Genomic DNA, 99,490 nt, shown 5'->3' with positions numbered 1-99,490 from the left:
TGGGTGGGTGTGGGTGTCTATATTCCACTCTCACTTCTGCGCTGTTGCTTACCCCAGGTTGGGTGGGGGGGGCGGGGGGGCGCCGCCCCCCCCGGGGGGGGGGGCCCCGGGGGCCGCGGGGGCCCCCCCCGGCAGGAAACGCTTCAGGAACCGGCCGGGAAGTCGCCCGCCCGAACGCCGGCAACGAAGGACCGCCACGCCTCAGGGGCGAAAGCAAGGGCCGGGCCGTGAGCGTCCTTGCTGTCGCGGACGGGGATGGAGTCCGGAAGCCCACTGGCGACCTCGATGCAGTTGCCGCCCTCGCCGCCGCTGTAGCTGCTCTTGCGCCATTCCAGGTCAGCTGTCATTGCGATAGTTCTCCTTCAGTAGCCGATTCATCCAGGTAGCGGACTCCTGCGGGCTCATCGCCATCTCGGTCAGCCGGTCGAAGACGAATTCGTGCCGCGCGATATCAGCTTCCCTCTCCAGATAGAGGCTGCTGGTCAGCGCTTCGACGTAGACGAGCTGACCGGGCACGTCCGAGAACGAGAGGATATGGAACGGCATGCTCATCGCGGCGTGCGCGCCAGCGCTGAGCGGCAACACCCGGACGGAGAGATTCGGCCGCTCGACGAGTTTCAGGAGATGCAGGATCTGCTCACGCATCACCCCGGTACCGCCGATGGGCCGGCTCAGCGCCGCTTCGTTGAGAACCGCGTGGATGACGGGCGGGTCAGTTCGATGGAGGACTTCCTGCCGTTGCGTTCTGAGTTGCGACCGTCGATCGACAGTGCCCTCTATGTCGCCGTCCTGCCCCACCAGGGAGGCCCGAAAGACCGCGCGCGAGTATTCGGGGATCTGAAAGAGCCCCGGAATCAACTCCGTCTCGTACGAGCGGATCCGCGCGGCGTCGGCCTCCAGACCCACGTACGTCTGGAACCAGTCCGGCAGCGTGTCCGCGTAGTCGTGCCACCAGCCGCGCTGGGTGCTGCGGCGGGTCAGCGAGATGAACTGCCGCAATTCGGCCTCGTCGCTGACGCCGTACAGTTCGAGCATCGCACGGATGTCGGATTCCTTCAGGGTCGTCTGGCCGGACTCGATCCGCGACACCTTGGTTGCGCTGAAGCCGAGCTGGTCCGCGACGGACTTGGCCTGGCGCCCGGTCCGTTCGCGCAATCGTCGCAGCTCGGAGCCGAGCCTACGGCGCAGCACGGTTGGACTGTCCACGCTCGTCGCTCCCTCTTGGTTGACGTCGGGTCACAGTCTGCCACCTCCCTCGGTGGTCACAAGACTCTTGCGATGTCGCGCAATTGCGCAGGAATGCGCTTGCAAAACGAAGCCATCGCGGAGCATGCTACAGGGAGTAGTCCTTCGGGTCTCCTGAGTGACCATGGCCGTCTACCGCCGGGCATTCCCATGCTTCGCCCGGCCTCCACATGGCTTCAAACTCCGTTCCTGGAAGGTGTCTTCGCCATGTCCTCCACCCCCTGCTCCGCCATCTGGCTGCCGCGCAGCCGGCGCGCCCCCGGCGAGGGGCGCACCCTCCTCGCCTCGCTCCTCGACTCCGCCCCGACCGGCGAGCAGTTCCTCGACTCGGGGCTCGTGATCGTCTCGGAGCTCGTCACCAACGCCCTCCTCCACGGCACCCCGCCGGGCCACCGCATCTACCTCTCCCTCTCCCTCGACTACGACCCGGACTTCGACCCCCACCCCACCTGCCTGCGCATCGAGGTCCACGACGCCCGCCGGGACCGCGAGCCCGTCCTGCGCGCCCTCACCCTCGACGGCGAGGCCGGACGCGGCCTGCACCTCGTCAAGTCCCTCTCCAAGGAGACCGGCTGCGCCCCGCGCCAACCGATCGGCAAGATCGTCTGGTCCGAGGTGACGGCCGCGTGAGGGCCGACCACGACATCCGCGTGGAGATCCCGGGCCTGCGCCCGCCCACCGTCCACACCTGCAACGCCGACAACCTCGAACGGATCTGGAACTCGCTCCACCACCTGCCGATGTCCCGCTTCCAGCACCACGTCCTGGAGCGCCGCCTCACCGGCCCCTGCGCCAGCCGCGACATCATCCGCGACCTCGACGACGCCCCCGCCCTCACCCTCCCCCTCGGCGAGCACGAACTCCGCATCACCTGGGCCAACTGACGCCCACTGAACGGGTATTCGCCGCCCCGTCCCCCTCTGGCCCGCGTGCCCGCTCTCGGCGAGGATGGCCGTCAGGAGCGGAAGCGCGGGCAGCACACCGGCGGAGACCGGGGACCGGCCCAGGCTTCGAGCGAGCGGGAGAGGGCGACGACGTGCCGTTACGCATGCACTTCACCGTGGAGGACCTCGCGCGCACCCGCATCGCCGACAGACCGGCCCCCTGCATCGAGCTGGGCACCGCGGCACGGCAACTCCAGGAGCGCACCCACCCGGTACGGCTCGGGGCCTGGCGTCACCGCACGCTGTCCGCCCTGCATCCCGCCTCGCGTATGGCCTTCGCGCTGATGCCCCCGCGCGGGCGGATCACCGACTTCCTGAGCGGCACGAACGCCGCTACACCCGCCGAGCTGATCGAACAGATCCGTTCCACGCCCCGCAGCCGCCTGCGAACCAGCCTGGAGGGGACGGCCCGGCACCAGCCCCTGCCCTCCTGGGCCCACCGGCTGCCCGAAGACCCGCTGCTGCTGCGGCAGTTGTGCGACAGCTTGGAACACGTGGCCGACCACGCCCTCCTTCCCCACTGGCAGGAGGTCCAGGCCATGGCCGCGGCCGACGCCGCGGTGCGTTCCCGCCAGTTGCTCGGCGGCGGCGTCGAAGCCGTCCTCGCGCGCATCAACCCGCGGCGGGTCCGCTGGCGGGCTCCCGTACTGGAGATCGCGATGGCCTCCGGTCTGGACGCCGACGTGAACCTGGGCGGACAGGGGTTGCTGCTCCAGCCGTCGGTGTTCGGCGTCGAGGCCCCGGTCGTCGACTTCGACGCGGTGCCGCAACCCGTCCTCAGCTATCCGGTGGCCCGGCTCCAGGAGGGCGCGGCCACACCACTGTTCGCGGCCCTCCCGTCCGGCGACGGCCCGGCGGTGCCGGCGGTCGACGCCGTCGGATCCGTGCTGGGCCACACCCGGGCCGCGGTGCTCGGCACCATCGCCCGTCACCCGGGCTGCTCGACCCAGCAACTCGCCGCGCTCGTCGGCATCGCCAAGGCCAGCGCCAGCGAGCACGCCACGACGCTGCGCAACGCGGGCCTGATCGTCACCCACCGGGACCGCCGGACGACCGCCCATGTCGCCACCCCCACCGGCATCGCGCTGCTCAACGCGCCCTCCGCACGCCCCTGACCGGCCCCGGTCCCGCAACGGCGCCCGTCGGAACTCCCGGGCCGTCGCCGAACACTCCGCAGGTTCCGCACCACGTCCACGCTGCCACGGGCCGCGCGGTCGCCCGGACCACCGGTGTTCGGGCCAGACCGAATCGCGTTGGGGAGCGGCTGCGCCGGCGTGCAGCCTGAGCACGGACGCCGGGTGCCAGGGGTTCGCAGCGCACCTCACGGCCCCGCGTCCGCCCCCCACCACCACCGCGAGCCGTGACCGTCCGCGCACCGCAGACGGCCACGGCTCCGAGAGCGAGAGAGAGGGAGCACATGTCGATGAGGAAGAGCGCGGCCCTGCTGGCCGCCGCCCTGGTCGCCGGCACGGCGTTGGGGCTGGCCCCGACGGTGGCCACGGCCGGGACCCCCGGGGAGGCCGGCCTCCTCAGCTGTTCTCACGCGTGGTCGAACCTGGACCCCGACGGCAGCCACCCGAAGACCATCACGCGCAGCAGCGTGAACATCCGCTCGGGCCCGCACGCGGCGCCCGGTACGACGTGCGGCATCGTGGGCGTCCTCAACCCGGGCGACCAGGTCTTCTATCACTGCTACACCACTACGCAGAGCGAAGGGACCTGGACCCACCTGCGCAAGAGCGGCACCTCGCTGGAGGGCTGGGTGAAGGACACCCTGCTCCCGGACGGCGGCAGCGTGTACGAGTGCTGACCTGAGCCGAGGCCTCGCGTGAGCGTCGGGGCTCCGACCGGCCGGAGCCCCGACGTGTCGTGAACCATCTCCGGCGCCCCGTAGCTGCCGCTGTCGCAGCGGGCGAAGCCGTGGCGCCGCTACGGTTCCTCCGTGACTTCACCTGCCTGGACCGATGACGAGATCGTTGCGAGGATCCGCGACTTCGCCGAGGCCCGCCGCCTCCCCCGCCCCGCACCGGCACAGGCCGCGGACGAGTTCGAGGCCCTCACCGGGTTTCCGATGCAGCCGCTGCTGCGGAGGATCTACTGCGAGGCGGCCAACGGGGGCTTCGGCCCCTACGGCGGCGCCCTGCGCCGCCGCGGCAGCGTCCCGTGCGGCGTGGTGTCGCTCACCGACACCAAGCAGCGGTTCAGCAACGAGACGTCCCTGATGAGCCTCTACCGTAGCTGGCTCTCCCAGCCGTCCGGGGAGGACGAGTTCTATCCGCGCAACGTGCTGCCGCTGGCGACCCTCGGCGGTGTCATCTGGTGGTGCATCGACCTCAGCACCCCGGAAGGCCGCATGTGGGGCGGGGACGAGAACGCCTGCGACCGCCACTGGCTGGCACCGCAGGACCTCACCCTCGCGCAGTGGCTCACCGACTGGCTCCGCGGCGACGACACCGCCCCGGAGATTCCGGCCGTTCCCGGCTGCCCCACCTGCTGACGGCCCGCTGCCTGCGGCCCCTCCCGCCCGCACGCCCGTGACCTGCGGTTTTCCGCTGAGCTGCGGGCGGCCGGGCTTCTGGCTAGCCTGGTCGTCGGGTGGCTGCGAAGCATCGCCGTGCCACCGGGCCCCTGGAGGCCCGGCAACCGGTGAGCGATCCGCCCCTCGGGCACGTGCGGCACCGCCCCGTGATCCACCAGGGCTTCCGACGCCATCCGCGGACGAGCCCACACACCTCTCGGACACCCCACAAGGGACACCACATGAGAGCGATCACCCTGTCTCCCGCCAAGCGCATCGCCACCGCCGCCATCACCGCCGTGCTGCTCGGCGGCACCCCCGGCCTGGCCACGGCAGCCACCCCGCAGACCGCACTGCCGACCCAGCTGACCGCGGACTGGTACCGGCTCAGGATCTACCCGAACAACACCCCGGCCAGGCAGCTGAACGTCGACAGCAGCGGCAAGGTCGTCGTGTCCGTCGTCGACCCCGAGAACCAACGCCAGCAGTGGAGCCTGAGCGGCACCGGCAGCAGGCAGCTCATCAAGAACAGGGCGACGGGCACGTGCCTGACCGCGCCGAGCGACACCCTGGACCCCGTCACCGTCCAGCCCTGCGACAAGAACAACACGCACCAGCAGTGGGACCTGCACTACGTGACGTCCACCCAACTCCAGGTCTCGCCCCGGAACCACCTCTCCCTCGCCCTCACCGGGGGCGCACAGGCCGGCAGCAACAGGGCCGTCCTCCGGGACTATGCGGCACAGGCCAACCAGCAGTGGGCCTTCCGGCCCGTGAAGTAGCGATCCCCCGAGGCACCCGGTCCCCCGCCCCGGCAGGCCCTTCGACACCCCCTGCACGCCCGTGACCTGCGCTTTCCCGCTGAGCTGCGGGCGGACGGACATCTGGCTAGCCTGGTCGGGTGGGTACGAAGCACCTCCGTATCCACGGGCTCAGGAGGCCCGGCAGCCGGGACGGCGAACGATCCGACCCCTCGGGCACGCCCGGGCACGCCCCCGTGACCCGCAGGGCTTCCGGCACCACCCCCCGCCGAAGAGCCCGCACCGCACTCCTCTCGGACACCCCACAAGGGACAACCCACATGAGAGTGACAACCATGTCTCCTGCCAAGCGCATCGCGACCGCGGCCATCACCACGGCACTGCTGGCCGGCACACCCGGCCTGGCCATGGCAGCCACCACCCCGCAGCCCACCCAGCAGACCCTGCCGACCCGGAGCTGGGTCCGGCTGGAAGTCCTGCCGCCGACCCAGCCCAGCGTCGTGAAGACGATGGAGGTCAACAGCAGCGGCACGGTCGTCATGGCCGACCGCGAGCCGAACAACAACCGCCAGTTCTGGAGCCTGAGCGGCCCCACCGGCAGGCAGCTCATCGAGAACAGGGCGACGGGCACGTGCCTGACCGCGCCGACCAGCGGCGCCAGGAGCCTCGTCACGCTCCAGACCTGCGACAGGAACAACGTGAACCAGCAGTGGAACGTGCGCTACTGGTCGGAGGGCAGGTTCACGGTCTCGCTCACGGCCCGCCCCGCCCTCTACCTCACCGGGGGCGCGACCATCGGCACCGAGGTCACCATCAGGATCTACACCTCGACCTTCGCCCAGCACTGGGCCGCGGTGCCCCCGGGGCGCTGATCCCCCCGGACGAGCGCCCGACCCCATGGCACGCCGACCCACCCCGCGGCCCTGCCCGACCCCCGGTCGGGCAGGGCCGCGTACGTGAACGCCCCCTCGACATCCCCGCATCCGCCGCATCCCCCGCCTCCCCGACACCCCCATCACCGCGATCCCCCTAGGGAGTTCCCATGGCCGCCCCCGTACGCCCCGCCCCGACCGGCACCGAGGCCACGTTCCCCATCGACGAATCCTTCATGTCCGGAAAGACGGAGAACCAGCACTGGGTCCTGCACGGCAACGCGACACTGACCACGGGACCGAACGGCAGTCTGCAACTGACCCCCGACAAGAATGACCAGGCCGGCACCGCCTACCTCGACCAGCCGTTCTCCTCCCGGCTCGGCGTCAGCATCGAGTTCGACTACGCCTGCGAGGGCACCGCCACCGGCGGCGACTTCGGCGACGGCTTCTGCCTCTACCTCATCGACGGGAGCAAGACCACGGACACCGGCGCCTACGGCGCCGCGCTCGGGTACTCCCGCATGGGCGAGACGCCCAGCACCACGAAGCCCGGGGTCACCGCCGGATACGTCGGCATCGGCTTCGACAACTACGGGAACTACGCCTCCTCCCTGGCCGGCCCCAACGCACCGGGGCGCACGCCCGACATGCTCGGCCTTCGCGGCTCCGGCAACCTCCTGGACAACTTCCGCTGGCTCACCGGCGTGAAGGTGCCCGGCGGCTTCCGGGCGAACTGGCAGAACCACGCCCGCATCCGGATCAGCATCATCGAGGGCAAGTTGACGGTACGTCACACCAAGGGCTCCGACACCGAGACCCTCATCGACAACTACGACCTCACCACAGCCCCGGGGCAGGTCTCCATGCCCGCCACCTTCAAGCTCGGCCTCTCGGCCGGCACCGGCGGGGCCAGGGCGTCCCACTCGATCAGGCACCTGTACGTCGCGCTGCCCGCCGACCTGCCGCTCACCATGACGGGCCCGGCGAAGGCCAAGGTCGGCGAGAAGGTCTCCTACACGATCACGGTGGAGAACAACGGCCCGAACGACACCCCCGACGCGGAGGTCACCGGCACGATCCCCGCCGGCCTGTCCGACGTCTCCGTGACGTGCGACCCGCACGGCGCGGCCGTCTGCGGGATCGGCTCCACCACGAACGGGCTGCGCCAGCCGGTGACCCTCCCCAAGGGCGGCAGCGCGAAGATCACCGTCACCGGCACCGTCACCCGCGCCGCCGCGAACAGTACCCTCAAGGCCACCGCCAAGATCTCCTCGCCGACCCGCGCGAACACCTCCATCCACTCCTCCGGCGCGATGGACACCCAGGTGCCGGCCGTACCCGTCCCGGTCGGCGGCCAGGTCGTCGCCCACCAGGGCCAGACCGGCTGGGCCCAGGGCGACGACCCGAACACCCTGATCGTCACGGTGGACACCAGCCAGGCGAAGTACGAGCAGACCCCCGTCTACGTCGTCTCCGTCGCCGGCCACCAGTACGTGGCGAACCTCGGCGCCCCCGGCATCCACAAGACGTCCAAGGACGGATTCGAGGTCGGACTGCGCTGGGTCGACCAGTCCGACCTGGACGTCGCGGAAGCGGAGAAGGACGGCTTCCGGCTGGACTGGATCGCCTGCCCCCAGGACGCCGAAGGCGTCGCCTGCGGCCAGACCAGCCCCGACGCCTGGCGGCAGGAGAAGGACGAGTCCCGGATCATCCTGGTCGACGTGGACACCCGCCACAAGGGCTTCACCACCATGCCCGTGATCGCCGCCTCCGTCGTGGGCGACCAGCTGACGGCCGACCTCAGCACGGTCGCGGTCATCGACCCCAGCCGCGACGGCTTCACCGTCGGCATCCGCCTCAGCAACCAGAGCGACCTCAGCCCGGCAACGGCGAAGAGCCGGGGGCTGCGGATCAACTGGATCGCCTGCCCCGAGAACACCACGACCCTCGCCGCCGGCCACACCGCCTCCGACGCCTGGCGCCAGGGCGGCGACGCGAGGATCCTGTTCACCGACGCCACGGCGCAGCAGTCGAAGCTGCCGGACAGCCCCGCGTTCGTCGCCACCGTCGTGGGCGGCATCAAGGCCGCCGAACTGTGTGTCCCCGGGATCTACAGCGCCAAGAGCACCGGGTTCACCGCCGGTGTCCGCCGCAGCGACCAGGCCGCGCTGGCACCGGACTTCGCCAGTGCCAACGGTATCGGCGTGAACTGGATCGCCTGCCCGATCCCGCCGAAGTGACCCGACCGCTCACGTAGCCCGTCGAAGTGACCGTCGGCCCAGGGGAGTTCAGCCGCTCCCCTGGGCCGACGGGTCTGCCTGGCGCTCGGTCGCGAGGGTGACCATGCGGTGCATGACCGCGGCGGGGACGGCCGGGTTGCGGGCGGCGGCTTCGGCGTTGCACGGGTCGAGCAGGCGCGTCGCCAGCTCGGCGGCGGGCAGCACCGGGTTGGCCAGCACGTGCCACCGCACGCCCTGGTCGGGGTCGGCGGCCAGCCGGACCAGGGCCTCGGGGTCGATCCGCTGGTCGCCGGCGGCGCCGCGGCGCACGCCCGGGTCGGGGTCCCGGGCGAGCCGGTCGACGTGGGCGGTGGTGGAGGCCGGGTCGTCGAGCGCGAGCACCCGCAGGCGCGGGTTCGGGTCCGCCGCGAGACGCAGCAGGCCATCGCGGGGGAAGTTGGGGTGGTTGCGGGGGCGGCCGGGGAAGGAGAGGCTTCCGTCCCACCAGGCCGCCACCTCCAGCAGCATCGCGGGCGGGGCGTCGTCGCAGGACTCGGCCAGGAAGAGCCGCACCACGCGGTCCTCGTCCCGGGCGAGCAGGGCCGCGACGTCCGCGGGCAGGTGCGGTGCCCTGGCGACGCTGCGGCGGATCAGGAGTTTCGGGGAGGCGGCGAGGCGGCGCATGGCCGCGGCGTCCTGGTGCAGTGCGCCGACCCACCACAGGGCCGAGGAGAATCCGTCGGGCTCGATGTCGGGGACCTCGGCGGCCATCGCCTCGATCTCCTCGGGGGTGGTGGGCGGCACGGCGTCGGGGTGTGGGGCGCGGGCGATGCCGCGGCCGCCGCCCGGGCGCGTGCGGGCGTTCAGGTGCTCCTCGGCGAGCTCCGCGAACAGCCCGCGCCGGGGCGCCCCGGGCTTGGCGGCGATGAGGCGTTCCCACTGGGCCGGTGACAGGTGGCCGGCTTCGGCGGCGGTGACGCGGACCTGCCGGGCCGGGTGGACGACGGCGGCGTCCAGGGCGGCGTCGGGCAGGTCCTCGCGGTACAGGAACCAGGGCCGGCCGGCGTCCAGGAGCCGCAGGAGCAGGTCGGCGGGCGCGACGCGGTTGAAGCCGAGTCCGGTCAGCCAGGCGGTGCCTGTCGCCTCGTCGACTGTGGCGGCCGAGATCAGCGCGGCCCAGGCGGGGGCGGGGACGGGTTCGGGTCCGGCGGGGTGTGTCTCTGTCACCGACTGAAGCCTACGCGCGGCCTGTGACGTTGGCGCTGGTCCCGCGCCACACCGTGGTGCACGTCGCGGGCGGCCCCAAGGCCGCCGAGCTGTGCGTCCCCGGGCTCTACGGCGCCGACCGTACCGGCTTCAAGGCCGGCGTCCGCCTCGGCAACCAGGCCACGCTGCCCCCGGACTTCGTCCGCGCCAACGGCATCGGCGTGAACTGGATCGCCTGCCCGCTCTCGCCGAAGTGACCCGTCGAGGCGGCCCGCCGGCGTGACTTCACTCCCCCGGCCGATAGTTTGTCTACGTCCTAGATGTTTTGATGGGAGTCCACACATTCGGTGTGGGTTTTTCTAAGGAGATCCACGCATGGCCCAGCTCCCCCCCGGCGTCGTGAAGCTGACCGACGGCGAGACCGCACCCCCCAAGACGCTCGCCATCTACCGCGACAGCAACCGAAAGGGCCCCGCCTACGGGATCGGCGCCGGCTTCGCGGTGAACCTCAGCGACCTGCCCATGGACGGCCACAACGGCACGAAGAGCGCGTCCAAGAACATCTCGTCGTGGGTGAACAACACCGACAGCGATGCCGTTCTGATCGACGACACGGGCAAGCGGACCTTGCAGGCCAACAGCACCCTTGAGGAGTCGTCGGCGACCAACGACAGCGTCACCCGCGTCGAGTGGGTGGCGTGACGCCCGACCACCGGGAACGCCTGGTACTCCAGCAGGGCTTCGATATCCGGCCCGCTCCCGGCTTCACGGCGGGGGAACCAGGCTGACGCCCGATCGAGGGGCGGTCTCCATGAGACCGCCCCTCGATCACGTGCGGTGGGCGTCCTCGACACCCCCTTCCGACGGGGTGCGCCCGTGTCACCGGCCGAAGCCGGCGCGCCGGGCGGGGGCCACCGGGGTCAGGAGTGCTCGATCTCGACCGACGTGATCACCACGTCCTCGAGCGGGCGGTCGTCCGCGGTGGGGGTGGTGGCGATCGCGTCGACGACGGCCTTGGAGGCGGCGTCGGCGACCTGGCCGAAGATGGTGTGACGGCGGTTGAGGTGGGTGGGGGTGCCGACCGTGATGAAGAACTGGGAGCCGTTGGTGCCCGGGCCGGCGTTGGCCATCGCGAGCAGGTAGGGCTTGGTGAAGAACAGCTCCGGGTGGAACTCGTCGGCGAAGGAGTAGCCGGGGCCGCCCGTGCCGGTGCCGGTCGGGTCGCCGCCCTGGATCATGAAGCCCTTGATCACCCGGTGGAAGAGCGTGCCGTCGTAGTACGGGCCCTGGCCCGGCTCGCCGGTGCGCGGGTCGGTGTACTCCCGGGTGCCCTCAGCGAGTTCGGCGAAGTTGCGGACCGTCTTCGGCGCGTGGAACGGGAACAGCTCCAGGCGGATCGGACCCGCCGTGGTGTGCAGGGTGGCGAACCGGGCAGTGGCCACGGGTGACTCCTCGGGTGCGGCTGGTACGGGCGGTGCGGGGCAGAACGGGCGGTGCGACGGACGGCCGATGCGGTGACCTGGGCCGTTCGGCTACCGCATCCTGGCACAGCGTGCGCCCGCGCGGCCGAACCGGGTGGGACGATCCACCCGTCACACGTACAGAGGGCTTCACGGGAGAGGGCAGGTGGTCGTGGTGGTCGGCGCGGTTCTGGTGGGGGTGCTGGTCCTGGTCGTCGCGGGGTGCGGCTGCGTGGTGTGGGCCGACCGGGGCGGGCCGCGCTGGGCCCGCGTGGTCGCGGCGCTCACCCTCGGCGCCGGGCGGGCGGTGCGCGGCTACCAGCGCAACCGGCCCCGCAGGGTGAGCAGCGGCGGGGGCGACGGCGGGGACGGCGACTGAGCCACCGGGCCTTGACGGCGCCGGACGCGGCGGTGCCGGACGTGACGCGTCCCCGGCCGCCGGAGTGGTGATCGGCGGCGGCCGGGGACGCGAGGGAGTGTCAGCTCTCGGTGGAGCCGGTGGAGCGGCGGCGGGCGGCCACGACCAGCGCCGCGCCCGCGGCGAGGGCAGCGGCGGCGCCGCCGGCCTCCCAACCGAGCCCGTCGGTGCCGGTGGCGGCGAGCGTGCCAGTGCCCGTGCCCGTGCCGGTGCTGCCCGTACGGGCGGTGGTCCCGGTGCCGGTGGTCTCGGTGAGGCCGGCGGGCTGGACGGTCTGCGGCTGCTGCCCGGAACCGTCGGTGCCCGTGCCCGTGCCGGTGCCCGTACCGCTCTCGGTGCCGGTGCCGGTGCCGTTGCCGGGCTTGACGGCCGCGGCCGCGGCCTCGTCCTCGGCGCGGGCCTTGGCCCAGCCCTCCTTGAGGAAGGCCGTGATGTCCGCGTCGTTGCCGTCGAAGGCGACCAGGGCGGCCTTGCGCACCGCCGGGCCGCCGGTCTCGATGATCTGGGAGACCTTCACCCGGTTGTCGCTGGCGCGCAGGCGCGGCAGCTCGACGGTCATGAAGTGCCGCGCGGCCTCGGCGTTGCCGTCCATGGCCTTCTGGGCGGCCGCGACGGTGTACGAGCTGCTCTCCTTGTCGGCGATGACGCGCAGGATGTCGACCCGGTCGTCCTCGAACTGGGCCTTGGCGAAGCCCTCGTTGAGGAACGCCTCGACGGCCTCGTCCGTGCGGGCGTCCAGCGCCTTGCTGGCCGCCTCGCGCACGGCCCGACCGCCGGCGTCCATGAGCTGCACGAGCTTGACCCGGTTGTCGTCGCCGCGCAGCTTGGGCAGCTCGGCGGTCAGGAAGTGGCGCAGCTCGGCGGCACCGCCCTTGAGGGCCTTCTCGGCGCCCTCGCGCACGCCGCGGCCGCTCTTCGGGTCGGCGAGGATGGCCTCGACCCGGGCGCGGTCCTCGTCCTCGGCGCGGGCCGTGAACTGGCCGGTCTTCAGGAACTCGGCGATGGCCTCGTCGCCGCCGTTGATGGCGGCACGGGCGGCCGCCTTGACGGCCGGGCCGCCGGCGCTGTGGATCCGGGCGGCCAGGAGCCGGTTGTCCGACTTCCGCAGGTCGTCGAACTCGACCTCCAGGAAGTGCCGCAGGTCGGCGGCGGTGCCCTTGAGGGCCTTCTCGGCGCCCTCGTGCACCCTGCTCCAAGATTCCGCCGGCGACTCGGCGAGGATGCGCTCGACCTCGGCGCGGTCGCGCTGCTCCTGCGCGTCGCCCTGCTCGGGCGCGGTGTCCTTGGCGGAGTCCGAGCCGGTGTCAGGGCCGGAGATGCCGGTCGGCTTGGGGGTATCGGAGGCCGAGGCCGCGGTGGGGAAGAGGACGGCGGGGGCCAGGACGGCGGCCGCGACGACTGCGGACACCCGGGGCAACTTCATCGAGGGCAGACCTGCTTCGTGTGAAAGGCTTATGAACGACCGACAGCATAGATCCACTTTTTACGATTGCCATACCAATTATCTGCCGCTCCCCCGTCCAGGGGCGCGGCTAGGGTGTGGCGGATGAGCTTCCACCTCGTCGTCGGACACGGACCCGCCGGGGCCGCCACCGCCCGCCTGCTCGCCGAACAGGGCCACGAGGTGCGGGTCGTCACCCGCACCGGGGCCCCCGCCGGGCCGGCCGTCCCCGGCGTCGAGCACCTCGCCCTGGACGCGAGCGACCCCGTACGGCTGGCGAAGGCCGCCCGCGGCGCCGTCGCCCTGCACGGCTGCGCCGCGCCGCCGCTGCCGCGGTGGACGCGGCTGTGGCCGGCGCTGGCCGACTCGCTGTGCGCGGCGGCCGAGGAGAGCGGCGCCGTGCTGGTCATGCTCGGCAACCTGTACGGCTACGGGCCGGTGGCCGCCCCGATGACCGAGGACCTGCCGCTCGCCGCGACCGGCCCCAAGGGGCGGGTGCGGGCGGCGGCCTGGGAGCGGGCGCGGGCGCTGCACGAGGCCGGGCGGATCCGGGCGGTGGAGGTGCGGGCCTCGGACTTCTTCGGCCCCGGCGTCACCGACGGCGGCCACCTGGCCGCGCGGGTGATGCCCGGTCTGCTGAAGGGCCGCTCGCTCGGCGTCGTCGGGGCCCCGGACGCCGTGCACAGCTGGACCTATCTGCCGGACGTGGCCCGGGCGATGGTCGAACTCGCTGGCGAGGAGCGGGCCTGGGGCCGGGCCTGGCACGTGCCGACCGCTCCTGCCGTGTCGATGCGGGCGATGGTCGACCGGCTGGTCGCCGAGGCGGGTGTCGGGCCGGTCGCGGTGCGCCGCCTGCCGGCGGCGGTGCTGGCCGTGGCGGGGCTGTTCTCCCCGCTGCTGCGCGAACTGTGGGAGGTGCGCTACCAGTTCGACCAGCCGTTCGTGGTGGACTGCTCCGCGTACGAGGCGGCGTTCGCGGTGCGGGCGACGCCGCTGGAGGAGCAGGTGCGGGCGACGGTCGCCTGGTGGCGCGAGCGCACGCAGCCGTAGCCGGTCGGGTGGTGGAGGCGAGGTGCCGCTGGGGCCCGCAGCGCACGCCGCGGGCCCCGGCGGTCGACGGACTCCGTTCGTCCGGCAACGCCGCGTCTCCTACTGTCCGTTCGTCGGCGGCTTCTCGCCGTCCAGCCCCGCGCGGATGTTCTGGGCGAGGATTCCGGTCTTCGGGTCGTCGCCGTCGAGGGAGTAGACCATGACGCCGCCGAGTTTCTGGTCCTTGGCCCACGCGGCCTTCTGGTAGACCACGGTCGGATCGTCGTAGGTCCAGAAAATGTTGTCGTCCTTGCTGTACCGCCAGGCGAAACTCGGCTTCTTGTTGTCCGGCTTGTAGGAGACCGGGTACTTGCCGGAGTCGAGTGCGGCGAGGTCGCGGTAGTCTTGGATACCGTCTTCGTACTTGCCGGGGGGCTTCCCGTTCGCCGAGTTGCCCAGTCCGTCGGCGTTCTCGGTGCCCACGTTCTTCCAGCCGCGGCCGTAGTACGGGATCCCGAAGGTGAGCTTCGCCCGGGCGCTCTCTCCGGCCGCTTTGATCCACATGCCGACGGCCGTCTCCACGGAGAGGTCACCGGTCGTCGGAGGTTGGAGTGCCGACTGCTGGTTGGTCTTCTTCTCCCAGGCCCCGTGGAAGTCGTAGCCCTGGATGTTGCCGAAGTCCAAGCACTTCATGACCTCTGCGGCGTTCCAGCCGGCATCCATGATCTTCGGGTCGGCGGGGAGGAAAGCGGTCAGCAGGTACTTGCCTCCACGCGGGGGGTAGGCCTTGACCAGGGCCGGATCGTCGAGCTGCTTGCGGAACTCCTTCAGCAGTTCCACGAAGTTGGCCTTGTCGTCCTTGGTGTACTTGTTCCCGTGGGTGCCGTCATCGGCTCTGAGGCCGCTGTCGCAACCGGGCCACTCCCAGTCGATGTCGATGCCGTCGAAGATTCCCTTGGCCACGCCGGTGCCGCCGAATTTCTTCACCAACACGGGGGGCTTCGGCTTCTCCGGAGGCTGCACCCAGGCCTGCTGCCAGATGTGATCGGGCAGATTCCCCTTGATGTACAGGTCGATGCAGGAGCTCACGAAATCCTTCCGGCTCTGGGCGGTCGCCGCGACGGACGACCAGTTGCGGCTGCACGTCCAGCCGCCGAGCGACACGAGGACCTTCAGCTTGGGGTGCTTGTCCTTGAGCTGCTTGAGCTGGTTGAAGTTCCCCATGAGCGCCGACGCACCCCAGCCCGGGTCGTCGGCCTCGATGGACGGCGCGAAGTCTTTGTCGTTCTTCTTGAACGGTTTGCCGTAGTCGGCGTCGGCGTCTCCGGTGTTGATGTTCGCGTCCGCCCCCAGCTTCGCGCTGTCCCCGGCGCTCCTGGTCTCCTCGAAGGCCCGATAGCCCGTGTACCCCTCGGGGTAGTCGGTGGATGTCGCCACATCTCCGGATGTGATGTTCCCGAACGCGTAGTTGAGGATGGTCAACCTGTCGGCGGTGCCGTTGTCGTGGATGGTCTTGAGATAGACCTGCCTGCTGTATATCGACCACTGGGTGAAATAACCGACGAATTCCATGCCTTTTCTCCCTTGACGGAGCATGTCGGGTGTTCGGCAGACGCGGTTCGTCCTGGCCAACGCGCGGGCGCGCGCCCGGAGGCCGCACGCCCCCGCCGCCGCACCGGCGGTTCACGGCCGACGCTCCTCATTGACACGCGGTTCCCGGCGGCCCGCATCCCGGCACTGCGGCGCGGGCCGTCGCTGGGAAGGCGGTGGCGAAACGGGCTGGCGGCGCGCCGAGCGGGTGGAACACGGGCGCAGGCGGCGGCCGCCGGAGCCCGCGAACTCGCGCTCGGACACGACCGGGCACCCCATGCTCCATTCGGGTGGCGGACATCCGCCGCCGCCCCGTGGCCCGTGCACCCTTCCGGCGACTACCTGGTTGTCATCGAATCATGACGCGCTTTCCATGGGAATTCCGAAGTCGTCGGAGGGGAAATCATGGACGGCATGGTGCTCGGCGAACTTCAGCCCGGCCAGGTCGAGGGCCGGGGACGGGGGCGGGCGCGCCGAACAGTAGAGCGCCCCCGCGCCCTGCGTCCCGTGCTCCCGTGCTCCCGTGCTCCCGTGCTCCCGTGACGAAACCCCTCCGTGCCCGCCCCTTCCTCGTCCGTTCACCGGACGCCGGGCCCCGGCTTCCGTAGTATTCCGTCCGTGGCCAAACGACGTGACGTTGAGCGGGAAGTCCTGGCATCCATCGGCGAGTTGGCGTCCTCCGGGTTACCGGCCGCCGAGCTGTTCCGCGAGCTGCACATCCTGCTCCTGGAACCGCTCGGCTTCGACGGCGGCTGCTGGCACGGCAACGACCCGGTCACCGGGTTCCCCACCTCCACCGTCGCCGACGGCCTCGATTTCGCTCAGTTCGAGCAGGCCGTGCAACTGGAGCTCCAGGGCGGGGACGCCACCACCTTCGCCGCGATCCGCACCTCCGGCCACCGGGTGCAGACCATCGACCGGGCGACCGATGGCCGCCCCGAACGCAGCGTCCGCTACCGGGAGTTGCTCCACCCCTGCGGCTACGGCGACGAGCTGCGGATCAACTTCGACCTCGGCGGCGGCCGCTGGAGCTCCGCGGCGTTCATGCGCGAACGCGCCCGCGGCCGCTACGACCTGTCCGACCTGCGCCTGGCCGAACGCGTCGCCGCGCCCATCGGCGCCGCCCTGCGCGACGCCCACCTCGCCGCCCTGCGCAGCGCCGGCCCGCCGCAGCCCCCGCACACCCCGGCCGTCGCGATCCTGGACGGGTACGGGCGGCTGCGCTCGGCGGACGCGGCGGCCCGCGAACTGATCGGGCGGATGGCCGAACCCACCGCCCACACCGGCGGGGTGCCCAGCGGCTTCCTCACCGTCGCCCGCCTGGCCGCCCGCCGCGGCGGCCCCACCGAGATGCGGGTGTGCACCCCCGACGGCCAGTGGCTGACCCTGCACGCCTCCCCGCTGGACGGCCGCCGCGGCGGCGTCGCCGTCGTCACCTCCCCGGCCTCCCCCGTCCAGCGCCTGCCGCTGGCGATCCTCGCCCACGGCCTGTCCCCGCGCGAACAGCAGGTCGCCCTGCACGCGGTGCGCGGCGCCAGCACCAAGGACATCGCCGCGCTCCTGCACCTGACCGTGCCCACCGTCCAGCAGCACGTCACCGCGATCCTCCACAAGACCGGCGTGGGCAGCCGCCGCGAACTCGTCGCCCTGCTGATGGCCGACCACCTCCCCACCCTCGGCCTGCCGCCGCAGTAGCGCCCCTCCGGCCGCCCTTCTCCGGTCTGCCTGCTCCGGTCACCGGGCCGAACCGCTGTGCCCCGCGCCCCGCCGGTGTCCGCGCATCGCGGCGCCTGCTAGCATCCGCGCAGTTCAGCGGCATGATCACAGGAAAAACAGGGTGGGGTCCGGATGCAGGACGGTACCGGCGAGCAGCCGCACGACACCGCGGCGGCGCAGGACGCGGCGACGGCACAGGACGCAGCGGCAGCGCAGGGCGGCGAGGTGACACGCCGTCGGCGGCGGTCCCTCGCCGTCGCGGCGGGGGTGTGCGTCCTCGGGGCGGCCGGGATCGGCGCGGCGCTCCTGGTCTCTTCCCCGGGCGGCACCTCGGCCGGTCCGGGCGGCGCGGCGAGCCCGGCCGCGTCGGCCAGCCCTTCGGCCGACCCCTCGCCCGGCGCCCCGGCGCAGGCCGCGCCTGCGGCCGCCCCGGAGGCGACGGCTCCGGCGAACACCGACCCCGCACCCGACCCCGCTTCCGCCCCGCCCGAGGCGGCGATCGCGGCGACGCAGGACGCCGGGGGCCCCGGGGCCGGCGAGCCGTCCGCCCGGCCGGCCACCACCCGCCCCCGGTCCCAGGCCGCGCCCACCGCCGCGGCCACCGGTACGAGCGGGGCACAGTCGGCTGGGGAGCAGTCGGCGGGCCGCTCGCAGGCGCCGGCCGGCAAGCCGTCCCCGTACTGGACGATCCCGCCGCGCCCGGAGCTGCCGGCCCCGCCCACGTCGGTTCCGACCAATGCCCACTGCCCGCCGCTGCAGGCCATGACCTACGACGGCTGCCGGTCCATCGGCCCGGTCATCACGCTCCCTCCCGTGGTGCGGCCGACGGGCTGACCCGAAGGCTGCCGCGGCGTGGCTGCTGCTGGAGGAGTGGCCGGACGCCCTGCCGGGGCGGCATTGCCAGGACATCGCCGTCGCGCCGTTCGAGGTGCGGTTCGAGGGCTGCCCTGTTCGGCCCGGTCCCGGAGGTGGGCGGGGACGAGCAGGACGGTGCGGGCGGGGAGTTCCGTCCGGCCCGGGCTTCCGCCCCGGTGGGACGGGTGCGCGACGGCCTGGTGCGGCGCGGCGTGGACTGCCTGCTGTTCACCGCCGACGGCGCCCACGACACCATGCAGCAGGGCGGCGCCATCCCCGGCCACCTCGCCACCGCCACGTTCGGCTCGCGCGCCCCCGAACGGCTGGCGGTGCTGCGCCGCCACCAAGGCGAAGGGCCGCTGACCGCCATGGAGTTCTGGATCGGCTGGTTCGACCAGTGGGGCCTGCCGCACCACGTCCGAGACCCGAAGGAGACCGCCGCCTCGCTGGACGAACTGCTCGCCATCGGCGCCTCCGTCAGCCTCTACGTGACTCCTCCCCCGGCTGATGCCGGGGGCTTCTCGCTAACCCTTGCGGGCGTCGCGACGGACCAGCCCGGCCCGTAGAACGTTGGTGGCTCCCACCGTGTCAGCGTGCGCCCGGTGGTCGCACTTCTGGCAGTGGAACTTCTCCTGGGTGGGCCGGTTGTCCGCGCTGGTGTGCCCGCATTCGGGGCACTGGCGGGACGTGTTGCGGGGGTCCACAGCGATCACTTCCCGTCCGGCGCTCTCAGCCTTGGCGTGCAGGATCGTCAGGAACACCCCCCATCCGGCATCCGAGATCGAGCGGTTGAGTCCGGTCTTCGCCGACGCACCGTTGGGCAGGAACGCGCCCGGGTTGTCCGGGTCGGGCTTGGGCGCGGCGGTGCGGACCATGTTGCGGATCGTCAGGTTCTCGTGCGCGATGAAGTCGTGCTCACGCACCAGCTTGAGCGCGGTCTTGTGCGCGTGGTCAAGCCGCTGGCGGCGCACCTTGCGGTGCAGCTTGGCGACCTTCTCCACGACGCGGCGGTGGTTGGCGGTGCGCTTGTCCCGGCGTACGCGGGGGAACTTGGCGAGGGCCTGCTGTGCGGCTTCGCGGCGTTGGCGCGGCCGTGGCGGGGGCTGGGCACGAACCCGCCACCCGAGTCGGCGAGGAAGTTGGCTATGCCCATGTCGATGCCGACCACGCTGCCGGTCGCCGGCAGCGGCGCAGGCTCGGCCTGTTCCGCGGTGAGGACGACGTACCAGCGCCTGCCCTCGCGTTTGACGCTGACAGTCTTGACCTTGCCGACCACCGGCCAGTGCCGGTTGACCTTGACGTGCCCGACGCCCTGGAAGCGCACGCGGGTCACCGGGTCGTGCGGGGTGGAATCCCACCGGCAACCGTCCCCGTCCTTCGGGAAGTCCACCGTGTCGAACCAGTTCACGCCCCGGAACCTGGGATAGCCCGGCGTCTCCCCGGACTTGACCCGGCGGAAGAACGCCGCGAACGCCTTGTCCAGCCGACGAAGCGTGGCCTGCTGCGAAGAGAACGACCAGCGCCCCTGACAATCGGGGTCGAACGCCCGGATCTCCTTGAGCTGCGCCGACTGGTCACCGTATCGGACAGCGGTCTTCGAGACATGCCGGTAGGCGTCACGACGCTCCTGCAACGCCCCGTTGTAGAGAGAGCAGTGATCACGCAGCATCTCGGCGAGAGCCTGCGTCTGGCCCACGGTGGGCCGCATGAGGAACTTGTACGCACGGATCATCCGGCCCACCCCCCTTCGGTAGATGTGATCAAGCTAGTGCACGCCACTGACAACGAAGCGATCTCCGCCGCTTCGCGCCTCCGGGCCAAGGATGCATTCCATCCCCGGCTAAAGCCGGGGATACCCTGCAAGATCAGGGATGGCGCACGGCGGCACCAGCTTCGGCCTGTGGGCGGGCGCCAACCACTCCGGCGCCCACCCGCTGGACGCCGGCTACGAGCCGACCGTCACCAGCTACGACTACGACGCGCCGATCGGCGAGGCCGGCGAGCTGACCGAGAAGTTCCACGCCCTGCGCGAGGTCATCGGCCGCTACCTTCCCCTGCCGGACGGCGAACTGCCCGGCCCCGTACCCCGGGTGGCGCCGCAGCGGCTGGAGCGCGCGCGGGGGCGGGCGGTCCTGGCGCGGGCCCTGGACGCGCTGTCGCGGCCGCGGCGGCACGCGGCGCCGCTGCCGATGGAGCAGGTCGGGCAGGGCCGCGGCCTGATCCACTACCGCACCCGGGTGCCCGGCCCGCGCCCCGAACTGCCGCTGCGCATCGACGGGTTGGCCGACCGGGCGCAGGTCTTCGCGGACGGCCGCCCGCTCGGGGTGCTGGAGCGCAACTCCCCCGGTGCGACGCTGCCGCTGGCCACCGGGCCCGACGGGGTCGTACTGGACATCCTGGTCGAGGCGCTGGGCCGGGTGAACTACGGCCCGCAGATGGACGACCGCAAGGGCATCACCCGCGGCGTCTCGCACGGCCACCAACGGCTCTTCAGCTGGGAGATCCGCCCGCTGCCGCTGACCGACCTGTCCGCGCTGAGTTTCACCGACGGCGCCCAGGCCGGGGAGGCGGGCGACGGGGAGCCGGCCTTCCACCGCTTCACCGCCGAACTCCCCTCCCCCGCCGACGCGTTCGTCGCCCTGCCGGACTGGGGCCGGGGCCTGCTGTGGCTCAACGGCTTCCTCCTCGGCCGCCACTGCGCCGCCGGCCCCCAGCGCACCCTCTACGCCCCCGCCCCCCTGTGGCGGGCCGGCACCAATGACCTGGTCGTGCTGGAACTCGAACGGCACGGCACCGCGGTGGAGTTGCGCGACGAACCGGACCTCGGCCCGGTCACGGCGGCCCCCAGCTCCGACTACTGACCTCGGCCCACCGCACCGGCCTCCGCACCGGCACAGGAAGTCGGACCCGCCGACTTCCCACTCCGCGCAGGTGCCCCGGGGCCCGAGCGGGTGCTGCGGGTCCCGCTGTGCGCGGCGGTCCCGCTGTGTGCGGCGGTCCCGGCGGCCAGGCCGTTCCCGAGCCCGGACGGCGAGCCCGCGACTCGGTGTACGGCTGCTCACCGCCGGAGCCCGGCCCGGGTCGGCCCGGGTCGGGTCGGGATCCCGCTCCGGTCAGGTGCCGATCAACTGCAAGGAGGCCCACAGGGCCAGGACCGCGGCGGTGAGGGTGGCCGGGACGGCGAGCAGGCCCAGGCGGGTGAACTCACGCAGGTCCACCGGCACTCCGCGGTCACGGACGATGCTGCGCCACAGCAGGGTGGCCAGCGAGCCGGCGTAGCTGAGGTTGGGGCCGATGTTCACCCCGAGCAGGACCGCGAGGACGGCACCCGGCCCGGCCGGGGCCGCCAGTGGCACCAGGGCGAGGGTGGCGGGCAGGTTATTGATGGCGTTGGCGAGGACGGCGGCCAGCGCGGCGATGCCGAGCAGGGCCGGCAGCCCGGTGCCGGCGGGCACGAGGTGGGCCAGGCCGGCGGCCAGGCCGTTGTCGACGACCGCGCGCACCACGATGCCCAGGGCGAGGACGAACGCCAGGAACGGCAGGGCGGCCGAGCGCACCACCGTCGCGGGGGTGGCGTGGCCGCGGGCCAGGGCGCGCACGGCCAGGACGGTGGCGCCAGCGGCCGCCGCCCAGGCCGGGTCGACGTCCAGCGCGGAGGCGAGGCCGAACCCGGCGAGCGTGCAGCCCACCGTGACCAGGGCGAACAGCGGCATGGCGGGGGCCGGTGCGGGGTCGGGGGCCCCGGTGGGGGCGGCGTCCAGGTCGGTGGCGAAGAAGCGGCGCAGCACCAGGTACTCGACGCCGACGGCCGCCAGCCACGGCAGTGCCATCAGGGCGGCGAAGCGGCCGAAGCTCAGGCCGCTGGCGGTGAAGGCGAGCAGGTTGGTCAGGTTGGAGACCGGCAGCAGCAGCGACGCCGTGTTCGACAGGTGGGCGCAGGCATACAGGTGCGGTCCGGGCCGGGCGCCCAGGCGGGCGGCGGTGGCCAGGACGACCGGGGTGAGCAGCACGACGGTGGCGTCCAGGCTGAGCACCGCGGTGACCGCCGAGGCGACGGCGAACACCTGGACCAGCAGCCGGCGCGGACGGCCGGCGGCGCTGCGCGCCATCCAGGCCCCGCAGGCGCGGAACAGTCCCTCGTCGTCGCAGAGTTTGGCCAGCACCAGGACGGCGGCCAGGAAGCCGATCACCGGGCCGAGGCGGGCGGCCTCGGCCGTCGCGTGCTCCAACGGGACGGCGCCGGTCGCCACCAGCAGGGCGGCGGCCGGCACCGCGGCGCCGGCCTCCGGCCAGCCCCAGGGGCGGGCGACGGCGCAGACCAGGACGAGTATCAGCAGGCCCGCGGACAGGACTTCGGCGCAGGCGGTGTTCAGGGGTGCTCCTCGGGGGCGGGTGGGGTGGTCGGTGCGCGGGCCTGGTTCGCGGCCCGGCGCAGCATGCCACACCGGTCGGCGGCGGGCGCCGGGCGGGTCCGTGCGCCCGGATCCGCACCCCCGCCCTCCCCTCCCCCTGGGAGCAAGTCAGGTCAGTCCCACCAGAAGGACCACTGGTGGGCGCCCACCAGCTCCTCGGCGTACTCGGTGAGGCTGCCGGAGCCCTGGAGGACCAGGTCGGGGCAGAAGGCGGTGTGCTCGGCGGCCAGCGGGAGCGCCTCGGCGAGGGTGGCGGGCGGCACGGGGACGCTCAACACCAGGGTGTCGAAGCCGACTTCGACGATCTGCGCGCCGAAGCGGCGCTCCCAGTCGGCGAGCACGGCGGCGATCTTGGCGATGTCGTTCTCGTGGTTCGTGGGGCCGCTCCAGCCGCACACCGCGAGTGCGTGGGCGCCGCTGTCGGCCCTCACCAGGCCGAGGCGGACGTCCTTGACGGACCGCAGCACCTCGGCCAGCTCCCGGGCCTCGGCGCCGGCGGCGCCGTCCGGGACGGTGGCGGCGGGGGCGAGGCCGGGCCAGGTGCGGCCGTAGGGGGCGAGGGTCTCGTCGATGATCTCGGCGTCCTCGTCCGTCTCCCCGTCCTCGTCCTCGTCGGCCTGCTTCCACCAGGTGCTCAGCAGGGCGGCCGGGTCGTAGAGGTCGGGTATGGCGGCGTCGGTCGGGTAGAGCTCGCCGGACAGCCAGGGCCGGTAGTCGGGGTCGGTGTGGTCGAGCGGGCTGAGCAGCAGCGGCCACAGCCCGGTCTGCGGGTGGGCGCGGTGCAGCTGCCGCCACAGCCCGGCGGGCGCGGGGCCGTCGCTGATCCACAGCAGCGGCCGGCGCCCCTCGTCCTCGGCGACCGTACGGCCAGGCGGCAGGTCGACGGGCCGGGCGGCGAGGGCGGCGGCGAGGTCCAGGTGCTCGGTCATGCGGCTCACCGTAGGCGCCACCACCGACAACGACCGCCGGCGTCCGGCCGCAGGCGCCCCGGGCGCCGACGGCGGGCCGGCCCGGCGAACCCTCACCCATCAAGCACGAGAAGTCGGCCCCGCCGACTTCCCACGCCACACGGGGACCGCCCGCGCACCTGCACGCCTCGGCCGGCTCGGCCCCGGCGCTGCCCACCCCCGACCCACCTCGACCCCCAGCCTGCGGACGCGCGCCCCCGAGCGCCTCAGGAACACGGCACGGCGCCGCCACAGCGCCGACGGCAGGCCGACCTGCCGAACCCTCAGGACAGGCCGGCTCCCCCAGGCACGAGAAGTCGGCCCAGCCGACTTCCTGCGCGGCACACCCCGCACCGCACCGCACCCGCCCGCGCGTGTAGGCACGCCTCGACCGGCACTGTCTCGCCCCGAGGGCGGCGAGGCCCTCGGGGCGGGGTCGAGGCCGATGACGGCGAGGACGGAGGCGGGCTGGGCAGGGATGGCGGCACCGGAGAGGACGGTGTCGGCCCGGAGCCAGGACGGCGGCGCCACGGCGAGGCCCCGGACATCGGGCGCAGGCCGGTGGCCGGTGTCGGCAAGCACGCCCCCCACCGACACCACGGGACCAGGACAGCCCCACCCGCGTGCGCCGGCACGCCGCGGCCGGCTCTGCCACGGCGCCGACGGGCGCCGACGGGCGGCGAGAACCCGAGGGGCAGGCCTGGCCCCACCAACCGCTCAGGACCAGGGCAGCCCCGACCGCGTGCGCCAGTACGCCTCGGCGGGCTCCGCCATGGTGGCGAGGGTGGCGAGGTCCTCGGGGGTGGGGCGCAGGGTGGTGGCGGCGAGGTTGGAGGTGAGCTGGGCGGGGGTGGCGGCGCCGGAGAGGACGGTGTCGGCCCAGGGTTGGGCGGCGGCCGCGGCGAGGGCGAGGGCGTCGGGGGTGGTGCCGGTGCGGGTGGCGAGGGTGCGCAGGGGGGTGGTGTCGGGGCCGGTGGCGTTGCGGCCGGCGAGGCGGCCGTTGGCCATGCCCTCCTTGACGACGACGAGCCAGCCGGCCGCGTGGGCTTCGGCGAGGGCGGGGGCGGCGGAGGTCTCCAGGAGGTTCCAGGTGGCCTGGACGGCGGTGAACAGGGGTCGGCCGTCGGTGGTGACGGCGAGGGCCCGGCGGATGGTGTCGGCCTGGGCGGGGCCGCTGGTGGACAGGCCCACGCGTACGCCTTGGGCGGCGAGGGTGGCGAGGCGCCGGTGCAGGGCGGGGTCGGTGAGGGCGGGGCTGTCGGGGGTGACGGAGTGGACCAGGTAGACGTCCAGGTGGTCGCCGAGCAGGGCGCGGGTCTCGCGGATCTGGCGGTCGTAGACGGCCGTGGAGTGTTCCTTGACCTCGTGTGCGGCGACTCCGCTGGTGCGCCAGTCGGCGGTGTAGGTGTAGCCCCACTTGCTGCCGACCGTCACCTCGGCCGCGGCCTCGGGGTGTTCGGCGAGCCACTGGCCGAGGAACTCCTCGGCGCGGCCGTAGGAGCGGGCGGTGTCGAGGTAGCGAACGCCGGCGGCGTACGCGGCGTCGAGGAGGGTGTGGGTGCGCTCGCGCAGGGCGTCGACGGTGCGGTCGGCGGGCAGGTCCGTGTCGCGCCCGAGGTTGATGTAGCCGGGCCGGCCGACGGCCGCCGTGCCCAGGCCGAGGCGCGCGGGGTGCGGGCGCGCGGTGGCGGGGGCGGGGGTCGGGGTGGCGGCGGGGTCGGTCGGCATGGCGGGGTCTCCTCGGGCGCGGTGGTTCTCACCTGGGACTTTAGTCGTGCCGCTGCGGCCGCAGGTGGTGCCGGCGGGCTACCAGGACGCCCACCCGCTCCCCTCCGACAGCGAGGACAGCGAAGACGACGACGGCAGCGACGCACCTGCGGCGCGCGCCGGCGCGGCGCCCTGGTCCAGGCGCAGCACGAAGTTGACGTAGTCGAGCGGCTTGCCCGGCCAGTGGCGGTCGTTGCTGGTGAGCAACTGGCTGCGCAGGCCGCCGTGTTCGGTGACGGGCCCGGGGGTGGTGCGCAGGTTGGGCTGCCAGCCGCGGCCGCGCTGGTGGTGTTCGAGGGAGAGCGTCCAGCTGTCCTCGTCCATCTGGATGGTGGCGCCGACCCGTCCGGGTAGCACCCGCAGTCCGTGTGTGCCGCGGACGACCGCCCGCTGGTCGAAGTCGGCGCTCCTGCCGACGACGGTGATCCGCCATGCGCCGTGGAACCTGAGCACGCCTGTCTCCTGACGCCGCGGCGCCCGCTCCGGCAGAGGGCGCCCCGTCAACGTCTACGGCTCCGGACCGCTGCCGGGCTCAGTGAGCCCGAACCGGGCGGGATACCCGGTTGGGCCCGGGCCGGCTTCTCGGTCACTCGGGTCGTGCGGCGGTCGGGGCGCCCGCGACGCGGCGCTCGCCGCCGTTGCGTTCCTGCCAGAAGCGGTACACCTCGACGGCGGCGTCGCGCTGCTCGTGGCGCATGGGCATCCGGCGTTCCTGGTAGGGCTTGGCGAACTCGGCGTAGAAGCTGTCCAGTTCGAAGCACTTGCGGTCGTCGACGTAGTGGGGTTCGTAGGCGTCGCGGGTGGTGAGGAAGACGACCTCGTCCGGCGAGCAGTAGTACAGGGAGCCGAGGCACATCGGGCAGGGGTGGGCGAGTACGTAGATGGTGGTGCCGGTCAGGTGTTCGGTGCCCAGTTTGGTGCAGGCTTCGCGGATGGCGAGGATCTCCGCGTGGGCGGTGGGGTCGTTGGTCTGGGCGACCTTGTTGGGGCTCTCCGCGAGGATCCTGCCGTCCTTGACGATGACGGTCGCGAACGGGCGGCCGCCTTCGGCGACGTTCTGGCGGGCGATGTCGATGGTGCGCTGGGCGAAGTCCACGGTGTTCCTCCGGAGTTGAGAGAGATGGGGGGCGGGCCGGATGGCTGTGCTCCCGGCCCGCCCGGCGCCGACTGGCGTGTCGCGTGTCGTCCTGTCGGTGTGTCAGAACGGCTTGGTCGGCAGGTACTTGCCGTCGAGGGTGATGACGGCGCGCTCGCCGCCGTCCGGGTCGGCGACCTTCTTCACGTCGAGCCGGAAGTTGATCGCGGAGATGATGCCGTCGCCGAACTCCTCGTGGACCAGGGCCTTGAGGGTGGTGCCGTAGACCTGGAGCATCTCGTAGAAGCGGTACATCGTCGGGTCGGTCGGGATGCGGTTGGGCATCGAGCCGCGGACCGGGATGGTCTGCAGCAGCAGCGCGGCGTCGTCGTCCAGGCCGAGCAGTTCGGCCACGGCCTTCGCGGACTGCTCCGGCAGCGGGTGCTGGCCGAGGACGGCGGCGGTGGTGAAGGCCACCGACAGGCCGGAGGCCTCGGCGATCTGCTTCCAGGACAGGTTCTTGCGGGTCTTGGCTTCGACGGCCTTGTCGGCGAGGGCTTCGCGGGCGGTCTGGCTGGTCTGGGCGTGCACCATGATCGGTACGTCCTTTCGGGGGGTGTGTCGCCCGGAGACGGGACGACATGAGAAGGGGAGGGGGTGTGGTGGTCAGGCGGCGAGCGTGGGGGCGGCGGTGAGGTCCTCGACCCGGCCGGTGGGGATGTCGTAGACCCAGCCGTGCAGGGCGACCTTGCCTTCGGCGAGGGCGCGGGCGACCGAGGGGTGGGTGGCCAGGTTCGCCAGCTGGGCGTGCACGTTCTGGCGTACCAGCGCGGGGACGTCGCCGTCGGCGGCGGTGCGGGCCACGGAGGCGTCCGCGTGGCGCAGCCAGGTGGCGACCGCGGGGGCGGCGCTGAGGTCGTGGCCCTGGGCGAGGGCGGTCATCGCGCCGCAGGCGGAGTGGCCGCAGATGACGATGTCCTTGACGCCCAGCGCGGTGACGGCGTACTCGATGCTGGCGGCGACGCCGTCGGCCTCGGGGCTGTGGGCGGGTACGAGGTTGCCGGCGGTGCGGATGACGAACAGGTCGCCGGGTTCGGTGCCGGTGATCAGTTCGGGGACGACGCGGGCGTCGGAGCAGCTGATGAACAGCGTGTCCGGGGTGTGGTGGGTGGCGAGGTGCGCGAAGAGCTGCGCCTTGGCCGGGAAGACGTCCCGCTGGAATCGGGCGACGCCGTCGGTGAGGTCCTGCACGGTCACTCCCTTCGGATGGTGATCGGCCCTGTGGGCTGGTGAGATCCACCATGCATGACCTGCTCCTATAGTGTCCAAGAGCCGTTGACCATGGGATTCATTGGTCTCATCTATAGGTGGGGCTACAGTGGTGGCCATGGCCGCTCTCGAACTGCGTCACCTGCGCTACCTGCTCGCCGTCGCCGAACACGGCAGCTTCACCCGCGCCGCCGAGGAGCTGCACATCTCCCAGCCCACGCTCTCCCAGCAGATCAAGCAGCTGGAGAGGACCCTGGGCGTGCAGCTGCTGGACCGCACCGGCCGCGCCGTGCGGCTCACCGACGCCGGCGCCGTCTACACCGACCACGCCCGGCGCGCGCTGCGCGACCTGGCCGCCGCCGAGCGCGCCGTCCACGACGTCCAGGACCTCACCCGCGGCCACCTGCGCCTGGGCGTCACCCCCACCTTCACCGCCTACCTGGTCGGGCCGCTCACCGCCGAGCTCCACGCCCGCCACCCCGGCATCGGCCTCACCCTCGCGGAGATGACCCAGGAACGCATCGAAGCGGCCCTGCTCGCCGACGACCTCGACGTCGGCATCGCCTTCGCCGGCGCCCACCTGCCCGGCATCGCCGCCGCCGGGCTGTTCACCGAGACCCTCAGCCTCGTCACCGGCACGGCGCGCGCCGAGGCGATGCCCACGCCGCTACCGGTCCACGCCCTCCAGGACGAGCAACTCGCCCTGCTCACCGGCGGATTCGCCACCCGTGGCCACATCGACGCCTACTTCGAGCGTCACCGGGCCGTCCCGCGCATCGCGGTCGAGGCCAACTCGATCCAGGCCCTCACCGAGATCGTCCGGCGCACCGGCCTGGCCACCGTCCTGCCCGACGCCATCGCCCACGACCACCCCCACCTCGCCCCCGTGCCCCTCGACCCGCCGCTGCCCACCCGCACGGTCGCCCTCCTGCACCGCGAGGGCGCCTACCGCAGCGCCGCCGCCCGCGCGTTCACCGGGCTGACCCACGACCTGGTCCGCGCCCGCGGCTACGCGCCCGCGCCGTAGGGGCCGTACGGCTTCAAGGGTCAGCGGCGGGCGGCGGCCAGGGAGCGGAGCTGGACGTGGACGGCGGCGGGTTCGGTGCCAGTGAGGGCGGCGACCTCGGCGGCGGACAGGTCGAGGACCAGGTGCAGCAGCAGGACGTCCTGCTGGGCGGCGGTCAGGTGGGCGACCGGGCCCAGCGGCCGGGGGCCGGCCTGGGCGCAGACGCGGCGGCGCACCGCCTGCCAGGCGCAGGCGGTGGGGCTGGCGGTGGCCAGGGCGTCGAGCCAGTGGCCGCTGAGTTCCTCGAAGGCCGCGCGGACGGCCAGGGGCGCGTCGGCGGGCGGCAGGAGCAGTCCGGCGTAGCCAAGGTAGTGGCGCAGGTGGAGGTCGTGCAGCGCCCACAGGCCCAGGGCGGGCCCGGGGGCGGCCGAACGGCGTGGTGGTGTCGGCATGGTGGTGTCCCGGGGTGGCGCGGGTGGGTGCTGGTCCGCGGCCGGGCGCGGGTGGGTGCCGGTCCGCGGCCGGGGCGCGGGTGGCGCGCCCCGGCCGCGGACCGGGTCACACGAGCACCGGCGGGTTGTCGTCGGTGCCTTCGCGGCCCGCCGCGGCGGGGTGTCCGGGGCCCTCGTCCCGTTCGGCGGCGAGGCTGTTGCGCAGGGTCACCCACAGGCGGAACAGGATGTCCGTCGAGGTGCCGGCGCTGGAGGACTGCATGGCCCGGGCGAACTCGCTGTGGTGCGTACGCGAGTTGACCGGCAGCGGGGTGCGGGCGTTGTTCGTCCGGTCCCAGGCCGCCGCCCACAGGGCGCGGCGGGCCTCCCTGACCCCACAGACCTCCATGTAGGCGAGGAACACGGGTTTGCGCAGCGGGGCCTCGCCCTTGAGGACCATGGCCAGGGTGCTGGAGGGCAGGCGTCCGCCCCGGTCGCGGGCCCGGCGGTCCAGTTCCCGCAGGGAGGGCCAGTCGGCCTTGCGGCGCATCTCGTGCATCGCGCGGCGCAGGTCGGCGAAGGAGTCGGCCTGTTCGGGGTCGATCCGCCGGGGCGCGCGCAGTCTGCGGCTGCCCGAGGGGCGGGGCACGTGGGCCCAGTAGTTGGCCTGGACCCACTTGCGCCGGGCGGTCTTGAGGTCGCCGCCGCATTCGCGGGCGACGGCCTCGACGACCTTCCAGCTCGGCACGGAGTGCCCGCCGGCGGCCCGTTGCAGGGTGGTGGGGTGGTAGTTGGTCCGAGCGGCGAGCTGACGGTACGTCAACTCGGCCTGCTCGCGCTGCTCCCGCAGCCAGGCGGCCAGCCGGCCCAGCGCCGGCTCGGTCGCCTCGATCGGGTTCTCTCGGCGTCCCATCGCTGGCAGGCGCTCTTCCTAGGCCCGCTCCCGTCGGAGCCTGGCGGCCAACAGGCAGCCGCCGGTGGCCAGTTCGAGCGCCGCTCCGGCCGACATGCCGGTCGCCACCAGGGCGGCGGCCAGCGTGACCGCCAGGACGACCACGACGACGACCACGGCCGTCCCGTACGGGCGCGGGTGGTGCGGGCGCGGCGGTACCGGGTCCGCCGTCGCGCAGTGGGCGGTGCGGGTGCGGGTGCGGATGCGCTTGTTCCGGTTCCTCTTCATCGAGGAGTCCTCCATATCACTGTCCACTCCAACTGGCGGGCACTTGTGCGGTTGGCGTCGCACGGGGTGCCCGGTGGCCTCACACTCTGTCAGGCGTATGGGTGAATCCCAATCGGTTCGGTGAACATCGCGCAGATTGATGCGCCACGGTCCCGGCCACTCGCCGCAATCTCGTGAATGCTCTACCAGAGAAGCACAGTTCAGCGAACTGAAACCGAATTTTGATGCGCCTTTGTGCAGCGCGCCCTTGTGAGGCCTCCTGGCTGGATGTGACGATTCGGAGTGCGGCGTCATCCGGACTCGCGGGTTCGGAACCCGGGGCGCTGTTCACTCCAACAATCGGGATCATCGGCAGCGGGCCGTGTTGGCGCATGGGTCCGTCCGAACAGCAGAGACCGCCCGGCCCTGGTGGCCCGAGCGGTCTCTCTGCGTTTTCCGGCGCGTTTCCCCGGCGCGCTTGCCGCGCGGTGGACGTCAGGTCAGTCGCGGGTGGTCCAGCGCTGGGTGGCGCTGGTCGCGGAGGGCGCCGAGAGCATCACGCCCTTGCCGGACTCGTTGCTGGGGGTGTCGAGGACGTAGCCGGTGTTCGGGTCGGTGATCTTCAGGCTGCCGTCGTCGTTCCGGGTGACCTGCCACTTCTGGGAAGCGGACTGCGCGTCGGACGGTTTCACCGTGACCCGGTAGCTCGGGTAGCCGCTGGACGTCAGGGACAGGGAGGGGTTGCAGCCGTCGTGGATGCGCACCGTGCCGTCCGCGTTGGCGTCCAGCCGCCACTGCTGCCCGAGGTCGGACGCGCCCTTGCCGGAGATGGTGGCGTAGGCGCCGGGGAGCACCATGCAACCGCTGGTCTGGTGCGACAGCACGAGGAAGCCACCGTTGGAGAGGAAGTGGGGCCGGCCGTCGCCGACGGGCAGGGGCCCGTAGTAGATGGTGTGCTTGGCCAGCAGGTCGAGCGTCGTGCCGGTGGTGGCCAGCGGCGGGACGGCGGCCGGGCGGACGGTCTTGTAGTAGTCGGCGAACGTGGACGACGTGTGGTCGAGCATCGCCTTGGCGGTCCCCTGCCAGCCCCCGTCGACCTTCCGCCACAGGTCGAGCAGGGAACCGGCGACGTTGCCGGAGACCGCGTCGCCGTTGTCCCAGCCGTTGCCGTAGGCGAGTTCGGTGCTGCTCCCGTCCGCCCACACGTAGCGGTTGTCGCCGAGCAGGTAGGCGCCGACGGCGCTGGCGAAGCCCTCGACCCAGGCGCAGGGGCGGGTGCTGGCCGCCCAGGGGGACGTCGGAGCGCAGATGCCCTCGCGCGGTATGCCGCCGTAGAGGCGGTCCATCAGGAAGTGGCCGCCCTCGTGCAGGACGATGTGCTCGGAGTCGGGGTCGGCGGCGGGAAGGTAGATGGTGTTGTCGAGTTCGTACACCGGACCGCTGGTCGAGTTGGGGCTCCAGAAGACGGTGAGCTCGACGCAGGAGTTGCTGTCCGGCTCGCGGGCGCTCCAGCAGGCGCTGACCGGGTTGTTGCGGCCCCACCACAGGAGGTTGAGGGTGTCGAGGACGTGCCAGGCCCGGGAGGTCTGGGCCGGGGGCTTGATGACGCCGAGGGAGACACTCGCGGAGACGTTCTGCTGGACCGGCGAGTCGACGGTGTAGTGGGAGGCGGGAATGTCCGGGGTCAGGACCCTCCACATCCTGGTGCTCTCGGAGTAGAACCGCACCCACATGCTGTCCATCGTCGTGGTGGTCGTGGGGGTGTAGCAGAGGTTGAAGCCGCCGTCGGACACGGCGGTGAGGCCGTAGTTGCCGAGCACGTGCGCGGTGTCGCCGGCCTTCTCGCGGCCCCACAGCTCGACGTTGGCGTTGCGGACGGGCTTGGTCCGGGTGGGCTTGGACGGACCCTCCTCCGCGTTCTGGTAGTCGAACTGGAAGGTGCCGCTCAGGCAGATCGGGCTCGCGGTGACCGCCGCCGAGGCGGGGGCCGCCGCGAGCGGGACGACGGCGAGCACGGCGAGCAGCGCCGTGCCGAGCGCGGCGAGCCGTCGGGTCAGGCGGGTGCGCAGGGGTATGGCCATCGAGGTCCTCTCGGTGGGGCCGCCGGCCGCGACCGGGCATCGACACGGGTGCGGGCGCTCGGCGGCGGTCGGTCACGGTTCGCGTGCCCATGGTCGGTGCACGGTTCGGCTCGCGGTAGGGCGTGCGGGGGGTGGGTGCGGGAGGCGGATGCGGCGTGCGAGGCACCGCCCGCGCCGGTGCGCGGCAGACGCCGTCGTCGCGATGGTGCTTCCTCCCCGAAGACTGCGGGCTGCTGCCCCTCCGGCCTTCGCCTCGCGGTGCGGGCTTGGGGACGGACAGGGCGGCGCGCCCGGTGAATGAACTCCCTTAGGCGGGTGGCAGCTTGCGCCGCCCCCGAACCAAGCAGGAATCTACACAGCTCAGTCACGAGCGGAGTGTCATCTTCCGATTTTCCTCGCTCGACGGTCAAAACCAGTCGCGCCTTGGCTTGTTCTGACTATGCATCAGGAGTACTTCGAGCCAACGACCCTGCTTGTGGTCATGACTTGAACCACCGCCATCTCGCAGAGGCGACCTGACGGCAGTGCTTCCCCACCAGCCCGTTACCCAGTGCGCGGGAAGTCGGCGGGGCCGACTTCCCGCGCGCCACGGACCTTCAGGTGCGGGTGGCTTGGGTGCGGCAGTGGGTGAGGGCGTATTTGAGGCGGGGGTCGGGGTTGGGGGTGGTGGTGAGGAGTTCGCCGGCGGTGGTGAGGGTGGTCCAGTAGGTGGTGGGGTCGCCGGTGCGGGGCAGGGGGTGGGTGGCGGCGAGGGAGAGGTAGGCGGCGGTGAGGTTGCCGGTGGTGAACCAGCGGGTGAGGCCGTGCTGGTGGCCGGGGCGGATGCCGCCGATGGCCTCGATGGCGGTGGTGAGGAGGTCGACGACCGCGCGGCCGGTGGCGTCGAGGGCGACCGGGACGTCGAAAACGCCGAGGGCTTCGAGGAGTTCGCCGGTGTCGTTCTCGGAGTTGGGGCGGGGGTCGGTGAGGAGGGCGTCGTGGCAGTCGGCCAGGCGTCGGGTGGTTTCGGCGTGGGGGATGTCGAGGGCGAGGCAGACGGCTCGGGCGACGGGGAGGGGTTGGTGGCCGAGGCGGGCGAGGAGGGTGTAGGTGGCGGCGGGGGTGGCGCCGCGGGAGAGGGTGTGGCGGGCGAGGGTTGAGAGGTTCATGGGGGCTCGGGCTTTCAGACGGTGACGAGCGCGGGGGCGGGGATGCGGGCGACGAGCACCCAGACGAACTTGCCGATCCCGCCCGGCCGGGAGGCACAGCCCCAGCGCTCGGCGAGCTCATTGACGAGGAACAGACCGCGCCCGTGCTCGTCGTCCGGGGCCGCAACGCGGAGGGCGGGGTGCCCGGAGCTGGCGTCGTGGACTTCGACCCTCAGACGGGAGTTGACCGGGGAGAAGCGGACCTCGATGTGCCGGTCGTCGGGCGCGTCCGAGTGCTGCACGGCGTTGGCGAACAACTCACCCAGCAGCAGTTCGGCGGTGTCGCCGTAACGCTCGCCCGAGGGCAGCCCAGAGAGGTAAGCGCGGAGCATGTACCGGGCCAGGGGCGTGGATTCGACGCAGGAGTCGAGGCGCGCGACGAACATGCGGGGGCGACGGGCAATGAGCATGGGGCACCTCGAAGAGAGCGGAGAGAGAGCATGCGAGAGGAGCGCGACATCACGCTGTACGTGTCTGACGTGGCGCCACCAGGCGACGTGGCGTTGGAGACCCGATCGGACGCAGGGAGATCGCCGCGCCGAGCCAGCATGTGGCTGCTCTGCCTCAAGCACGCGAAACCTACGGTCAGTGATCCGGCATCACCGGCGGTGACAGGATCAATCATCGTTCGCCAGAAGGACGTCCTGAAGGCCTTACAGAGGACTCTTGAGGGACACTCAGAGGACGTATTGGTCCGCCATAGGACCGAGGAGTCCCCAAAACGACCTGCGAGTCCTTTAGAGTTGACTCACCATCGGCATGTGCGGAGGAGACTGTGCCCAACACCGCGCTCAAAGCAGCCAGGCAAGCCGCCGGCTACGCCAGCCAGCAGGCCTTGGCCGATGCCCTCACCCGGGCCGCCCAACAGCTGGGCCTTCGCGGCGTCTCCGTCAGCGTGCGCCAGATCCGCCGTTGGGAATCCGACACCCCTCCTTGGCCTGGGGAGGACTACCAACGCCTCCTGACCCACGTCCTACGACAGCCGATCGAAGACCTGGGCTTCCGTGCCCCCTGGAACCGTTCCCAGCCCACGACCTCGACCGTTGCCACACCTGCGGCCACGCCCCGCACAACGTCAACGGCCCTCCGCGGCGCACTGCCTCGGCCACACGGACCGCAAGGGAACCAGCCAGGGACGGTCGGCGCCGACTACGCCATAGTCACCGAAGCTCACCGCCGGCTCTACCTGTCCACGGCACCAGCCGCGCTGCACCCAACGGTGGCCGCACATGCCGACCTCGGCACCGTGCTGCTCGGCGAGACAGACGGAGTGGCCCGCAAGGTGCTGGCCTCGGCCCTGGCCGAGTCGCTGCTGCTACTCGGCCGAATCGAGTTCTTCGACCTGCGGCAGCCCGATGCTGCCGACACGACCTTTGTTCGCGCGCTCCAGGCCGCCGGCGAGGCGGACGACAACCTGCTCGGTGCCGCGATTCTCGCTCACAGCGCGTTCGTACCCGGTTGGGCCGGCCTCCTCAACGGCGCGCGGGAACGTATGCATGCTGCCCGCACCTATGCTCGTCGGGCCCCGGCATCCGCCGACGTGCTGGCCTGGCTCGACGCAGTCGAGGCCGAGTGCCTCACTCGATGCGGCGACCATCGCGGCGCTCTCGCCCTGCTGCAGCACGCCGAGGACGTGCTGGCCGCTGGCGGCGACGTTCTGCCGCCCGATTGGTTCACCTGGTTCTCGGCCACCCGGCTGCACGCGTTCCGTGGCAACACCGAGTTGCGGGCCGGTCTGCTCCCGCAAGCCCGGACCACACTGGAGCAGACGCTCGCCGAACTCCCGGAGACCGACGGCAAGCAGCGCGTCGTCGTACTCGGCGACCTCGCGTCGGTCGAGGCCGCGGCCCGGCGACCGGAGCAGGCCTGTGCCCTGCTGGAACAGGCCCTCGACCAACTGGCCGTCACCTGGTACGCCACCGGCATGGAACGCGTGCGCGAGGCCCGACGAGCGCTCACCCCGTGGCAGGACACGGCGGCCGTCCAACGCGTGGACGACCGCCTCTATTCCTGGTCGGCGACGCTCAGCTCGCTCCAGCGTTGAACTTGGCGATCAGATCCGGAAGTTCCGCCAGCGAGTCGATCCGGAACGTCGCCTGCTCCGCGGCCGGATCATGCTGCTGGATCCAGCCCCACGGGCCGCGCCGGATCAGCGCTGTCCGCATCCCCGCCGCTCGGGCGGGGAGCACGTCGTTGTCGAGTCGGTCTCCGACGTAGAGGATCTCTCGCGGCTCGGCGGGTACCGCCTCGGCGACGCGCTCGAAGAAGGCCGGGTCCGGCTTGCTCGCGCCCCAGTCGTCAGAGGTGCCGATCAGGTCGACGTCGTCGGTGAACAGCCGGCGAAGGATCGCCCCGGCCCGCACGGTCTGGTTACCGGCGATCGCCAGCCACAGGCCGTCCGCCCGGAGTCGGGCGAAGGCACCCCGGACATCCGGGTAGAGGTCATCCTCGCCGAACGTCTCCGGCCGGCCGGCGGCCGCTCGCTTCTCGCGTTCCTCGTAGAGGTCGAAGCCGGGGGCGAAAATCTGGAAGGTCTCCCGGTAGTCCCGGCCCTGCGCGATCACCGCGCCGAACTGGGCGACGAACGTGTGCCGCGGCACACCCAGCCAGTCGGCCCAGGTGCCATACTCCCGGGTCTCATCGACCAGGCACTCTCCGACGTCGAACACCACAGCCTTGATCGTCATAGCCGCAGCCTAGTAGGGCGAGGACGTCCCCTGGCGTCCTCGCCGAAGTCCTTCCGGCCCTGGTCGTACGATGACTGGCGAGGCTGCCCTGGAACTCCTCGACACCTACGGCAGCACCACCGAGTTCGGCGAACTCTGAACCGAAGTCCTCCAGCCGGCTCCACCGCCGGAAGCCACCTGGCCCGGCCACCGGAGGCCCCCGCGCCCCGCGGCCCTGCCGGCTCGTCTGAGCAGTCACTGACGCACCGCCAAGAAGGGTGAGCGCACTGCCCGGTGGCTGTCGGTGGCTGGCGGGCCGGCGAGGCCGATCCGGAGGGCGAGATTCAGCTTGCGTCTGGACACTGTGTGCCCACCGAAATACAGTGCGTCCTGAGCCTGCGGGTGCGGCAGCGGCAAGAGGGGTGGGGGCCCAAGTGGTGGCGGCGGCGCTGCTGCCGTGTCCTGTCGCTTGACCGGTTCCGTTTCCCGAGAAGTGGATCAAGGAGCCGGCGAAGCCGCAGAGTTCGATCCGAGGAATTCCTGCCGTTCGAGGCTTCGCGCCCTGAAACGGATCCGTCCCGCCAACCCGGCATCCAGCGTCGGAAAGGCCGCCGATGGCGGCGCCGACTGCGACACGTCCAGACCTACGGAGAATCCAGCATGCCACTTTCGACTTCTGATCTCACAAGGCTCGGCGGGGCGGCGATCGTCATCCAGTCGGCGTCCGTTCCGAATGTCTACCTGCGCATGGACGGGATGGGGGTGGTCACCCCCACCGCCCCCGGCGGGGGGAAGGTCAACTGCCAGCGCGGCATCAATGACTTCACGGTATTCCTGCTCCAGCCGCAGCCCGATGGCACGTATGCCGTGGAGTCGGCGGCCTACCCGAACGTGTTCCTGCGCATGGATGCCGGCACGATCTCCGCCGGCGCGCCCATCGGCGGGACGGTGAACTGCCAGTCCGGCGCCGGGCGCTCCGAGAAGTTCATCATCGCCCCTCAGCCCGGCGGTTCGATGTCCTTCGTGTCCGCGAACTTCCAGGGCGTCTACCTGCGCATGGTCCCCGGCACCGGTACCGCCCCCGGGGGAACGGTGAACTGCCAGATCAACGGTGGCGGCGCCCCGAACACCACGTTCTTCCTCGATCTGGCCTAGGCTCCGGGACGGCGAAACGGCCTCGATGATTCATGACGGTCCGTCGGTTTTCTCGGCGGACCGTCTCGGGTCCTCCGCTGGGCAGTGGGCTCCTGGCAAGGGGCCGGCCCCGGACCGCCCACACCCATGCCACCTGGAGGGCCACCCCGTGAGCGTCGAACTCCGCCACCACACCGCCCTCACCCCCGAAGTCCGGCAGGATCTGCTGGACGTCTACGCCGACGTGCGCGCCCCGCTGCTGCACCTGCCGAACTACTGCCTCGCCGCCTTCGTCGAACGCCTCGAGCGGCACACCGTCGACCCGGGCTTCGAGCTCGTCCTCGGCTACGACGGCGAACTACCGGTCGGGTACGCCTACGGCAACACCGTCGACGCGGGTGACCGGTACTGGAAGCGCATGGCCGACCCCCTCCCCCACGGCTTCACCGACACCCCGGCCCTGGCCGTCAAGGAGATCGGCGTCCGCACCCCCTGGCGCGGCACCGGCACCGCCCGCCGCATCCACGACGCGCTGCTGGCCGGGCGCGCCGAGGGCCGCGTCCTGTTGATGGTGAACCCGCTCGCCGGGGACGGGAGGGTTCAGCGCGTCTACGAGACCTGGGGGTACCGGGCGTTCAACACCCAGCAGCCCACGCCGGATTCGCCCCGGCTGAGCGTGATGATCCGTCCGACTCGCTGAATCCCGTAGCCGCGCCGAGCGCCCCGGGCGGCGGCCCGGGGCGCTCGGCGCTTGCGCCGTCGGGGCTACTCGCGGGGGCGGGCGAGCAGGGCGGCGGAGGCCGGGTCGCCGACGCGGGTCGCGACCGCGCCCTTGACCACGCTCAGGGCGGCCGGCAGTGCCGCGACCGCCGCCGCCTTGAGCGCGCCCATCGAGGTCAGGTCGAACTTGTCGGCCAGCAGCAGGCCGAGGAACGCCGCGGCGTACGTGGTGACGGTGCGCTCGACCAGGTCGAGAATGAACTTCTGCATGATCAGGACTCCTTCGTGGTGGAGGCCGGTGTGGTGCACGGTCTGCGCGCGACGGTCGCGCGGGCGTTGCGTCGGGGTCGGCTGTCAGGGGTCGGAGGGCATGCGGCAGACGCCGCCGGGGAGTTGCCGCCCCTCATGTACACGTTCACGCCGCCGGATTCGACGACGGTCCGGCAGAAGAAAATCCGGCGGCCTCGCGCACACCTCAGAGGCCCGTCACTGAGGCCTCCCACCTGCCCGTCTACCCTGACGGGCATGACCGAATCTCTGATGAACCGCTACCGCAAGGCCGTGGAACCGCTGCTGGAACCGGGCGAGCACCTGCTCGACCTCGCGACCGTCGTACCGGTGGCCGGGGCGCGCGGCGTCGGGGACGGGCTGGGCGCGCGGGTCGGCAACAAGCTGGGGCAACTCGGCGCGGTGGCAGGGCAGTCGGGCAGCATCGCGAGCGGCTTTCCGGCGACCACGGGCGGGGCCCGGACCAGGCTGCTGGCCGTCACGGACCGCCGGGCCGCGTTCGTCACGGCGCTGGACGTCCGCAAGGCCGGCCAACTGGTGTGGCACGCGCCGCGGCAGCTGGTCCTGCGGGTGGAGCGGCGCCCGCGACTGCAGGCGATGGCGAGGTTCCGGCTGCACTTCGCGGACGGCTCCGCGGTGTCGCTGTACACGGCGCGGCGCCGCACGATCGAGGCCCTGGCCGATCACCTCGGACGCTGACCCGCCTCGACGCTGACCCGCCCCGGCGCCGACCAGGCGGTCCGGGCCCGACCACAAGGCCCGAACCGCCGTTCCCCGCCGCCGGCTTCGGGTGGACCGAGGCCGGGGCGGAATCCGGGAGAGACGGAGGGAGAGGGACGGTCAGAGCCCGAAGTTCCAGTCGACGATCATCTGCAGCAGGTCCTTGCGCTCGTCCACGAAGTCCATCGCGATCACGCCGTAGTGCGCGCGCTGGGAGATGCGCGGCGTCAGGTAGTCCTTGATGGAGGGGTTGACGACTTTGGCGATCTGGTACGGGGTCTCCGGGAAGCTGCTGGAGCTGGCGAAGTGGAGGTACAGCTTGCCGTCGTCCTGGCCGTAGAACGCCGTGTCCAGCCCTTCCCTGACCCGCTGGACCTTGCGGCTGGAGCCGTCGTTCCACTGGTCCTGCAGCCAGATCCGGTCACGGTCTCCCCACCGCAGGGGGTCGTAGCGCCCGTCACCCCAGGTGAAGTCCGACATGATGGGGACGATCTTGCCGCGCACCTGGCCCAGGGTGGGCAGCCCGGTGGGCAGCGAACCGGCCTTGGGGAGCCAGAACCACGGCCGGTAGTTACCCTTCCCGTCCATGCCGTCCATGTAGTAGTTGAAGATCTCGCTGAACCGGTAGTCCTGGCCCTCGGTGTACTCCTTCTTGACCCGCATGATGATCGTCTCGCGGGGATTCGCCTTCAGGAAGTCGATGCACAGGTTCAGCACGTCACCGAAGTTGATCTTCTGGTAGATCTTGTCGTGGTGGATGGTGAAGACGTCGCCCATCACCCGGCACCTGATATCGAGGAAGCGCACCCCCGCCGCGAGTTGCTGGGGGATGCGCCACTCCTGGCACTGGGCGAAACCGAAGGCGCCACCGTCGTAGAGCGCGCACGTCTCGTGGGTTCCGGGGATCGTCAGCTGCGACAGCTTCACGTTGTCGCCCAGCAGCGACATCCACCTGTCGGTGGGGCGGTGGACGAGGCGGTCCGGGGCGGCGGAGGCCGGCGCGACCGAGCCGGCGACGCCCAGCGCACCGGTCGTGGCCGCGAGCGCTGCGCCCCTGAGCAGGGTCCTACGGTTGATCGGCATGCAAGAAACCTCCGGGACGGGGCCCTGATGGTGGTCGGGTTTGAGCATCTTCCTCTCCGACTCCAACGGGTCGCCGCCCCAAGCCGGTTCATCGTCCACGATCGGCCCGCGGAGCGTACGCTGCCCGACCCCGCCGACGTCCGCCCGACGGCAGCGGCGGCAGCGGCGGCAGCAGTGACGGCGACCGGTCGCAGAGCGGTCGCCACCATCGTGGCGCGCCCCCGCCCACCGGTGGCGAACGCGCTCGGCAATCGGGCGGGCACGGAGGGGAGTTGAGTACGGCAGCGGATTGCGGCGCGGGGTGCGGGCGGGACAGGGTGTGGGCGCAGACGCGCGTGCGACCCGAGAGGACCCTTGCTGGTGAAGGCTTTCCTGGAGAAGGTGGCGACGAACCTCGTCTACCTCGTCGGCATGCTGGTGAACCCGCTCCTCAACGGCGCGCAGGAGTTGCGGGCGTCGAGCTGGCCCACCGAGCGGCGCAAGCTCAGGCTGATCAACTCGCCGACGGCGCGGGCGGCCCGGGCGGCGGAGCGGGAGCGGTTCCGGGGGCTGGTCGAGGCGCTGGGGGCGGTGGAGGGGGTCGAGCACGTGCTGACCCAGGTCCTGGACCAGTCCACCCGCCCGACCTTCCACGGCCGGGACCACCCCAGGGACACGCTGCTGGTCTGCCGGATCCACGCCCGCGCCTACTTCGTCGTCCGGGAGGACATCCTCGACGTCCTGCCCCGGATCGCCGCGGCGAACGTGGCCGACTGGCGGGCCCACGGCCAGGGGCCGGACCCGGAAGGGAGCCTCGACCACGCGCTGCGCTGGTACCGCGACGGCGGCATCGACGCCGACGGCTGGCGGATGCACTCCCCCTGCCTGTCCAGCCCCGGCGCCAAGCTGACCTGGGACCGGCCCGGCATCCCGTCCCGGGCCCCGATCCCGGCGGGCCCGTACATCAACCGGCTCTTCGTGCTGGAGCAGACCCCGCCGGACGCGGACGCGGCGCAGCTGCTGGACGAGGCCCGCGCGGGCGGGCGGGGCACGGTCCTGGAACTGGCGTTCGGCGCGGACTGGGTCGACCACTGCCAGTACCACAAGGTGGCGCGCGGCGGGTTCCTGGGGCGCGGACGGCTCTGAACGGGTGACGGAGGACGGGTGACGGATGACGGGTTCCCGGACCAGCCTGCGGGGCCGGGCCGGGCGCCCTCACCCGTTCAGCCGCGGCTCAGCACTGGGGGCGGCGGCCGTGGTTGGCCCCGCGCCTGGCCCTGGCCTTCTTCTTGCGGCGGCGCTTCGACGACATGGCCACTCCTCTCGCAACCGGGACACCCGAACCGGGACGGCCCCGGGCTACCACCGTTCCACACCCGGGCGAACCCGGCCCGTCGAGCGGCCCGTCGAGTGGCCCGTCGAGTGGCCCGTCGATCCGCTTCCGCCCGCGCCGGGCACCATCACGCGGGCAGGTTCCCGTTGCCGCCCAGGTTCGCCACCATGCGGCGCAGCACGTTGACCGTGGTCACGAACTCGTCGGTGCCGATGCCCTCGTGGGCGCGCTCGTTGACCTTCAGGTTGCGTTCGCGGGCGCGCAGGCGCCCGGCCTCGCCCTGCTCGGTGAGGGTGAGGGCCCCGGCGGCGTCCTCGGTGAGCCAGCCGCGGGCGATCAGGTCGTCGAAGACGGCGTCGAAGGCGGTGTCCTGGTCGTCGTAGGGGGTGAGCCGCTCGATCAGGGCCGTGCGGGTCCAGCCGCCGGGGCGGCCGGCGGTGTGGTTGAGCGTCCACCAGTGCGGCTGGGTGAGGCCTTCCACCGCCAGTTGTCCGCGCAGGCCCTCCACCACCAGGAGGCGGTAGACCTGCCCGGTCCAGGCTCCGATGGGCTGGGCGGCGATGACCTGCGGCTCGTACGTCTCGATCGTCATGTCCGGTACTCCTTCGACTTCCCTGATCGTCAGGACACGACCGACCGTAGGACCTCAAGTCGCCTTGAGGTCAAGGAGGATCCGGCGAGCCCGGCCCCCGCGTCCGTCAACTCCCTTCTAGGCTGGCCGACATGAAGACCGCACCGGCGCTCGCCAGCGCCCTCGCCCTGTCCGCGGCCACCGTGCTCACCGCGGCCGCCCCGGCCTCCTCCATACCGTCCGGCGCCGACCCGCTGGAGCGCTTCCGCCGCCAGCCGCTCGCCTGGTCCACCTGCCAGGAGCCGCAGTTGGCCGCCGCCGGCGCCGAGTGCGCGGCCCTGACCGTCCCGCTGGACTACCGCGAGCCGCGGGGCCGCACCCTCTCCCTGGCCGTCTCCCGGATCAGGTCCGCCGACCCGGCCGGGCGCCGCGGCATCCTCCAGACCAACCCGGGCGGCCCCGGCGAGCGCGGGCTGGACCTGCCGGTCGCGCTGCGGGAGCGGCTGGCGCCCGGGACGGCGGCGGCCTACGACATCATCGGCATGGACCCGCGCGGCGTCGGCGCCAGCGGCGGCCTTAACTGCGGGCTGACGCGCGGCACTTGGCTGCGCTCGACCGGCAGCACCGGAACAGGCTTCGAGCAGGCCTGGCGCCTGGCCAAGGCCGACGCGGACGCCTGCTGGACCAAGTACCCCGACCTGCTGCCCCACCTGACCACCCGCAACACCGCCCGGGACGTCGACGTGCTGCGCGCCGCGCTGGGCGAGCAGCGGACCTCCTTCTTCGGCCAGTCCTACGGCGCGCTGCTGGGCGCGGTGTACGCGCAGCTGTTCCCGCAGCGCGTGGACCGGCTGGTGCTGGACAGCGCCCTCGACCCGGCGCGGTACGGCGTCGGGGCGTTCCAGGACATGGCCGGCGCCAACGAGCGCGCCCTGGACGACTTCGCCGCCTGGGCCGCCCCGCAGGACGCCGTCCACCACCTGGGCGCCACCCCGGCGGCGGTGCGGGCCACCGTCGAGGCGCTGGCGCGCCGGGCGGAGGCCGCGCCGATCGCCGTCGACGGCTTCCACCTCGACGGGGCCCTGCTGCCGGTGCTGCTCGCCGTCTGCCAGAGCGACGACCGCGACAACGCCACCTACGCGGAGGTGCTGCGCCAACTGCTGGACGCCGCCGACGGCAAGCCCGTCCAGGCGGGCCCGGCCCTGCACCAGCTGCTGACGATGCTCCTCACCCCGGACCCGGAGGCCGGCGCCGGCCTCTCGTCGACGATCGGCATCCTGTGCGACGACGTGGCGATGCCACGCTCGGCAGCGTGGTACCGCGCCGCCATCGAACGCTCCCGCCCCACCCAGCCGTTGTTCGGCCCGGTCTACAACGCCCCCACCCCGTGCGCCTCCTGGCGCACCACCCCGCAGGAGCCGCCCGTCGAGGTCCGCAACGCCGTCCCCGCCCTCCAGCTCCACGCCACCGGCGACACCCACGCCCCCTACCAGGGCGCCCTCGCGCTGCACTCCCGCCTCCCGGGCTCCCGCCTGCTCACCGTCCCGGGCCGCGTCCACACCCTCTACCTCAACGCCTACAACCCCTGCGCCGACAGCGCCGTCGACACCTACCTGTCCACGGGCGCGCTGCCGGCCTCCGACACCGTCTGCTGAGCGGCGGGGGCGGCCATGAACGAGCCGTCCCAGCTGTTCAGAACGGCCAGTCCTTTCCGAAGGTCCTCGGCCCAGACGTCGTCCATGGTCTCCGGGATCACCCGCCCCTCCGTGACCACGGCTTTCCGCAGCGCCTGGTCCAGCTCCGAACACCCGTGCTCCACACAGGCCTTGTGAAGCCGGACCAGGTGCTCGGCCGGCGCGAAGGCGGCCATCGCCGTCAGCAGGCCCGAACGCGCCGGGCTCTCGTGACCCTCGCCGGAGAGCCAGTGGAAGAGGTCGACGGGATTTCGCAGCCGGGCCAGTGTCCGTTCGACGTCGGCACTGTCGTACACGCGGCGCATGGCGTCGAACTCGCCGACGAGGCGCATGACATCCCGCACGGAGTGGCCGCGCGCGATCTGTTCGATGAGGCGCTCGGCAGTCTCGTCCTCGTCGGCGTCCCGCAGGTGGACGATCGTCGTGCGGATCCCGGCCAGGCCCCCCGGGCTGCCGTTCTCCCAGAGGACCAGTTCGGCGTCCGTGACGCACACGAGCTGGTCGAGCGTCTCGACGTCCTTCTCGCGGAGCCTGAGGACGGCTCCTGCCTGCCGGATCTGGTGCTCGAGCTGTTCGATGCGTTCCAGCGCGAGATCCCGCTCCCCGGTCAGCACGCGGACATCCTCCCGGCTGCGGATGTCGAGGTCTTCCAGCGCGCTCTCCGCCTCCTGCCGCCGCTGCCGCTCACCATCGAGTTCCTTCCGGAGATCGGCCAGTTCCTGGACGGCCCGGGCACGGTGACGGCAGAGGTCCTCACGGGCGGTCGCGAGCTCGAACTCGCGGGCCTGCAGCGGACTGCGCACACAGGCCGCCGCATACATGGCCGCCCGGGTCCGCGCGAGCTCGTCGGCGTCGACCGGTTCCCCTTCGCGCTCGGCCACCAGCCGGTGGAGCTGGACGGCGATCTCCCGGCGCGGCACCTCCCGGCCGTTGAGGAACTTCGACAGCCGGGTGCTGTCGACACGGATCCCCTCCCCGTTCAGCCGTTCGGCCAACTCCTCCGAGGTGAGGCCGATCCGCTCCCTCAAGTCCCGCAGGCGCTCCGCACAGCGCCGCTCCGGCTCCGACAGCCGCTCGTCCAGTGGGGCCAGTCCCCTCCGTACGGGCGCCTGGTCCCGTGTCACGCCGTTCCCCCTTCGCGTTGCACCGCCGGCAAGTTGCGCTCCCCCACCGCAAGTCGTGGTTGCGACCTGACACAACCACCGTGCGGACCATTGTGATGGGCGCTGTACCGAGAGTCGTCCCATCCACGGAGATCCCCATGCCCCGACAGCAACGCCCCGCTCGCCCGTTCCTGGAGTTCCGTGTGGGCGGCTTCCGTCTGACCCTGCGGTCCCGCCCCCGCCACCTGGCCGTCCTGCTCCTCGGCGGCCCGGCGGTCAGTGCCCTGACCGCCTTCCTCGCCCTGCGTCGTTAGTGGGCCCCTCCGCCGGCTCCCCTGCCCCCGGCGAACCGCCGGGGCAGGGGCAAGCGGGGCACGCGAGGCGCCCGTCAGCCGTGCGAGAAGGTGATCCGCGGCAGCGCCCGGGGTGTGCCGGGCGGCGGTGTGGCCGCCGCCCGCCGCCCGCCGCCCGCGCCCGCGCCCGCTAGCCGATGACCGCGTCCACCTCGACCTCCACCAGCCACCGCTCGTCGATGAAGCGCGACACCTCCACGAAGGTGGTGACCGGCCGGATGTGCGCGAAGCGCTCGCCGTGGGCGCGCGCCGCCTCCCGCCACTGGCTCATGTCGGTGAGCATGATGCGGGTCCGTACGACGTCCGTGAGCGTGGCGCCCGCCTCCCGCAGGGCGGCCTCGGCGATGTCCAGGCAGCGGACGGTCTGGGCGTGGACGTCGCCCTGGCCGGCGGTCGTGCCGTCCTCGCCGATCGGGGCGGTTCCCGCGACCGCGACGTAGTCCCCCTTGCGCACGGCCCGGGAGAAGCCGATCCGCGGTTCGAGGGGCGAGCCGGAACTGACTGTCTGTCGAGTGCTCTCCATCGGACCATGGTGCCGCACGGGGGTGCGCATCGGGCCGTGATCACGGGCGGGTCGGGCGGGGCCTTCGGTCTCATCCGCGCGGGTTACCAGCGCGGGCCGAATCCGCGGGGAGAGGAGACAAAGGAAGCCCGGCCCACTCCCCCGCACACACCCGCACGGAGGTACGGACAATGACCCAGAGCATCGCCAGGAGCGACACCGAGCAGGACGTGGACGCCGCCGCACTCGTCGCGAGCGTCGAGCAGGCGCTGGCCATGGCGCGCCTGCACCGGATCGCCGATCCCGAGGAGCGCCTGGCCTACTACGACAAGATCGTCCCGAAATACGTCTACAACCTCGGCATCGCGAACAACGTGCTCCTGTTCGACCTGCTGAACGAGCACGTCTTCTCCAAGATCAAGCTGACGGAGCAGGACGCCAAGTACGCGCTGCCGCCCTACGGCGTGCAGGAGCTGCTCGACCCGATCACCAGGTTCCTGAACCTCAGGTTCCCGGACGGGATCGACCCGAAGGAGGACGTGTTCGCCACAGCCGGCGGCTCGGGGGCCCTGGAGTGCCTGGCGTTCGGGCTGATCCACGGCGGGGTGCTGAAGCCGGGCGACCGGGTCATGCTGCCGGCGCCGTTCTGGCCCGGTTTCCTGTGGTGCTTCGAGCAGCGGCCCGGGCTGCAGTGCGTGCCCGTGCGCCTCGACGGGGACGACCGCTTCACGCTGTCGGTGCCCGCCCTGCAGAGGGCGTACGACGCCGCCTCCGAGCCCAAGCCCAAGCTCCTGGTCCTGACCAACCCGCACAACCCGCTCGGCGTCAACTACGGCAAGGAGCTGCTGGACGACGTCTGCCGGTGGGCGCTGGACAAGCAGATGCACATCGTCTCCGACGAGATCTACTCCTTCTCGCAGAGCACCGACACCGACGGCTTCCACAGCGTCCTGTCGACGGACGCCTACCGCACCGACCCTGCCCGCATCCACCTCGTGTACGGGCTGACCAAGGACTTCGGGCTGTCCGGCTTCCGGATCGGCTTCCTCGTCTCCAAGTCGAACGACGTCCGCAAGGTCATGCAGGGCGACGAGACGCTGAAGTCGCTGGCCTGGTTCGGACCGCTCGACTCCCTCAAGAGCGCCTACGTGCGCAAGCTGTTCGTCGCCGACGACGGCAGGCCGAGCGACTTCCCCAAGACCCTCATGGCGGAGTACGCCAAGCTCCTCAGGAGCGCGTTCGACCGCACCGCGAAGAGGCTCCAGGCCAAGAAGATCCCGTACGTCGGCGAGAAGGAGAAGTCCCGCAACGCCGCCCAGTTCTTCCTGCTCGACCTGAGCGCCTACCTGGACAAGGCGTTCCCCCCGGACCTGGTGTCGATCAACCACGAGATCGACCAGCGCGAGGCCCTCCTGGGGGCGTACCTGGCGAAGGACGCGAGCGTCACCCTGCTGCCCGGCGGGGAGATGCACTGCCCCAAACCCGGGTACTTCCGGCTGTGTTACACCGCCGACACCCCCGAGCACGTCGAGCAGGCCGTCGACAACATCGCCGCCTCGCTCGCGAAGCTCAAGCCCGCCAACGGCTGAACCCGACCCCCGGACCGGACACCCCGCACGGTGCACCAGGGCACCGTGCGGGGTGTCCTCCCGCACGCCGCCCGCGCCGCCCGCGCCGCCCGCGCCGCCCGCGCCGCCCGCGCCGCCCGATGATCAAATCGCTTGCGCCGTCCGATGATCTCCGTAGGCTGACGGACCATGGCATGCCGTATCAGTGAACTGGTCATCGAAGCCGCCGACGTCGAGCGGCTCGCCGCGTTCTGGAGCGAGGTGCTCGGCTACGTCGAGGTCGGCCGGGAGGGCGGCGGCTGCGTCGAGATCGGGCCGCCCGGCACCGGCTTCGGCGGCCCGCAGCCCACCCTCTTCTTCATCCCCAACAGCGCGCCGCGGCCCGGCAAGCTCCGGCTGCACATCGACGTCAACCCCACCGACCGCGACCAGGACGCCGAGCTGGAGCGGCTGCTCGCGCTCGGCGCCAAGCCCGTCGACGTCGGCCAGCCCGACGACGCCGGTTGGCACGTCCTGGCCGACCCGGAGGGCAACGAGTTCTGCCTCCTGCGCACCCGGCTCCAGCCCGTCTGAGCCGCCGTACGCCTCGGCCGTCCGACCGGCCGTACGCCTTCGACCGGCCGCCGTGAAGGCCGCTTCGTGCGCGGCTACTTCGCGCGCGGCTGGTTGAAGCGCAGCATGTTGCCCGACGGGTCGCGGAAGGCGCAGTCGCGCACCCCGTAGGGCTGGTCCATCGGCTCCTGGAGGACCTCGGCGCCGGCCGCGCGCACCCGCTCGAAGGTGGCGTCGCAGTCGTCGGTGCGGAAGATGACGCCGCGCAGCAGGCCCTTGGCGAGGAGTTCGGCGGCGGCCCGGCGGTCGGCCTCGGAGGCATGCGGGTCGGCCAGCGGGGGCTCCAGGACGATCTCCACGCCGGGCTGGTCGGGCGAGCCGACGGTGACCCAGCGCATGCCCTCGAAGGCGACGTCGTTGCGCACCTCGAAGCCGAGGACGTCGCGGTAGAAGGCGAGCGCCCGGTCGTGGTCGTCGACGGCGATGAAGCACTGCGCGAGTTCGATGCTCATGCCCCTCACGCTACCGTTCGGCACCGCCCGCGCCCTGGGCTCCGTGAGCCCCCTCGGCCCCCCTGGCGTCCGGGCGCCGCACCGGGCGGGTGCGGACCTTGGCGACGCAGGCCGGGATCGCCGCGCCCTGCTCGTGGTCGCGGGCCCGGTAGGCGCTGGGGCTCTGCCCGACCAGCTCGGTGAAGCGGGTACTGAAGGAGCCCAGCGAGGTGCAGCCCACCGCCATGCACACCTCCGTCACGCTCAGGTCCCCGCGCCGCAGCAGCGCCTTGGCCCGCTCGATCCGGCGGGTCATGAGGTAGCTGTACGGGGTCTCGCCGTACGCGGCGCGGAAGCTGCGCGAGAAGTGGCCGGAGGACATCAGCGCGGTGCGGGCCAGCGCCTGCACGTCCAGCGGCTGCGCGTACTCGCGGTCCATCCGGTCCCGGGCCCGGCGCAGCCGTACGAGGTCGTCGAGCGGCACCCGGCCGGCGGAGGACGGCGAGGGCGCGGGCGCGGACGAAGGCGCGGGCGAGGCCGGGGATGGGGGCGTGGGCGGGGGCGACACACCGGCCACCGTACCGGCCCGCACCGACAGGCGGTGTCCCCCGCCCGGCGCAGCCCGCTCGCGCCCGCCCCGCCGCGCCGACCACCCTGGGGAGGAACGATCACGGCGAGAGGGCGGCGGGTGGACAGCAACAGCACCTCCCCGCGCGCCCCCGGCAACGGGACGGTGGCGTTCGCCGTGCTGGCCGCCACCGCCGCCGTGGTGCTCGTCCAGGTGGTGGCCGGCGGCACCAGCTCCCGCCTGGTGCTGCTGCTGGTGTTCCTGCCCGCGCTGCTGGCGGGCCTGGGCACCGTCGCCCAGACGGTGGCCGCCGCGGCGTGGGTGACCGCCGTGATCGTGGTCCACTCGGTGCTGTACCCGCCCGGGGACCTGTCGGCCCGTCTGGGCACCCTGCTGGTCGTGATCGCCGCGCAGGCCGCCGTGATCGGCCTGTGCGCGCGGCGGGTGCGGCGCGAGCGGCAGCTGTCCCGGATGCGGCAGAGTGCCGTGGCCCTCCAGCGCCAGCTGCTGCGCCCGCTGCCCGTCACCACCCCGGACGTGCGGCTGGACGGGCTGTACCGGCCGGTGGAGGAGGACGCCATGGTCGGCGGCGACCTGTACGACGTCGCCTACACCCCGCACGGCACCCGGGTGCTGGTCGGGGACGTCCAGGGCAAGGGCCTGCCCGCGATCGGGACGGGCTTCGCGGTGCTGAGCGCCTTCCGGGAGGCGGCCTTCCGCGAGCCGCACCTGCCCGCCGTGGCCGACGCGCTGGAGGCGGCGGTGGAGCGGCACAACGCCTACGCGGTGCAGAGCGGCGAGCAGGAACGGTTCGTCACCGCCACCGTGCTGTGCGTCGGCGGCGACGGCGACGGCGACGGCGACGGGGGTAGCCCCGGCGGGAACGGCCACGGCGGCGGGGATGCCACCGAGGTGCGGGCCGTCAACTGCGGCCACCTCTCCCCCTACCTGCTGCGCCCGGACGGCCGCGTGGAGCCCGTCCCCCTGGACGCCGGGATCCCGCTCGGTCTCGCCTCCCTGGCCGGCCCCGGCGAGCCGCGCCCGGTACGGCGCTTCGCGCTGCCCGGGGACGGGGTGCTGGTGCTGCTCACCGACGGCATCACCGAGGCCCAGGACGCCTCCGGCACGTTCTACCCGGTCGAGCAGGGCCTGGCCGACCTCACCGCCGTCCCCGCCGACGCCCTGCCCGAGGCCCTCGACCGGCGGGCCCGGCGCTGGAGCGGCGGCCGCAGCCGCGACGACGTCACCGTCCTCGCCCTGCGGCGCGCCCCCGGACACCCGGCAGTACGCCCGTGAGCACCCGGCCGTACGCCCGCGAACGCCCGCTCGTACCCCCCGTGGGCACCCGCTCTGCGGCCGTCCGCCCCGTGACCCCCTGCTGCGGGCTCCACCTGCGGCGATCTAGGGTGCTGGCATGATCCCCACACCGATACCCGACCCCGAGCCCCGCCCGCTCGACGGCCCGACGGACGACTTCCTGACCGACCCCGCCCAGGCGCTGCGGGTGATGATGCAGGGCAACGCCCGGTTCGTCGCGGGCAGCCCCGAGCACCCCAACCAGGACGCCGGGCGCCGCGCGGCGCTCGCCCCGGCACAGCGGCCCTTCGCGGTGCTGTTCGGCTGTTCGGACTCCCGACTGGCCGCCGAGATCATCTTCGACCAGGGCCTGGGCGACCTGTTCGTGGTGCGCACCGCCGGGCACGTCACCGGCGCGGAGGCGCTGGGCAGCATCGAGTACGGGGTGAGCGTGCTGGACTGCCCGCTGGTGGTGGTGCTGGGGCACGACTCCTGCGGTGCGGTGGCGGCGGCGCTGGAGTCCCTGGAGCAGGGACAGCTGCCGGGCGGCTTCGTCCGGGACGTGGTGGAGCGGGTGACGCCGAGCGTGCTGTCCGCCAAGGCGGCGGGCATCGAGGACAGCGACGGGATCGTGGACGAGCACATCCGCCAGACCGTGGACCTGCTGGTGGAGCGCTCGCAGGCGCTGGCCGCGCGGATCGCCGAGGGGAAGGTGGCCGTGGTGGGCCTGTCCTACCGGCTGCGCGACGGCCGGGCCCGGCTGGTCGCCGCCCGGGGGCCGGTGGGCTGACGGCGGGTCCCCTGCCCCGTCCTCGGGAACTCCGGGAACGTCCCGGAACTGGATGTCCGATCACCGCCAGCGCCCTCGCCCGGGCGGCGGCACAGTCGTGACCAGCAACGATTCGTTTCCCGAGTTTCCCGAGGACGGCAGTTCCCGTGCACAAGGTCATCGATCTCAAGGTCCTGTACTTCGGCACCCCCGTGGTGCTGATCGGCTCCCGCAACGAGGACGGCAGCTCCAACCTGATGCCGATGTCCTCGGCGTGGTGGCTGAACCAGTCCTGCGTACTGGGCCTGGGCGACAGCTCCCAGACCGCCGCCAACCTGCGGCGCGAGGGCGAGTGCGTGCTCAACCTGCCGTCCTCCGCGCAGGTGGACGCCGTGGACGCCCTCGCGCTGCTGACCGCCAACCCGCACATCCCCGAGTACCGGCAGCGCCAGGGCTACCGCCACGAGCGGCGCAAGTTCGAGGCCGCCGGGCTGACCGAGGTGCCCGGCGAGCTGGTGCGGGCGCCGCGCGCCGCCGAGTGCCCGGTGCAGCTGGAGTGCCGGGTGGCGTCGACGACGGCGCTGACCGGCAACAGGTGCACCGCCTTCGAGGTGACGGTGGTGCGCGCCCACGTCGAGGAGAGCCTGCTGGTGCCCGGCAGCGACCACTACGTCGACCCGGTCGGCTGGGACCCGCTGATCATGAAGTTCTGCGAGTTCTTCGGCGACGGGCAGCGCCTGTCCCCCTCCCGCCTCGCCGAGGGCTGGCAGATGCCAGGACGGCTGCCCGCCGCCGTGTGACGCGGCGTCCGCTCAGTCCTCGGCCCGCTGCTGCGGCTCCTGCCTTTGCTGACGCAGCCGGCGCCCCCGGACGCGGCGGCCGGCCGTGGTCGCCAGGCCGAGGACGAGCAGCAGGAGCAGCAGCGCGGACAGCAGCGCCTGCGCTGCGGCGGACACCGGCCAGTGCGCCCACGCGAAGACCGCCGCCGCGACGGCCGGGGGCACGGCGGCGCCCGCGATCCGGCGCACCGCCTCGCCGTCCGACCAGCTCGCCGGGCGGCCGCGCGAGGAACGCCGCAGCAGCGACGCGTACGTCAGCACGAAGATCGCCGCCACCTCGGCGGCCGTCAGCACCAGGGCCACCGCCGCGTCCACGGCCCACCCGGGCGCGCCGCTCACGGCCGTACGCCCCCGCTCACGGCCGCAGGTCCCGGCTCACGCCCGCTCACGCCCGCTCACGGCGCGACGGTGGCCCCGCAGGAGTCGCACACCCGGGTCGCGGGCAGTTCCAGGAAGCAGTTCGGGCAGATCGCCGGCGGGCGTGGCGGGGCGGCGACGGCGGCCTTGCGCTCCACCGAGGCACGCAGGCGCGGGGCCAGGGCGGGGATGCCGCCGTCGGCGGGCAGGTCGGCGCCGAAGTGCCGGTAGCAGGCCAGCCGGGCGGCGGCCGCGTGCTGCTCGCGGTCCATCTCCGCGGCCACCGGCGGCTGCCCGGCCACCGCCAGCACCTCCTGGTAGCCGGGGCCGACCTTGCCGTCCGTGGCGTGCACCACCAGGGCCGTCAGCGGTGGGTCGCCGCGCCGGTGCGCCTCGCGGATCACCAGGGACAGCACCTTGCCGATCCAGTGCCGCTGGTTGATCCGGGTGCGCACCCCGGAGGCCTCCTGCACCGCCTCGGCCAGGTCCTGGTAGCTGATCACCGCGTGGTAGCGGCCTGCCACCTCCACCAGAGCGGGATAGGCCGCCCTGGTCCACACGATGTGCGCCTGGGTGGCGCTGACCGCCGACCCGTCCGACGCTCGCCAGTAGCCGTGCTGCTGCTCAGTCATCCGCCCGCCCCTACCCGTTCCGTGTCCGTCTTGTCCGTGTCTGTCCCCCGCAGGCCCCCGCCGGGAGCGAGGCTACCCGGCCCGGGAGCGGCACCCTCGGGCGGGGCCTCGCCTCGGGCGGGGCTTGACTTCAAGTGCTGTTGAAGTCGTGGAATGGGTCCCGACCGCAGCCGTACGGGCATCGCGGTCGATGCCCCGCCCGTACGGACCCGTACCGGGGCCGGGGCCGCCGTCTTCCCGATCGTGCCGACGGCGGCCCCGGCCCTCGTACACCCCCGCCCGCTCCCCCACCGGGCCCTCACCACAGGCCCGGGACCAGGCGCCTGCGGCCACGCGCGTACGCGCCGTAGCGCTCGCCCACCGCCCGCAGCAGGGCCCGTTCCTCCACCCGGATCCGGTGCACCACCCCCACCGTGACGGCCGCCGTCAGCGCGAGCAGGGACAGCCAGTTGCCGATCACCAGCCCGACCCCGGCGACGGCCAGCAGCACGCCGCTGTAGCCGGGGTGGCGCACCAGGCGGTACGGGCCGGTGGTGATCACGGGCTGGTCGGGGCTGGTGCGCACGGTGAAGGTGAAGTACCGGCCCACCGCGACACCCTCATCGGCTCCTCCCCCCGACCACCACCGTCCCCCTCCTGCGCACCACCGTCCGCCGCTTCCTCACCCACCACCTCCCCGCACCAGAAGTCGACCCCACCGACTTCCCGCGCACGCCGCCGCACCAACAACCACGCTGAACAGCTGATCCGTCGTACGACTCGCCGCACACCACGGCGTGGCGTCAGGTCCTGGGACCGGCCGGCCTACGTCTCCAGCCCGTTACGCCCGCCGCACCCTCCCGCCTACTGTCCCCGCCATGGATGTCACAGGGACTTTGGACGAGGCGCTCGAACGCCTGCACCACTCGGGGCCCGAGCGGCTCGGGCGGCTCACCAACCACGCGCCGATGGCCGTCGAGGCACTCACCGCCCGCGGACAGGCACGTGCGGTGCACCGTTGGCTCGACCTGTACGCTCGCAAGCTGGAGGAGTTTCCGTCCCGCGTCGAGCCGGTCACGACCGCCAACTGGCGTTCGGCACTCGGCGAACCGAGCCGCGTGGCCGACTGGATCGGCTTCTTCGAGCGCGAGGTCGCCGAACGTCCCTGGCGCGATGTGCTCGGCCAGTGGTGGCCCCGTCTCCTGCCCGGCATGTACGGCGGCTCCACGCACCCGGTGATCCGGGTGGGTCACGCCGTCCGCACGCTCCTGTCCGGCGAGATCACCGAACCCCGCCTGTCCGAACTCGCCCACGGCCTGGGCTACTGGGCCGCGCGCCACCGGCCCGTCACGGATCTCGCCCCGCTGGCCGGCGGCGACAGCGCGGCCGCCGCTCTCGACGCGGTACCGCCCATCACCGCCCAGGACGGCGGCTTCCCCACCCGGCTCGACCGCGTCGAGGCGCTGCCGGTATGGGCGGCAGAAGTGGTGGAACCGGCCGACGCACACCGCCGCCTCACCGAACTGGTGCGGGCGGCGACCCACCGGTACGCCACCCACGGCCACGGCGAGGAAACGATGCTCGTCCACGCCGCCACGGCTCCCAACGCCGTCCTGCGCGCTCTGCCCGCCCTCCCGCACGCCCTGTGGCCGTCCAGCCTGCGGGCCGCCTGGACGGCCTCCGCGGCGGTGACCGCGATGTACGCACCAGCCGCGGCTGTCCCCTGCACCCCGCCCGGCGGCCTCACCCCAGAGGAGGTCTTCGAACTCGCCCTGTCGCACGGCGACGAACACGTCATCAAGCTGACGGACACGGCCCTCGACGTCGGCGACGCACCAGCCCTGGCAGCCGCTCTGCGCTCCATGGAGCTGAGCGCTCCGATGAGATGAGAACGGAAGGGGCCCCGCACGCGCGAGAAGTCGGCCCCGCCGACTTCCTGTGCGCTGGCGCCCACCAGAGGGTCCCGTACACACACGGCACGCCACAAAGCGCTCCGAACCGGCACCCCAACCACGCGCGAGAGGTCGGGCCCGCCGACGACTTCTCGTGCCGGGGCCGGCCCGGTCAGTGGGGTGGGCGTTGTGGCGGGGGCACGGTGATCAGGGGGTGGAAGTGGGCGAGTTCGGCGGGTTCGTCGACGGGTTCGCCGTCGGCTTCGATCCAGGCGTGGGCGCGGAACGGTGCGGTGCGTACGCCGGTGCGCCAGGTGGGCCAGGTGCCCCGGGTGCGGCACAGCAGGGTTGCGGCGATGGAGCGTTGGAGGCATCCCTGGCCGGCGCAGCGCATGCTGAGCGCGACCACGGCCTGTCGGGCGGCGAGTGCCTCGGTGCGGGTGGCGGGCCGGGCGCCGCGGCGCAGGGCGAGCATCACCCGGCGGATCCGGGCCGGGGGGAGCCGCTCGATCAGCCGGGCCGCGCCGATGGCGGCGAGCGCGGCGGGGCGCCGGCGCCAGGGCGGGCGGCCGGCCCGGGTGGCGTGGGTGTGCAGGCTCATCCGGTGACCAGCCCGGCGGCGCGCAGGTCCTGGTGCAGCCGCTCGACGTCGGTGCGCGCCCGGTCGGCGGTGACGGGGTGGCGGGCGGTGAGGTCGGCGGCGATCTCGTCGGCGGCCCGGCCGTCCAGCAGGGCGCGCAGGATGAGCAGTCCGGTGCGGTTCAGCTGGAAGTAGCGGCCGGAGCGTTCGTCCAGGACGACGGCGCCGTCGTCGGTCGGGGCGAGTGTCACGTCGGCGCGCAGCCTGACGGTCATTCAGATTCCTTCGGGGGTGGGGGTGGTGGAGTGGGTGCGCAGCCAGTGTTCGGCGGCGAGGGTCGCGTCCAGGGCCGCGTAGGGGGTGGCGGCCGGGTAGAGGCCGAGGCAGGCCCGGCGCAGCGTGTCGGGGTCGATCAGTCCGGCGCGGGCCAGGGCGCTGTCCTCGATGAGTGCGGCGAGTGCGGCGCGGTGGCGGGCCAGCCCCTGGTGGGTGTCCGGGGTGAAGTCGCCTTTGCCGGTGCGGCGCAGGAGGTCGGCGGGCATGTGCGGGGCGAGGGCTTCGGCGAGCAGTGGCTTGTACGCGAAGGGTGTGCCGCGGGTGGCGGGGTCGGCGGCCAGGCAGGCGTCGAGGACCTGGTCGTCCAGGTAGGGCGCTTCGTGGGGGATGCCGAAGTGTGCGGTGGTGTCGTTCAGTTGGCGTATGGCGGAGGCGCTGTGGCGGACCGCTTGCAGGGTCTGGTGCTGGGTGTGGAGGGGTGCGAGCGGTTGCGTGCCCTGGAGGGTGGCGAGTTGTTCGCGGATCAGGTCGGCGGTGTGGGCGGTGGCCCAGGGTGGCAGTCGGGGTTCGGTTCCCCAGCCGAGGAGTTGGGTGGTGGGTGGCGGGCCGGGGCCGGGTGGGGGCCGGCGGCTGCCAGTGGGCGTGGGTGCGGGCGGGGCGGCCGGGGGTGAGCAGGGCGGTGTGGTGTGGTGGCACGGGGGTGATGCCGGGCCACAGCGGCAGGGTGTCGGCGGGGTGGGGCAGCGGGTGGGCCAGGCGCAGGGCGAGGCGTTCGACGCAGGGGGTGAGGCCGGCCGCGGCGGCGAGGGTGTCGGCCCGGTCGGCGAGGACGGGGGTGCCGTCGATCTCGGCGAGGTGGAGGCGGCGCAGGGCGGACAGGGTGCCGCGGGCGGCGACGGTGCCGTGCACGGTGGCGATCAGGTGGAAGCTGCCGGCCAGGTCGGCGGCGAGGGCGAGGGCGTCGTACGGGTCGCGGATGCGTGCGGCGTGGCGGCGCAGGTGGTGGGTGTCGGTGTCGCAGGTGCCGAACACGGCGAGCGCGACGGGCCCGGCCTGGGCGGTGGCCGGCTGGCCGTCGGGCCAGTGGCCGAGGATCCAGGGGCGTCCGCTGGGGTGGTGCAGGGCACGGTGGTCGACCGTGCCCCACACCGCGGCCACCGCGGTTCCGGCTTCGGTGTCCGGCAGGACGACGAACCAGGTCCGCCGGTGACCGCTCACGGCCCGGTCCTCAGGGGATGAGGTAGTAGCCGTGGACGTCGGACTGGTTGCCGAAGTCGAAGCCCCGGGTGAGGTCCGCGAAGTCGCCGAGTTCGATCAGCATCGGGGGCTCGTACACGTCGTCGTCGGTCATGGCAATGTCCTCTCGTTCGCGGGGAGTTGGACACGGTCGCCGGCCGGCGGGACTCCACTCTTCCCTCCCGGTTCGCCGACGGACAAGCGTCGTCGGGGGCTTCGGCCGGATCCCGACGGCCCGCGTGGGAGTGGTCGGCGGCGCTGACGGGACTGGTGGGCCCCGGGGTGGCCGGGTGGCGGGGCGGCGTGGGGTGCGGCCGGTTTCGGCCAGCCTGGGGCGAAGTGGTGTAGACCTGTCCGGTGTCAGGCGGGTCCGACACCCGACTCCGGGACGCCGGTCCCGCGCGAGAAGTCGGCCGGGCCGACTTCTCGCGCGGGGAGGGTGGTTCAGGGCCGCAGGGTCTGCCCCTGGGCGGGGCCCTCGACGGCGGTGAGGTAGGCGCGGGCGACGTCGGCGGCGGGGGTGCCGCCGGCCGGGTCCATGCCGAGGCGCTGCAGGGTCTCGGCGATCCAGCCGGGGCTGACGACGTTGATCCGCAGGCCGCGCGGCAGTTCGGCGGCGGCGTTGCGGACGAAGCCCTCCAGGGCGGAGTTGACGGTGGCGCCGAGCGAGGCGCCGGCCAGCGGGGTGGCGAAGTTGCCGCCGGTGAGGGTGATGGAGCCGCCGTCGCGCAGGTGGTGTTGGGCGCGCCGGGCCAGGGCGATCTGGCCGAGGAGCTTGCCCCGCATTCCGGCGAGGAACTCCTCGTCCGTCACCGAGGCGAGGTCGACCATCGGGCCGGAGGCGGCGCAGCTGACGACGGCGTCGAGGTCGGGCAGGTCGGCGAAGAGGGTGTCGAGGGTGGCCGGGTCCTCCAGGTCGACGGCCACCGGGCCGCTGCGCGAGGCCCGGACGACCTGGTGGGCGGTTTCCAGGGTGTGGGTGACGGCGCTTCCGAGGGTTCCGCCGGCTCCGATCACAAGTACCTTCATGCCGACGATCATCACAGCAACCGGCCGGTTCAGGCGGGCTTTTCGGCGAGGGTGTGGGCGACGAGGGCGTTGGCGTGGCCGTGGCCGAGGCCGTGGTCGGCCTTGAGCCAGGCGACGAGTTCCATGTGCCTGGTGAGCGGGGAGGTGCGGATGAGGTCCTTCCACTCCTCGATCGGGCGGCCGTACTTCTTCTCGATGGACGGGAAGTACGAGGCGGGGCCCTTCACGGCGGCGGCGGTCATGAGCGTGGTCCTCTCGAAAAGCGCGGTGCGGTCACGGGGGTAGACCGTGACCGCACCGCGAACTCATCGCCCCCGAAGGGTGATCCCGGTCACACCCCGGCGGTGGCCCGGCCGCGGCCGCGGCGCCGCCCGGCGGGCGGGGTGGGGTCGGCGTTCCAGGCGGCGACGGGGTTGCCGAGCCAGCGGGTGGCGCCGGGGACGTTCTCGCCGCGCATGACGAGGGAGGCGGGGCCGACGGTGGTGCCGGCGCCGAGGGTGGAGTTGAGCAGGACGATGGAGTGCGGGCCGGTGGTGGAGCCGGCGGCGAGGTGGACGGGGCCCAGGCGCATCACCCGGTCGTGGAAGAGGTGGGTCTGCAGGACGGTGCCGCGGTTGACGCTGGCGCCGGCTTCGACGGTGACGAGGTCGGTCTCGGGCAGCCAGTGGGTCTCGCACCACACGCCGCGTCCGATGCGGGCGCCGAGGCTGCGCAGCCAGGCGTTGAGGTAGGGGGTGCCGGTGATGGTGTGGCCGCCGAAGGGCATGGCGAGTTCCTCGACGAAGGTGTCGTAGAGCTCGTTGCGCCACACGAAGGAGGACCACAGGGGGTGTTCGGCGACGCGGAAGCGGCCGACGAGCAGCCATTTGGCGGCGGTGGTGACGGCGCAGGCGACGACGGCGGCGGCGGTGAGGACGAGTCCGGCGGCGGCGAGGGCGGTGCCGAGTCCGTAGTCGTCGCGCAGTTCCTGGAGGGCGGCGAGGACGAGGTCGCCGAGCAGGGCGGCGAGGACGATCGGCAGCAGTCGGCAGAGTTCGACGCCGGCGCGGGCCCACATCAGGCGCCGGGGCGGGTTGTAGGTGCGGCCTTCGGCGCCGGTGTCGGCGACGCGGGGCAGGGCGAAGGCGGGGCGGCCGAGCCAGGAGGAGCCTTCGGGGGCGTGGGCGGGGGTGTCGGACAGGACGCCGACGAGGGAGCCGGCGGGCAGGTGGCGGTCGGGGCCGACGATGCCGGAGTTGCCGACGAAGGAGCGGCGTCCGACGTGGGAGGGGCCGAGGTGGAGCCAGCCGCCGCGCAGCTCGTAGGGGGCGACGAGGGTGTCGTCGGCAAGGAAGGCGCCGTCGTCGACGCGCATCAGGCCGGGCAGGGCGAGCACGGTGGAGGCTTCGACGCGCCGTCCGACGCGGGCGCCGAGCAGGCGCAGCCACACGGGGGTGAAGAGGCTGGCGTAGAAGGGGAAGAGGGTGCGTCGGGCGGTGTCGCTGAGGCGGCTGACGGCCCAGGCGCAGAAGGCGACGCGGCCGGTGGCGGGGTGGAAGCCGGGGCGCAGCGGGCGGGAGAGGAGGCGTACGAGGAGCGCTATGAGGGTGGCGTAGCAGGCGAGGGTGAGGGCGGCGAGGGGGATGGTGGCGGGCAGGAGTCGGACGAGGGCGCCGGCGAGGGTGGTGTCGGTGTCGATCATCGGGTAGACGATGAGCAGGGCGGGCAGGGCGGCGAGGATGGGGACGAGGCCGAGGACGGCGAAGCCGGCGCTGTAGGCGAGGTTCCAGCCGCGGGAGGCGGGGGCCGGGGCTGAGGGCCAGTCGGTGGGGGCGTCGGTGGCGGGGCGGGCCGGGGAGCCGGTCCAGTGTTCGCCCGGGGGGACGGTGGCGGTGACGCAGGAGCCGGGGGCGATCTCGGCGCGGGCGCCGATGCGGGCGCCGGGCATGAGGGTGGCGCGGTGGCCGATGCGGGCGCCTTCGCCGATGTCGAGGTGGCCGACGTGGAGGGTGTCGCCGTCGAGCCACCAGCCGGCGAGGTCGGCTTCGGGTTCGACGCAGGCGTTGGCGCCGAGGCGGGCGAGGCCGGTGACGGGGGGCAGGGTGTGGAGTTGGACGCCGGGGCCGACGCGGCAGCCGAGTGCGCGGGCGTAGCGGGGGGCCCAGGGGGTGCCGGCGAGGGCGGCGGTGGCGAACATGGCGGTGTGGCGTTCGGCGGCCCACAGGCGCAGGTGGACGTGGCCGCCACGGGGGTGGCTGCCGGGGCGGATGCCGGCGGTGAGCAGGCGGGCGCCGGCGGCGGCGAGCAGGGTGCGGCCGGGGGCGCTGTAGAGGAGGAGGAGTCCGGCGGCGACGGGCCACCAGGAGCTGTGGGGGGCCCAGGCGAGGTGGCTGCCGGTGAGGTTGTCGAGGGCGATGAGGACGAGGATCCAGCGCAGTCCGGCGAGGGAGAACATGCCGAGCAGGAGCAGGGTCTGCCACAGGCCGGCGCTGCGGGGGGTGCGGCGTACGGTGCGGGCGCGGACGGCCGCGGTGGCGGCGGTGGCGGCGGTGGCCTCGGGTGGGGTGGTGGGGGTGAGGGTGTCGAGGTAGGCGGCGAGGTCGGTGAGGACGGGGTGGGCGTACAGGTCGGCGACGGAGACGCCGCCGTGGCGGGTGCGCAGGTCGGAGACGAGGTGGGCGGCGGTGAGGCTGGAGCCGCCGAGGGCGAAGAAGTCGTCGCCGGGGCCGGGGGGTGTGCCGAGCAGGCGTTCCCAGTGGCCGGCGAGCCAGCCGGCGGTGCCGTCGAGGGTCTCGGCCGAGGAGGTGGCGGAGGCGGTTGCGGTGGTGGCGAGCGGCCAGGGCAGGGCGCCCCGGTCGACTTTGCCGGAGGTGCGGGTGGGCAGGGAGTCGACGAGGGCGAGGACGGGCACCAGCGGGGCGGGCAGGCGTTCGAGCAGGTGCCGGCGGGCGGTGGTGAGGTCGGGGGTGGTGCCGGGGTGGGCGACGAGGTAGCCGACGAGGAGGTCGGCGCCGGCGGGGGTCTTGCGGACGGCCGCGGCGGCGGCGCGGATGCCGGGCAGGGCCTGGAGGGCGGCGTCGATCTCGCCGAGTTCGATGCGGCGGCCGCCGAGTTTGACCTGGTCGTCGGCGCGGCCGAGGAAGACGAGGCCGTCGGGGTCGTTGCGGACGAGGTCGCCGCTGCGGTAGACGCGGGGTGAGGCGAGGGCGGGGTGGGCGCTGAACTTCTCGGCGTCCTTGGCGGGGTCGAGGTAGCGGGCGGTGCCGACGCCGGTGATGAGCAGTTCGCCGGTGGCGTGCCAGGGGACGGGGTGGCCGGCCTGGTCGACGACGGCGATCTCCCAGCCGTCGAGGGGGGCGCCGATGCGTACGGGCCGGCCGGGGAGCATGCGGGCGGCGGTGGCGACGACGGTGGTCTCGGTGGGGCCGTAGGTGTTCCAGAACTCGCGGCCCTCGACGGCGAGGCGTTCGACGAGTTCGGCGGGGCACGCCTCGCCGCCGACGATGATCAGGCGGACGGCGTCCAGGCACTCCTGCGGCCACAGGGCGAGCAGGGTGGGGACGGTGGAGACGGCGGTGATGCGCCGGGTGACGAGCCAGGGGCCGAGGTCGGTGCCGGCCTTGACGAGGGCTCGGGGGGCGGGGACGAGGCAGGCGCCGTGGCGCCAGGCGAGCCACATCTCCTCGCAGGAGGCGTCGAAGGCGACGGAGAGGCCGGCGAGGACGCGGTCGCCGGGGCCGAGCGGGCGGGTCTGCAGGAACAGGCGGGCCTCGGCGTCGACGAAGGCGGCGGCGCTGCGGTGGGTGACGGCGACGCCCTTGGGGCGGCCGGTGGTGCCGGAGGTGAAGATGATCCAGGCGTCGTCGGCGGGGGCGGGCCAGGCGGGGCGGCCCGAGGGGTGGGCGGCGGGGCCGGCGTGCAGGGCGTGGCCGGGGCCGAGGACGGCGCAGACGGCGGCGTCCTGCCAGATCATCTCGGCGCGCTCGTCGGGGTCGTCGGCGTCGACGGGGACGTAGGCGGCGCCGCAGCGCAGCACGGCGAGGATGGCGGTGTAGAGGTCGGCGGTGCCGGAGGGGATGCGGACCCCGACGCGGTCGCCGCGGCCGATGCCGTGGGCGGCGAGCTGTCCGGCGAGGGTGTCGACCTCGTGGAGCAGGGCGCGGTAGTCGAGGACGGTGTCGCCGGTGTCGAGCGCGGGCGCGTGGGGGTGGGCGTCGGCGGTGGCGGCGATGACGTCGAGCAGGCTGCGGGGGTGGGCGGCCTGGGCCACCGGCCAGCCGGCCGCGGGGCCCTGGTGGGGGCGGTGCAGTGTGCCTGGGCCGGCCGTGTCGGGGCGTGCGTCCATGGATGGGTTTCCTTGGCTCCGGGGTCCTGGGGGCGCGTACGGGTGTACGGGTGTGGTGTCGGGTTGACGGGTGACGGGTGGTCACCCGCGGGAGAGCGCCCACTCACCATGACTCTGCTGGGAGTCGGCTGGATGCAGCGAGGATTCGATCAAAGGAAATTCTCATCATCGATGCCGCAATGGAGCGACGACGGTATGAATCGAATGACATTTCGCGGGTTTTCGCTCGTTTTCGCTGGTGCAGAGTAATCGCCGAATACCGGAGCAGCGCGACGGGAGCGGGGAGAGTGATGAACGCCATGGCGACCGGAACGGTACAGGTAGTGAGGGGGACACCGCCGAATCGGGGGGTTCTGGTCGGATCATCAGGCTGTTCACGGTTTTCACATCTTCATGTGGGAGTCTTTCGCACCCCGCACCGCGGAGCCTCGCTGTGAACGGCCCGGGAAAAGGCCGCTCCGGCTGGGATTCCACTGAAGGCGGCAGCCCCCGGAAGAGTGCCGGTGGCCGGAACGGGAGCATGCTCGTCTGGTACGTGGCGTACGCCTCGAACCTGCACGCCGCCCGCCTCGCCTGCTACCTGCACGGCGGGCGCCCGGACGGCGCCGCGCACGCCCAGCCCGGCAGCCGCGACCCCAGCCCGCCGCGCCGGACGGTGGCCACCGCGCTGCCGGGCACGCTCTACTTCGCCGGGCGCTCGCTCACCTGGGGCGGCGGCTCGGCCTTCTACGACCCCGCCGGAACTGGTGAAGTACCGTGCCGCGCCTATCTGGTGACGCTTGGTCAGTTCAGTGACATCGCGGCGCAGGAGATGCGCCGCTCCCCCGGCGCCGACCTCGACCTCACCGCGGTACTCGCCACCGGGCGCGCCGAACTGGGCCCGGGACGCTACGAGACCCTGCTGCGCGTCGGCGAGTCGGCCGGGCACCCGCTGCTGACCTTCACCTCCGCCCGGGGCGTGGCCGGCGCCGAGCTCAACGCCCCCACCCCGCCCTACCTGCGCACCCTGGCCGCCGGGCTGGCCGAGTCCCACGGCTGGGGCCCCTGGCGCACGGCCGGCTACCTCGCCACCCGGCCGGGCGCGGCGGGGCACTGGACGCCGCGGACGGTGGCGGCGGTACTGGACTGAGCCGGCGACCCCTTCCCCGGGCCCCTTGCCCGGGCTCAGCCCTGTTCGGCGACCCGGCACGGCTCGATGCGCGACGGGCACAACTGGGGCTGGAGGTAGGCGGATCCCGGGGTGTGGGCCGGCTGCTGGGCCTGCGGGTCGTCCGCGGCCGGTGCGGGCTTCGCGTAGCCGTAGTGGACGACGGTCACCGCCTTCCCGCCGCCGAGGTCGAGCAGCCGCTGGTGCACCGGCCCGAACAGGTGGCGGTCGTCGCCCCGCAGTTCGACCGTCCCGACGTCGCCGGGGAAGAAGGCGAGGAGCACCAGCCGCCGGTAGTCGCCGATCATCTTCGGTTGGCGCCGGGCCGTGAGGGACGCGACCCGGTCGCCGATGACCTCGCTGGACAGCGCGCCGTCGACCCGGGTGATCGAGGCGAGGCACAGGTAGGAGTCGTCCAGGGGCCACAGCACGTCCGCCCGGTCCCGGCCGTCGTCGTCGTCCAGCACGACCAGGTTCGCCAACGGCGGTGCGGCGCACGTGTTGTGGCTGAGGTTCATCGTGAGCAGCTCGTCCACGATCCACTGCTTGGACGCCGGGGCGGGCTCGGGCAGCACCACCGGGTGCGCCGTCGGCGCCGCGGACGCGGCGGGCACGGTGGCCGGCGGCGCCTGCCCGCCGCCGCCCTGCCCCGTACAGGCCGCCACCCCCAGCGCCAGCACCACCGCCGCCGCGTACCCGCCCCGGACCGTCCGTCGCATCACGCCTCCCCCGCGTCGCTGCCCCGCTGCCCCGCTGCCCCGCTGCCCCGCTGCCCCGCTGCCCCGCTGCCCCGGGGAGCATGATCATGCCCGACCGGGGCCCGCGGGAGTGTCCGCGAACGGCAACAGCCCCGTACCGGAGCCGTAGGGGCGGCTCAGCCGGCGGGCGGCGCGGGCACCAGGCCGTCGGCGACCAGCCCGGCCAGCACCGCCTCGCCCAGCGCGTGCACGGCGGAGCGCGGACGGACCATCACCGTGAACTCCTTGATCAGGCCCTGCTCGTCGACGTGGAGAAGGTCGATGCCGTGGATCTCCCGGCCGCCCGCCACCGCCCGGAACACCAGCACGGCCGAGGGCGCCTCGCCGCCGTCCGCGCTGGTCTGCGCGGTGCCGGTGTGGTCGCCGACGTAGCGGAAGTCCTCGAAGACGCGCAGCAGCACGCCGAAGAGGCCGAGCACCATCGCCTTGCCCTCGAAGGGCGCGAACTTGACGGGGCTGTACAGGCGGATGTCGTCGGCGAAGAGGCCGTCCAGCGCGGCGAGGTCGCGGCGCTCGACGGCGGCACGGAAGCGTTCGGCGGCGGTGGCGAGGGCGGTGTCGGTGGCGGTGCCGGTGGCGGTCATGGGCTCACTCCCCGGTTGGACAGTCATGGATATGACTACTCAGATTCATGACTACCATGGCAGACCTGACGGGCGGTAGACGGGCGAGGGAAGGAGAACGGGGCGATGGCACTGCGGCACGCCGTACTGGCCGCGCTGCTCGACGGCGAGACCAGCGGCTACGACCTGGCCAAGGCCTTCGACCTGGGGGTGGCGAACTTCTGGTACGCCCAACCCCAGCAGCTGTACGCCGAGTTGACGAGGCTGGAGAAGGACGGGCTGGTCGCCGGGCGCGAGGTCGTCCAGGAGAACCGGCCCACCAAGCGGCTGTTCAAGGTGACGGACGCGGGGCTGGCGGAGCTGGAGGCGTTCGCCTCGGCCTCGGCCAAGCCGTCCTTCGTCCGCGACGACCTGATGGTCAAGGTCCGCGCCGCCGACCGGCTGGACCACGACGTCCTGGTCGAACAGCTCGCCGAGCGGGCCGAGTTCGCCCAGGCCAAGGTGGACCTGTTCGAGCGGATGCTGCACGCCATGCGCGCGGGCCGCGAGGAGCGGGAGTTCCTGCGCGAGGGCGGGCGGATCGGCCCGTACCTGACCTGCCTGCGCGGCCTCGCCTTCGAGCGCGGCAACCGGGACTGGTGCCGGGAGGCGATCGCCGTGCTGCGCGAGCGGCAGGCCGCCCGTTCGGGGCGGTGAGCCCCCGCGCAGACGCGGCACCGAACAACAGCCGGACGGCGGGGCGCGGCGCTGTCGGCGGGCGCCGCTACGGTGCCGCCATGACCACTGACCCCACCGCATCCGTGAACTCCCCTGCGCCGGAGGCCGACTGGGACCGCCGGCTCGCCGAGGCCTTCGCCGTCCTGCTCGGCCGGCCGCTGGAGGAGTACGACCCGAAGGCCGTCTACGCCGCCCGCGTCAGCGGCAACCTGATGGACGAGTCCGGCTTCGAACGCGACGCCGCCTGGGTGCACCCGGCGGCCCTGCGCGGCGAGCACCCGGTCGCCGCGGACCTCTACCTGTTCGACGAGGCCGAGCGGACCCCAGGCTTCGACGCGAGCCGGTCGCTCTTCGAGTTCCGGCCCTCCGACGCGCCGCGGGCGGACCTGCCGGAGGGCTTCGCCGCCGCCGTCGAGGCCGCCTGCTTCACCCGCGCCCTCGTGCGCGGCGCCGACCTCGGCGCGCTGGCCGAGCGGTACGGCGTCGACCTCGCCTCCCCCGCCCTGGCCGGCGCCTGGAGCGTCCACTTCGCCCGGCTCGTCTGCGACGGCACCCTCCTGGACGCCCTGCGCGCCGCCCTCGGCACCGGCCGCACCCCCGAGGAGCTGACGCCCTTCTCGGCCGAGCCCGAGGAGGACTGGGAGGAGGCCCTGGCGGCGATACCCCACCCCGGGCTCCGCGCCCACCTCGGATTCTTCTGCACCGACGGCGACGAGGGCCTGATGCCCCTGGCGCAGGACGCCACGGCGTACGGCCTGGAGGACGAGGGCTGCGAAGCCGTCGCGGGCTGGGAGGACGGGCACGGCCAGCTCGACATCACCGTGGTCCGCCTCAGCGACCTCGTCGCCGGCCCGCGCCGCTGACCCCGCCCCACCACGGCGGGGCCGGACGGCAGTTCGCCGGGCGGCCCCGCCGCGACCACCCGGCCCTGTGACGCAACGGCTCCGCGACACAACGACTCTGTGACACAACGGTCATGTTCCGGGAAGGGCGGGCTGATACCGCGTTCCTAGCGTGGCGGCTCCTTGATGTCGTTCGAAGGAGTTGCCGTGATCACCGAACCGATGGCGGGGCGCGCGCCGAAGGCCGCCCGACGCCGGGGGCGCGCGCGGGAGGGGTCACCGGGCGGGCGCCTGCCGGCGGTCGACGTGCTGCGGGCCCTGGCGATCCTCGGGATGGTGTGGATGCACTTCGTGCCGACGGGCTGGCTGGAGCCCACCCCGCCGGGGCACGACTGGCCCGGGGTGCTGGAGTGGCTGAACGGGTTCCTCGACACCCGCGCCCGCAGCGTCTTCTTCCTGCTGGCGGGCGTGTCCGTCGCGCTGATGACCGGCGGCGCACGGCCGTTCGCCGGGACGGCGTTGCGCCGGGCCCGTGGCCGGATCGCCGTACGGGCCGGGGCGCTGCTCCTGCTGGGCCTGGGCCTCGAACAGGTGTCCGGGACGCCCAACATCATCACCGCCTACACCGGCTGGCTGCTGTTCCTGCTGCCGTGGACGCGGATGCGGGCGCGCCTGCTGTTCGGGGCGGCGGGGGTGTTCGCGGTGGCGGCGCCGGTGTTCCAGATCGCCCGGGCGAACCACGGCCGGGGCTGGGGCTTCCTGCCCGAGGTGGGGCCGGGCGCGCCGGAACTGCCGCAGGGCCTGGCGGTGTTGGCGCACCCGGGCGACTGGCTCGCGGTGTTCCAGTCGTACGTGTTCAACGTGGACACCTTCTACGCGCTGCCGCTGCTGCTGGCCGGCCTGGCGATCGGCCGCCTCGACCTGCGCGAGCGCGCGGTGCGGGTGCGGATGGCGCTCACCGGTGCGGGGATCGTGGCCGGCGGCTGGCTGGCGTCGTGGCTGGTGCTCGGGCCGCTGGGGCTCGGCGCGGCGATCGACCGGTTCCAGGCCGAGCTGATGGCCCCGCCGCCGATGCCCCCGATGCCGGCGCTGCCCGCTGACGGCGCGCTGCCGGACGTGCCGCCGGAGCTGCCGGAGCTGCCGCCGATGCCGAAGGTCCCGTGGGCGGAGCTGTGGGCGATGTCCAAGCCGGGCCCGGGCATCGCGGAGTACAGCGCGCTGCAGATCCTCTGGTTGGTCGGCGTCTGCCTCGCCCTGCTCGGCGCGCTGCTCCTGCTGACCGAACGAGGCCCGTGGCAAAGGGTGTTGTGGCCGGCGGCCGCGATGGGCTCGATGGCGATGACCTGGTACTTCGTCCAGGACGTGATCACCAGCCGGTTCCTCGGCGAAGGCCCGGGCGGCTTCGGCCACGCGCCGCAGTCCCTCGTCCCGTACGCGCTGTTCGCGGTGGCGGCCCTGGTGGGCTCGGTGCTGTGGCGGCGGTTGTTCCGCCGCGGCCCGTTGGAGGCCCTGGTGCACCGGGCCACCACGGCGGCGGTGCCGCACCGCTAGGGACCGCACATGAACGGGCCCGGTACGCCCGCTGCGGCGTACCGGGCCCGTTCATGTGCGGGCGGTCAGCCGGTGCGGTGCAGGTCGCACTGCTGATGGATGGCGGAGGGGGCGTCGCTGCTGACGATGGCGACCTTCGGCACGGAGCCGGACTCGGCCGGGGCGTCCTCGGCGGTGCAGGCGAGTTGCTGGATGGCGGGGGCGGAGAGCAGCGCGGTGGACCAGTTCAGGCGCAGGGTGACCACCCCGGGGGTGGTGGTGACCTGGACGCGGCCGTAGGCGGGCAGGTCGCTGTAGAGGCCGACGCGGGTCTCGGCCGGGGCGGGGCCCGCGAGCAGGGTGTCCAGGGTCTGCTGGAGGTCCTCGCGTTGGGCGTCCGGCCGGATGGCGAGCTGGATGCCGTGCTGGCCGAGGAAGTAGAGCCGGGTGCCGGGCTGGATGCCGGTGGCCGGCCGGCCGCTCTTGACCGGGCCGGTGGCGGAGATCGAGCAGCCGCAGAGCGCCGGCAGCGCGGCGAGGGCGGTGAGGGCGGCGGCGAGCCGGTGTCGGGCGGTCACGGGGTTTTCTCCTCGACGAGGCCGCGGGGCAGGACGAGGGTGAACACGGCGCCGCCGGTCGGGGCGTTGGCGGCGTCGATGAGGCCGCCGTGCAGGCGGGCGTTCTCCTGGGCGATGGCGAGGCCGAGGCCGCTGCCCTCGGAGCGTCTGCGTGCCTTGTCGGCCTTGTAGAACCGGTCGAACAGGTGCGGGAGTTCGGCGGGCGGGATGCCGGGGCCGCGGTCGGTGACGGTCAGCAGGAGGTCGTCGTCCGCGGCGCGCAGGGCGACCCGTACGGGCGGGCGGCCGTGGCGCAGCGCGTTGCCGACGAGGTTGGCGACGATCACGTCGAAGCGGCGCGGGTCGAGGCGCACGGGCAGGGCGGTGGGCAGGTCGAGTTCGACCCGGTCGTTCCAGCCGCGCAGGTCGAGGGTCTCGCGGACGGCGGTGGCGGCGTCGACGGTCTCGGTGTGCAGGGGTGCGGCGCCGGCGTCGAGGCGGGAGATCTCGATGAGGTCGTTGACGAGGCGGGTGAGGCGGGTGGTCTCGTTGCTGATCATGCGCAGGGCGGTGGCGGTGTCCTCGGGGAGTTGTTCGGCGTCCTCGTCGAGGATGTCGGTGACGGCGAGCATCGCGGTCAGGGGGGTGCGCAGTTCGTGGGAGACGTCGGCGGCGAAGCGCCGGCCCTGGGATTCGATGGCGCGCAGTTCCTCGATGGTGCCCTGGAGGGTGCGGGCGGTGTGGTTGAACGTCTTGGAGAGTTGGGCGAGTTCGTCGTGTCCGGTGACGGTGAGGCGGGTGTCGAGGCGGCCCTGGGCGAGGTCGCGGGCGGCGTCGCCGAGGGCGCGTACGGGCCGCAGGACCTGGCGGGCGGCGAGCAGGGCGAGGCCTGCGGCCAGGATCGCGGCGAAGGCGCCGGCTCCGGCGGCGGCGGCGAGCAGGGCGTTGCTGGCGCTCTGCTCGCGGTCGAGGGGGAGCAGGGCGTAGACGGTGAGTCCGGAGGGGGCGTTGGGTGCGGCGGCGTTGGTGACGGGGATGCCGGTGGCGAGCCAGGGCCGGCCGTCGGCGGTGAAGCGCTGGAAGGCGGCGTGGCCGCGGTTGACGGTGGCTTCCAGGGCGGGCGGGAGGGCGACGGGTTGGGTCCACTCGGAGTGGTCGTTGCCGTGGGCGGCCAGGATGCGCCAGTCGCGGAATCCGCCGGTTCCGGACAACTGGCTTGCCAGGCGGTCGAGTTCGCCTGCGGTGGGTGGGAACGGCAGGGCGGGGGCGAGGGTGTCGACGCGTCGGCGCAGTTCGTCCAGGGTGGTGTCCTGGGTGAGTTCCAGGGTGGAGTTGGTGGCGGCCCGGTAGGTGAGTGTGGCGGTGGCGAGCGCGCTGAGGGCGGCGACGGCGACGAAGGCGGCCAGCAGCCGGGGCCGCAGCCCGGCGACGGCGCGGCGCAGCCGGATCCGGCGCGGGACGGGCTGCGGGGAGGCGGGCTGCGGCGGTTCGGACTGCGGGACGACGGGCTGCCGGGGTTCGGGCTGCGGCGGTTCGGTGGTCACAGCGGCCCGAAGCGGTAGCCGAAGCCGCGCACGGTCTGGATGTAGCGCGGCGCGGAGGGGCTGTCCTCGATCCTGGCGCGCAGCCGGTTCACTCCGGCGTCGACCAGGCGGATGTCCTCCTGGCGCCCCAGCCCCCAGACGGATTCCAGGAGTTGCTCGCGGCTGAAGACCCGCCCGGGGGCGGCGGACAGCTCCAGCAGCAGCCGCATTTCGCTGGGTGCCAGCGGCAGCGGGGCGCCGCGCTTGGTGACGGTCAGTGCCGCCCGGTCCAGGACGAGGTCGCCGTGGGTCTCGCGGTCCGCCTCCGGGCCGGTGCCGCCGCCGGCGCGGCGCAGCACGGCGCGGATGCGGGCGTCCAGGACGCGGGACTGCGCGGGTTTGACGACGTAGTCGTCGGCTCCGGCCTCCAGGCCGAGGACGGTGTCGAGGTCGTCGCCGAGGGCGGTCAGCATGATCACCGGGGTGGGTCCGGCCCGGCGCAGCCGCCGGCACACCTCGAAGCCGTCGATGCCGGGCAGCATCAGGTCGAGCACCACGAGCTCCGGCGGTTCCTGCCGGGCGCGTTCCAGTCCCTCCTCGCCGGAGGCGGCGGTGCGCACCTCGTGGCCCTGGCGGCGCAGGCCCAGGGCCAGGGCCTCGCGTACGGAGTCGTCGTCCTCGATCAGCAGTAGCCGTGCCATGGGCACCAGTATCCGGGCCCGACCTGCGGAAACGGGCCCGTGGCGCAGGTGCGGGCCTGCTTGTTGCAAAACGCTCATCTGCAGATCACAGCGCCCGTAACCGCGCGGCGGACAGTGGTGGACACCGACACCCGAGCCCCGGACGAGGAGCACCGCCATGCGCGACCACCACGAGCAGACCCCCACCGGCGAGACCCCGCGCAGCTGGTACCCGCGGGCGGACCGGCTGGTCCGCCCGCCCGGGACGTCCGGGCGCCTGCGCACCGCCCTGGGCGTGGCGGCGCTCGGTGCGGCGGCCCTGACCCTGCTGGGCGTCGCCGGCGCGGTGGACCGGCCCGCCGTGTCCGCCGCCGCGAGCGGGACGGCCTCGGACCCGGCCGCGGACCCGGCCCCGGACCCGGGCCTGCCCGCGCCGACGGTGGACATGAGCATCTCCCGCCAGTCCGAGGACCCGGGCAAGACCGTCAACCTGACCATCGACGACGGCCCCGACCCGCAGTGGACCCCGCGGATCCTGGACGTCCTGGCCCGCAACAACGCCAAGGCCGTCTTCTGCATGCTCGGCCCCAACGCCCGGGCCCACCCCGACCTCGCCCGCCAGGTCGTCGCCGCCGGCCACCGGCTGTGCGACCACAGCGTCAGCCACGACACCGCGATGGACCACAAGGACGTCGCATACCAGGAGAAGGAGATCGTCGACGGCCTGCGGATGATCCAGGACGCCACCGGCGGCGCCCCCGTCCCCTACTACCGCGCCCCGGGCGGCGCGTTCACCCCCGAGAGCCGCCAGATCGCCGCCGCCCACGGCATGCGCCCCCTGGGCTGGAACGCCGACACCCGCGACTTCGAACGCCCCGGCGTCGAGCGGATCGTCGAGACGGCGAAGGCCCAGCTGCGCATCGGCCCCACCGTCCTGCTCCACGACGGCGGCGGCAACCGCGCCCAGACGCTGGAGGCCCTGGAGCAGCTGCTGCCGTGGCTGCGGGACAACGGCTACGCCTTCAGCTTCCCGCGCGTGTGAGCGGCCACCGGCCGGGCCCGCCGTCAGGGCCCGCCGTCAGGCGTGCGGTGCCCAGAAGGCGGTGAGCCGGCAGGTGTTGTGCTCGACGGCCGCCCAGCTTCCCTCGAACGCGAGGATCGCGGCGGCGGCCGTCGGGAAGCCGGAGTCCTTCATCCGCGCCATCACGTCCCCCTTGGCCTCGCCGGCCAGGGCTTCGGCCAGCTCGCGGACGCCGGGGTTGTGGCCGACCACGACCACGTCCCGGTCCTCGTCGGACTGCTCGTTGAGGACCGTGATCAGTGCGCCGAGGCTCGCGTCGTACAGGCGCTTGTCCTGGACCGTCCTCGGCTTGTTCCGCAGCTCGGGGACCATGAGCTCCCAGGTGTCGCGGGTGCGCACGGCCGGCGAGACGAGCGCGAGGTCGGCGTCGACACCGGCCCCGGTGAGCCAGCGGCCCGCGGCCTTCGCGTCCTTGCGGCCCCGCTCGGCCAGCGGCCGGTCGCGGTCGTCCACGGCATCGGGATGCTCGGCCTTGGCATGGCGGACCACGACGATCTGGCGCGTCTCCTCGGGCATGGCTTCTCCCTCTCACGGCGTCGGTCGGGCACGGGATCACGAACATCGACGATCGTGACAGCCCGCGCCCGCACCGACGCCTCGCCGGCCGGCCGCACCGCCGATGTCCACCCGCGCGGACGACACACCGGGCCGGGTTCCTCTCAGTGGCGCACTGCCGCCGCGCACCCGTGGCAGCGGCGCCGCCGGAGCGCCCTCACCCTCCTCACCGCCCTTACGTTTCGGGCCGGTTGAGGGAGATCCTGGCCTGCCAGTGGTGGTACATGCCGACCTTGCACCCGCCGTGGAGCCGGTGAATCATGCACACCCCCTGTCGGAGGTGGACGGCCCGATGTGCGGACCACCTCGAACCAGTCGTCGGGATCTGCGAGGTTCAGGACGTCGCCGACCGGGCCGCCGAGTCGAAGGATGGTGAGCAGCGCGAGCGTTGGGTGGGGCACGAGGCCTCCTAAAGTTCGGCTGTGACGGCCTTCAGGGCCAGGGCCCGCAGCGGGGCCAGGCGGGTGCGGTTGTCCTGGTGGTGGTAGACGGCGTTGGTGCAGATGGCCAGGTAGCGGCCGGTAGCCGGGGCGAGGTAGAGGCTGGTGCCGGTGAAGCCGTGGTGGTACGCCACCCGGCCGCCGTCGGCGAGGATCCAGGCCAGGCCGCGGTCGAGGCCGGGCTCGATCTCGGCCTGCGGCTGCATGCTGGCGGTGAGCCAGCGGCCCAGGGGTCCGCCGGTGGCGTGCGAGGTCAGCAGGTGGGTGGCGAAGGTGGCGAGGTCGGCCGGGGTGGTGAACACTCCGGCATGGCCGGCGACTCCGCCGAGCAGGGCGGCGTTGTCGTCGTGCGGCAAGCCCCACAGCCGGGGGCCGCCCTGCAGGCGCTGCTCGGTCGGGGCGACCTGAGCGGAGCGGGGCACCGGTCCGTAGGTCGTGCCTGTCATGCCGAGGTGTTGCCAGAGTTCGGTCGCGAGTTCGTCCAGGCGCCGGCAGCGGTAGTGGGACAGGGCCAGGCCGAGGAGGATGAAACCGCGGTTGATGTAGCGGTGTCCGGCCCCGGGTTCGGCGATCAGGTCTTCGCCGCAGATCAGTTCGGCGAGCGGTTCGGGGCGGCCCCGGTACTGGTCGAGCCGGGTTTCGGCTTGCAGGCCGGAGGTGTGGGCCAGGATCTGGCGGGCCGTGACCCGGCCGCCGGGCGCGTCGACGGGGATGCCGGGCAGCAGCTCGCGGACCGGTGTGTCCAGGGTGAAGTCGCCGATGAGCGAGGTGCCGACCAGCGGCCAGGCGGCCAGCACCTTCGTCAGCGACGCCATGTCGTACACGGTGTCCGGGCCCGGCCGGGCGTCGCCGCACTCGGGGGCGACGACGCCGGAGGTCAGGTAGCCGGGCGCGGCGCCGATGGCGCCGTGGGCGATGACGCCGCCGGGCACGGTGCCGTCGGCGGTCATCAGGTCCAGGCAGTCGTGCAGGTCGGCGAGCGCGTTCGGGCTCCACGGCACGGTGGTGGTCACGGCTACTCCCGGTCGGTCGTCAGGTCGGCACCGAGCGCGGCCAACTTCGGCAGCAGGCCGACGTATCCGCGCCGCACGTGGTACATCCCTCGGATCGTAGAGGTGCCCTCGGCGGCCAGGGCGGCGATCACGAGCGCGGTCGCCGCCCGGATGTCCTTCCCGGCCACGTCGGCGGCCTTCAGTGCGGACCGCCCCTGAACGGTGATCATCGCCCCGCTCGCGTTGACGGTCGCGCCGAACGCGGACCCAATCAGCTACAGGCCGCTACCGTACCGACGATCGAGCGCCAGTACCGCTGCATCGAACTGACTTTTCGCCACCTCTTCGTGATTGCCCAATTCCGGACAGTGGTCGACCCGTTCTCGACAGTCTCCTCGATCCGCCCGGTGCGCACGTACCCACGCCGCCACGCTGTAGCCGCCGCCCTCACAGGCGTGCGAGATCGGGAGGGGACATGATGGGCACCGCCCGCCAGGTCGAACTGCTGCGCGCGGAGATCGCGAAGAATCTGCAGGCCGGCCTGGAACAACTCCGCAGCAGCACCGACGCGTTGCGTTCCGAACTCACCACGACGCTGGCCACCGGCCTGAGCGAGCACCGCGACAGCGCCTTCGCGACGATCGCCAAGGCGCAGGAGCTGACCGAGCGGGCCATCCAGGAGAACCGCACGCTCCGCCGCCAGCTCGGCACCGCACGAGGTGAGCTCACCGCAATGCAGAACACCAACCGTGCGGCCCTCCAGACGAGTCGGGCCGAAACTGCCGAACCTGCTGAAGCCGCACCAGTGCATGAGGAGACCACTGCCTGGTCTGAAGCCGGCACCGAGGGGCCGGAGGTCCGGCGCGACTCCACCGCACCGTCGGCCGCCGAGGAGCACCCGCCGTCGGCTGACGGAAGTGCGACCGCTCCGAGCGCCGGCGCCGAACAGAGCGGCACCGAGCACACCGAGACTCAGGCGGCCGAGGCCGCACCCCGACCGGCCCTCCCCTCCGCGACCAGCCAGGCCGCGGGGCCCGACAGCAAGGAGACCTTCGTGACCGATCCTGCCGCCGACAACGAGCCCGTCGACCCGCTGCCCCTCACCGAGGAACAGGTACGGCGCATCGTGGCGGAAGCCATCGTCGGCCAACTGGTCGACCTCCTCCGTCCTCAGCCGGCACCCGCCGAACCCGAGGTGGAGGTCGAAGCGGAGGCGTCGGAGCAGGAAGGGACGGCGCCGATCGCCCCGTCCGGCCTGACCGAGGAGTCCGCCCTGCTGATCGCAGCCCAGCTCGCGGACCTGCTTCGGCCTCAGGTGGATCCGGTCGAGCCGGAACCGGCACCCGCCGCAGAGCCTCCCGCCATCGAGGAAGCCGCCGGCAGTCCGGCCGACGACGTGTCCGGCCTCATCCCCGAGTCGTTCGCCTGGCCCATCCACGTCGGCACCCTCCGCAAGGCCGCAGCGGTGAGGACCGTCGCGATCTCCTGCCACCCCGAGACCTGGGACTTCCTCGCCGCGCAGATCGAGGACACCGAGCACTTCTCCAAGCCCGTCGGCGGCAGCGACGAGGACACGATTCTGTCCGGCCGCAGCGTCATCGCGCTCCTCAACGCCCTGCGAAGGACCGCCTACAACGGCGTCGGCAGCGACAGCGGCATCGAGACCTGGGCCTTGGCCGTCACCAGCTACGAACGCATCGCCGCCGTGATCAACCACACGCGGCCGGCGGACGAGGACGGCGGGAGTGGAAAGCTGGCCCAACCGCGGATCGTCCTCGACGACCGGATCGACGGCAGCTGATCCACTGATCCACGAGGAGCGCGGGCGGGCGCGCCGGCGAAGTCCCGGCCCCTGCGTTCCTTCCCGTTCGGGCCGGGGCCGCTCAGCGGTGCGGCGCCACGTCTTCGTGGCGCCGCACCGTCGAGCGGCCCCGGCCCTCACCACCACCCGGAAGGGGCCCGGGGAGCCGGTCAGTGGCCGTACATGCCCACCTCGTAGGTGCCGCCGGGCTGGCCGATCAGCACGTTGGCCCGGTTGAAGGCGTTGATGATCGCAATCACGCAGACCAGCGCCGACAGCTGCTCCTCGTCGTAGTGCTTGGCGGCGTTCGCCCACACCTCGTCGCTCACCCCGCCGGCCGCGTCGGCGATCCGGGTGCCCTCCTCGGCGAGCTCCAGCGCGGCGCGCTCGGCGTCGGTGAACACGGTGGCCTCGCGCCAGACGGCGACCATGTTCAGGCGCGCCGGGTCCTCCCCGGCGTGCACGGCCTCCTTGAAGTGCATGTCGACGCAGGGGCCGCAGCCGTTGATCTGGCTGGCGCGCAGCCGCACCAGCTCCTGGACGGCGAGCGGCAGGCTCGACTCGGTGGTGGGCTTGCTGGCCGCGATCAGGTGCTTGACGACCTTGCCCAGGATCGGGTTGGTGAAGACGTCCAGGCGGGGTTCCATGGTGTGCTCCTCGGTCGGTGTTTTCCGTTGCTGTCATGAAGACAAGACAGCCCGCCGCTTTGTGACAGCCCCCGAAGTGACCTGCGCCACACCGCCCGCCGATGAGTGCCGACGGGCCTCGGATAGCCTGCCGACCACGCACGGGACAGGGGGATTCCATGACGGGTGGAATGGGTGGGACGAGTGAGACCGACGCGACGGGCGCGGCCGCCGGGTACCGGCCGCTGCTGTTCTCCATCGCCTACGGGATGACGGGCTCGGTCGGCGACGCCGAGGACCTCGTCCAGGACGCCTTCCTCGGCCTCGCCCGCGCCGAGCGGGCCGGCACCGCGATCGCCGCCCCCAGGGCGTACCTGACCACGGCCGTCACCCGCCTGGGCATCAACCACCTCACGTCCGCCCGGGTGCGCCGCGAGACCTACGTCGGCCAGTGGCTGCCCGAGCCCGTCGTCAGCACCGCCGAGCGCCCCGGCCCGGCCGAGCACGCCGAGCTGGCCGACTCGCTGTCGATGGCGTTCCTGGTGCTGCTGGAGGCCCTCTCCCCGGTCGAGCGTGCGGTGTTCACGCTGCGCGAGGCGTTCGGGTACGGCTACCCGGAGGTCGCCGGGATGGTCGGCCGCAGCGAGGCGAACTGCCGTCAGATCCTCGCCCGCGCCCGCAAGCGCCTGGCCCTCAAGGACGACGCCCCTGCTCCCCCGGCGCGCCGCGCGGAGGGCGAGGAGCTGGCCCGCCGCTTCTTCGCGGCCGCCGAGGGCGGCGACCTGGACGCCCTGCTCGGCCTGCTCGCCCCCGACGTCGCCTTCCGGGGCGACGGCGGCGGCAAGGCCCGCGCGCTCGCCCACTGCCTCACCGACCCGCGCCGCGTCGCCCAGCTGCTCGTCGGCGGGCTGCGCCGCCTGCGCCGCCTGGGCGCGCACCTCGTACCGGCGCGGGTCAACGGCCGCCCCGGCGCGGTGGTGTACGACGCCGAGTGGCGCGTGGCCAGCGTCATCGGGCTGGACGTCGACGCCGGCGGCGCGGTGCGGGCCGTCCACGCCGTCTCCAACCCCGACAAGCTCGCCCACCTCGGCCCGCTCTCCGGCCTCGGGCTGCTGCCGCAACCGCAGGCGTAGGCCCCGGCCCGCCGGACACGGAACGGCCCGGGCCCGAAGACGCCGGGCCCGGGCCGTTCGCCCGAGAGGTCAGGGGGTGGTGCACACGGCGTTCGCCGACAGGGACTGGGCCGTGGTGCCGGTGTTGGTGCCGCGGATGACCCAGGAGCTGCCGCTCGGGTAGGAGTCGGTGAAGAAGATGTCGAAGCCGCTGGTCTGACCGCCACCACCGGTGGGCACCTGACCGGACGGGCAGGTCACGGTGGCGATCCCGTGGCCACCCGCGGGCACGTCGACCGGGTTGCCGAAGACCGGGGTGTGCGCGGCCAGCAGGGCGGGGTCGGCGGCGGCCTGGTCGGCGGGGACGACGACGCTCGGCTTGACGGCGGACCCGCCGTCGGCGAAGGCGACGGCGGCACTCGCGGACAGGACGGTGACGGCGGTCAGAGCGGTCAGGGCGAGGGATTTCGTGCGAGCCACGGCGGCCTCCTGAGGGCGTGGGGGGTCGGACTGGCGTCGGCGGGGGCTGCTCCCCGCACCGACCTCCGATACGTGCCCGAACCACCCTTTCCGTGGACGGGGGAACGGCTCCGGCGACCCGGGCGGAGGAATGCCGGTGCCCGTCCGGGCTAACCCGGGCTACACTCCCCGACTTGATCAACGAACCGCCCACGGGGGAAGCATGAACAGCCGTCACATCGACCGGTTCCGCCGGCTCGACGCCGCCGCACGCGTCATCGGCCGGCGCAACGCCCTGCGCTACGTCGCGCTCGGGGTGGGGTCCGCGCTGGTCGCCGCCTGCTCCAGCAGCGGTGGCGACAGCGGCGGCGGCAGTAGCGCCAAGACGGACGCCGCTCCCCCGGCCTCGCCGACCGGCACTCCCGCCCCCACCGGCTCCCCCACCACCCCTACCGCCCCCGCCGCCAAGCCGACCGTCGGCGAGCGCATCTTCGACGCCTTCGTGAGCGGCACCTGGGCGATCGAGTCCACCAGCACCCGCGGCGACAAGGCCCACGGGAAGATCACCATCGAGTCCAGCGGCCGCAACGGCGGCTGGACGCTCGTCTGGGACGACCTCGACGGCAAGCCCGTCACCTGGCGCGGCAGCCTGCTGCTGCGCGGCGGGCACCTGTCGCTGAGCCTCTTCGAGGGCCCCAAGAAGCTGATGACCGGGCACCCCGAGGCCCTCCAAGTGCCGGACACCGTGGGCGACACCGTCCAGCTGACCTTCCCCTGGGCGCCGCCCGGCGCCACCGCCGCGAGCAGCAAGGACAAGCTGGACGTCAGCTACGCGAACAACGTCCTGACCATCGCCCACACCTCGGGCGGCAAGCCCACCACCCACGTCTGCACTCGCCTCTGAGCCCGGGTCAGTCCTTGGCGACAGGGCGGCGGGTGCGGGTGAACCAGCAGGCCAGCAGCAGGTTGGGCACCCAGCACAGCCAGGCGATCGCGGTGTAGGAGGTACGGAAGTCCAGGTGCGCGGCGGTGGCGGCGAGCAGCATGAGGCGCAGGGTGACGGCGGCGAAGGTGAGCGCGAAGCTGCGGATCATCCAGCGGCGGTGGTCGGCGACCCGGCCGTCGAGGACGGCCCGCAGCCCGGCGCCGCCGGTCACCAGCCAGGCCACGGCCAGGCAGGCGAAGCCGGCCGAGGTGACGGCGCCCCCGTACGCGACGGGCGCCAGCAGCAGCGCGCCGATGGCGCCGACCAGGCAGGCGATCAGGTAGGTGGCGCCGGTGCGGCGGTGCAGGCGCGGGTGGCGCTCGCGCAGGCGGCGGGAGAACTGCCAGGGCCCGACGGCGAGGGCGGTGATGGCGCCGAAGATGTGGAGGTAGAGCGGGAGTTGGTGGCTCAGGTAGGTGGCGCGCTGATGGCGGAAGAACGTCGACGGGTCGAAGCTGAAGTACTTGGCGGAGATCGCGACGATGAACAGGGAGAGCACCGTCATGACGGCCCAACCGGCCCGAGTGATGCGCATGCGTCAAGTCTCGGGCCCGGCGGCCCCAGCGGGCATCCGGGTCGAACCCGGATAGCACCCTCAGATAACCCCCATCTCCCCTACGTGCCAAGGTACTTGATCGAGCGGCTTCGTTCGCGCACGTGGTCGAAGGGCGTCTCCGCGGCGGAAGGATACTCACACCATCGGGTGATCGGGATGCGGAGGAGTGCACCGAAGGGGCCGGTTCCGGGCAGCGTCGCGGTGTCCCAACTGTCCTTTCACGGAAGGAAGTTCAGCATGCGTCGACATCTTCACCGGGCTCTCGTCTCGGCGGCCGGAACCGCCGCGGTGCTCGCCGCGACGGGGGTGACGGCAGCGCCCGCGGCGCACGCCGAGGCGCCCGCCCCGGCGGTCGCGCAGACCAAGGTGTTCAGCTCGCCGGACACGGTCGACTTCGCGGTCCCGGCCGGGGTCACGAGGATCGCGGTCGCCGCCCTCGGTGCGGGCGGCGGGGGCGGTGGGGGCGGCGGCGCGGAGGTCACCGAGTACGGGCGTGGCGGCGGGGGCGGCGCGGGAGGCGGCGGCGGCGCCCTGGTGAGCTGCGTGCTGGACGTCAGCCACGCGAAGGTCCTGAGGATCACCGTCGAACCGGGCGGCCACGGCCGGGGCGGCGGGACGGGCGGGCTGTTCCCCACGAGCGGCACCAACGGCCAGGGCGGCGACCCGTCGACGGTCCGGGTCGACGGGACCAAGAAGGTCTCCGCCGACTGGGGCGGCGGAGGCGAAGGCGGCCGCAAGGGGATCACCGGCGGCGACGGCGGCAGCCCCGCCGCCCCCGGGCAGAAGGCGGACAGCCGCTGCGACGGCGCCGACGCCCGCCTCCAGGACGGCGGGCGGGGCGGCCATGGCGGGAAGGGCGCCCTGGCCAAGAAGGGCGGCCACGGCGGCGACGGCGGCAACCCCGGCGCCAGCCACCCACCCGCGGGCTGCCCCGGAACGGCCGGGCGCGGCGGCCACGGCGGCCCGGGCGGCACCATCGCCGCCGGTGACATCAACGACGGCAAGTCGGGGCTCTCCGGCGAGGCCGGCTGCGTCGTGCTGACCTACACCGCCGGACCTTCCTGACCGGCAGGGCATCCGGGCGCGGAGCGCGTTGCGGCGGGCACACGACTGCCGTTCAGGTGAACCACCTCACCTGCGGTGGAGGCCGGTTCCGGAAGGGGGTAACCCGTCACCGGGAGCGAGGAGGCACCGACCGGTTCAGGGGCCTCGGGGCTCCCGCCGACGAACACCCACCCAGTACAGGAGTCCACCTTGCGCATGCGCTTCAGCCCCCGCGCCGCCCTCGCGGTCACCGCCGGCGTCCTCGCCCTGTCCTTCGTCAACGCCTCGACCGCCTCGGCGGCCCCCGGCGTCGTGATCATGGAGAACAACGGCCAGTTCACGGAGGTCCGGGATCCTGCACCCCAGCGGTGCTACCCCGGCCTCGGCGCCGACACCGCGATCGCCAACCGGACCAGCGGCACCATCCTGCTGTTCCCCGACGACAACTGTCGGGTGAGAATCTTCAACCCCCTGGGGCCGGGCGAGTTCCGGCCTGACGAGCACGTCGGCAGTTTCATGGCCCTGGACTGACCAGGCCCGGCGGGAACACCCCGGCCCGGCGCGGGAGTTCCGCGCCGGGCCGGGGCGTGTCCAGGCGGGGAGCGCGTTGCGGCAGGCGCACGACTGCTGTTCGGGTGAACCAGTGGGCCTGCTGGGAAGGCCGGTCGCGAAACGGGGCAGACCGGCACCGGGAGCAACGAGGTGCCCACCGGTTCGGGGCCTCGGGACTCCCGCCGAACCGCATCCCTTCGTGCGTCCAGTACGGGAGTCCTCATGCGCATGCGCTTCAGCCCCCGCTCGGTCCTCGCGGTCACCGCCGGCGTCCTCGCCCTGTCCTTCGTCAACGTCTCGACCGCCTCGGCGGCCCCCGGCGCCGTGATCATGGAGCAGGGCGGCAACTTCCAGCAGGTCCGGGACCCGCAGGGCGGCCAGTGCTACCCCGGCCTCGGCCCCGACACCGCGATCGCCAACCGGACCAGCGGCACCATCCTGATGTTCCCCGACAACTTCTGCCAGACGAGGATCCTCAACCCGCTGGGGCCGGGCGAGTTCCGGCCGGACGAGAACGTCGGCAGCTTCCTCGCCCTGGACTGACCAGGCCCGACGCGAACGCCTAGGCCCGACGCGGGAGTTCCGCGCCGGGCCTAGGCGATGTGCGGGTTCGGGCGGCTCGCCGGCCGTGGCGGAGGACGGGCAGGGGGCGAGGGATCCCCCGGGCGGCCCGCGGGATCACCCGGCGGACGCCTCGCTCGGGTCGGCAGCGCAGGTGCGGGGTCAACGCCTCCGGGGCACCGGCCTCGCCCCCGCGCCGAACCGGTGCGGGGCGGGGGGAGAACGAGGAGGTGTCGAGGGTCAGGGCAGGCGGGCGGCGACGGCGACGTTGACGGTGCCGGTGGTGCTGCGGCCGAACACGTCCGTGACGGTGTACGTGAAGGTGTCGCAGCCGGTGAAGCCGACCTGGGGGGTGTAGCGGACCTGGCCGCTGACGGTCTCGGCGGTGCCGTTGGCCGGGGCGGACACTGCGGTCAGGGACAGGCCCCTGGAGTCGGTGCGGCCGGCGTTGGTGTCGTTGGCGAGCACGTCGACGGTGGTCGCGGTGCCCTGGACGGTGGACGCGCCGTCGGTGCGGGCGATCGGGAGCTGCGGCACCTGGGTGCTGCCGTAGTAGGTGAGGACGGAGTAGGTGCCGTCGCCCTGGTCGACCAGTTCGAGGCTCTGGGGCACCACACCGGTGTACGGGCCGGAGCTGACGGCGCCGGTGTTGGAGTAGATGTTGAGGGCGTCACCGGAGTAGGTGTTGCGGATGCCGGTGGAGCCGTCGCCCTGGGGGTAGAGGTTGAAGCTCTGCGACGGGGAGCCGTCGTAGGGGGCGGCGTTGACGCTGCCGTTGTTGGTCGCCAGGACCAGGTTGCCGGCGGGGTTGCGGAGCCCCCAGGAGCCGTCGTTCTGGCGGACGAGGGCGAACTTCTGGGCGCCGTTGCCGTTCTGGTACGGCGTGCCGGCGAAGCCGTTGCCGGAGACGGTGAGGGCGGTGCCGCTGATCTGCTGCGCGGTCAGGTGGTTGACCGCGGAGACCGCGACCCGGACGGTCGCGGTGGACCGCTGGCCGAAGATGTCCTCGATGGTGTAGGTGAACGAGTCACAGCCCGCGAAGCCCGAGTTGGGGGTGTAGCGGATCTTGCCGTTGACGACGTTGACGGTGCCGTTGCCCGGGGTGGAGATGCCGGCGATCGTCAGGTCCAGCGGCTGGGTGGTGCCGGTGCCGGAGTCGTTGGCGAGGACGTCGATGTCGACGGACTGGCTCTCGGCGGTGGAGGCGGCGTCGTTGCGGGCCTGGGGAGCCTGCGGGACGGTGCTCGGGCCGGGGTAGAAGGCGCGGATGCCCCAGGAGCCGTCGGCCTGCCGGACGAGCTCGAAGCTCTGGTTCTGGGTGCCCTGGTACGCCTGACCGGAGACCGTGGGGTTGGTCATGGTGAGGACGACGTCCTGGTAGAAGCCGCGGATGCCGAAGGAGCCGTCGGCCTGCTTGACGATGCTGAAGCTCTGCGGCTGGGTACCGGCGTAGGGCTTGCCGGCGACGGAGGAGCCGTTCATGTCCAGGACGGAGTTGGTGCCCTGGTAGAAGCTGCGGATGCCGAAGGAGCCGTCGGCCTGCTTGACGAGGCTGAAGCTCTGCGGCTGGGTGCCGGCGTAGGCCGCGCCGGTGACGGACGAGCCGTTCATGGTGAGAACGGTGGCGGTGGACGCCGCGGCCGGGGAGAGCGGCACGGCGATGCCGATGACCGCGGAGCAGAGGATGGCGGCGGTTGCGCGCGTGCGGCCGATGAGGGTGGTCATGTGGCCCCGTCCTTGGAGAGGGATGTGGGTGGGGTGGGACGCACGCCGGCCTGCCGGGTGGGAGGGCGAAGATCCGCCCCGACCCGGCCACGAGCATCGACCGCGGATATGTCCCGGCCCGCGAGCGGCCCAACGAGCGACCCCGAAAGCCGTTACTGCACGCACCGTTGCAGGACTGGCCGGCCTCGTCGACCCGCCGGCTCTCACGCGGTCCGGGGCCGGTGTCGCCGCAGGTCGTGGCCCTGCCGCCGCCCTGTCGATGCCGGCAATGCCTCGGCCCGGCGCGGGGCTCGCGCCGGGCCGAGGGGGCGCGCCGGTTCAGGCGGCGCGCTGGCCGTGGAGGAGGACGGGCAGGGAGCGGTGAGCGAGGGCCTCGGTGGCACGGGCGGCCTGGGAGGGAGCCATGAAGTCCGGCAGGTCGGGGGCCGGGACGAAGCGGGCGCCGAGCAGGCCGCTCCGGCGCTGCGACGGGACGGTGATCCGGGTGCTGTCCGGGACGGTGCCGCCGTCGAAGACCAGGTTGAGGCGCTGCAGGTAGCGGTCGGCCGGGGTGAAGTCGACCGCGAGGACGTCGGTCAGACGCACGATCAGCCCGGTGTCCGCGTGGAGGTGACGGGCGGCGGCCAGGTGCGGGGGCTCGTTGGGACGGGCGGAGCCGCCCGGCAGGATCATGCCGTCCATGTAGTCCGGGTCGACGAGCAGGACGTCGCCGCGCTGGTTGCGGATCAGGACGAGGCAGCCGAGCCGGCAGACGGGGGGCTTGGCAAGAAGGCGGGGGTCTTGCATCGGGGGTCGCTTTCAGACGTCGAAGGTGAGGCGCTCGTAGCGCAGGCCCTTGCGGAGCAGGTCGACCATGCGGAGGAGGTCGACCGGGCGGGCGGTGAGGTGGAGCAGGTAGCTGCACGTCAGGCGGCCGGTGTCCCAGTCGACTTCGAGGGTGGGGAGGTGGACGCCACCGAGGGCGAGGACGGTGGTGAGGTCGTCCAGGACGTCGGCGGCCTTGCGGCGCTGCTCGGCGGTCGCACGGGAGAGGGTGGACATCACCGCTCCCCGGGGCGCTTGTGGACCTCGAAGGCCCGCCAGGCACTGTAGGCGTCGCCGAAGAAGACGAAGGCGGCGAGGTCACCGCCGGGCCGGCGCAGCCACTCGCCGGTCATCTCGTTACGGACCCGGTAGCGGTCGGCGTCCGGGTCCCAGCGGACGCCGTAGCCGTGGAGGCGCGGGAGTTGGTCGTGGGGCATGGGAATGGAACCCTCTGCGATCGGAGTTTCACGTTCTGTGCACATGGTGGCGCACGGTCCCCTAGGATCAGAAGTGGCTTGCTACTTGCCATGAGGCACCACGGGAGTTGAGGGCTGCCATGAACAAGAAGAAGATTGACCCGGAGTCGAGCCCCTGGGCGCCCTTCGGAATCCAGCTCAGGGCCTTCCGAGAGGCCAGGGACCTCCTCCAGGAAGAGCTGGCCCCGCTCATCGGGTGCTCCCCCTCGCACCTCTCGTACATCGAACTTGCGCACCGGCCGCCGACTCGCAAGCTTGCGGAGCTGTCCGACATCGCGCTCGACACGGGCGGCACGATGTTGCTGATGTGGTACCAGCTGAAGAACGCCGCGATCCTGGAAGGCTTTCCGGAGTACGCCCGGTATGAGCTCCTGGCGGAGCAGATCAGGATCTTCGAAGTCAACGTCATCGCCGGTCTTCTGCAGACCCGGGCCTATGCGACCGCAATCGAGATGAGTGCCGTCAGGCTAGGCACCGCGACCGAGAAGCTGGCCGAGGAACGCATCGAGTTCAGGCTTGCCCGCCAGACGATCATGGAGCGGGCTCATCCTCCACTCGTGCACGTGGTCCTGGACGAAAGTTGCCTGAGAAGGGTCGTTGGTGGGCGAGACGTCATGGTCGAGCAGTTGCTCCACCTTGAGAAGTTGGCCGAGCGACCTGAAGTGATCATTCAGGTCGCGCCGTTCACCCTCGGTGAGAGTCGGCCGTTCACGCACATGGCGTACCTCCTTACCATGCCGAACCGCAAGGTTCTCGCTTATGGCGAGGTTGAACAGCGTGGATACATCGATCGCGATACCAAGTCAGTTGCCTCGCTGACCAAGAGCTACGATCGACTTACGGTCGAGGCCTATGGCCAGGCCGAATCGCTGGCTTTCATCCGTGCGACAAGGAGGGACCTGGAGTGGATGTCGACCTGACTGACGTTTCCTGGCGGAAGAGTTCGTACAGCGGCACCGGTGGCGGTGCCTGCATCGAGGTCGCCGACGGCTTCGCCGGCGTCATGCCCGTCCGGGACTCCAAGGACCCCTCCGGTCCGGCCCTCCTCTTCCCCTCCGCCGCCTGGCAGGCCTTCGTCGCCGCCGTCCGCACCGGCGAGTTCGACACCCACTGACCGTAACCACCGGCCCCGCCACCCCACCCCCGGGGCGGCGGGGCCGAGCTGTGCGCACCCGCAGTCATTCACCCGAATGGAGTACATGGGGGTGCGTGCTCCCGGCGCGCATCGGCGTGCGCGGATTCCTACGGTGGAAGAAGGGGGCAACCGGGACCGAGGATACGGGCGACCGCTACGGCTGTCTCTCCGGTGCGAAGGCGTTGCCGCGGCGTCGCAGCGAGGACGGAGCGACCCCATGACGACCGCATCCACATGGCACATGCCCGCAGAAACCGAGAAACAGGCGCGGACCTGGATGGCCTGGCCCGTCGCCGACTACGGCACGCCCGCCGAGGAGGCGCGCCGGGCCTGGTCGGCGGTGGCCAACGCGATCACGCAGCACGGCGGTCAGCCGGTCACCATGCTGGTGACGGCCGAGGAGGAGCCGTACGCGAGGAAGCTGCTGGACGACGAGGTCACGCTGCTCGTGACCAGGCTGGACGACGGCTGGGCGCGGGACACCGGGCCGACCTTCGTCGTCGACGCCCAGCGGACGCGCCTTGGCGCGGTCGACTGGGTGTTCAACGCCTGGGGCGCCCAGTCGTGGGCGAGTTGGGCCTGGGACGCCCGGGTGGCGACCACGATCGCCGAGGAGGTCGGCGCCGAGATCATCCCCTCCGAGATGGTCGCCGAGGGCGGGGGCTTCCACACCGACGGTCATCCCGGTCGACGCCCGGCCGCTGTTCGCGCGGGGCGGCGGCGCCCACTGCATCACCCAGCAGGAGCCGGCCATCAGCTAGGCGCACCAGCACAGAGCCCGGAGTCCGGAGGACGGAGATGAACACGAAGCCCGATCTCGCCGGGAAAGTCGGCGAGTTGAAGGAAGATCTGATCAAGGACCTGATGGGTCTCGTCAGCATCGCGTCGGTCTACGACGGCGAGACCTTCAAGCTCCAGCCGGTGAAGGACGCCGCCAACAAGTGCGCGGCGCTGCTGGCCGGGACGAAGGTCGAGCAGAAGTGCATCGGCGACGAGAAGAAGAACGCCCCGCTGGTCTACGCCACCTGCGGACCCGACAACCCCCCGAAGGGGACACCCACGGTGCTGCTGTACGCGCACTACGACGTGGTGAAGGCCGGGGACTGGGGCGAGAAGGCCGCCTTCACGCCGGTGCGGAAGGACAACCGCGTCGTCGGGCGCGGGGCCGCCGACGACAAGTCGGGGGTGATGATGCACGTCGGCGCCGTCCGGGCCTTCGGCGGCAAGCCGCCCGTCAACCTGAAGATCGTCCTGGAGGGCGAGGAGGAGTCGGGCGACACCCTGGAGACGTACGTCCAGAAGAACGCCGACCTGTTCAAGGCCGACTTCGTCGTCATCGCGGACGCCGGGAACTACGCGCTCGGCGAGCCGACGTTCACCACGAGCCTGCGCGGTGTGGTGGACGTCGACGTCACGGTCGGCACCCTGGGAATCCCCAAGCACAGCGGCGTGTACGGCGGCCCGGTGCCGGACGCCTTCATGGTGTTGGTGCGGATGCTGGCCAGGCTGCTCGACGACGCGGGCGACGTCGCGGTGCCGGGCCTGGTCCGGGAGCACTGGCAGGGCCACGAGCCCGACGAGAACGGGTTCCGCAAGGAGGCCGGGGTGCTGGACGGGGTGCGCCTGATCGGCACGGACACGCTCGGCAGCAGGCTGTTCGACAAGCCCTCGGTCAACGTGGTGGGGCTCGACGGCGTCCCGTCGATGAAGGACTCCATCAACCTGCTCCGGTCGACCGTGACGGCCCGGGTCAGCCTGCGCATCGCCCCGAAGCAGAAGCCGGCCGACGCCATCGCCCTCCTCAGGAAGTTCCTGGAGAGCAGTGCGCTGAACCCGTGGAACGCCAAGGTCACCGTGAAGCCCGTCGACGCGGGCGGTGCGGGCTTCGAGGCGGACACCACCCTGCCCGGGTTCGCGGTGGCCCGCAGCGCGATGATGCACGCCTATCCCGGCAAGGACGTCACGTTCACCGGCGACGGCGGGTCCATCCCGCTGGTCACGCAGCTCCAGACGATCAACAAGAAGTCGCCGCTGCTGCTGATCGGCTGCCAGGAGCCGACCTGCCTCATCCACTCGTACCCCGAGAGCGTCGACATCGACGAGTTGGCGACGATGACGCTCGCCGAGTGCGACCTGCTGGACCTCCTGGGTTCGGGCGCGAAGGCGACCGGCCTGGAGGCCATGGCCGCGACGGCCGTCCCGGCGGGCAGGGCCTGAGGTCCGACAGCCTCGGCAGACCTCACAGATCAAGGACATCCCATGGAACTCATCTCCCCCGTCGCCCCCGCGGTCGCGGGTGAATGGCTCCCCTCGAACCAGGGCTTCCTGAGGGACTGGCTGGACCACCGGATCAGGAACCTCGACCGGAAGGCCCCGCTGAAGCCGTCCATCCAGGCGTTCCACAAGCTGATCGACGAGGACCCCCAGGTCTACATGCTCTTCAACGACATGCTGTGGCAGTTGTCCCACCGGGAGACGCCGACCGGATCCCCCCAGGTGAAGACGGTCGACGACCTGCTGCTGCTGTTCAACCACGCCATCCAGCACGCGCCCGAGTACAACGACACCGGGCTGGTGGGCTTCCCGATCAACGCGATCCTGAACTGGGCCATGGGCACCCAGGCGGGCTTCGCGGCGTTCCTTAACGACAAGGTCAACGCCTGCTTCAAGGACATGCTCGACGAGTGGGACGAGTACCTCACCAGCGAGGCCTCGAAGTACGTGCTGGACAAGGAGGACGAGAACGGCTGGTTCGGCAAGAAGGCGCTGGAGGCGATGCCGGACTTCGAGAAGACCTACGTGTGCGATCCGGACGACCGGTACTACGGGTTCACCTCGTGGGACGACTTCTTCACCCGCAGGCTCCAGCCCGGCGTGCGGCCCGTCGCCTCCGGTGTCGGGGAGGTCGCCAACGCCTGCGAGTCGAATCCCTACCGCCTGGCCAGGAAGGTCGCGCTGCGCGACCAGTTCTGGATGAAGGGCCAGCCGTACGCCCTCGCCTACCTGCTCGACTCCGCCCACCGGACGCCGGCCGAGCCGGACGCCAAGGACTTCGTCGGCGGCACCGTCTACCAGGCGTTCCTGAGCGCCCTCAGCTACCACCGCTGGCACAGCCCCGTCGACGGCACGGTCACGGCCGTGCGCAACATCCCCGGCACCTACTACTCCCAGACGCCCGTGGCGCTGTGCGACGTCGCCTCGCCCGACCTGTCCCAGGGCTACATCGCCCACCTCGCCGCCCGCGCGGTGATCTACATCGAGACCGATGAGCCGGACGTCGGCACGATGGCCTTCGTCGCCATCGGCATGGCCGAGGTCTCCTCCTGCGAGGTCACCGTGGAGGTCGGCCAGGAGGTCGAACGGGGCGAGGGGATCGGCATGTTCCACTACGGCGGCTCCACCCACTGCCTGGTCTTCGGGCCGGACGTGGACCTGGACTTCGTCCCGACGACGTTCCCGGGCAAGTCCAACCTCCTCGTCAACTCCAAGGTGGCGAGCCTGCAGTAGGCGACCGGCCGCCGAAATCCCCGACACCACCGGCGCCAACCGCCTACCTGGCAAGCAATTTGATGAGTCATCACCTGATCAGGTGATCTTCCGTCGAGCTTCCTTGTGTCTCGATCACCCGCGCGGTGTGCTGGCCGCGCGGGGTCGAGGGGCGACCCCACCGAGGGGAGCCATACCAATGAAGACTCCGGTCACCACGGACGTGAAGGTCAGGGACAAGTCCGCCTGGGTCCGCTGGCTGCCGAACGCCCTGCCGGCCGCGGGCTACATCACGCTCGACAACACCGCCGACAAGCGCTACGACATCACCAAGATCACCAGCCCGGACTACCAGCGCATCACGATCTACCAGACCGTCACCGACGAGGAGAGCTCGAAGATGGTCAAGGTGGACAAGGTCACCCTGTCCGCCAAGGGCGGATTCGCCTTCGTGCCGGGCCAGTACCACATCATGTTCGAGAAGCCGCGCCGCCTGATCACCCCCGGCGACAACGCCCGCGTCGTCTTCTTCCTCGACAACGGCACCGTCCTCAAGGTCAGGATGCCCGTCCGCACCTCCCCCGAGCTGTACTGACCCCACCGCCCGCGCCCACCTGGAGATCCGGACACATGACCACCTACCACCTCGACCTCGGCGACAACCAGGCCGAAGCACTCGACTCGGTCACCAAGCTCACGCTCGTCGGCTCCGACCTCGACCTCGACTCCCTCCTCACCACCGGCGTCAAGGCCCCCGTACCGCTGTGGGGCGACGTGCTCCTCACCCGCGGCGACGACCGCCACCCGGCCACCACCACCTGGGCCGAGGACGTCGAGAACACCAACACCCACCAGGACGTCGTCCTGATCGCCGGCGACCCGACCGACCCCACGTCCCGCCGGGTGCGCCTCGCCGACGCCTGGGCCAGCACCACCTACCACCTGGACGAGGACGACGACCCGGACGCCTTCGTCATCAGCTTCAAGGACATCACCATCGAGAAGTAGCCGCCCCCTTGGCGAGCAGCCCAGGGGCGGAGTGGGAAGTCGGCCCGGCCGACTTCCCACTCCCGTCCGGAATGTAGGAGGCCGGTACGCTCCGGAGATGACCGACCACGGCATCGCCCAGCCCTCCTTCCGCCTGCAGGTCGTCCAGGCGGTCTCCGCGCTGGCCGACCCGGCCTTACGGCGCGAAGTGCGGCTCGAACCCGGCAAGTTCGAGGACCTCGACTACACCGTCTGCGTCCTGTTCGACGACTTCTGCGACGCCGACGAACCCTTCCCCTGGCTCGGCCGGAGCCTGCGCACCGAGGAGGAGGTCGAGCTGATGGCCGCCCTCGGCGTCGCCTACACCGCCGTCCAGGACGCCCACGGCCCCTCCACCGCCGGCGCCGGCTACCTCGACGCCCCCGGCTGGCCCGCCGTCACCGCCGCGGCCGCCCGCCTCGCACCGCTGCTCGCGGCCAACGACGCTGCGGCGTAAGCACCGTGTGCGTCTGTACGCCCGTGCGCGCCGTGTGCCGTGTGCGTGGGAAGTCGGCCCGGCCGACTTCCCACGCCCCACCCACCAGCCTGCCCGCCGGAGCGCACCCGTAAATCCGGTGCGCCCGCCGGATGATCTCGGTAGCCTGCCCCTCCATGGCATCGGAACTGAAACGCCCCCCGCTCCTGGCGGACGAACGCACCGCGATCACCGGCTGGTTGGACCTGCAGCGGAAGATCCTGCGCTGGAAGTGCGAGGGGCTGAGCGACAAGGACGCGCACCGCTCCGTCCTCCCCGACTCCCCCGCGATGACGATGGCCGGCCTCCTGTCGCACATGCGCTGGACCGAACACCTGTGGCTGGAGGTGCTGTTCCTCGGCGGCGACGAGAAGCAGAACCCGTCGTTCGACGAGTCGGAGGAGGACGCCGACTGGCGCACCGGCGGCCGCCCCCTGGCCGAGCTGCTCGCGGAGTACGAGGCCCAGTGCGCGCGCAGCGACGAGATCGTCGCGGCGGCCTCCCTGGACGACGTCGGCCGCCACACCGGCTACCGCCCCGGCGGCGCCAACCTGCGCTGGATGCTGATCCACCTCGTCGAGGAGACCGGGCGGCACGCGGGGCACGCCGACATCGTCCGGGAGCTCCTGGACGGGTCGAAGGGCTACTGCTAGGGGAGGTCCTTCCCGGGCCCGGAGGCGTCAACTCGACGTCCTCCGGGCCCGGTTCGGTGTGGCGGCGCGCGGTGTGGCTGGTTCTCGCTCTGGTGACGGCGGTCACTGGCTGACATGATCTGTGCGCTGACCGATCACGTTGAGCATCTGTTCGATTTCGCTCCGTGAGCAGTCGGCTCGCAGTCGCACGGGTACCCCAGTCCGCGCCGGGCCTGCTCCCGGCCGTACGAGAGGAACAGACCCTTGACCGATTCCACGCCCCGCGAGCCCCAGCCGGCGACGTCGCTGACGGCGGATCTGAACGCCGCGATCGTCGTCCCCTCCCCGGACCAGGACCCCGAGGCGGCCTTCGCCTCCCAGGGCCTGATCCAGGCCCTGCCCGCGGACTTCACCGTGGACAAGGCCGGCAGCAGCGTCCCGGCGTGGAGCCTGGCCCCGTACGCGTTCCTGACCGGGCCGGCGCCCGACACCGTCAACCCGAGCCTGTGGCGCAACGCGCTGCTGAACATGAACACCGGCCTGTTCGAGGTCGTCGAGAACGCCGTCTACCAGGTCCGCGGCATGGACCTGTCCAACATCACCTTCCTGGAGGACCCCACCGGGGCCGACCCGCGGATCGTGGTGGTGGACCCGCTGGTCAGCGAGGAGTGCGCGAGCGCGGCCCTGGACCTCTACCGCGCGCACCGCGGGCAGGACCGCGAGATCTGCGCGGTGCTGTTCACCCACTCCCACATCGACCACTACGGCGGTGTGCTCGGCCTGTTCCCCGACGGTGTGGTGCCCGACGGGGTGGAGATCATCGCCCCGGACGGGTTCCTGGAGCACGCGGTGAGCGAGAACGTCTACGCCGGCAACGCGATGCAGCGCCGGGCGCTGTTCATGTACGGGTCGCTGCTGGAGCGCTCCGCCCACGGGCAGGTCGACGCCGGGCTGGGCAAGACCAACTCGAACGGCTCCTCCGGCCTGCTGGCGCCCACCTTCAACGTCGACTCCACCGTCGCCGTGCAGGGCCAGGTGGTGGCCTTCGGCCCGGTGAACCTGGAGTTCCAGCTCACCCCGGGCACCGAGGCGCCGGCGGAGATGAACTTCTACCTGCCCGACGTGCGGGCCCTCTGTATGGCCGAGAACGCCACCCCGACCCTGCACAACCTCTACAGCCTGCGCGGCGCCCAGGTGCGGGACGCCAAGTCCTGGTCGGAGTACCTGCGGCAGTCGATCGAGTGGTTCGCGGACCGCTCCGACACGCTGTTCGCGAGCCACTTCTGGCCGCGCTGGAACAGCACCGAGAACCCCGACACGATCGTGTCCTTCCTCACCAGCCAGTCCGACCTGTACCGCTACCTGCACGACCAGTCGCTGCGGCTGGCCAACCAGGGCCTGACCATGACCGAGATCGCCGAGGACCTCGACGGCAACCTCCCCGAGGGCCTCGCCGGGCAGTGGTTCAACCGCGGCTACTACGGCACCGTCAGCCACGACACCAAGGCCGTCTACCAGCGCTACCTGGGCTGGTACGACGGCAACGCCGCCCACCTGCACACCCTGCCGCCCGAGCAGGCCGGCCCCCGCTACGTCGACGCGATGGGCGGCGCCGCCAAGGTCGTGGACCTCGCCCGGCAGACCTACGAGAACGCCAAGGGCGCCGAGGACTACCGGTGGGCGGCCGAGCTGCTGAGCCACGCCGTGTTCGCCGACCCCACCGACACCGCCGCCCGGGAGCTGGAGGCCGACGTCCTGGAGCAGCTCGGCTACCAGGCCGAGAGCGGCCCCTGGCGCAACTTCTACCTCGCCGCCGCGTTCGAGCTGCGCAACCGGCCCGCCGACGGCGCCCCGCCCGGCCTGCCCAACCCGCAGCTCATCACCCCGCCCGTCCTGGCGGCCATGTCGCTGGAGATGCTCTTCGACTACGTCGGCATCCGCCTCGACGGCCCCGAGGCCGCGGACTCGCCGCTGGCCATCGGCTTCACCGTCACCGGCGGCCTGGCGGGCGACCCGGACCAGTGCACCGTCCGGCTGCGCAACGGGGTCCTCGTCTACACCCCGGCGCCCGCGGACGACGGCACCGACGCCACCTACACCGTCACCCGCGACGGCCTGAACCGCCTGGCCGTCGGCGACGCCACGCCCGCGCAGCTCCTCGCGGACGGCGACCTCACCGTCGTCTCCGGCACGATCGACACCCTCGACACCCTCAACGGGCTGCTGGAGACCTTCGAGTACTGGTTCGGCCTGACCACGCCCTGACGCGAGGCCGCGAGCCCCTGCCCCGTTCCCCGCGGATTCCGGCCTGCCGGAATCCGCGGGGAACGGGCGCCCGCGTTTGCTGATCAAGCGTCACATCGCCTTGGAAACACGGTGGTTGACCTACCAGGATAGCTAAACGGAAGATCGTCTTCAGCACTTCGGGAAACCGCTCCCTCCTGCCGATCGCGCTGCCACGATGGCCGCAGGCGTCACGTCCGGGCCGCCGGCCCGGCGGGCGCGTCATGTCCGCTCTGGGGAGGGACCCTTCGATGTCATCGGATACACGCACGGGCCTGCGGGGCCGAGGAGCCCGGCTGCGCCGCCGCGCGGCGGGGCTGGGCGCGGCCGCGCTGCTGGCCGCGGCCGGGCCGCTCGGCGCGGGGGCGGGTGAGGCCGCCGCCTCGGCGCCCGCGCCCGCCGCTCCCACGGCCGCCACGGCCGCCGGCGCGACGCACCCGTTCGTCTACGTCGCCAACAGCGGGAACAACACGGTGACGGCGTACGACACCGTCACCGGCACGGTCGTGGCGACCATCCCGGTCGGCGCGACCCCGTACGCGGTGGCCGGCAGCCCGGACGGCGCCCGCGCGTACGTGCCGAACCTCAACGGCAACACGGTGTCGGTGATCGACACCGCCACCGCCACCGTGACCGCCACCATCCCGGTCGGCGTCCGGCCGGACAGCGCGACCGTCTCCCCGGACGGCAGCCGGCTGTACGTGGTGAACTTCGGCTCCGCCTCCGTGTCGGTGATCAGCACCGCCACCAACACCGCCACCTCCACCATCCCGGTGGGCCGCAACCCGTACACCGTCGCGATCAGCCCGAACGGCGCGAAGGCGTACGTGTCCAACGAGTTGGACAACACCGTCTCGGTGATCGACACCGCCCGTGGCGCGGTCACCTCCACCGTTCGGGTCGGCACCCTGCCGGTCGGGATCGCCTTCACCCCCGACGGCGCGAAGGCCTACGTCGCCAACCACAGCAGCGACAGCCTCTCGGTGCTCGACACCGCGACCGACACCGTCAGCGCGACCGTCCCGCTCGCCTCCGGCAGCGTGCCGATCGGCGTGGCGGTGAGCCCCGACGGCGCGAGCCTCTACGTGACCGGCAACGGCTCGGGTGCCGTCTCGGTGCTCAACACCGCCACGAACGCCGTCACCGCCACCGTCCGCGTCGGCTCCGGCCCGCAGTTCGTCGCCCTCGACCCGGCCGGCACCTCGGCGTACGTCACCAACCGCGGCTCCAACAGCGTCTCGGTGATCAGCACGGGCACCAACACCGTCACCTCCACCCTCACCGGGCTGAACTCGCCGGTCGGGCTGGGCTTCGTCAACGTGCCCCAGCCCGTCGTCACCGGCCTCGACCCCGCCTCCGGGCCCAGGACGGGCGGCACGCGCGTGACCGTCACCGGCTCCGGCTTCACCGGCGCGAGCGCCGTCAAGTTCGGCTCGGCCCCCGCGGCCTCCTTCACCGTCGACAGCGACACGCAGATCACCGCCGTCGCCCCGCCCGGGGCCGTCGGCACGGTGGACGTGACCGTGGCCAAGCCGGCCGGCACCAGCGCCACCGGCCGCGCCGACCGGTACACCTACCTCCCGTTGGCGCCCGCCGTCACCGCCGTCGACCCCGGCCACGGCCCGCGCAGCGGCGGCACGACCGTGACGATCACCGGCACCGACCTGGCCGGCACCACCGCCGTCGCCTTCGGCGGGGTCCCCGCCGCCTCGTTCACCGTCGTCTCCGACACCCAGCTCACCGCCGTCACCCCCCGACACGCCGTCGGCACCACCGACGTCACCGTCACCACGCCCGTCGGGACCAGCGCCACCGTCCCCGCCGACCGGTACGCCTTCGACAAGGTCGCCTCCCTCGGCACGGTCTACACCGCCGACAGCGGCGACGACACCGTCAAGGTCTACGACTCGGCCGCCGGCGCGGTCGGCGCCAGCATCCCGGTCGGCTCCAAGCCGTACGAGGTCAGCGCCAACCCGGCCGGGACCCAGGTGTGGGTGTCCAACTCCGGCAGCGGCACCGTCTCGGTGATCGACACCTCCTCCAACCTCGTCATCGGCACCGTCCCGGTCGCCACCACCCCGACCGCGATCACCTTCAGCCGCAACGGCGCCACCGCCTACGTCTCCAACTCCGGCAGCGGCACGATCTCCGTCGTCGACACCGCCACCCGCGCGGTGACCGCCACCATCCCCCTCATCGGCGAGCCGCGCGACTCCGCGCTCACCCCCGACGGGTCGACCCTGTACGTGGTCGAGCACACCTACGGGCTGGTCGTGTCGATCGACACCACCCTCAACCTCGTCAAGGGCGCCGTCCCGCTGTTCCAGACCCACCCGGCCGCGCTGGCCGTCACCCCCGACGGGCGCAGCGTCTACGTCGCCGACGACGGCGGCAGCACGGTCAGCGTCATCTCGACGGCGACCAACCTGGTGACCGGCACGGTCGCGGTCGGCTCGCGTCCGAGCGCGGTGGTGATGACCGGTCAGGGTGCCGCGTACGTGGTGAACAGCGGCAGCGACAGCGTGTCGGTGATCGACACGGCGCGCGGCACGGTGACCGCGACCGTGCCGGTCGGCGCCGGCCCGCTCGCCGCCGCGGCCAACGCCGCGGGCAGCACGGTGTTCGTCACCAACGGGACGGACAACACCGTCTCGACGCTCGACACGGCCACCAACACCGTCACCGAGTCGGCGGCGGGCTTCTCGACGCCGCGCGGCGCGACCGTCCTCGGCTGATCCGGACGGATGCGGCGGTAGCCGCACGGTGGGGGCGCGGATCACCCGATCCGCGCCCCCGCTCGGTGTGTGGGCTCTGCTCGCGGGCTCTGCTCGCCGCCGGAGTCGAAGGCGGTATTCCGCTCCACAATTCCTCCAACCTGTCCTGCGCGCAGTGCACTTGCCGCGCTATAAAAGGCTCGACTGCGATCCCGATCCGGTGCGGGGTCGCGAGAGGCCGGGGGGCAAGGGGTGGACTGGGCCGAGGCTGCGGGCTACGGGGCCGTCGGTGGCGCGCTCGTCGAACTGCTGGTGGCCAACGGGCGGTTGCTCGCCTGGCAGGCCGACCGGCACCGGGCCCGCAGCGAGAAGCGGCGACGCATGCCCAGACTGCGGACGTACATCGACCCGACGGCGGACATCGCGGCGGGTGCCAGCCGTCTGGCCCTGGGCGCGCTCTCGGGCTGGCTGCTGCATTCGGAGATCAGCGGCTTGTTCGCCGCGGTCGCCGCCGGGGCGTCCGCTCCCGCGATGCTCCGCCAGATCGGGTCGTTCACCAGCGTGCAGGGGCTGATCCGCGGGGAGGAGGAGGCCGCCGAAGCCGGCCCGCCCGCCGCCGAGGAGGCGGTGGAGTCCGGCGGCGCCGCCGACCGGGAGGTGCGGCCGTGAGCTTCGGCCGGCGGTACCTGGAGTCGCTGCTCGCGGTGGAGCCCGGTCGCGCGGGCGCACGGGAGCCTTCCGTTGCGCGGGTGGAGGTGCCGTGGTGGCGCCGGTACCTGGCCTCGCTCGTCGACGTGCGGCCGGCCGGCCCCGGCCGACTCGACGGAGCGGTAGCGGCCAGGCCCGACCGGACGCCTGCGGTTGGGCCCGACCGGAGGCCTGCGGTCAGGCCCGACCGGAGGCCTACGGCCGGTTCGGGCGCGGCCTGGGGACGCGCCCTGCCCGTGCCTCGGCAGCCGAGCCCCCGCCCGGTCGCCGCAGGGCCGGCACCGTCGGGCCGCTGGTTTCCCGGCCGCCGCCTTTTCGGGGTGATCGCCGCCGGGGTCCTGCTCGGCGGGGTCTCCTTTGCGTTGGTCCAGAACGCTGCTGAGAGATCCGGCCCGCCCCCCTCCGGTGACTGCGCCGGCGGCTCCCGGACGAGGATCACCAGCGCGAAGACCGACCTGCCGCTGGGGTTGGCGGACGCCGACCGGTCGGCGGGAAGCCCGGTGGTTCTGGACGGCATCGCGCGGTACGGCTGGGTCGGCACCCACAGCGGCCCGCACTGGCGCTACAACGCGTGCACGGCGGACGGCCCGCCCCTCGTCCAGAACGCGGACGACACCGTGTCGTTGGGCCGGGGAGGCTCCGAGTCGGACATCTGGACGGTCGAGCCGACGGCGGATCCCGGCACCTACACCATCGTCGGCCGGGGAGGCTGTGTGACGGCCGGCAGTCCTGGCCGACAAGTCAAGGTTCAGGAGTGCGTCGCCGGGGACGCGGCGCAGCAGTGGAGGTTCTCGGACATCGGGTGAGGGCCCGGGTGCGCCTGCGTCGGCGGTCCGGAGTGGGAAGTCGGCCGGGCCGACTTCCCACTCCTGTGCTGCTGCCGCTGTTGCGGGCTCAGCAGGCCGTAGCGGCGTCCGGCGTGCGGCTCGGCGTGTCGGACGGGTTCTGGAGCGGGTCCGACAGGTAGTGCCCCTGGTTCTGCCTCGCCTGCGCCGGTGGCTGCGCGGGTGCGGCGGGTCCGTGGGCCTCGTAGGCGGCCGTGACGGGCGCCTTCTGCTCGGCGGCGTGCGACGGCGTCGCGTAGCCGAGCATCGCGGTCGCCACGGCGGCACTCGCGACGGCCATCTTCGCGAGCCCTCCGGTCATCTCCGGCATGTGGTATCTCCCCCGTTCGTCACCCGCCCCACCGGCGGGCGCTGACCCGGACAGCGAACCACCGCCGGGGACGGGCGACAACCCTCCCCGGCGGCGTACTGCCGGATGAACTCTCCGGCAGCCCGTGTCGGTTCGGCCACTCGGCACCTGCCGCGAGGTGGCACGCGAGGGCCGGAGTAGGAAGTCGACCAGACCGACTTCCTACTCCTCCACTGCTGCCGTCAGCCCGTCTCCATCAGCAGCTGCGGACTCGTGGACCTGGTAGGCGGCCGTGACGGGCGCCTTCTCTTCGACGGCATGCGACGGCGTCGCGTGGCCGAGCAGCGCGGTCGCCACCGCAGCGCTCGTGACGGCCGCCTTCGCGAATCCGCCGGTCCAAGACGGCATGTGATACCTCCTCCATTCGTGACCCGCCCCACCAGCGGGAGCGGGTGACAACCCGCTCGCAGCGTGCTGCCGGATGAACTCTCCGGCGACCCACGCCGGTTCGACTGCCCCGAGGCGTCTGACGCGAGGTAGCGCGAGAGCCGGAGCAGGAAGTCGGCCGGGCCGACTTCCCGCTCCTCCGCTGCAGCCGTCAGTCCGCCTCCGCCAACGACTGCGGCTGCTCGGGCTCGTGAGCCTCGTTCGCGGCGCTGACGGGTGCCTTCTGCTCCGCGGCGTGCGACAGCGTCGCGTGGCCGAGCAGCGCGGTCGCCACAGCAGCACTTACCACGGCCGCCTTCGCGAACCCGCCGGTCATGTCCGGCATGTGATACCTCCCCCGTTCGCCACCCGCCCCACCGGCGGGCGCTGACCCCGACAACCAACCACTGCCGGGAACACCCGACAACCCTCCCCGGCGACGCACTGCCGGACGAACTCTCCGGCAACCGGTGGCGGTTCGGCCGACCCGACGCCTGATGCACAGGAAGTCGGCCGGGCGACTCTGCTGGCGAAGTCGGTTGGGGTGGGTGTGGGACAGTAAGTTCCTTCCGGTTTTGGTGGGTTGGCGGTTTGCGGGGTGGGTTGTGCTGCGTCCTGGTGGTGTGTCGGGGATTCCGGTGGAGACCGTGGCGTTGGCTCGTCGGGTTCATCCGCGTGGGACGGATGAGATGCGGGTGCGGGACGCGCTGGGTCCGTTGTTCGTCGACGAGGACTTCGCCGTGGGTGAGTTCGAGGAGATGTACGCGGACCTGGGGCGGCCCGGTATCTCGCCGGCCCTGCTGGTGATGGTCACGGTCCTGCAGTTCCTGCACAACCTCTCCGACCGGGATGCCGCGGTGGCGGTGGCCGACCGGATCTCGTGGAAGTACGCGCTGGGGCTGGAGCTGGGATACACCGGCTTCGATGCCAGTGTGCTGTGCGAGTTCCGCGCCCGCCTGGTCGTGGGTGACCGGGCCGATGCCCTGCTGACCTTGATGCTGGAGCGTCTGAAGGTCGCCGGCCTGGTGCGGGCCGGCGGCCGTCAGCGCACCGACTCCACCCACGTGCTGGCCTGCGTGCGCCGGCTGAACCGCATCGAGTGCCTGGGCGAGGCCCTGCGCGTGGCGCTGGAGGAGATCGCCCTCACCAGCCCCGGCCTGGTCGTGCCGTTGCTCGGGCCCGGCTGGGACGAACGCTACGGCCGCAAGGTCGAGACCAGCAGGCTCCTGCGCCGCAAGAA

The 99,490-nt window shown here is 72.7% G+C and carries 111 protein-coding genes and 1 pseudogene; 56 read left to right on the top strand and 56 right to left on the bottom strand.

The annotated features are described in order from the left end of the window. Window positions 1–143: 143 nt before the first annotated feature. Entirely contained in the window at window positions 144–347 is a 204-nt protein-coding gene (locus ACGF0D_RS24160) for a DUF397 domain-containing protein (RefSeq protein ID WP_392879538.1), read from the bottom strand. After that, window positions 337–1,206, bottom strand: a complete 870-nt coding sequence (locus ACGF0D_RS24155) for a helix-turn-helix domain-containing protein (RefSeq protein ID WP_392919426.1) — start codon at window positions 1,204–1,206, stop codon at window positions 337–339. Before ACGF0D_RS24155 ends, ACGF0D_RS24160 begins: the two co-directional genes overlap by 11 nt. A 246-nt stretch (window positions 1,207–1,452) precedes the next feature. On the opposite strand from ACGF0D_RS24155, the gene ACGF0D_RS24150 reads away from it, so the two are divergent. The 8 genes from ACGF0D_RS24150 (at window position 1,453) to ACGF0D_RS24115 (ending at window position 8,583) form a co-directional block, all read left to right on the top strand. Continuing rightward, window positions 1,453–1,875: an ATP-binding protein gene (locus tag ACGF0D_RS24150; protein WP_392919423.1), complete on the top strand. Its 423-nt coding sequence runs from the start codon at window positions 1,453–1,455 to the stop codon at window positions 1,873–1,875. Next, window positions 1,872–2,129, top strand: a complete 258-nt coding sequence (locus ACGF0D_RS24145) for a hypothetical protein (RefSeq protein WP_392919420.1) — start codon at window positions 1,872–1,874, stop codon at window positions 2,127–2,129. The genes ACGF0D_RS24150 and ACGF0D_RS24145 overlap by 4 nt, the downstream gene beginning before the upstream one ends. Before the next feature lie 152 nt (window positions 2,130–2,281). Next, window positions 2,282–3,304, top strand: a complete 1,023-nt coding sequence (locus tag ACGF0D_RS24140) for an ArsR/SmtB family transcription factor (protein WP_392919417.1) — start codon at window positions 2,282–2,284, stop codon at window positions 3,302–3,304. 308 nt (window positions 3,305–3,612) lie between these two features. Next, window positions 3,613–3,999, top strand: coding sequence for an SH3 domain-containing protein (locus ACGF0D_RS24135; protein WP_392879525.1), 387 nt, complete (start codon window positions 3,613–3,615; stop codon window positions 3,997–3,999). Window positions 4,000–4,131: 132 nt separating this feature from the next. Continuing rightward, window positions 4,132–4,686, top strand: coding sequence for a hypothetical protein (locus ACGF0D_RS24130; protein ID WP_392919415.1), 555 nt, complete (start codon window positions 4,132–4,134; stop codon window positions 4,684–4,686). A gap of 263 nt (window positions 4,687–4,949) precedes the next feature. Then, entirely contained in the window at window positions 4,950–5,489 is a 540-nt protein-coding gene (locus tag ACGF0D_RS24125; protein WP_392919412.1) for a ricin-type beta-trefoil lectin domain protein, read from the top strand. A 314-nt stretch (window positions 5,490–5,803) separates the two neighbouring features. Then, complete coding sequence (locus tag ACGF0D_RS24120; RefSeq protein WP_392879516.1) at window positions 5,804–6,340, top strand: ricin-type beta-trefoil lectin domain protein; 537 nt, start codon at window positions 5,804–5,806, stop codon at window positions 6,338–6,340. A gap of 170 nt (window positions 6,341–6,510) precedes the next feature. After that, on the top strand, window positions 6,511–8,583 hold the full coding sequence (locus ACGF0D_RS24115; RefSeq protein WP_392919409.1) for a hypothetical protein: 2,073 nt from the start codon (window positions 6,511–6,513) through the stop codon (window positions 8,581–8,583). Window positions 8,584–8,631: 48 nt separating this feature from the next. Here the strand turns inward: ACGF0D_RS24115 and ACGF0D_RS24110 are convergent, their stop codons facing one another. Continuing rightward, a complete protein-coding gene (locus ACGF0D_RS24110) occupies window positions 8,632–9,789 on the bottom strand; it encodes a hypothetical protein (RefSeq protein WP_392919406.1) in 1,158 nt (385 codons plus the stop codon). Between the two features lie 23 nt (window positions 9,790–9,812). Here ACGF0D_RS24110 and ACGF0D_RS24105 point away from each other — a divergent pair, with 23 nt between their 5' ends. Together ACGF0D_RS24105 and ACGF0D_RS24100 are read left to right on the top strand one after the other, a co-directional pair. Then, window positions 9,813–10,025 carry a hypothetical protein gene (locus ACGF0D_RS24105; RefSeq protein WP_392919403.1) on the top strand — a complete coding sequence of 71 codons (213 nt, stop codon included), beginning with the start codon at window positions 9,813–9,815 and terminating at the stop codon, window positions 10,023–10,025. 118 nt (window positions 10,026–10,143) lie between these two features. Next, window positions 10,144–10,470, top strand: coding sequence for a hypothetical protein (locus ACGF0D_RS24100; RefSeq protein WP_392879506.1), 327 nt, complete (start codon window positions 10,144–10,146; stop codon window positions 10,468–10,470). A gap of 218 nt (window positions 10,471–10,688) precedes the next feature. Here ACGF0D_RS24100 and ACGF0D_RS24095 read toward each other — a convergent pair whose 3' ends face one another. Continuing rightward, on the bottom strand, window positions 10,689–11,210 hold the full coding sequence (locus tag ACGF0D_RS24095) for a peptidylprolyl isomerase (RefSeq protein WP_392919400.1): 522 nt from the start codon (window positions 11,208–11,210) through the stop codon (window positions 10,689–10,691). A gap of 184 nt (window positions 11,211–11,394) precedes the next feature. Between ACGF0D_RS24095 and ACGF0D_RS24090 the strand changes: the two genes are divergently transcribed. After that, a complete protein-coding gene (locus tag ACGF0D_RS24090) occupies window positions 11,395–11,607 on the top strand; it encodes a hypothetical protein (RefSeq protein WP_392919397.1) in 213 nt (70 codons plus the stop codon). 100 nt (window positions 11,608–11,707) lie between these two features. Here ACGF0D_RS24090 and ACGF0D_RS24085 read toward each other — a convergent pair whose 3' ends face one another. Continuing rightward, a complete protein-coding gene (locus ACGF0D_RS24085) occupies window positions 11,708–13,054 on the bottom strand; it encodes an ALF repeat-containing protein (protein ID WP_392919394.1) in 1,347 nt (448 codons plus the stop codon). Between the two features lie 138 nt (window positions 13,055–13,192). On the opposite strand from ACGF0D_RS24085, the gene ACGF0D_RS24080 reads away from it, so the two are divergent. After that, complete coding sequence (locus ACGF0D_RS24080; protein ID WP_392919392.1) at window positions 13,193–14,137, top strand: NAD-dependent epimerase/dehydratase family protein; 945 nt, start codon at window positions 13,193–13,195, stop codon at window positions 14,135–14,137. A gap of 99 nt (window positions 14,138–14,236) precedes the next feature. On the opposite strand, the gene ACGF0D_RS24075 is transcribed toward ACGF0D_RS24080, so the two are convergent. Then, window positions 14,237–15,688: a glycoside hydrolase family 18 protein gene (locus ACGF0D_RS24075; protein WP_392919389.1), complete on the bottom strand. Its 1,452-nt coding sequence runs from the start codon at window positions 15,686–15,688 to the stop codon at window positions 14,237–14,239. Between the two features lie 636 nt (window positions 15,689–16,324). Here ACGF0D_RS24075 and ACGF0D_RS24070 point away from each other — a divergent pair. The 3 genes from ACGF0D_RS24070 to ACGF0D_RS24060 all read left to right on the top strand — a co-directional run bounded on the left by ACGF0D_RS24070 (window position 16,325) and on the right by ACGF0D_RS24060 (window position 18,843). Beyond that, window positions 16,325–17,401: a response regulator transcription factor gene (locus ACGF0D_RS24070; RefSeq protein WP_392919386.1), complete on the top strand. Its 1,077-nt coding sequence runs from the start codon at window positions 16,325–16,327 to the stop codon at window positions 17,399–17,401. Window positions 17,402–17,554: 153 nt separating this feature from the next. Beyond that, window positions 17,555–18,256 (top strand): hypothetical protein, encoded by a 702-nt coding sequence (locus tag ACGF0D_RS24065; protein ID WP_392919384.1) that lies wholly within the window; start codon window positions 17,555–17,557, stop codon window positions 18,254–18,256. 134 nt (window positions 18,257–18,390) lie between these two features. Continuing rightward, window positions 18,391–18,843: a beta-galactosidase gene (locus ACGF0D_RS24060; protein ID WP_392919381.1), complete on the top strand. Its 453-nt coding sequence runs from the start codon at window positions 18,391–18,393 to the stop codon at window positions 18,841–18,843. Here the strand turns inward: ACGF0D_RS24060 and ACGF0D_RS24055 are convergent. Next, window positions 18,802–20,009, bottom strand: a pseudogene (locus ACGF0D_RS24055) (RNA-guided endonuclease InsQ/TnpB family protein). The gene ACGF0D_RS24060 and the pseudogene ACGF0D_RS24055 sit on opposite strands and share 42 nt — an antisense overlap. Window positions 20,010–20,148: 139 nt before the next feature. Between ACGF0D_RS24055 and ACGF0D_RS24050 the strand changes: the two are divergent. Then, the gene (locus ACGF0D_RS24050) at window positions 20,149–21,138 is read left to right on the top strand and encodes a beta-galactosidase (RefSeq protein WP_392919378.1); all 990 of its coding nucleotides are present in this window, start codon (window positions 20,149–20,151) and stop codon (window positions 21,136–21,138) included. A 252-nt stretch (window positions 21,139–21,390) separates the two neighbouring features. Here ACGF0D_RS24050 and ACGF0D_RS24045 read toward each other — a convergent pair whose 3' ends face one another. The 7 genes from ACGF0D_RS24045 to ACGF0D_RS24015 all read right to left on the bottom strand — a co-directional run bounded on the left by ACGF0D_RS24045 (window position 21,391) and on the right by ACGF0D_RS24015 (window position 27,729). Continuing rightward, window positions 21,391–22,650 carry an SLC13 family permease gene (locus ACGF0D_RS24045; RefSeq protein WP_392919433.1) on the bottom strand — a complete coding sequence of 420 codons (1,260 nt, stop codon included), beginning with the start codon at window positions 22,648–22,650 and terminating at the stop codon, window positions 21,391–21,393. 152 nt (window positions 22,651–22,802) lie between these two features. Further along, window positions 22,803–23,618 carry a DUF4253 domain-containing protein gene (locus ACGF0D_RS24040; protein WP_392919375.1) on the bottom strand — a complete coding sequence of 272 codons (816 nt, stop codon included), beginning with the start codon at window positions 23,616–23,618 and terminating at the stop codon, window positions 22,803–22,805. A gap of 735 nt (window positions 23,619–24,353) precedes the next feature. Next, entirely contained in the window at window positions 24,354–25,364 is a 1,011-nt protein-coding gene (locus ACGF0D_RS24035; RefSeq protein ID WP_392919372.1) for an aldo/keto reductase, read from the bottom strand. Window positions 25,365–25,442: 78 nt separating this feature from the next. After that, on the bottom strand, window positions 25,443–25,856 hold the full coding sequence (locus tag ACGF0D_RS24030) for a hypothetical protein (protein WP_392919370.1): 414 nt from the start codon (window positions 25,854–25,856) through the stop codon (window positions 25,443–25,445). Between the two features lie 133 nt (window positions 25,857–25,989). Further along, entirely contained in the window at window positions 25,990–26,499 is a 510-nt protein-coding gene (locus tag ACGF0D_RS24025; RefSeq protein ID WP_392919367.1) for a nucleoside deaminase, read from the bottom strand. Window positions 26,500–26,601: 102 nt separating this feature from the next. Beyond that, window positions 26,602–27,072 (bottom strand): cyanase, encoded by a 471-nt coding sequence (gene cynS, locus ACGF0D_RS24020; protein WP_392919364.1) that lies wholly within the window; start codon window positions 27,070–27,072, stop codon window positions 26,602–26,604. A 72-nt stretch (window positions 27,073–27,144) separates the two neighbouring features. Further along, window positions 27,145–27,729 carry a carbonic anhydrase gene (locus ACGF0D_RS24015; RefSeq protein WP_392879470.1) on the bottom strand — a complete coding sequence of 195 codons (585 nt, stop codon included), beginning with the start codon at window positions 27,727–27,729 and terminating at the stop codon, window positions 27,145–27,147. Window positions 27,730–27,865: 136 nt separating this feature from the next. Here ACGF0D_RS24015 and cynR point away from each other — a divergent pair, with 136 nt between their 5' ends. Then, on the top strand, window positions 27,866–28,774 hold the full coding sequence (gene cynR, locus ACGF0D_RS24010; protein ID WP_392919361.1) for a transcriptional regulator CynR: 909 nt from the start codon (window positions 27,866–27,868) through the stop codon (window positions 28,772–28,774). Between the two features lie 20 nt (window positions 28,775–28,794). On the opposite strand, the gene ACGF0D_RS24005 is transcribed toward cynR, so the two are convergent. The 6 genes from ACGF0D_RS24005 to ACGF0D_RS23980 form a co-directional block, all read right to left on the bottom strand. Beyond that, window positions 28,795–29,205, bottom strand: a complete 411-nt coding sequence (locus ACGF0D_RS24005; protein WP_392919358.1) for a sigma factor-like helix-turn-helix DNA-binding protein — start codon at window positions 29,203–29,205, stop codon at window positions 28,795–28,797. A 106-nt stretch (window positions 29,206–29,311) separates the two neighbouring features. Continuing rightward, window positions 29,312–30,097, bottom strand: coding sequence for a helix-turn-helix domain-containing protein (locus ACGF0D_RS24000; protein WP_392919355.1), 786 nt, complete (start codon window positions 30,095–30,097; stop codon window positions 29,312–29,314). Window positions 30,098–30,115: 18 nt separating this feature from the next. Continuing rightward, complete coding sequence (locus ACGF0D_RS23995; RefSeq protein WP_392919352.1) at window positions 30,116–30,364, bottom strand: hypothetical protein; 249 nt, start codon at window positions 30,362–30,364, stop codon at window positions 30,116–30,118. A 479-nt stretch (window positions 30,365–30,843) separates the two neighbouring features. Then, window positions 30,844–32,424, bottom strand: a complete 1,581-nt coding sequence (locus ACGF0D_RS23990) for an RICIN domain-containing protein (RefSeq protein ID WP_392919349.1) — start codon at window positions 32,422–32,424, stop codon at window positions 30,844–30,846. Window positions 32,425–33,020: 596 nt separating this feature from the next. Further along, complete coding sequence (locus ACGF0D_RS23985; RefSeq protein WP_392919347.1) at window positions 33,021–33,572, bottom strand: hypothetical protein; 552 nt, start codon at window positions 33,570–33,572, stop codon at window positions 33,021–33,023. A gap of 14 nt (window positions 33,573–33,586) precedes the next feature. Next, window positions 33,587–34,021, bottom strand: a complete 435-nt coding sequence (locus ACGF0D_RS23980; RefSeq protein WP_392919344.1) for an ATP-binding protein — start codon at window positions 34,019–34,021, stop codon at window positions 33,587–33,589. A gap of 365 nt (window positions 34,022–34,386) precedes the next feature. Here ACGF0D_RS23980 and ACGF0D_RS23975 point away from each other — a divergent pair, with 365 nt between their 5' ends. Then, window positions 34,387–35,655 (top strand): transcriptional regulator, encoded by a 1,269-nt coding sequence (locus tag ACGF0D_RS23975; RefSeq protein ID WP_392919342.1) that lies wholly within the window; start codon window positions 34,387–34,389, stop codon window positions 35,653–35,655. On the opposite strand, the gene ACGF0D_RS23970 is transcribed toward ACGF0D_RS23975, so the two are convergent. Continuing rightward, the gene (locus ACGF0D_RS23970; RefSeq protein WP_392919339.1) at window positions 35,636–36,298 is read right to left on the bottom strand and encodes an HAD family hydrolase; all 663 of its coding nucleotides are present in this window, start codon (window positions 36,296–36,298) and stop codon (window positions 35,636–35,638) included. The genes ACGF0D_RS23975 and ACGF0D_RS23970 overlap by 20 nt on opposite strands. Window positions 36,299–36,937: 639 nt before the next feature. Here ACGF0D_RS23970 and ACGF0D_RS23965 point away from each other — a divergent pair. Together ACGF0D_RS23965 and ACGF0D_RS23960 are read left to right on the top strand one after the other, a co-directional pair. After that, a complete protein-coding gene (locus tag ACGF0D_RS23965; protein ID WP_392919336.1) occupies window positions 36,938–37,432 on the top strand; it encodes a hypothetical protein in 495 nt (164 codons plus the stop codon). Window positions 37,433–37,580: 148 nt separating this feature from the next. Then, a complete protein-coding gene (locus ACGF0D_RS23960) occupies window positions 37,581–38,111 on the top strand; it encodes a GNAT family N-acetyltransferase (RefSeq protein WP_392919333.1) in 531 nt (176 codons plus the stop codon). A gap of 65 nt (window positions 38,112–38,176) precedes the next feature. Here ACGF0D_RS23960 and ACGF0D_RS23955 read toward each other — a convergent pair whose 3' ends face one another. Continuing rightward, window positions 38,177–38,401, bottom strand: coding sequence for a holin (locus tag ACGF0D_RS23955; RefSeq protein WP_392919331.1), 225 nt, complete (start codon window positions 38,399–38,401; stop codon window positions 38,177–38,179). Between the two features lie 255 nt (window positions 38,402–38,656). Between ACGF0D_RS23955 and ACGF0D_RS23950 the strand changes: the two genes are divergently transcribed. Next, complete coding sequence (locus tag ACGF0D_RS23950) at window positions 38,657–39,118, top strand: hypothetical protein (protein ID WP_392919328.1); 462 nt, start codon at window positions 38,657–38,659, stop codon at window positions 39,116–39,118. 141 nt (window positions 39,119–39,259) lie between these two features. On the opposite strand, the gene ACGF0D_RS23945 is transcribed toward ACGF0D_RS23950, so the two are convergent. Continuing rightward, on the bottom strand, window positions 39,260–40,222 hold the full coding sequence (locus tag ACGF0D_RS23945; protein ID WP_392919326.1) for a phosphatidylinositol-specific phospholipase C: 963 nt from the start codon (window positions 40,220–40,222) through the stop codon (window positions 39,260–39,262). Between the two features lie 360 nt (window positions 40,223–40,582). Between ACGF0D_RS23945 and ACGF0D_RS23940 the strand changes: the two genes are divergently transcribed. After that, window positions 40,583–41,347 carry a hypothetical protein gene (locus ACGF0D_RS23940; RefSeq protein ID WP_392919323.1) on the top strand — a complete coding sequence of 255 codons (765 nt, stop codon included), beginning with the start codon at window positions 40,583–40,585 and terminating at the stop codon, window positions 41,345–41,347. 314 nt (window positions 41,348–41,661) lie between these two features. Here ACGF0D_RS23940 and ACGF0D_RS23935 read toward each other — a convergent pair whose 3' ends face one another. Continuing rightward, entirely contained in the window at window positions 41,662–42,126 is a 465-nt protein-coding gene (locus tag ACGF0D_RS23935) for a MarR family transcriptional regulator (protein ID WP_392919320.1), read from the bottom strand. A 131-nt stretch (window positions 42,127–42,257) separates the two neighbouring features. On the opposite strand from ACGF0D_RS23935, the gene ACGF0D_RS23930 reads away from it, so the two are divergent. After that, entirely contained in the window at window positions 42,258–43,760 is a 1,503-nt protein-coding gene (locus ACGF0D_RS23930; protein ID WP_392919317.1) for an alpha/beta hydrolase, read from the top strand. On the opposite strand, the gene ACGF0D_RS23925 is transcribed toward ACGF0D_RS23930, so the two are convergent. Then, on the bottom strand, window positions 43,715–44,923 hold the full coding sequence (locus ACGF0D_RS23925) for a helix-turn-helix domain-containing protein (protein WP_392919314.1): 1,209 nt from the start codon (window positions 44,921–44,923) through the stop codon (window positions 43,715–43,717). The two genes, ACGF0D_RS23930 and ACGF0D_RS23925, sit on opposite strands and share 46 nt — an antisense overlap. A gap of 137 nt (window positions 44,924–45,060) precedes the next feature. Here ACGF0D_RS23925 and ACGF0D_RS23920 point away from each other — a divergent pair, with 137 nt between their 5' ends. Beyond that, window positions 45,061–45,216: a hypothetical protein gene (locus ACGF0D_RS23920; protein WP_392919311.1), complete on the top strand. Its 156-nt coding sequence runs from the start codon at window positions 45,061–45,063 to the stop codon at window positions 45,214–45,216. 169 nt (window positions 45,217–45,385) lie between these two features. On the opposite strand, the gene ACGF0D_RS23915 is transcribed toward ACGF0D_RS23920, so the two are convergent. After that, window positions 45,386–45,778 carry a RidA family protein gene (locus tag ACGF0D_RS23915; protein WP_392919308.1) on the bottom strand — a complete coding sequence of 131 codons (393 nt, stop codon included), beginning with the start codon at window positions 45,776–45,778 and terminating at the stop codon, window positions 45,386–45,388. 170 nt (window positions 45,779–45,948) lie between these two features. Here ACGF0D_RS23915 and ACGF0D_RS23910 point away from each other — a divergent pair, with 170 nt between their 5' ends. Further along, window positions 45,949–47,346 (top strand): pyridoxal phosphate-dependent aminotransferase, encoded by a 1,398-nt coding sequence (locus ACGF0D_RS23910; protein WP_392879416.1) that lies wholly within the window; start codon window positions 45,949–45,951, stop codon window positions 47,344–47,346. A gap of 168 nt (window positions 47,347–47,514) precedes the next feature. Further along, window positions 47,515–47,898: a VOC family protein gene (locus ACGF0D_RS23905; protein WP_392919305.1), complete on the top strand. Its 384-nt coding sequence runs from the start codon at window positions 47,515–47,517 to the stop codon at window positions 47,896–47,898. 74 nt (window positions 47,899–47,972) lie between these two features. On the opposite strand, the gene ACGF0D_RS23900 is transcribed toward ACGF0D_RS23905, so the two are convergent. Both ACGF0D_RS23900 and ACGF0D_RS23895 read right to left on the bottom strand, forming a co-directional pair. After that, window positions 47,973–48,389 (bottom strand): VOC family protein, encoded by a 417-nt coding sequence (locus ACGF0D_RS23900; protein ID WP_392879411.1) that lies wholly within the window; start codon window positions 48,387–48,389, stop codon window positions 47,973–47,975. A gap of 10 nt (window positions 48,390–48,399) precedes the next feature. Then, window positions 48,400–48,807 (bottom strand): helix-turn-helix transcriptional regulator, encoded by a 408-nt coding sequence (locus ACGF0D_RS23895; protein ID WP_392879685.1) that lies wholly within the window; start codon window positions 48,805–48,807, stop codon window positions 48,400–48,402. A gap of 249 nt (window positions 48,808–49,056) precedes the next feature. Between ACGF0D_RS23895 and ACGF0D_RS23890 the strand changes: the two genes are divergently transcribed. From ACGF0D_RS23890 to ACGF0D_RS23880, 3 genes are all read left to right on the top strand, one after another. Next, window positions 49,057–50,232 carry a PP2C family protein-serine/threonine phosphatase gene (locus ACGF0D_RS23890; RefSeq protein WP_392919302.1) on the top strand — a complete coding sequence of 392 codons (1,176 nt, stop codon included), beginning with the start codon at window positions 49,057–49,059 and terminating at the stop codon, window positions 50,230–50,232. A gap of 211 nt (window positions 50,233–50,443) precedes the next feature. Beyond that, window positions 50,444–51,022, top strand: coding sequence for a carbonic anhydrase (locus ACGF0D_RS23885; protein WP_392879682.1), 579 nt, complete (start codon window positions 50,444–50,446; stop codon window positions 51,020–51,022). Between the two features lie 146 nt (window positions 51,023–51,168). Then, window positions 51,169–51,801: a flavin reductase family protein gene (locus ACGF0D_RS23880; RefSeq protein WP_392879407.1), complete on the top strand. Its 633-nt coding sequence runs from the start codon at window positions 51,169–51,171 to the stop codon at window positions 51,799–51,801. Window positions 51,802–51,813: 12 nt separating this feature from the next. On the opposite strand, the gene ACGF0D_RS23875 is transcribed toward ACGF0D_RS23880, so the two are convergent. From ACGF0D_RS23875 to ACGF0D_RS23865, 3 genes are all read right to left on the bottom strand, one after another. Further along, a complete protein-coding gene (locus ACGF0D_RS23875) occupies window positions 51,814–52,179 on the bottom strand; it encodes a hypothetical protein (RefSeq protein WP_392919299.1) in 366 nt (121 codons plus the stop codon). 56 nt (window positions 52,180–52,235) lie between these two features. Then, window positions 52,236–52,829, bottom strand: a complete 594-nt coding sequence (locus tag ACGF0D_RS23870) for a hypothetical protein (protein WP_392879401.1) — start codon at window positions 52,827–52,829, stop codon at window positions 52,236–52,238. A 298-nt stretch (window positions 52,830–53,127) separates the two neighbouring features. Further along, the gene (locus ACGF0D_RS23865; RefSeq protein WP_392879398.1) at window positions 53,128–53,418 is read right to left on the bottom strand and encodes a methyltransferase family protein; all 291 of its coding nucleotides are present in this window, start codon (window positions 53,416–53,418) and stop codon (window positions 53,128–53,130) included. A gap of 268 nt (window positions 53,419–53,686) precedes the next feature. Between ACGF0D_RS23865 and ACGF0D_RS23860 the strand changes: the two genes are divergently transcribed. After that, on the top strand, window positions 53,687–54,697 hold the full coding sequence (locus ACGF0D_RS23860) for a questin oxidase family protein (RefSeq protein ID WP_392919296.1): 1,011 nt from the start codon (window positions 53,687–53,689) through the stop codon (window positions 54,695–54,697). A 175-nt stretch (window positions 54,698–54,872) separates the two neighbouring features. Here the strand turns inward: ACGF0D_RS23860 and ACGF0D_RS23855 are convergent, their stop codons facing one another. The 3 genes from ACGF0D_RS23855 to ACGF0D_RS23845 are packed head-to-tail and all read right to left on the bottom strand — an operon-like array spanning window position 54,873 to window position 55,981. Next, on the bottom strand, window positions 54,873–55,301 hold the full coding sequence (locus ACGF0D_RS23855; protein ID WP_392919293.1) for a lasso peptide biosynthesis B2 protein: 429 nt from the start codon (window positions 55,299–55,301) through the stop codon (window positions 54,873–54,875). Next, window positions 55,298–55,555 (bottom strand): lasso peptide biosynthesis PqqD family chaperone, encoded by a 258-nt coding sequence (locus tag ACGF0D_RS23850; protein WP_392879389.1) that lies wholly within the window; start codon window positions 55,553–55,555, stop codon window positions 55,298–55,300. The genes ACGF0D_RS23855 and ACGF0D_RS23850 overlap by 4 nt, the downstream gene beginning before the upstream one ends. After that, the gene (locus ACGF0D_RS23845) at window positions 55,556–55,981 is read right to left on the bottom strand and encodes an asparagine synthase-related protein (RefSeq protein WP_392919431.1); all 426 of its coding nucleotides are present in this window, start codon (window positions 55,979–55,981) and stop codon (window positions 55,556–55,558) included. Window positions 55,982–56,291: 310 nt separating this feature from the next. Between ACGF0D_RS23845 and ACGF0D_RS23840 the strand changes: the two genes are divergently transcribed. After that, on the top strand, window positions 56,292–56,795 hold the full coding sequence (locus ACGF0D_RS23840) for a hypothetical protein (RefSeq protein ID WP_392919290.1): 504 nt from the start codon (window positions 56,292–56,294) through the stop codon (window positions 56,793–56,795). On the opposite strand, the gene ACGF0D_RS23835 is transcribed toward ACGF0D_RS23840, so the two are convergent. From ACGF0D_RS23835 to ACGF0D_RS23820, 4 genes are all read right to left on the bottom strand, one after another. After that, entirely contained in the window at window positions 56,785–56,907 is a 123-nt protein-coding gene (locus ACGF0D_RS23835; RefSeq protein WP_392879383.1) for a lasso RiPP family leader peptide-containing protein, read from the bottom strand. The genes ACGF0D_RS23840 and ACGF0D_RS23835 overlap by 11 nt on opposite strands. Window positions 56,908–57,236: 329 nt before the next feature. After that, window positions 57,237–57,821: a short chain dehydrogenase gene (locus ACGF0D_RS23830; protein WP_392919287.1), complete on the bottom strand. Its 585-nt coding sequence runs from the start codon at window positions 57,819–57,821 to the stop codon at window positions 57,237–57,239. Between the two features lie 29 nt (window positions 57,822–57,850). After that, on the bottom strand, window positions 57,851–58,063 hold the full coding sequence (locus tag ACGF0D_RS23825) for a DUF4287 domain-containing protein (protein ID WP_392879377.1): 213 nt from the start codon (window positions 58,061–58,063) through the stop codon (window positions 57,851–57,853). An 89-nt stretch (window positions 58,064–58,152) separates the two neighbouring features. Continuing rightward, the gene (locus ACGF0D_RS23820; RefSeq protein ID WP_392919285.1) at window positions 58,153–62,145 is read right to left on the bottom strand and encodes a Pls/PosA family non-ribosomal peptide synthetase; all 3,993 of its coding nucleotides are present in this window, start codon (window positions 62,143–62,145) and stop codon (window positions 58,153–58,155) included. Between the two features lie 520 nt (window positions 62,146–62,665). Here ACGF0D_RS23820 and ACGF0D_RS23815 point away from each other — a divergent pair. Further along, entirely contained in the window at window positions 62,666–63,274 is a 609-nt protein-coding gene (locus ACGF0D_RS23815; RefSeq protein ID WP_392919282.1) for a histone deacetylase, read from the top strand. Between the two features lie 35 nt (window positions 63,275–63,309). On the opposite strand, the gene ACGF0D_RS23810 is transcribed toward ACGF0D_RS23815, so the two are convergent. Together ACGF0D_RS23810 and ACGF0D_RS23805 are read right to left on the bottom strand one after the other, a co-directional pair. Next, complete coding sequence (locus ACGF0D_RS23810; RefSeq protein WP_392919279.1) at window positions 63,310–64,011, bottom strand: hypothetical protein; 702 nt, start codon at window positions 64,009–64,011, stop codon at window positions 63,310–63,312. Between the two features lie 155 nt (window positions 64,012–64,166). Further along, entirely contained in the window at window positions 64,167–64,634 is a 468-nt protein-coding gene (locus ACGF0D_RS23805; RefSeq protein ID WP_392919276.1) for a nuclear transport factor 2 family protein, read from the bottom strand. A 105-nt stretch (window positions 64,635–64,739) separates the two neighbouring features. On the opposite strand from ACGF0D_RS23805, the gene ACGF0D_RS23800 reads away from it, so the two are divergent. From ACGF0D_RS23800 to ACGF0D_RS23790, 3 genes are all read left to right on the top strand, one after another. Further along, entirely contained in the window at window positions 64,740–65,309 is a 570-nt protein-coding gene (locus ACGF0D_RS23800) for a PadR family transcriptional regulator (protein ID WP_392919274.1), read from the top strand. 80 nt (window positions 65,310–65,389) lie between these two features. Continuing rightward, window positions 65,390–66,193, top strand: a complete 804-nt coding sequence (locus ACGF0D_RS23795; RefSeq protein WP_392919271.1) for a hypothetical protein — start codon at window positions 65,390–65,392, stop codon at window positions 66,191–66,193. Window positions 66,194–66,379: 186 nt separating this feature from the next. Continuing rightward, window positions 66,380–67,723, top strand: a complete 1,344-nt coding sequence (locus ACGF0D_RS23790) for a DUF418 domain-containing protein (protein ID WP_392919268.1) — start codon at window positions 66,380–66,382, stop codon at window positions 67,721–67,723. Window positions 67,724–67,788: 65 nt separating this feature from the next. Here ACGF0D_RS23790 and ACGF0D_RS23785 read toward each other — a convergent pair whose 3' ends face one another. The 3 genes from ACGF0D_RS23785 to ACGF0D_RS23775 are packed head-to-tail and all read right to left on the bottom strand — an operon-like array spanning window position 67,789 to window position 70,483. Then, a complete protein-coding gene (locus ACGF0D_RS23785; RefSeq protein ID WP_392919265.1) occupies window positions 67,789–68,280 on the bottom strand; it encodes a hypothetical protein in 492 nt (163 codons plus the stop codon). Continuing rightward, window positions 68,277–69,803: a sensor histidine kinase gene (locus tag ACGF0D_RS23780; RefSeq protein WP_392879356.1), complete on the bottom strand. Its 1,527-nt coding sequence runs from the start codon at window positions 69,801–69,803 to the stop codon at window positions 68,277–68,279. Before ACGF0D_RS23780 ends, ACGF0D_RS23785 begins: the two co-directional genes overlap by 4 nt. Beyond that, window positions 69,800–70,483, bottom strand: a complete 684-nt coding sequence (locus ACGF0D_RS23775; protein ID WP_392879353.1) for a response regulator — start codon at window positions 70,481–70,483, stop codon at window positions 69,800–69,802. The genes ACGF0D_RS23780 and ACGF0D_RS23775 overlap by 4 nt, the downstream gene beginning before the upstream one ends. A 157-nt stretch (window positions 70,484–70,640) precedes the next feature. Between ACGF0D_RS23775 and ACGF0D_RS23770 the strand changes: the two genes are divergently transcribed. Then, window positions 70,641–71,504, top strand: coding sequence for a polysaccharide deacetylase family protein (locus ACGF0D_RS23770; RefSeq protein ID WP_392919262.1), 864 nt, complete (start codon window positions 70,641–70,643; stop codon window positions 71,502–71,504). Window positions 71,505–71,540: 36 nt separating this feature from the next. On the opposite strand, the gene ACGF0D_RS23765 is transcribed toward ACGF0D_RS23770, so the two are convergent. From ACGF0D_RS23765 to ACGF0D_RS23755, 3 genes are all read right to left on the bottom strand, one after another. Further along, window positions 71,541–72,059 carry a SixA phosphatase family protein gene (locus tag ACGF0D_RS23765; RefSeq protein ID WP_392919259.1) on the bottom strand — a complete coding sequence of 173 codons (519 nt, stop codon included), beginning with the start codon at window positions 72,057–72,059 and terminating at the stop codon, window positions 71,541–71,543. 448 nt (window positions 72,060–72,507) lie between these two features. Then, window positions 72,508–73,551, bottom strand: a complete 1,044-nt coding sequence (locus ACGF0D_RS23760; protein ID WP_392919256.1) for a serine hydrolase domain-containing protein — start codon at window positions 73,549–73,551, stop codon at window positions 72,508–72,510. Window positions 73,552–73,553: 2 nt separating this feature from the next. Continuing rightward, on the bottom strand, window positions 73,554–73,802 hold the full coding sequence (locus tag ACGF0D_RS23755) for a hypothetical protein (RefSeq protein ID WP_392919428.1): 249 nt from the start codon (window positions 73,800–73,802) through the stop codon (window positions 73,554–73,556). A gap of 203 nt (window positions 73,803–74,005) precedes the next feature. On the opposite strand from ACGF0D_RS23755, the gene ACGF0D_RS23750 reads away from it, so the two are divergent. Continuing rightward, entirely contained in the window at window positions 74,006–75,331 is a 1,326-nt protein-coding gene (locus tag ACGF0D_RS23750) for a hypothetical protein (RefSeq protein WP_392919254.1), read from the top strand. 170 nt (window positions 75,332–75,501) lie between these two features. Here ACGF0D_RS23750 and ACGF0D_RS23745 read toward each other — a convergent pair whose 3' ends face one another. After that, complete coding sequence (locus ACGF0D_RS23745; protein ID WP_392919252.1) at window positions 75,502–75,978, bottom strand: carboxymuconolactone decarboxylase family protein; 477 nt, start codon at window positions 75,976–75,978, stop codon at window positions 75,502–75,504. A gap of 170 nt (window positions 75,979–76,148) precedes the next feature. Here ACGF0D_RS23745 and sigJ point away from each other — a divergent pair, with 170 nt between their 5' ends. Then, window positions 76,149–77,090, top strand: a complete 942-nt coding sequence (gene sigJ / locus ACGF0D_RS23740; RefSeq protein WP_392919249.1) for an RNA polymerase sigma factor SigJ — start codon at window positions 76,149–76,151, stop codon at window positions 77,088–77,090. A gap of 69 nt (window positions 77,091–77,159) precedes the next feature. Here sigJ and ACGF0D_RS23735 read toward each other — a convergent pair whose 3' ends face one another. Beyond that, on the bottom strand, window positions 77,160–77,549 hold the full coding sequence (locus ACGF0D_RS23735; protein WP_392879343.1) for a hypothetical protein: 390 nt from the start codon (window positions 77,547–77,549) through the stop codon (window positions 77,160–77,162). A 202-nt stretch (window positions 77,550–77,751) separates the two neighbouring features. On the opposite strand from ACGF0D_RS23735, the gene ACGF0D_RS23730 reads away from it, so the two are divergent. Beyond that, window positions 77,752–78,432: a hypothetical protein gene (locus ACGF0D_RS23730; RefSeq protein ID WP_392919246.1), complete on the top strand. Its 681-nt coding sequence runs from the start codon at window positions 77,752–77,754 to the stop codon at window positions 78,430–78,432. A 7-nt stretch (window positions 78,433–78,439) separates the two neighbouring features. Here the strand turns inward: ACGF0D_RS23730 and ACGF0D_RS23725 are convergent, their stop codons facing one another. Then, window positions 78,440–79,048, bottom strand: a complete 609-nt coding sequence (locus ACGF0D_RS23725; protein WP_392919243.1) for a DUF2306 domain-containing protein — start codon at window positions 79,046–79,048, stop codon at window positions 78,440–78,442. Window positions 79,049–79,306: 258 nt separating this feature from the next. Here ACGF0D_RS23725 and ACGF0D_RS23720 point away from each other — a divergent pair, with 258 nt between their 5' ends. From ACGF0D_RS23720 to ACGF0D_RS23710, 3 genes are all read left to right on the top strand, one after another. After that, window positions 79,307–80,134: a hypothetical protein gene (locus tag ACGF0D_RS23720; protein ID WP_392919240.1), complete on the top strand. Its 828-nt coding sequence runs from the start codon at window positions 79,307–79,309 to the stop codon at window positions 80,132–80,134. Window positions 80,135–80,329: 195 nt separating this feature from the next. After that, window positions 80,330–80,644, top strand: a complete 315-nt coding sequence (locus ACGF0D_RS23715; RefSeq protein WP_392919238.1) for a hypothetical protein — start codon at window positions 80,330–80,332, stop codon at window positions 80,642–80,644. Window positions 80,645–80,887: 243 nt separating this feature from the next. After that, window positions 80,888–81,208, top strand: a complete 321-nt coding sequence (locus ACGF0D_RS23710; protein ID WP_392919235.1) for a hypothetical protein — start codon at window positions 80,888–80,890, stop codon at window positions 81,206–81,208. 258 nt (window positions 81,209–81,466) lie between these two features. Here ACGF0D_RS23710 and ACGF0D_RS23705 read toward each other — a convergent pair whose 3' ends face one another. From ACGF0D_RS23705 to ACGF0D_RS23690, 4 genes are all read right to left on the bottom strand, one after another. After that, entirely contained in the window at window positions 81,467–82,951 is a 1,485-nt protein-coding gene (locus ACGF0D_RS23705; protein ID WP_392919232.1) for an Ig-like domain-containing protein, read from the bottom strand. A 318-nt stretch (window positions 82,952–83,269) separates the two neighbouring features. After that, entirely contained in the window at window positions 83,270–83,737 is a 468-nt protein-coding gene (locus ACGF0D_RS23700; RefSeq protein WP_392919229.1) for an NUDIX domain-containing protein, read from the bottom strand. 12 nt (window positions 83,738–83,749) lie between these two features. Further along, complete coding sequence (locus ACGF0D_RS23695) at window positions 83,750–83,992, bottom strand: hypothetical protein (protein ID WP_392919226.1); 243 nt, start codon at window positions 83,990–83,992, stop codon at window positions 83,750–83,752. Next, window positions 83,992–84,192: a hypothetical protein gene (locus ACGF0D_RS23690; RefSeq protein WP_392919223.1), complete on the bottom strand. Its 201-nt coding sequence runs from the start codon at window positions 84,190–84,192 to the stop codon at window positions 83,992–83,994. Before ACGF0D_RS23690 ends, ACGF0D_RS23695 begins: the two co-directional genes overlap by 1 nt. 119 nt (window positions 84,193–84,311) lie before the next feature. Here ACGF0D_RS23690 and ACGF0D_RS23685 point away from each other — a divergent pair, with 119 nt between their 5' ends. The 13 genes from ACGF0D_RS23685 (at window position 84,312) to ACGF0D_RS23625 (ending at window position 97,496) form a co-directional block, all read left to right on the top strand. Further along, on the top strand, window positions 84,312–85,151 hold the full coding sequence (locus ACGF0D_RS23685; RefSeq protein WP_392919220.1) for a helix-turn-helix domain-containing protein: 840 nt from the start codon (window positions 84,312–84,314) through the stop codon (window positions 85,149–85,151). Then, the gene (locus tag ACGF0D_RS23680; protein WP_392919217.1) at window positions 85,136–85,345 is read left to right on the top strand and encodes a DUF397 domain-containing protein; all 210 of its coding nucleotides are present in this window, start codon (window positions 85,136–85,138) and stop codon (window positions 85,343–85,345) included. The genes ACGF0D_RS23685 and ACGF0D_RS23680 overlap by 16 nt, the downstream gene beginning before the upstream one ends. Before the next feature lie 238 nt (window positions 85,346–85,583). Next, window positions 85,584–86,168 (top strand): agmatine deiminase family protein, encoded by a 585-nt coding sequence (locus tag ACGF0D_RS23675; RefSeq protein WP_392919215.1) that lies wholly within the window; start codon window positions 85,584–85,586, stop codon window positions 86,166–86,168. Then, entirely contained in the window at window positions 86,165–87,583 is a 1,419-nt protein-coding gene (locus tag ACGF0D_RS23670; RefSeq protein WP_392919212.1) for a M20/M25/M40 family metallo-hydrolase, read from the top strand. The genes ACGF0D_RS23675 and ACGF0D_RS23670 overlap by 4 nt, the downstream gene beginning before the upstream one ends. A gap of 42 nt (window positions 87,584–87,625) precedes the next feature. Then, window positions 87,626–88,873, top strand: coding sequence for a phosphatidylserine decarboxylase family protein (locus ACGF0D_RS23665; protein ID WP_392919210.1), 1,248 nt, complete (start codon window positions 87,626–87,628; stop codon window positions 88,871–88,873). A 178-nt stretch (window positions 88,874–89,051) separates the two neighbouring features. Next, on the top strand, window positions 89,052–89,447 hold the full coding sequence (locus tag ACGF0D_RS23660) for a copper chaperone PCu(A)C (protein WP_392919207.1): 396 nt from the start codon (window positions 89,052–89,054) through the stop codon (window positions 89,445–89,447). 35 nt (window positions 89,448–89,482) lie between these two features. Further along, window positions 89,483–89,860 carry a hypothetical protein gene (locus ACGF0D_RS23655; protein ID WP_392919205.1) on the top strand — a complete coding sequence of 126 codons (378 nt, stop codon included), beginning with the start codon at window positions 89,483–89,485 and terminating at the stop codon, window positions 89,858–89,860. A gap of 97 nt (window positions 89,861–89,957) precedes the next feature. After that, on the top strand, window positions 89,958–90,335 hold the full coding sequence (locus ACGF0D_RS23650; RefSeq protein ID WP_392919203.1) for a hypothetical protein: 378 nt from the start codon (window positions 89,958–89,960) through the stop codon (window positions 90,333–90,335). 155 nt (window positions 90,336–90,490) lie between these two features. Further along, window positions 90,491–91,006, top strand: a complete 516-nt coding sequence (locus ACGF0D_RS23645; RefSeq protein WP_392919200.1) for a DinB family protein — start codon at window positions 90,491–90,493, stop codon at window positions 91,004–91,006. Window positions 91,007–91,249: 243 nt separating this feature from the next. Then, window positions 91,250–93,250, top strand: a complete 2,001-nt coding sequence (locus ACGF0D_RS23640) for an alkyl/aryl-sulfatase (RefSeq protein ID WP_392919198.1) — start codon at window positions 91,250–91,252, stop codon at window positions 93,248–93,250. A gap of 269 nt (window positions 93,251–93,519) precedes the next feature. Then, window positions 93,520–96,003, top strand: a complete 2,484-nt coding sequence (locus ACGF0D_RS23635) for a beta-propeller fold lactonase family protein (RefSeq protein WP_392919195.1) — start codon at window positions 93,520–93,522, stop codon at window positions 96,001–96,003. 231 nt (window positions 96,004–96,234) lie between these two features. Then, window positions 96,235–96,651, top strand: a complete 417-nt coding sequence (locus tag ACGF0D_RS23630; protein ID WP_392919192.1) for a hypothetical protein — start codon at window positions 96,235–96,237, stop codon at window positions 96,649–96,651. A 359-nt stretch (window positions 96,652–97,010) separates the two neighbouring features. Beyond that, window positions 97,011–97,496 (top strand): hypothetical protein, encoded by a 486-nt coding sequence (locus ACGF0D_RS23625; protein WP_392919189.1) that lies wholly within the window; start codon window positions 97,011–97,013, stop codon window positions 97,494–97,496. A gap of 88 nt (window positions 97,497–97,584) precedes the next feature. On the opposite strand, the gene ACGF0D_RS23620 is transcribed toward ACGF0D_RS23625, so the two are convergent. From ACGF0D_RS23620 to ACGF0D_RS23610, 3 genes are all read right to left on the bottom strand, one after another. Then, window positions 97,585–97,845: a hypothetical protein gene (locus ACGF0D_RS23620; RefSeq protein ID WP_392919187.1), complete on the bottom strand. Its 261-nt coding sequence runs from the start codon at window positions 97,843–97,845 to the stop codon at window positions 97,585–97,587. Window positions 97,846–98,046: 201 nt separating this feature from the next. Next, the gene (locus tag ACGF0D_RS23615) at window positions 98,047–98,232 is read right to left on the bottom strand and encodes a hypothetical protein (protein ID WP_392879286.1); all 186 of its coding nucleotides are present in this window, start codon (window positions 98,230–98,232) and stop codon (window positions 98,047–98,049) included. 190 nt (window positions 98,233–98,422) lie between these two features. Then, entirely contained in the window at window positions 98,423–98,596 is a 174-nt protein-coding gene (locus ACGF0D_RS23610) for a hypothetical protein (protein WP_392919184.1), read from the bottom strand. A 349-nt stretch (window positions 98,597–98,945) separates the two neighbouring features. On the opposite strand from ACGF0D_RS23610, the gene ACGF0D_RS23605 reads away from it, so the two are divergent. After that, on the top strand, window positions 98,946–99,490 hold a 545-nt coding region (locus ACGF0D_RS23605), incomplete at its 3' end, for a transposase (protein ID WP_392919182.1).

The organism is Kitasatospora sp. NPDC048298, from assembly GCF_043201465.1.
Classification (GTDB): Bacteria; Actinomycetota; Actinomycetes; order Streptomycetales; family Streptomycetaceae; genus Kitasatospora.
This window is presented reverse-complemented; position numbering and strand designations above follow the sequence as displayed.

What these genes read in the sequence shown, in the direction of transcription:
- ACGF0D_RS23815 (WP_392919282.1), top strand. Translation starts at nt 62,666, where the DNA reads ATGCTCGTCTGGTACGTGGCGTACGCCTCGAACCTGCACGCCGCCCGC.
- ACGF0D_RS23670 (WP_392919212.1), top strand. Translation starts at nt 86,165, where the DNA reads ATGAACACGAAGCCCGATCTCGCCGGGAAAGTCGGCGAGTTGAAGGAA.
- ACGF0D_RS23985 (WP_392919347.1), bottom strand. Translation starts at nt 33,572, where the DNA reads ATGAACCTCTCAACCCTCGCCCGCCACACCCTCTCCCGCGGCGCCACC.
- ACGF0D_RS24005 (WP_392919358.1), bottom strand. Translation starts at nt 29,205, where the DNA reads ATGCCGACACCACCACGCCGTTCGGCCGCCCCCGGGCCCGCCCTGGGC.
- ACGF0D_RS23955 (WP_392919331.1), bottom strand. Translation starts at nt 38,401, where the DNA reads ATGCAGAAGTTCATTCTCGACCTGGTCGAGCGCACCGTCACCACGTAC.
- ACGF0D_RS24040 (WP_392919375.1), bottom strand. Translation starts at nt 23,618, where the DNA reads ATGACCGAGCACCTGGACCTCGCCGCCGCCCTCGCCGCCCGGCCCGTC.
- ACGF0D_RS24080 (WP_392919392.1), top strand. Translation starts at nt 13,193, where the DNA reads ATGAGCTTCCACCTCGTCGTCGGACACGGACCCGCCGGGGCCGCCACC.
- ACGF0D_RS23945 (WP_392919326.1), bottom strand. Translation starts at nt 40,222, where the DNA reads ATGCCGATCAACCGTAGGACCCTGCTCAGGGGCGCAGCGCTCGCGGCC.
- ACGF0D_RS23715 (WP_392919238.1), top strand. Translation starts at nt 80,330, where the DNA reads ATGCGCTTCAGCCCCCGCGCCGCCCTCGCGGTCACCGCCGGCGTCCTC.
- ACGF0D_RS24135 (WP_392879525.1), top strand. Translation starts at nt 3,613, where the DNA reads ATGAGGAAGAGCGCGGCCCTGCTGGCCGCCGCCCTGGTCGCCGGCACG.
- ACGF0D_RS24125 (WP_392919412.1), top strand. Translation starts at nt 4,950, where the DNA reads ATGAGAGCGATCACCCTGTCTCCCGCCAAGCGCATCGCCACCGCCGCC.
- ACGF0D_RS23765 (WP_392919259.1), bottom strand. Translation starts at nt 72,059, where the DNA reads ATGCCCGAGGAGACGCGCCAGATCGTCGTGGTCCGCCATGCCAAGGCC.
- cynS (WP_392919364.1), bottom strand. Translation starts at nt 27,072, where the DNA reads ATGGTGCACGCCCAGACCAGCCAGACCGCCCGCGAAGCCCTCGCCGAC.
- ACGF0D_RS23935 (WP_392919320.1), bottom strand. Translation starts at nt 42,126, where the DNA reads ATGACGATCGAGACGTACGAGCCGCAGGTCATCGCCGCCCAGCCCATC.
- ACGF0D_RS23675 (WP_392919215.1), top strand. Translation starts at nt 85,584, where the DNA reads ATGACGACCGCATCCACATGGCACATGCCCGCAGAAACCGAGAAACAG.
- ACGF0D_RS23950 (WP_392919328.1), top strand. Translation starts at nt 38,657, where the DNA reads ATGACCGAATCTCTGATGAACCGCTACCGCAAGGCCGTGGAACCGCTG.
- ACGF0D_RS23810 (WP_392919279.1), bottom strand. Translation starts at nt 64,011, where the DNA reads ATGCGACGGACGGTCCGGGGCGGGTACGCGGCGGCGGTGGTGCTGGCG.
- ACGF0D_RS23615 (WP_392879286.1), bottom strand. Translation starts at nt 98,232, where the DNA reads ATGCCGTCTTGGACCGGCGGATTCGCGAAGGCGGCCGTCACGAGCGCT.
- ACGF0D_RS23970 (WP_392919339.1), bottom strand. Translation starts at nt 36,298, where the DNA reads ATGACGATCAAGGCTGTGGTGTTCGACGTCGGAGAGTGCCTGGTCGAT.
- ACGF0D_RS23750 (WP_392919254.1), top strand. Translation starts at nt 74,006, where the DNA reads ATGATGGGCACCGCCCGCCAGGTCGAACTGCTGCGCGCGGAGATCGCG.
- ACGF0D_RS23860 (WP_392919296.1), top strand. Translation starts at nt 53,687, where the DNA reads ATGGATGTCACAGGGACTTTGGACGAGGCGCTCGAACGCCTGCACCAC.
- ACGF0D_RS24035 (WP_392919372.1), bottom strand. Translation starts at nt 25,364, where the DNA reads ATGCCGACCGACCCCGCCGCCACCCCGACCCCCGCCCCCGCCACCGCG.
- ACGF0D_RS23700 (WP_392919229.1), bottom strand. Translation starts at nt 83,737, where the DNA reads ATGCAAGACCCCCGCCTTCTTGCCAAGCCCCCCGTCTGCCGGCTCGGC.
- ACGF0D_RS23965 (WP_392919336.1), top strand. Translation starts at nt 36,938, where the DNA reads ATGCCACTTTCGACTTCTGATCTCACAAGGCTCGGCGGGGCGGCGATC.
- cynR (WP_392919361.1), top strand. Translation starts at nt 27,866, where the DNA reads ATGGCCGCTCTCGAACTGCGTCACCTGCGCTACCTGCTCGCCGTCGCC.
- ACGF0D_RS23900 (WP_392879411.1), bottom strand. Translation starts at nt 48,389, where the DNA reads ATGAGCATCGAACTCGCGCAGTGCTTCATCGCCGTCGACGACCACGAC.
- ACGF0D_RS23825 (WP_392879377.1), bottom strand. Translation starts at nt 58,063, where the DNA reads ATGACCGCCGCCGCCGTGAAGGGCCCCGCCTCGTACTTCCCGTCCATC.
- ACGF0D_RS23850 (WP_392879389.1), bottom strand. Translation starts at nt 55,555, where the DNA reads ATGACCGTCAGGCTGCGCGCCGACGTGACACTCGCCCCGACCGACGAC.
- ACGF0D_RS24115 (WP_392919409.1), top strand. Translation starts at nt 6,511, where the DNA reads ATGGCCGCCCCCGTACGCCCCGCCCCGACCGGCACCGAGGCCACGTTC.
- ACGF0D_RS23720 (WP_392919240.1), top strand. Translation starts at nt 79,307, where the DNA reads ATGCGTCGACATCTTCACCGGGCTCTCGTCTCGGCGGCCGGAACCGCC.
- ACGF0D_RS24065 (WP_392919384.1), top strand. Translation starts at nt 17,555, where the DNA reads ATGCAGGACGGTACCGGCGAGCAGCCGCACGACACCGCGGCGGCGCAG.
- ACGF0D_RS23980 (WP_392919344.1), bottom strand. Translation starts at nt 34,021, where the DNA reads ATGCTCATTGCCCGTCGCCCCCGCATGTTCGTCGCGCGCCTCGACTCC.
- ACGF0D_RS24000 (WP_392919355.1), bottom strand. Translation starts at nt 30,097, where the DNA reads ATGGGACGCCGAGAGAACCCGATCGAGGCGACCGAGCCGGCGCTGGGC.
- ACGF0D_RS23805 (WP_392919276.1), bottom strand. Translation starts at nt 64,634, where the DNA reads ATGACCGCCACCGGCACCGCCACCGACACCGCCCTCGCCACCGCCGCC.
- ACGF0D_RS24150 (WP_392919423.1), top strand. Translation starts at nt 1,453, where the DNA reads ATGTCCTCCACCCCCTGCTCCGCCATCTGGCTGCCGCGCAGCCGGCGC.
- ACGF0D_RS24075 (WP_392919389.1), bottom strand. Translation starts at nt 15,688, where the DNA reads ATGGAATTCGTCGGTTATTTCACCCAGTGGTCGATATACAGCAGGCAG.
- ACGF0D_RS23830 (WP_392919287.1), bottom strand. Translation starts at nt 57,821, where the DNA reads ATGAAGGTACTTGTGATCGGAGCCGGCGGAACCCTCGGAAGCGCCGTC.
- ACGF0D_RS23895 (WP_392879685.1), bottom strand. Translation starts at nt 48,807, where the DNA reads ATGGACCGCGAGTACGCGCAGCCGCTGGACGTGCAGGCGCTGGCCCGC.
- ACGF0D_RS23800 (WP_392919274.1), top strand. Translation starts at nt 64,740, where the DNA reads ATGGCACTGCGGCACGCCGTACTGGCCGCGCTGCTCGACGGCGAGACC.
- ACGF0D_RS23665 (WP_392919210.1), top strand. Translation starts at nt 87,626, where the DNA reads ATGGAACTCATCTCCCCCGTCGCCCCCGCGGTCGCGGGTGAATGGCTC.
- ACGF0D_RS23690 (WP_392919223.1), bottom strand. Translation starts at nt 84,192, where the DNA reads ATGCCCCACGACCAACTCCCGCGCCTCCACGGCTACGGCGTCCGCTGG.
- ACGF0D_RS23695 (WP_392919226.1), bottom strand. Translation starts at nt 83,992, where the DNA reads ATGTCCACCCTCTCCCGTGCGACCGCCGAGCAGCGCCGCAAGGCCGCC.
- ACGF0D_RS23725 (WP_392919243.1), bottom strand. Translation starts at nt 79,048, where the DNA reads ATGCGCATCACTCGGGCCGGTTGGGCCGTCATGACGGTGCTCTCCCTG.
- ACGF0D_RS23915 (WP_392919308.1), bottom strand. Translation starts at nt 45,778, where the DNA reads ATGGAGAGCACTCGACAGACAGTCAGTTCCGGCTCGCCCCTCGAACCG.
- ACGF0D_RS23995 (WP_392919352.1), bottom strand. Translation starts at nt 30,364, where the DNA reads ATGAAGAGGAACCGGAACAAGCGCATCCGCACCCGCACCCGCACCGCC.
- ACGF0D_RS23705 (WP_392919232.1), bottom strand. Translation starts at nt 82,951, where the DNA reads ATGACCACCCTCATCGGCCGCACGCGCGCAACCGCCGCCATCCTCTGC.
- ACGF0D_RS23920 (WP_392919311.1), top strand. Translation starts at nt 45,061, where the DNA reads ATGCCCCGACAGCAACGCCCCGCTCGCCCGTTCCTGGAGTTCCGTGTG.
- ACGF0D_RS24100 (WP_392879506.1), top strand. Translation starts at nt 10,144, where the DNA reads ATGGCCCAGCTCCCCCCCGGCGTCGTGAAGCTGACCGACGGCGAGACC.
- ACGF0D_RS23745 (WP_392919252.1), bottom strand. Translation starts at nt 75,978, where the DNA reads ATGGAACCCCGCCTGGACGTCTTCACCAACCCGATCCTGGGCAAGGTC.
- ACGF0D_RS24050 (WP_392919378.1), top strand. Translation starts at nt 20,149, where the DNA reads ATGGCGCACGGCGGCACCAGCTTCGGCCTGTGGGCGGGCGCCAACCAC.
- ACGF0D_RS23645 (WP_392919200.1), top strand. Translation starts at nt 90,491, where the DNA reads ATGGCATCGGAACTGAAACGCCCCCCGCTCCTGGCGGACGAACGCACC.
- ACGF0D_RS23685 (WP_392919220.1), top strand. Translation starts at nt 84,312, where the DNA reads ATGAACAAGAAGAAGATTGACCCGGAGTCGAGCCCCTGGGCGCCCTTC.
- ACGF0D_RS23930 (WP_392919317.1), top strand. Translation starts at nt 42,258, where the DNA reads ATGAAGACCGCACCGGCGCTCGCCAGCGCCCTCGCCCTGTCCGCGGCC.
- ACGF0D_RS23835 (WP_392879383.1), bottom strand. Translation starts at nt 56,907, where the DNA reads ATGACCGACGACGACGTGTACGAGCCCCCGATGCTGATCGAACTCGGC.
- ACGF0D_RS23635 (WP_392919195.1), top strand. Translation starts at nt 93,520, where the DNA reads ATGTCATCGGATACACGCACGGGCCTGCGGGGCCGAGGAGCCCGGCTG.
- ACGF0D_RS23855 (WP_392919293.1), bottom strand. Translation starts at nt 55,301, where the DNA reads ATGAGCCTGCACACCCACGCCACCCGGGCCGGCCGCCCGCCCTGGCGC.
- ACGF0D_RS23660 (WP_392919207.1), top strand. Translation starts at nt 89,052, where the DNA reads ATGAAGACTCCGGTCACCACGGACGTGAAGGTCAGGGACAAGTCCGCC.
- ACGF0D_RS23910 (WP_392879416.1), top strand. Translation starts at nt 45,949, where the DNA reads ATGACCCAGAGCATCGCCAGGAGCGACACCGAGCAGGACGTGGACGCC.
- ACGF0D_RS23770 (WP_392919262.1), top strand. Translation starts at nt 70,641, where the DNA reads ATGCGCGACCACCACGAGCAGACCCCCACCGGCGAGACCCCGCGCAGC.
- ACGF0D_RS23620 (WP_392919187.1), bottom strand. Translation starts at nt 97,845, where the DNA reads ATGCCGGAGATGACCGGAGGGCTCGCGAAGATGGCCGTCGCGAGTGCC.
- ACGF0D_RS23730 (WP_392919246.1), top strand. Translation starts at nt 77,752, where the DNA reads ATGAACAGCCGTCACATCGACCGGTTCCGCCGGCTCGACGCCGCCGCA.
- ACGF0D_RS23885 (WP_392879682.1), top strand. Translation starts at nt 50,444, where the DNA reads ATGATGCAGGGCAACGCCCGGTTCGTCGCGGGCAGCCCCGAGCACCCC.
- ACGF0D_RS23795 (WP_392919271.1), top strand. Translation starts at nt 65,390, where the DNA reads ATGACCACTGACCCCACCGCATCCGTGAACTCCCCTGCGCCGGAGGCC.
- ACGF0D_RS23990 (WP_392919349.1), bottom strand. Translation starts at nt 32,424, where the DNA reads ATGGCCATACCCCTGCGCACCCGCCTGACCCGACGGCTCGCCGCGCTC.
- ACGF0D_RS23710 (WP_392919235.1), top strand. Translation starts at nt 80,888, where the DNA reads ATGCGCATGCGCTTCAGCCCCCGCTCGGTCCTCGCGGTCACCGCCGGC.
- ACGF0D_RS23650 (WP_392919203.1), top strand. Translation starts at nt 89,958, where the DNA reads ATGACCGACCACGGCATCGCCCAGCCCTCCTTCCGCCTGCAGGTCGTC.
- ACGF0D_RS23905 (WP_392919305.1), top strand. Translation starts at nt 47,515, where the DNA reads ATGGCATGCCGTATCAGTGAACTGGTCATCGAAGCCGCCGACGTCGAG.
- ACGF0D_RS23655 (WP_392919205.1), top strand. Translation starts at nt 89,483, where the DNA reads ATGACCACCTACCACCTCGACCTCGGCGACAACCAGGCCGAAGCACTC.
- ACGF0D_RS23820 (WP_392919285.1), bottom strand. Translation starts at nt 62,145, where the DNA reads ATGGACGCACGCCCCGACACGGCCGGCCCAGGCACACTGCACCGCCCC.
- sigJ (WP_392919249.1), top strand. Translation starts at nt 76,149, where the DNA reads ATGGGTGGGACGAGTGAGACCGACGCGACGGGCGCGGCCGCCGGGTAC.
- ACGF0D_RS23870 (WP_392879401.1), bottom strand. Translation starts at nt 52,829, where the DNA reads ATGACTGAGCAGCAGCACGGCTACTGGCGAGCGTCGGACGGGTCGGCG.
- ACGF0D_RS23610 (WP_392919184.1), bottom strand. Translation starts at nt 98,596, where the DNA reads ATGCCGGACATGACCGGCGGGTTCGCGAAGGCGGCCGTGGTAAGTGCT.
- ACGF0D_RS24120 (WP_392879516.1), top strand. Translation starts at nt 5,804, where the DNA reads ATGTCTCCTGCCAAGCGCATCGCGACCGCGGCCATCACCACGGCACTG.
- ACGF0D_RS24160 (WP_392879538.1), bottom strand. Translation starts at nt 347, where the DNA reads ATGACAGCTGACCTGGAATGGCGCAAGAGCAGCTACAGCGGCGGCGAG.
- ACGF0D_RS23775 (WP_392879353.1), bottom strand. Translation starts at nt 70,483, where the DNA reads ATGGCACGGCTACTGCTGATCGAGGACGACGACTCCGTACGCGAGGCC.